Origin of the sequence: Pedosphaera parvula Ellin514 (assembly GCF_000172555.1) — a bacterium.
In the GTDB taxonomy this organism is placed as follows: Bacteria; Verrucomicrobiota; Verrucomicrobiia; order Limisphaerales; family Pedosphaeraceae; genus Pedosphaera.
The window spans coordinates 1-114,373 of sequence record NZ_ABOX02000013.1; the positions used below are offsets into that span (position 1 = coordinate 1).

Below are 114,373 nucleotides of genomic sequence, written 5' to 3' on the forward strand. Positions count from 1 at the left end.
TTGGGTAACCGTGCAATTCTTCCACGACGCCTTGCCATAAATACCTCCGTTTGGTTGATTGTTAGATTTGGTTTGTTTGCTGGTTTTCACTGAAAAATGCTTTTCCAGTCCTTGGAACCAAGACCAGTCGGTCTCAGCTCTTTACTTAATTGTGAGACATAAATACTAAAATAGACATACTATGTCAATATATATTTCGATATTTATTTCACACTGTCAATAATTATTAAGCTAACTTAGTAAATTCTATGCTTTAAACACGCCTCTGGACGTTCGATGTTCGCCCCGCCCTCACCCCTCCACCTCGCCTCCTACAAAATCTACGTAGGATACGACGTGAGGAGTATCTAACCTTGTCTTCAAAACAGCCCACTGCCCACCCTCGACGCAAACAAACATTTCCCTTAACCTCAATCCATGAAATTCCAGCCGCCGGTCAAACCGCCGCGCGACCCGCTAAATCGCAAGTTCAATTTACCGCGTTTGTGCCGGGAGGATTATCAGGGCGACGCCGTGGTCATGTGGACGTTGACGGTATTCGACCGGGCCAAAGGCTGGCTCAATCCATGTTTTCACCATTTTTTCCGCGAGTTGATGTTCCACGTGGCAGCGCGGGAAGATCTGGTTTGTCCCATATATTGTTTGATGCCCGACCACCTACATTTGGTCTGGATGGGTTTACGGCGCGACACCGATCAACTTAACGGCATGTCCTTTCTGCGCACCCACCTTGAGCCGGAGTTGTCACCCGCCAAATTCCAACCCCAGGCGCATGATGCCGTGTTGCGTGCGGAGCAAAGAAAACGAAATGCCTTCGCTCAGGTATGCTTTTATGTCGCGGCAAATCCGGTTCGCGCGACGCTGGCGAACCAACCAGAAGACTGGGCATTCACCGGCTCGGTCCTGCCTGGCTATCCAAAGCTAAATCCACTGGCAGAAGATTATTGGCCAAAGTTCTGGAGAATTTATGCAAAGCTGCGTCAATCCGATGCTGGTAATCTTGTGCGTCCGTCCATGAAAAGAAAATGAGGCTGCAATGCTGGAGTCTCGTCACCTCGCCTCCTACAAAATATAAGTAGGAGACGACGTGAGGAGTATCTAACATTGGTTCGCAAAAGATACCCCGCATTTCAAAATCAACCAGCGATCCCACCCTCCATCTTCCATCCTCGCCCCCGTTCCCCTTTCGCGTGGTTCGAGTATTTCGTGGTTAAAAATCTTTATTTCCTCCCTCCTTCAATAGCGAAGCCTAACCGACCAACCCCAAAGCGGGTTGAATAATACAGCCCAGCGGTTGCACCTGCTTTTAAGGTGCTACCCTGGGTAAAATGACAAAAAATTCCTCTCCCATTCGCAGCGAAGGGGAGAGGTAGGAGAGGGGTTGAAACCACTAGGGTTCGAAAGCATTGAAGCATGCCCCGTCATTAGCCTCTTCATTCAGGGAAGCCGCAAAGACGAGAGCAATTTGTGTAAATAATCAGGATCGCCCTGGTTATGCTTTTCTGAAAAACACATTACTTAATGACGTGGGCTGGGTAGGATGCGAGGAAACTTTACCTGTTCATATTTTAGCCTGAACTCATCTGGATGAATGTGGGATTGATATAACTTTACGTGCCGGAGCTTAGAATTGCTTTTTAAAATTTCAGTAAGTTTCAGCCGGTCTGAAAATTCCATTCTCGCACCCATCGTGATGCTCTTAATGCAGCCAGGAGGAATGTTAAACAGATGTATCGTGCTTGTTTGTGTTTTCTTCTGCTGATCGGATTTCGCAAGCTCTTTAAAGACGCGCCATTCTTCTTCATATTTCCATTGCTCGCTCTTTGTGATAAAAGAAATGCAATCTTTATACCCTTCCAATATACCGCTTCTTGGACGGAATTTGGAGTATTGAACCTTCACCAATGTCCCTACTGTGACCGCTGGATTGCCATCGGGTGGAAGAAAATAGCCATGGCCTGGATCAAATTCTATGAGAAATCCTTTGTGTGAATCAGTATAATGAGACCACATTAAGATGCTGTCCTTGTTTTCCGAAAGGCAAAGTATGCCCAGAGTATTATCAAGATTTGGATCTTGGACCGTGTTCAACCTGCTTTTAAAGAAACCAGGGTTGCCCTTTAGGTAGTCAAACGTTTGCTGATTATGCCTTACTTGGATGACTTTAAAATCTTCGTAACTCAGGTTTCCACCTTCTATGATGTACCGTCGATATTGCTTGCGAATTACAATGTCGGTCAGAGTGTCAACCGTTCCTTCTTCGCAGAATCCATCAAAGCAGGGCAGTAATTCAAATGGGTCATTCAGGCACGATGGTTGTGTGAACCGGATGCTCAAATTTTCAATAATTTGAATACCCCGTGGAGAAATATATTTGAACAGAGTTTTTGGAGGTTTGGTGACCATGGATTCTTCTGCAATCCATCCATTCTCATTTTGATGTTCCATGAAATAAGCGGGAATTAATGTGAGCCCGTAATGGTGGTTCAACGTATTTACGCTCATTTTGAAGTTCTTTCGGGAAGACGGCTTCGCTGCAGTCACCACGATTCAGGGTGTAATAGCTGGCCCACGGATATTAAAAACGTAATTGCCTCGACATGTAGGGAGGCCAGCGGCGCGGGTGATTTGTATCAATAATTTGGACCGACGCCTTTTAAAAAGCGTGCCTATATGGGATGGGAAACTGTTACCGCAGATAGTATCCTTGATTCCTCACAAATAGATTTCACAGAAGCCTTTTTCCAGGAATGGATATATAACGCTGGGTCTAGGGATTTTGAAGTTGAATTGTCGACAGCTATCAAGCTGGCTAATATAAGAAAGCCAGTAAAGAAGCTTCCGAGAGTGTTTGGAGCGACTGATTTAAAATGGAAAGATTAGCATTACGATCACGAGGTGGGGCAGTGTTCTGGTGCTTGGTGCTGCTCATCGCCCTGCCTGTGTTGGCTGAAGATGCCGAGCGCGGGCAGATTATTCAAACTGTCCGCGAATTCGCCCGGCGCAATAGGGTGCCTCTAGATCCCAATTTTAGTCCAAATGAAATCAATTCTTTTCGAATAAATTATATTACAAATAATCCTGAGTTTTCTGCCACTGGGAGAATCATGGTATCCAATCGTTTTGCCTTCTTCTTTGCCGTGCACGACACCAATGTCGAGGTTAGTTATTTTAAGCTTGTTAATCCATCAATGAGCGCGCTGATAGAGAACCGTCCGCTTTCTGAACTTGCGAGTGTGGCTGCAAAGACCAACCTCCTTACCGAAGAAACGGCATTTCGCCTAGCAAAAGAGTATTTCAAGTTGCAGGGCCACAAAGATGAAAATTTCCATGCCCCTTTTTTTAAACAGATTACATTCGGCAACAAAGAGCATGATCCAAAACACTACTTTGCCTTTCCATTCTACGAAGCTGAATGGGTTCGTAAGGATGCAAAAAACGTGCCCAGTGATTTGCAGCAGGTAATGCTACCTAACGTGGTTATCCGAGTCAGTGGTATTACATCCAACTTGGAATATTATTCCAAGGTCTCGCTGCCCGTCGGTAAAGATTTTGAAACAAGCTTCAAAGCACCCAAAAAAGGGGTCAAACCAAAGTAATGACACTATGTTTTTGAGGACCTTTGAGAAGGACGCTTTCGCGGTGGTCGCCACGGTTCATGACTTGATAGATAGCCCCCGGATACGATGCAATTTCCCCATCAATCATTCCGCCGCACGGTGATATGCCCTTTTCTGCCGATACATTTCAAGCCGCTCGTGCATCTTCTGCCAGTCTTTCTCTCTAACACCCAGAAAACCCATGGCTTTCTGTTGATACTGGATTGCCACCCCAAAATCACCAACTTCGGCGTACGCTGCGGCAAGTATGTCAATCCGGAGCCAACTCTTCCAGTTCGTCAATTGGCACGCCTTTGTCGCAAGTGTAACAGCTTCTTCACCGTTGCGAAAAGAATCGGTCGGGCAAGTAGCGAGCAACCACGCGAGATTGCCGTATGCCACACCATTGGTTGGCTCCAAGGATATGGCGTGCAAAAAATCGGGTTGAGCTTTCTCAAAGTTACCTTTTTTGTAATTCGCGTACCCGCGACCATTATAGGCACTGGAAAGATTTGTATTCAGTTGGATGGCCTCGTTGAAGTCGGCAATTGCCTTCTCTAATTCGTTCTTCTGGCCGTACTCAGACCCACGATTAAAATAAAGGCCTGCTTCTCGCGGTTCCAGCCGGATGGCTTCAGTATAATCTGTAATTGCTTTGTCGAAATCCTTTTGCAGATCGTAGTTATATGCGCGCTTGAAATAGAGTATGTATTCGCCTGGACTGAGTCGGATCGCCTCGGTGTAGTCGTTGATGGCGTTTTCTATATCGCCTTTCTTATTGTACGAATCTCCGCGAATGACGAAGCCTTGCGCGTCCTTGGGGCGGCTGCGCGGAATGCTAAGCATCGCGCCAATTAACGCCAAGGCCGCAAGCGCCCAAGTAGCACGATGTTTTAATGTCTGCGAATTGTTCATTCGATATCAAATGTGCATGGTCGGACTATGGACACGAAAAGTCCAGCCACTACCAAGGTCCGCACCGAGAAGCGGCCAACTTATTTGCACTCATGTTGAGATTCCCTGTGGAAGACCGTTTCGCGGCGTTCGCCATGCAGGAAGCAATGTGGCGTCTCCTTTCCTTCTCGCCAACCCGGGCGGTTTCGGTATCGTGCCCCTGAAAACCGGAATGAAATCTCCACGTGCCATCACAATCGCTGCCACACTCCTCTTCCTCGGCTTCTTCGCCTTCTATATTACCCGTCCCCAAGAACCGAGCTACAAAGGCAGGACAATGGCCCAGTGGCTGAGTGCGGCCAACCGACCAGGAAATGCACAATCCAATGAATATCGCGATAGTATGGTCGCCATCAAAGCCATTGGCACCAACGCGATCCCTACACTTCTTAAATATTTGGAAGCCCGCGATTCCACCTTTACGTTACGAGTCAATTCGTTCCTGCCCCGGACGTTGCGCCTCCATTTTAATTTGGCTACCGCTCACGAAAAACACGAATGGGCTTATCTCAGTTTTGCCGACCTCGGAAAAGAGGGTTTACCTGCGGTGCCTGCCCTGGGTGAACTTGCCAAACACCCCAATTCAGACACCCGGGCATGGACGTTCTCCTGCCTCTATAACATCTGCCCTGAGAAGCAAACCTATCAGCCCATCCTCACTCAGTTTCTCCATGATCAAGATCGAATCCTCCGTCTCGACGCCGCCAGAACCATCCGCAATTTGTACCCATCCGAAGCGGAACAATTAGGCGCTTACAAGGAATTCCCCGAACTAAAAACCCCGCCCGCAACGAACACCCTTTCCGCCAGCGACTCAGCGGGAACCAAATGAAATGTGAAAGGAGCGGTCGTCACGGTTCATGGCCAGAGCAATTTTCGTCACTCACTTGAAGCAACACTTTTTTCCTCACGGCAAAACTCCAGCATTTTCCATCTTTTAGACCGGTTGACTCGGATCGGGCTTTTTGAAAGACTGCCTACATCCGCCGTCAAATTTGGAGCAAGTTTGCCGGAGCCAATGGAAAGCTCAAAGATTTGAAAAAGTAAGAACCTGCGCCAATATGGTTAATCAAAGCATAAAGAGGACATCGCTATTCTCTATCATAATCGCTTTCAACGCCCAGTCCCTCTTGAGGTTCCTGATGCCATGCCTGGTGGCCGTCATTGCTTCCTCTTGTGCCACCGGCAGTTGCCAACGCGAACCAGCGCATGCAGAAGTAGAAAGCAATTTGCCCCGCTGGGGTCAGGTTGTCGATCCAGATGGCGACTGCAAATTTTTCGTCGCCCAGGACACGCTCCTGATCCACGTGCCGGGCTCGGCCCACGCTCATGACCTGGCTGCGGAGATCGACCGGGTCAACGCGCCACGCGTGCTTCGCCAAGTCAAGGGGGATTTCACCATTCAGGTTCGAGTAGACGGCCGGTTTGCGCCCGGGGAGGAATCGACGCAGGAAAACCGGGTCGGTTATAACGGCGCCGGTCTTGTCGTCATGGCTAACCCGCAAAACGTCGTCACCCTCGCCCGCGCCGTCCTGCAGCATCCTGGCGAAGGTCCGGTCCCGTATGCCAACTTCGAAATCCGCATCAACGGCAACCTGCAACGCATCGGAATGACCGGCGACCATCCACTTCCGAAAACCGGCCCGGTCTTTCTCCGCCTGCAACGGCGCGGTTCAAAGATAACTGGCGCAGTCAGCCTCAACGGCGACCATTGGGACGAACTCGGTTCCAGGAAGATCCCGAACAAATGGCGGAAAAAACTTCAGGCTGGCGTCGTCGCCATCAGCACATCGACCGAGGAGTTTAATCCGCAGTTTTCGGAGTTTAAAATTTCCAAATAAACGTCCGTCGGTCAGGCTGTTGGAATTATTAATGAAATGGGTGCCATAAATTCTGCGCGGCGCGAAAATTTCAATTCAGGTCCACCAAGCCTGTAGGTGGGCTTGGTGGACGGGGTTTGGCCGGGTACTAATTCTAATTCCAGCTTCCGCCAAGCGTCGGCCAGCCGTACCAGGTGCCGCTGGGTGTTTGTTGGTAGGCGTGAACCATGTCGCCGGTGGGCGCTGTCGTGAAGACTTCCAGACGGCCATCGGAGTTGACTCCGAGACAGGGCCGGATCTCCTGCGTGAACACCGGAGTCGAGGGCAGGCTCGACCACGATCCCCAGTTGGCGGAATTGATGCGGTCCATGTGGCCATCAGTGCCAATGACCAGAACCTCCAGGGTGCCGTTGCTGTTAAGGGCCGCCACGGGTTTGGCATTTTGAGAGAACGTCCATCCTCCCATGCTTGGCCAACCGGTATACCAGCCGCCATTGGCCGCAGTTTGATAAGCGTGATAGAGGGAGCCAGTACTGCCAATGATGAAAATTTCCAAACGCCCATCGGCATTGCGCGTCAAAGCCGTCCGCGCAGTCTGAGACCACGACCCACCGAGATTGGCAAATCCTGACCAACCGCCATTAATAACATTTTGATAGATGTGATAGAGATTGCCCGTATTGCCAATCAGAAACACCTCCTGACGACCATCCAGATCGTTGCCAGCGGAGATGCAGACATTCTGGTCCCAAGTGCCGCCCAACTGACTCCAGGCAGACCAGCTCGTGCTGCTGCCAGGCGTGTTTTCATTGATATGGCACAATCCACCGCCGGTCCCGACGATGAATACTTCGATGCGCCCGTCCTGGTTTGCATTGGCCGCGACACAGGCGGTTTGTGTGAAGGTGTAGCTGTTATCAACCTGACCCCAGCCGGACCAGCTCGTGCTGTCGCCTGCGGTTTGTTGGTAAATGTGATCCAAATGCCCGTCGGTGCCGATAATGAAAACCTCCAGTCGGCCATCAGAATTCATCTGCACTGCGGGAAGGGTGTTTGCGGCAAAAGTGAAGCCGCCCAGTGAGAGCCAGCCGCTCCAGCCGCCAGTGCCAAAATAATTATGCTGAAGAATCCCGCTCTTGTTGACGGCGAAGAGTTCCATGTGCCCATCGGAGTTCCTCGCCACGCAGGGATCAATATGCGGATCAGCAGTGCTCGTGGCGGTTACCGCCGCGAGGCTGCCACCGAGCACATCCATATCCACGTTGCCCGAAACGCCGGAGACCGAGCCACTGGAGGTGAACTGCCACGCAGTCCAGACGCCCGAGCCCCAAACGGCACAATTGCCGCAAACATTCCAGGGACCGCCGGTCTGAGGATTTTGGCCGTTGTAATTGGCCAGGTCGGAATTCCACCCCGAAACGCTGGTGTCAAAGTAGCAGGCGTTGCAGGAGCTAACGTAGATGAAGGGTTTGATCTTCGCTCCTGCCCCGTTGGCATCGGAGACGATGGCGTTGCACCACTTGTTCGCCCAGTCGGAATAACTGCTCGCGCCCACCACGCCATTCCAGGTTTCCATGTCCAGCATCGGCATGAGGGTCTTGCCGTCACCTTTGATATAAGAGCCAGCTTCGTTCCAGAAGTAGCTGGCCTCTGAGCTGGGGCTGGTCAGGTCGGGACGGGCAAAATGATAAGCGCCCATGATCACACCAGCAGACTTGCCATTGCCAGCGTTGTAAGTGAAATCGGCATCGATGAAGTAGGTGCCTTCAGTGGCTTTGGCCCAGGCAAAGCTGATGCCGGAGCCTTTGATGCTCGACCAGTTGGGAGTGCCTTGGTAGGAGGAAACATCAATGCCCATGGAACGTTGCGCCAGCACACGTCCGGGTGCAAAGGCCAGTGCCAGCGTGGCGGCAATCATGCCTGTTCGTTGAATGATTAATGAGATGGACGGTTGACTTAACTTTCTTGTTAGTGGTGTTTTCATATTAGTTTTTGCTGGGGTTTTCTAATCTTCTTTCCAGCACGCCAGTCAACGGATTGACGGGAGCTCTGCCCTGGCTCCTGGGTTTGTTCTGTCTCCGTTGTTGGCGGCTTTCAAGATCGTAATGGTGGTGGTGCCAGATTGAAGTTGAGCGTAGCCGTCGCCCTGCAGGTGATGGACCCATCGTCTGGCGCGAATCGTATACTTTCCCGGCTGATCCAATTTAAATTGCGAAGTCGGCCCGCTCAAGGATTGTGAAGGGGAGATGGTAACAAAAATGTTTGTGCCAGCGTTCCCGGCTGCTTTCGAATTGCTGGACGCTTTTTCTCCGCTGGAATTGGTGCCCTTGTTTATAACCTCATCACCTGTTGCGGAGGTGTTCACACCCATCACGACGGCAAGCCCGACACCGAGGACTGCCACTGCCTTGAACCATGCGACAGCCCGCTCGCGCAGCGCCCTCAGTTCGTCGTTAAACGGTGCCTTTGTCTCAAGCACACCGGATGCAACGGTTCTGGCAATGATACGAAGTGGTCCGAGCTCATACGTCAGCTTGAATGAATGGATTTTCATGCCATTGGTATTGCTTGCTGATGTTTCTTTGCCTGAGCGGAAATGGATAATTCGATTCGCTCCCGCCGCTTTCTCGGGTTATGAACTGCGCACTTGAATGAACATCACGAGATTAAGGCCAGGGCTATGGTCACGAGGCCTTAAATCTTGAATTCAAAAAACGTTCCGGTAAGTACTGTGCAACACTAGGCAGCAACTCATAAAAGAGATATTTGCCGCCTTGCTTTGAAAATCGATGTCAGCGTCTCCAGGCCTGCCATGAGCGAGGCATGTTTTGCGGGGTTGCCAAACCGATCAGGCACATTCCCGTGATGGTGTAAATTGAAGGCTGTGGCCTTCCTGATGACTCTTTAATGTTAGGATGTTGCCGTTTTATCTTGCTTTGCCTAAGACTCCGAAACGGCTGGGGCTGGTGTGATAGCATGGCATTCCACTGAAAATATTCAATTACATGAAGTGCGTACATCCAGCGCCCAGCGCGTCCCAACCCGCCGCGCTGGGCTTCCCAGTGCAGTTGCCCCTTGCCAAACAAATGCGGGTCGGGGAACTTCTTGGTGCATGGAAAGAAACCCGCAATCCAGGTCGGACGAAAACAAGGTGCGCCAGCGGTTGGAAGAATGTCTGCACCATGCGCATGAGTTGGAGCAAGCCACCCGGGCGCCAGCTTCTTTGCCGCGCACTGATGAACCCGCACGCATGAGCGTGCCCCTCCATGAGTCACTGCTTCCCGGCTCGGTTCTCACCACGCTTTTTCGCAACCCCAAAACGGACCGCACCATCACCTTCAAGCGCGAAGAGTTAACCGAGCTCGATGCCATGACGAGCGATTACCTGCTGAATTACTACCAGTCGCTGTCGCTCTTTACCGGGGATGACGCCGAGCGGTTGCGGGCGTGCCTCGATGCTTCCGTTCGCCGCCATTATCAGTTGCTCCGCCACAGCGACTGGCGCGCACACGTCTTTGGGTATGAGGTTGCTCATGAAGTGGCGTTGTTGCGCGCCTTGTTGCAATTGCGCCTGCTGATCGAATGCGCGGAAATCCTCACACCACCGTTGCTGACAGTCAAATGCATCGGGGAAGAGGAGTTTGATTTGATTGACGATCTGCACTCTCTGAATCGCCTGCTGGTCTTCTCGTTGTGGGGCCGTCTGATGGAGGGTGCCTCAGAATTGCTGGCCTACGGTTCTCTTTCCATTTGCATTTCCGGGCTGGCCGCAAGACTGGACGAGGCGCAGGCGCTTTTTGAATCCGGCTACGCCGCTTCCAACGGAGATCCCGACGTCTTTCTCGGCTGGCTTGGCAAGGGCGGCGGGCGCAAGGCCATGGATCAGGTCAGAAATATTTTGCGCCAGGCGGACAAGCAGGGGATTCATGAAATTCTTGCGCTGTACACGCGCCACGCACTCGATCTGGGTTTGCAACCTGTGGCCGTTGAATTTGTGCGGCAGACCTTGCAATCGTTCGCCGCGACTCTTTCAAACCTCGACGGCAGGATCTCCGAGGCGGAGCGCCGCCGCACGGCTGTGCTCACCGCGCAATTCACCGAGGTTTCCAGAAACTACGCCGTGGATTTTGCCGCCCGCGCCGCCGATCCGGGCGTGAGCGAGGAAGACCTTAACACCATCCTGAAGGAACTGGATGCGATGGTTGGGCTGGAGTCGGTCAAGACGGAAGTGCGTCGCGCCGCCAATTTCGCCCGGATGCAGGTGGTGCGCCGGCAACAGGGATTGCCCACAGTGCGCGCGAGCCTTCACAGCGTTTTCTTCGGCAACCCCGGCACCGGCAAGACCACCGTCGCCAGGTTCATGGGCCGGATCTATAAATCGCTTGGCTTGCTGCGGCGCGGACATGTCATCGAGTGCGACCGCGGCCGGCTCGTCGCCGAATATGTTGGTCAAACCGCCGTGCGCACTCATGCGGCCATCGATGCGGCGCTCGACGGAATTCTCTTCATTGACGAAGCCTACGCGCTGGCGGGACGGGGAGCGGAAGATTTTGGCTCCGAAGCCATCGAGACTCTTATCAAGCGCATGGAGGACGACCGTGACCGGTTGATCGTGATCGTGGCCGGCTACACCCGACCGATGGAGCAATTCATCGCCTCCAATCCCGGATTGGAATCACGCTTCACCAACTACCTGAAGTTCCCCGATTACCAACCGGCAGAGTTGCAGGAAATCTTCCATCGCATGGCCGCCCAAAGCGGCCTGGTCTGCTCGCCGGAAGCGGAAAAGCAGGCACAGCAGGTTTTTGAAAATCTTTACGCCCGGCGCAACGAACAATTTGGTAACGCCCGGGAAATGCGGAACTTCTTCGAAACCGCCGTGCGCAATCAAAGCAGCCGCCTCGTCGCCTCCAGCCGTTTCGACCGCGAGGCCCTCACAAGCCTATTACCCGAAGACCTCCCCACCGATTTCGGCAACACCATTCCCGCTCCATCGGAGATAAAACCGTCTGCCTCAAGAATTGCGCCCAGACCGGGTTAAGTCGAAAACTGCTTTGTCCGGGCGTGATGGTCTATAACGAAATTGTCTTTAATCTGAAGAGACCATCCAGGACTTGTCTGGATTGTATTCCTTCATTCCTTTTACAATGGCCTCAGTCCTGGGGCCGAGGTCTTTTTGATAGACACGCCCATTTTGGTTCACCACGAACGTCATGATTCCGGAACGGCCATACTCCGCCGGCCACGCCACGAGGGCGAAACCACCGATCATGTTTCCGTTGATGATATAGTCATACTTGCCGCCTGGAGCATGTGCACCCTGCCGGGTCAGAATTTTGTAATAGTAACCTTGGAAAGGCTGTGGTTCGGCACCTGCCTCTTTCGATTTTATTTCGTACCCCTTCTCCTGGGCATTCGCCATGAGGGGGCCTAGCGGGCTGGTCTCCCCGTCGAGATCCGGTGGCCAGTACAGTCCATCTTTTTTGCCGGGGGAGCTGATGAGTTTCTGGGCGTACTTCAATACCCCGCTACCATCATGGTCGAGGCTCGCGTATTCGCGCTGGGCCTCAACATACGCACGCACGGCCTTAAGCGTTTTGAGCTCGTCCTCTCCGATGCGGCGATTGCTCAATTCCTCCACTCCCGCATCCGTGTCATAATACCACCGGCCATCTTTCTGCACGATCGGCACCGGGAACGGCCAGTTCGCATTTCCGACCTCCAATGTTTGGTTGGTGTTCGACTGCGGCACAAGATGATGGGACTCATTGAGGGCTTTGGAAAACCGATTGAATTCGTTCCTGGCTTCCACTTTATCGGGGTTGACGAGGTTGGTCCATGAGGAGCCAAATATCACATGCATGGCTTCACGGTTTGTGGATTCGACCGCATTGGCAAGTGCTGTAACTGCTTCCTCAGGACTGGCAAAAGTGCGGGGAGCTTCGGTCGCGCCAAGGCAGTTTGAAGCAATCAAAACCATCGCCAGACCGATTGCAAGCGAACGGAGGAAATGGCCGTTGAATCCGGCCCACGCGCGGGTCATCGAGAAAGGAAAGCTCAGCAAGCGATTCATAAGGTTTCTTGAATTTTTCATGATAGTTGAATGTGGAATCCTACCGTCTTCCGCCGCCGCCTCCACCCCTGCCTCCTCCTCCACCCCTGCCGCCCGTGCGAGCGCCACCGCCGGCAGCAGTTCCAGAGGCACCAGCACGGCTCGCTGCTCCACGCTGACTCGTGTCGCGCGCCGCAGCTCCAGAATTAACACCGTTGAACGCGCTCTGGCCTGAGCTCGGAGTCGGCCTTGAAGCCGATGCGTTCCCGCGCGGTTGAGCAGGGTTGGGACGGCTGGCGGGGGGTGATGCATTCTGCCGCGCAGTTTGTGCCGGGCGGGTAGTCTGCGGGTTCGCCCGAGCTGCGGCTCCTTGATTGTATGAAGCCGGTCTCGTCGCATTGGCATTATTCCATCCACGCGCTTCACGTGATTGATAGCCGGGTGCGGCTCCGGGCGCGCCGGAACTTCGCACCCGGTTGGCATCCGGTTGCCATTTGGTGCGATTGACCGTGTTATTTACATTTCTATTTGCCGTATTGTTGACATTTCTATTTACGTTAATGTTTTGATTCACATTGACGTCACCGCCGCCGTGCCAGCCATGACCTCCCACATAAATTCCGCCGTGTCCCCAATCACAATCATTATTAATGGCCGCTCCCACAGCCATGCCAATGCCGAATGTAACCAATGGCGCCACCGGGTTCGCCACGTAGGTTGGAGGAGGATAATAAACCGTGGAGGGAACGTATTGCGGTACGTAAATGACCTCCGGATTGGATGGCTGAATCTGCACGACCTGGTTGGTCACGTAGACGACCTGTGTTCCAGTGTTTTCCGGGACGACGGTGTTCGTTACCACGACGGTCTGTTGCGGCGAGGTTTGAAGCGTTCCGGCTGTCGCGGCCTTGTTACGAAGCGTCTGAATCATGTCCATGACATCCTTTTGCTGATCCATGAAAGCCTGGCCCAGCTCCGACGTCCAGTCGAGGTCATCATTCATCTGTTTCAAAGCCGCGGGAATCTTTGCCACGGCCTTGACGTTATCATCCCACGATTGTTCATCGATTTTCGGAACATTATTGGTGTTTGCCACGAAGCGCGCAGCCTGCACGATTTCCAGTGGGTAACACGCTGCGGGCAGCATCACAGCGATGAGAGGATCCGGATAAAGCGCAATGGGACCAACGAGCTTTTCAAGGTCAGCCGCGCTGCGCTGGGGTGGTGCTGAAGGTGGGGGCGCGGCTTGGGCAACTGGTTGAGATGCCTGCCCCTGCGCCTGATGTGCAAAGAGTCCGCAACAAAGACCCGCCGCCAGAAGCAGAATTAAATTCAGTCTCATACGATACCTGAGTGTTTTAGAGCCATTCGGAAGCACTCCTTTTCGAAATCTTTTCCTGCCACTCCCTGAAACCAGGTAACGATCCAAAAAGCCGATCCTTACTTAAATCAGTAAAACTTCTTGGCGAATGCCTGCTTTCCCTGCTCCGCCAAAGATGAACAAACTGCCAGCCGAAAACTGACTCTGTCTCGTACAATAGAACAGTCCATTGTTGAGCGCAACAAGCGGCTCTGATACCGGAGTCTTGGAAGTTATTTTGATCTTCGATCCTGGTTGCTCAATGCGCTGGCGGGCGGGGGCGGAAGATTTTGGCTTCGAAGCCATCGAGACTCTCATCAAGCGCATGGAGGACGACCGGGGCCGGCTACACCGGCCCAATGGAGCAATTCATCGCCTCCCGCCGTTTCGACCGCGAAGCCCTCACAACCCCATTACCCGAAGACCTCCCCACCGATTTCGGCAGCACCATTCCCTCTCCACCGGAAACAAAATCGACCGTATCGAGGATTGCCCCGAGGCCGGGTTGAGTTAAACCGCTCGTATCAGTTTGGAAGGTGGCTTTTAGGTATCACTACGCATCCATACCCTATTGGCTCCCCGCCAGTCTAGAATCTCTGCTCGAGTTTCCACTCTCCAGTCTCCGACCTCTTTAGCACCATCTTTTGCACGACTCCTCCGGCGGTGGACTGCACTCCAAGTTCCACCTCATTATCATTCATGACTTTCTTTTCCGCGATGGCAAAGCCTGGAAACCGCTGATCTCTCATGGCGCGTCGAAATTCCTCCTGCTCCGCGGCGGATGGACTGGATCCCGGATGAAGGAGTAGAAAACACTGCATACCGCGCTCTGCATTTTCATGCGTCAGAGCCCAGAAAAATGTTTGCACCGTCGCTTCGGGAGTGCTCATGCCCGCATCAACCAAAGCAGCCCTGCTGATAAAACCCTCCGGCATGGGCGCGCCGGCCTTCGCATTTCCAGTTTGCTTTGGGGTCGCGAGCAATCGCTGATTCTCACTCTTCAGCTTGTCCAGCTCCTCCACTTTGCGCCGCAATTGCCGCGCCTCGTTCCGCAACCCCGGCAATTCTGCGTTTTCTTTCCTCAGCACATCCACTCCTGCCACCTGTTCCCGCAATTGTGGAATGCTTTTGTTTTCCTCCACGAGCCGTTGCGCTTCCTGGTTCTCATTCACCAGAAAGGTATGCTCCTCCCTGGCTTGCGAGATCGCATGCCGGTTCATTGCCATATAACCGATATAGGCGACAGCAATGAGGACTGTTACAATGGATAAAGCTTTTTTCATGGACTTTTAACGACTGAGAACCATTCTCCCGTTCTCCATCTTCAACTTGCTCGCATAGTTGGTTCCCAGCTTTTGTACACTGCCATCAACCAACAAAATATTGCCGTGGAGGGGACACTCTACATACACAGCGTTGGGATTGCCTTCATCTACACCGGGCGCACTCATTCGATAGCTGATTCCTCCGGCCGCAACATCCGACCAGTCGGGGGTCTTCCGTGATTTATCAGCAGGACATATGAGAATTTTGGGCGTAGCCAGCTCATTCGTCATGCTGAGAAAATCCGAAACCGACGGTAAATTGCCACCGCGATCGTTGGACCAAATCCTGGCCGCAAGGCCTATCTGCTTCAGATTGTTGATGCAGTGAATACAGTCTGCCTTTGCTTCAGCTTCCGCAAAGAAATCGCTCCCGCCTGCCGCCGCTCCAGCCTGTTGAGAGGCCGCTGCATTCATGGCCTGGAGTTTCTGATTCTCCGCCTGCAACTTCTCCACCTCGCTAGCCTGCACCCGCAACTTCTCCACCTCCTCCTTCAACCGATGCAACTCCGCATTGTCCTTGCGCAACTGCTCCATGGACTGCGATTGAGTATAAAGCCGCTGGTATTCCACATTCTGCGTTCGCAGCGCTTCCAATCCTTGAGCCGCGGTTCGCAACCGGTCGTTCTCCCGCCTCAACTCGGACAAGGTGTTCGTCTGGACGCCGACCACCACGAGACAGCTGATAAAAAATGCCGCAAAGGAAAGCGCCGGAATCCACAGCTTCAGCCAGCCATGGTTGGCAATGGGTACGCTCTCAGTCTTGCGACTCTGTTGCGGCGGAAGCGCAATCTCTCCCTTTAACTTCTCCAGTAATCCTGCGGGCACCTTCACCGGCGGCGCTGCCCGTAAAACCTTTTCGATCTGTTCCTCGTTCATAAGCTTTGAAATGTTTAGTTGGTTGGTATTTTCTCGGTTTTGGCCTTGAGAGTTTCCAATGCCTGTCGCAGCCGATATTTCACCGTGCTCGTGGCAATGCCCAAAACCTCCGCGGTTTCCTGTAACGACAATCCCTGGTAATAATGCAAATGCACCACTTCACGAACACCGCTCTCCAGTGTTTCCACCCAACTGTATAATTGCGTCGCCATTTCCCGCTCAGCGGTGTTTTCCAATGGACTCGGTCCCTCCGCCACGCACGTTTCCCACCATTCCTCCGTCATGGTATCGAGGTGATTCCGCTTCCTCCGCGCATCGATACAGACGTGGTAAGCAATGCCATGCACCCAGGTGGAAAAGGAGGAGCGTCCGCGAAAGGAGGCGAGCGAGGTCCAAACTCTGGCAAAGGTTTTCTGGGTCAAATCCTCCGCGTCCTGGTCATTCCCGCACAGGCGGCGCAGGAATGCATAAACCCTTTGGTAATGAAGGGTTACGAGTTCCGATGCCGCCGCCATGTCACCCGCCTTGGCTCGCTCGCAGAGTTGTTCCTCCTGATAGCTCATAGTGTTCGTTATCTACTGAGTCGTGAGCAAGGCCTCACCTGGACAAAAATATTTTGAAAATCTTCTGTATTATGAGCGAAGGCGCAAATTTTGTCCTGCTTTTTCAGTCCTTGCGGGGAGTGTCTGATTGGCTTTGTTTCCCGATTGGTCACCGGACCGTTGCCCTGGCACCTTCAGCATTGACGGTTCGGCCAGGGTTGTTCAATCTGGGTTAGGTGTGCAATCCGGAAAGTGGATTGCTAAAAAATTGATCTCGCAATTATGCGCACTTTATTCGCTTTGGTATTGCTCGTCTGTCTGGCCGTGAACGCGCCGGTAAACGCCCAACCAACACCTCCCGGAACCACCGGGCGCGTCTACATCAACTCCGAGCAACTCGCCATCAACATTTGCCAGGACGAGGCCCGGTTCAAAGGTGTCTTCACCTACAATTATGTGGATGAAGTGCTGGGCCGGGAAAAGACCAATGATTTGATCTATCTTAAAATTCCCATCTGGTTTCCCGAGCATAATTCCGAGGATCCCACGGTCGCTGCCTTCTGGAGTGCGTTTCAAAAGGATGCCCTGAATCAAATCACCCCGGGAAACCGCGAAGTATTTGATAAGGCGGTTGGGTTGGACATCACTCTGGGAGATCACCCGGTGAACCTGAACTCCTTCTACGCCATCGGCTTGGGGAATAATCAGGATTGGGCTCCTGAAGGCTGGCAAAAGACCAACTATAACTGCCTGGTGTTTGTCGTAACTGAGCCGAACGATTTTGTTCATGCCAAAGCCCCGGTGACCGTGACCTGGCGTCAGCCGCACATGGTTTTTAAGAATAAAAAATATTTCTACTACATTCCGAATTTCAGGTATCTGCCGGAAAATATTTCAACCGCCACTTCCGACAAATACACGGTTCACCTGACTGCCGCGCGTGATTGCACATCGGATGTTACCATTGGGCCACGCCAGTTTTTCATCCACTCAGGCAGGGGCATTGTCACCGGCCCAAGACATCACGTGCCCGTTGAAGCCACTATTCTGCGTCCGGAAATCCCGGTAGTAAGCGGTCCGAGAGGTTTCTGAAGTTGATGGAATCGGCTAAGGCGAGTGTGGACCATTCACAATTAGGGGCGCCAAATAGTGAGTCATTTCTACAGCGGCATTCGGTGTGTCGTTCCCGATAACCCGTGGATACTCATCTTTGAGGCATGGAGAATGGGTGCAAGGGCCAATTAAAGCTACTCAGCAGGCCCCGTTAACACATTGCCCTTTTTTATTGGTTTGGCAGACAGGCAGCGCGTTGAAAGAACCAGGTCCAATCGACGTTATGCTGGGGAGTTACTGGTACATTCCCGAGTGTGCTCGCGGTCTTCCTCACGGGTATGAGGATATTGGGAGTTTGCCATTTATGCTGTTCAGCATGGCCGTCGGCAAAAGAAAAACCGCACGTACCGCCGTGATAAGATCCAGGGACATTCCCCCAACTCTGTGCGGCATCGTTGTTAATTTGGAACCAGCCATCTTCAATGCTGTCCCCGTGCTCATCGCAAAAAATGAAGGCCATCGCGGGCGTGGGGCAGGTCAGGTCGTTGGCCTTCAAATAAATCTTCAACCCGTTGCCGTAGGTGAGTCCTCCCGGAGTGAGTTGATTTAAAGTGTATTGTCCCATTTGCCCGTTCATGGAATAACTGCGTAGTCGAGGGCCGTTAACCGCGGACAGGGTATCGCCGGGACATTTATACACTGCAATCTGGTTGGCCATGTAAGGCGCCAGAAGTGAAGAGGTGTAAAAAGTGGTGTTGGTGTTGCCTGGCGCAATCTGCCAATCCTCGGTTGAGCCACTGCACCAGGTATAGTTCGCCGGATAGCCGGCAGGCGCGTTGGGAAGCATGATTTCATTGAAATCGCCCAGGTACATCTGCCAACCGAGCTGCAATTGCTTGCAATTGCTGGTATCCTTGATCTGCTGGGCTTTTATTTTCGCTCTCGCCAGTGCCGGCAACAGCAACCCGGCCAGGATGGCAATAATGGCAATTACGACGAGCAGTTCGATCAAGGTAAAGCCACGGCGAGAACGCGTTGAGAGAGGGCGTGTCTCAGCAAAAGAAGGCATCAAGGGCTTTTTCATAGGGAGAAAGGGGTATCAAGCGATAATAGCACAAGAATCGGGCCATTCAAATTTTCGATGTGGAAGCAACCAAAGCGGGGCATCCGCCGGTACGGATGCCCCTTTGAAAAGCCGACTCCAGGCAGGTCGAATTACTTCTGAATGCGATAAAACTGAGTTGAACCGCTTGTGCTTGCAGTTGCCTGAAATAAACCGGCGCTAAGCCGGGTGATGGTCGCGCCGCTCACTGGCAAATAACCGCTCGCTGGAGCGACCGTTGAAGAGCCTAAAAGAGTAAAGGCAGTCGCCAAACCGTCAGGCGCGGTGAAGTTAATTGTAACAGTGCTGCCGCTCACGGTGATCTTTGTGATCACAGTTGGAATGATCACATTGATCGTTTCCACAGCCACGGTGGTGGCCTGGTTGGTTCCGGGCGGCGACCAGACGCGCCAATAATTGGTTGTTGTGGAGGCCCCATAGAGGTTGCCAACATTGTCCCAAGCCGCGCAGCTATATTGATTGGGATAATCAAGATTGGTTAATGTCTGAGTGATCCCGGTATCATTCGTGACAGTCAAGACAGAACCATCCGCAGTGTTGAGCAAACGGATGCCACCTGAGGTTGTGCCGGCTTGGCCAGCAAACATGGGAAGGGCCACCATTGTGGGGTTTATTCGGGAGTTGATGACAGTGTCGGAAATGCTGCAAAGCGAATTATCCAGGCTTCCAACGGCCCAAGCCGATCCTGTAAGTTCTGCAAAGGCAGAGCCTTGGCCTTCAGGAGGAAGGGTGCCACCATTCCAATTGGTGAAAAGAAAGCTTCTGTTGTCGAAAGCAGCGACACCAGAGCGATTTTGAGAAACGAAAATGTCAAGATTGTTGTCAACGGTGACACCAGACCCAACTACGAGGCCAACGTCTCCGCCGGTTGCCACGGCCTGCGTTCCTACATTGTCAGCCGGATCAGCTGCGCCGTTGGTCATGTGGAACATCCAAATACCCCAGGAGTGGTAATCACCATAGTCATCAAGCCAGACCGCCGCGTTAGTGGTGGTAGTGCCGGTAACATCGAATACTCGGACACCCCAGCCGGATTGATCCAGAAGGCCTCCCAGCGGACATTGGCTATAATTATTCGGGGAGTTGGGATATCCACCGCTGGGTGCAAGGCCGGTGCCAGCGTTGCCGGAACCTTCATTGATCACCAGCTGATTCGTTGTCGCAAGGATGTCGCAAGCAATGACTGCGCCCGCAGCGCTATTATCAGAAAAGTAGATTCTATCGTCTTCCCCGATTCTTACGGTATAGGGACTAAGGTTGTTGTGGAACCCGTTTTCTCCGAGCCTGGACATTTGTCCGATGTCAACATTGCCTGAATCGTTCGTGGTATATCCCGCATAGCCGAAGGATCCTTCGTCAGCAGGAGACCCGTCTGCGTTCATTTTGTATAGGCCAGTCAGTTGTGCGACGCCGTGTTGTGTGGCACTAGTTGAGTTACCCAACACGATGCGTCCATAATACGGGCTGTTGGTATTGTTATCAACTGCGATACCGTGAGGAAAAACGGCCGCTGTGTTGCTCGAGTCAATGCTGGTCTGGGTCCAATTCGTGAAACCACTGGCCGCCGCGGTGATGCTGACGGAATAGGCCCCGGCGGCCACGCTGCTCCCGCCCGTATTCTTGCCATCCCAGCTTACAGTGTTCATACCCAGAAGTGCGCCGGCGCTGCCCGACGCAAAACTGTAGGTGCGCACTACAGTGGCCCCGGACATGATCTTGAGGGTGGTCCCCAAGGTCGCAGGCTCATTCAGGATATAGCTGATGGTGACACCTGAGCCTTGAGCTACGTTGGCATTGGACAATGCCCCGTTCAATTTGATGTTTGTCGCGTAAACATTGGCGCGCGCATTGGGAGAGACGGATACGGCCGCCATCATGATGGCTAGCCCCGTGAGGAGTGAACTAATTGATCCTTTTTGTGGATTCATAGGGTTTTTCTACTATCGTTTTTAGGTTGTGGATTTGATGATTAGGTTTGCATGGGCGTTTGCATGTCATCATTACGGCCCTATTGCTGTCCAAATATTGATATTGGCCCGTAGAGGGCAAAGGTTTATTGGGGTTCCACCTTCTTTTTCACGTTTAGAAAATCGGTTGATCATAACGACACGAGAATGCGTATCTGAGTCAGATAACAAATTTTAAAAGCCTGATTTGGACAGCGGTCTTACGGCTTTGTGACTGGAACCTGCTTGTGACTGGAACGTGTGACTGGAACGTGTGACTGGAACCTACTTAACGCAATTCGCAACTTCGTTTCGTAAACCCGTGCAAAACATCAATAGATAATTTGTCGGGATCCGAATACATTTCTCCCGCTTGTAGCACTCTTTGGGAAGCCGGAGTTTAAGAAACACTCCGAAATGTATGTGGGGGATTTAAACGAATGCAGTTTGCGAATGCAATATGTAACTTGACAAATTTTGTGTAATACATGTATTAGCCAAATGAACCAACCTAACGCATCAAGCTGGTGGTTATGCCGAACGCCCGGTTTATTTTGTTCTTGCTGTTGCCAATCACCCGGCACGAAGCCTAACCGACAACTTTTACCAATGTCCATTTGCCCGGCCCTTGGCTGCGCTCCAGCCGGAACAAGTTGGATTCTTCCCGCACCAACTCGTGGCCAAGGCGGTCCCGACGTTCCGGTGGTGCCTAATCAAATCCATGGCGATTGACAATCAAGGCTTAAATACATACCTAGAAAAGCAATGGCGGATCAAAAACTCACGAATCGCAAAGGTGACTTCCCTTCCGGGGCTTGGGGTTTCCTGTGGTTGGTGTTTTTTGCCGGCCTGTGTTTCAGCTACATCGAATTCCATAACGGCCGGACCGGGGGCTGGAAGTTGTTTACGCTTTCCTCATTTTCGTTGGCTGGCCGCTCGCAGGCTGGCGGCTGTCGCGGCGGGCACGGAAATAAAAGTCTTTCTGATTAAGGAATGGCCATCCTTAATTCCTTGCATCGTTGAAGTATCACTTTTCTGTTGCACTACCTTCGCATTTGGGTTTCCACTCATTCATGAATTCCTCCCGGTTTGTTGCCATCGTTCTCCTGGCTTCCATCTGTTGTTTGCGAGTTTCTGGCGCGGATGCCCCCGAAGTCATCCAGCTCTGGCCCAAAGGCGCTCCGGGTGAGCAAGGAAACATTGGTGAGGAAAAGGATGCATCGAAGCCGAACGAAGGCTTGGTGGCGGGAAAGCCTGTCATCCGGTTGGGGAACGTCTCCAATCCCACGCTTACAGTTTATCGGCCATCCAAAGAGAAGGACACCGGTGCTGCGGTCGTGGTCTGTCCAGGCGGTGGCTACCGCATTTTGGCATTGGATCTCGAAGGCTCCGAAGTCTGCGAATGGCTTAACTCCCTTGGGGTGACCGCTGCACTGCTAAAATATCGTGTTCCCGTCCGCGCTGGCCAGGAGCGATATGCAGCGCCTTTACAGGATGCTCAACGTGCTCTTGGTATTATTCGTTCGCACGCGAAGGAATGGAATTTGAATCCCAAACACATCGGCATTCTCGGTTTCTCCGCGGGTGGTCATCTGTCTGCGACCGCGAGCAACAATTATCTAAAGCGCACTTACGATACGATTGATGCTGCCGATGAAGTCAGTTGCCGCCCCGACTTCACCCTGCTGGTTTATCCCGCTTATCTGACCGCCAAAGAAGACCCGTACCAGCTTGCCGCGGAGGTTTGCGTCACGAGCAACACGCCTCCTGCGTTCATTCTCCAAACCGAAGATGATGCGGTGAAGGTGGAGTGCAGCCTGGCTTATGCCATGGCTCTCAAGAAGTCCAAAGTGCCGATGGAGTTGCACATTTATCCTGTGGGCGGTCATGGCTACGGCATGCGGCCCACGGATAAGCCCGTCACCCATTGGCCCATGCTCGCGGAACAATGGCTGCGCAATTCTGGATTTTTAACAAAAGAGCAAACGAAATAACCGGAGTGGAAGAATTATATTTCGAAGTCCTTTTTCAGCAGTGAAAAGCATTGTAAATCGAAGAATTCGCCTTTGAAATAAAAGTAATCCCGCAAAATGCCTTCCGTCCGGAAGCCCAGCTTCGTCAGCACTTTTTGAGAAGCTGTATTTTGTGTGTGCGTCATGGCTTCAATGCGATTCACTTCTCGATCGAAGGCGTACGTCAGCAGAGGCCTCAACGCCTCTGTCATAATGCCCTGTCCCCAGAATTCAGCTGCCAGATCATAACCCAAAACTGCTGAGCGATTATGCGGCTTCCGAACCAGACCGCAGGTGCCGATCACCTCTCCAGAATGCTTCAAGGTAATTCCCCAGCGAATTCCCACTTCCTTGTGATATCGATCCGTGAACCTGGCTATCACCTCCAGTGCCTGATGCGGCTCTGTGAGTGCTTCCATATCGTAGTATCGCATCACCTCGGGATGGGAGAAGATGTTAAACACCTCCGGCACATCTTCAGGAATAATTTCCCGCAGGGTGAGGCGCTCTGTTTTCAATATTGGAAATGAGTTCATATCAGCTCAAAGCCAGTCGCATGAAGCTGGCGTTGGTTCAGGGATATCGGCCGGTGTATTCACGGCGACTGTGTTCAAACCTTCACGACAGAATTGGCACCACAGGGCTGCGCCTTTCCCATACATATTTAGTTTGCCAAAGCCCGGGTTGTCCTTCGTCATCGTTGGCGGTGGAATCAGGCAGGTCGTGGGCCCGCCCAAGGCATTCGCCGCATAGTGTGAGAAGGTCGAGCAGGCTGAGGCCACCAGCACGCTGCAACATCCGAGCGCAAAAAGATCGGCTGCCGGATCGCATTTGGAATCATGGTCTGGTCCCTTGTAGCTGTAGAGAGAGGTGGTTGGCACTTCGAAGACATCAAAGTTCTTCTTCAAACTGTCGAAGGCATCCAGGTCACCCGTGCAGGACACATAAAACGCCACATCCTTATGAGCAGCGGCTATTTTGCCCATGACATGCTCATACCACCAGGTTGGTGTCGCTGGCCACTCGTGTCGATTGACATCGAAAGTTCCATCGTCGACGAGTTGAAAATCGCCACGACGAATATGCACGCCCACGACGGGTCGATTAGCATAACGCGAAAAAGTGGTGCGTATGGCCGCAACCAAATCAGGGCGTAATTTCACTCTTTTAGCGGTTGGTATATAGACACGTTCCAAAAGGTGGGCTGGCCCGTTATGAGTACGTAAAATGACTTTATTATGATCCTTGATGCGGGAGAAAAGCTCGTCAGAATAATTGCGAAGCCGCAGTGCCCCGATTCTGCCAGTCAAACCCAGCCCCTCCTTGCGCGCACCAGCCACGTTGAACGACTTCAGCTCCGGCCAGTCGAGACACACATCATGGCCATATCGATCGGAAATAACGAAGGCCAGCGCGAGTGTCTCGAGCTTCGTGGACAGGCCCACGTAATCTGTGATGAAGACTTTTTTGCGCATCCCGATTATTTGATTGCTCTCCAAGAATTGCGTTCACTTGAAAAAACTCAAGCTTAACCTTGTGAAAGAACCATCACCGGGTCACGAGTTGCCTTGGGTTATGTTCGTAGCGAGCGAACACTATTCGTCATCGCCCGCAGCTTTCTTCTTCTTTTTCCTGCCAACCTTGTCCTTCTCGGTTATGGCAGTTGGCATCGGTGCCTGGACCTCTTTTTGCCAGGCAACCAACTTCTTTTCCAGTTCCTGGGCCTTCTCCGGCATCTTCGCGGCAAGATTGTTTGTCTCGCCGAGATCCTCACGCAAGTTGTAAAGCTCCAGACGATGATCCTCGAAAAACTCCATCAATTTCCAATCGCCACAGCGAACCACGCCGACAGGCAGGGTCCTCCACGTGTCCGCGCCCGCCCCCAAATAACCGGGAAAATGCCAATATATGGCATCACGATTCAGCTTCTTCATGCCACCACTTTTCAGCACTTTTAAATAACTCGTGCCATCCAGTGGATATTTTTCCGGGGCTTTGGCTCCTGCCAGCTCCAGCAACGTCGGATACAAATCGATGCTGATGATCGGCTGATCGCACACTTTCCCGGCCGGAATTTTGCCCGGCCAACGGAAGATATAAGGCACTCGATGCCCGCCCTCATAAAGCATCCCCTTCCCACCGCGCAACGGATTGTTATCGGTCACATCACCCGCTTTCTTGATGCCTTCCCTTTGGTAGCCACCCACGCCGCCATTATCACTTGAGAAAATCACAAGCGTGTTATCGGAGAGTTTCAATTCATCCAATAATGCCACCACGCGGCCCACACTCTCGTCCACGCTGGCAATCATCGCCGCATAAGTGGGGTTGTGGTGACCATCTACACCCTGCTTGGCACTAAACTTCTGGATCAGTTCCTTTTTTGCCTGCAGAGGTTTGTGTACGGCGTAGTGCGGAAGGTACAGGAAAAAAGGTTCATCCTTGTGCCGTTTGATGAAATCCAGCGCCTTATCCGTCAGGAAATCCGCCAGATATTCGTCCTTGGGATAATCCACCTTCGGATTGGTTACAAAGTCAAAGTGAACCCCCATGCTCACGAGGGCTTCGTCAAACCCACGCTGTGCCGGATGATGTTCCTTGTCTTCCCCCAAATGCCATTTGCCAAACATGCCCGTCGCATAGCCTGCCTTCTTGAGGGATTGTGCCAGCGTGATCTTATCCAGCGGCAGCTTGGTCACGTTTTCCACCGGATGCAGCGAACGCGTTTGCCATGCGAAGCGATCAATACTGCCAACGGTATAAACACCCGTGCGCGGACCATATTGGCCGCTCATCAGTGAAGCACGTGTTGGCTGACAATTCGGCCCGCAGGTATGACCATCAGTGAACTTGATGCCGTCCTTCGCCAATTTGTCGATGTTCGGCGTCTCGTAATACTTGCTGCCGTAGCATGCGACGTCGGTGTAGCCCAAATCATCTGCGAGGATGAAAACGATGTTTGGTTTGTTGGCTGCTTTTGTTGAAAGACAAAAGACTGCCATCAAAAGCAAACTGAGGAGAAATCGCATTTTTCAAAAGACGGTGGCAGGTTGGTAAAAGTTACAGCCACAATCTATTACCCTGCCATCTGCCCACGCGTCACACCAAGTTGATTCAGCAGCTTCAATTCACGATACAATTGTGCGCCTTCGATTTCGCCACGCAACAACTGACGATATTTGGTGATGGTCTGCACCACTTGTTCCGGTGTTTCGTTCAAAAATTCAATACGGAAATGACGCGCGCCTAGAGCCATCATACGCGCTACATACTCCGCACCTGTCTGGGCGAGTGAATTGAATACCGTATTGCGGCATCCCGCGTCCGCCTTCAATGGATGCTCCGCGCCGACGCGGTCGCGTAGTTTTACGTCATGCTTATCGCACGGACGCCCACAGTTGGAGTAATCGGTGCCCTCAGAGAGAAACGCGCAGAACACACAATGCTCCATATGAAACATCGGCATGTGTTGATGAATGGTGATCTCAAACCATTCCGGCGGGGCGGATTTCAACAATGCTTCCAGCTGCGTGAAGTTCAAATCATACGACGCCGTCACTCGCTCCAGTCCAAAACGATTCTTGAAATAATCCGCGGTGAGACGATTGGCAATGTTGAGCGAGAAATCGCCAGTGCGCCGGCAATCCGCAAAGTAATTCAAATGATCGTAATTGCGCACCAAATAGCCATCAGCATTGCTGGAGCGGACAATCTTCATGATCCACTCTTCGCCCATCTTGAAGATGCGCGGCGGAGCGACCCAGATTGTTCGATTCGGTGCAGCACAGCCACTGGCGCAATGCACCAGCGACACTGCTTCGCGATACTTTTTCGGATCTTCAAACTCGCAATAAAGCGTCTGCACACCACATTTCAATGCTGCATCCAGTTGCTCCAGGTTGCGCGCGAGCACGATTAACTCTGAAGTCTTATCCGTGTTGCCGGCCCGGGACGACTGATCTGGCAGACTCAGGTTTGCGGCTGCTTCAGTGACTGCGTTGAGAGTCCAGCGCTTCGGTTGCACGCGCAGTCGCTCCAATTCTATTACCACTTCGCGACGCAGCTTGTTCAACTCGCTCACTGGCAACATCACTGAGCCGGATAAATGATTTTTCAGCTCGCCCAATACGAACGGTGTGCCTCCCAGTCGACCAAGTTGTTCACGCAATCGTTCTGTGCTGAGTGGTTGATTTTGCGCCACTTCCATCGGCATCGTGGATTCAGCCTTAACGACATTGCCCACCTCATCACGAACAATGAGCGTCATCGGTTTTCCAGCCAGTCCATGAACCTCAAATGAAATCGGGCGCTGAAACTGCGGCTTCTCGCCTTCAAAGCTCTGGCGCAGCTTGCGATCCAGTTCCGGGTCGTTGGTTTTCCAGAGTTTGTCGCCAATGTGCACACGGCGAAAATTCACATCGCCATGACCAAAACCTATCAGCGATTCCTGGCCGCGAACGTCCACGGTATAAACGCGCCCGCCTTCCTCGTCCTGGTCGGGATGCCCGGCATCGAACACCACGCCATCACCCGGCTTCAACGGTGCTTTCAGCTTCAACGCGATTCGTTCCCCCTGAATGCGGCCGACTTCGCCAAGATAAACCCCGCGTTTCTTGCCAAATCGCGCGTGCGCCAGTTCCTGGTTGTTGATGCCGCGAAACCATCCCGTATAAAGGCCGCGCGAAAACCCCATTTCGAGGTTGTAGCGGGATTCAGAGTTGATTTGCTGCATTAATTTCGCGGCATGCGATGACTCAGGTGCCTCACCACCCATAAGCTCTTTGTAAACGCGGTCCAAGGCTTGACGATAGACACGGGTGATATTGGCGACATACTCTGGCGCTTTCAACCGGCCTTCGATCTTCAGCGAGGACATGCCGGTGCGAATCAAATCGGGCAATACTTCCAATCCTGCCAAATCCTGTGGGCTGAGCAGATAACGTTTGTCGCCGAGCGGCACGTTTTTGCCATCTGATACCAATTCATAAGGCATGCGGCAGGCCTGCGCACATTCACCGCGATTGGCTGAGCGTCCCCCCAAGGATTCGCTGGTTAAACATTGGCCGGAATAAGCAACGCATAACGCTCCATGAACAAAGACCTCCAAGGGCAAAGCCGAAACCGCACTCGTTTCCGTCGCGCTTTGTGCCGCCTGGATCTTTTCGATTTCCTTGATGGAACACTCCCGCGCGAGCACCACCAAATTACATCCCAGATCGCGGGCAAACTCCACACCACCCGCGCTGGTGATGGTCATCTGGGTGGAGCCGTGGATTGGAAAGTCAGGCGATAGTTCGCGAATCAACCGGCAAATCCCAACATCCTGCACAATGGCGGCGTCGACACCGGCCGAAATAATCGAGCGCAGATATTGTTCGGCATCGGCCATTTCGTTGGCAAAAACCAGCGTGTTAAAAGTGACGTAGCCTTTCACCCCGCGCAGGTGGAGAAACTCCATTAGTTTTGGCAGGTCGGCTTCGGTAAAATTGTGAGCCCGCATACGGGCATTGAAGCGTTCCAACCCGAAATAAATCGCGTCCGCACCGTTTTCGACTGCCGCTTTGGCGCATTCCCAATCGCCAGCGGGCGCCAAAAGTTCGGGGCATGGTGGAACTGACGCCGAGGAACTATCGCGACGAGAGGTATCTAAAATTGTGTCTTGTGTTGGCATGAAGCGCTCGCACAACATAACCGCCCTTGCAAAACCACACAAAGAGTAATTATTCGATTTAACCCGCTGCAACTAAGCCGCTTTTGGAGTAGCACAACTGCGCGGTGATGCTAGAGTGTCGCCATGCGTGTGCTGATTTTGGGTTGTGGCTACGTCGGTTTGCCGTTAGGTGCCGAGCTGGTGCGACAAGGGCATGAAGTGTTCGGGTTACGCCGAAGTGCGGAAGGTGAGGCCGAGGTTAAAGCTGCAGGGATTCAATCGCTTGCCGGGGATATTACAAAGAGGGAAGATCTTGCCAGGATACCCGGGCCATTTGATTGGGTGGTGAACATGGTTTCTTCCACGAAGGGCGGGGTGGAGGAATACCAGCAGGTATATCTGCAAGGCACCCGTAACCTGATCGACTGGCTTGCCTTGACTCCACCCAAAAAATTTGTTTATACAAGCAGCACAAGTGTGTATGGACAAACGGACGGTTCTTCTGTAAAAGAAACCAGTCCAGTTGAGCCGTCCAGCGAAACCAGCAAGGTTTTGGTTGAAACCGAGAAGGTTTTGATGGAAGCCGCTCAACTCAGAAAACTTCCAGCGGTGATTCTTAGGGTTGCAGGTATCTACGGGCCAGAGCGCGGACATCTCTTTCAGCAGTATCTTAAGAACGAAGCCAGGATTGCCGGAAAAGGCGAACGGATCATTAACATGATTCATCGGGATGACCTGGTCGGCATCATCATTGCGGCATTGAAAAATGGGCGAAGTGGTGAAGTTTATAATGTAGTCGACGATGAACCGGTTACACAGTTGCATTTTTTTCAATGGCTGGCTGAGGCATTGGGTAAATGGCCGCCGCCATTCGCAACGGAAGAAGAAAATGCGGCACGAAAGCGCGGATTAACGAATAAAAAAGTGCAAAACCGCAGATTGAAAATGGAATTAGGCTATCAATTCAAATATCCCACGTTTCGGCAGGGTTACACCGCAGAGATTCTCCGTCTGGAAAGGGCGGGTCGGCTCAACATTGAGCCTGAACCGCGTTAAGTAAACATAACGAGCAGCAAACTTATATTTTGCTTGCATTATCGAACTACCTGTGTAGTTAATGAATAATGATAAGCTGCAAAAGGTAAATATGACGAAAGTTCCAGCCATATCTGAATCAGAATGGAAGGTGATGAAAGTCATCTGGGGTATGCCGCCACAACCGGCATCACAAATTATTGAGGCACTGTCAGATGAAGACTGGCATCCCAATACCATCAAAACATTGCTTAGCCGCCTGCATAAGAAAAAGGCGGTCGGGATACAAAAGGATAAAAACCACTATCTTTACTTCGCGACGGTGTCGGAAGCGGATTCCGTGCAGGTAGAGAGCGAATCTTTTCTTTCCCGCGTCTTTGGCGGGTCGGTGAAGCCGTTATTAATGCACTTTGTGGACAAGCAAAAGTTATCCTCCTCAGACCTCGAAGAGTTGAGGAAGATGCTGAAACAGAAGCAGAAGTAAATCCTTTTGGTGGGCGCATAGTAGTAGTGCCTTGATTTCTGCCTGCAAGTTGTGGACCGGAATGCCCCGGGCTGAACGCGTACTGCACGCGAATTGACCGGGCGTCCTCCTCATGGCAGAAATGGATCTCAGGGCTGATACTATCGAAGGCTGTTCGCGCTGCATTTGCAGCTGAATGAGCGCCAAACAGCTTTCCCTCATGAGTTACCGAACAACTCACGCAGTTTTTTACTCCTGAAATCGAAGATTCTCTTCACCTCACGACCGACAAACAACCATTCAATCAGTTTTCCTCCGGGCGCGGCATACTGCACGTTATCCCTGATCAGTGTGCCACCGTCCTTCTCTTCGAAGGTGTGCTCATGTATCCACGTGCGATAGGGGCCGTTCCGCTGTTCATCAACAAATCGAGAGGGCGGATTCCATGCCGTAATCTCGCTCGTCCAGCCCAACGGGATTCCATGCACTTTCAGCCGATATTGGATATAGGCACCGACCTTCATTTCGATCGGGCCTGCGTTTGCAATTTGAAAATCCAGCCATGGCGGTGTGATCGTTTGCAGATTTTTCGCGTTCGCAAAGAAAGAAAAAACCCTCTCGCGTTTTTGTGGCAACCACAGCTCGGATACCAGTGTTTCCATGCTCAAACCAATCATCGTGCCAAATAGCCCAGGTGCAACCCGACTTTGGGGGCAGAAGAGGAATCAACCCGCTCGAAAGGAAACTCTGTGATGAAGCGTTGTCCGCGGCCACGCAACGTCAATTTTCATCGCCATTTCCCCAAATTGGCTGGCTTTTCTTTTTCTGAATTGCGAAGATATCAAGTACCGTGCACGGCATTTGCCATTTACTGAATAACGCTTTGGCGGAGATCACCGTCGATTCCGCCGGATCATCACCACTGCAGTTGCAGATTTGGCTTTTCAAAGGGGCTATTCTCAACTTCCAACCTGCGTTGACGCCGTGAATTCGTCTGCTTTAGCCCATTTCTTTGTTTGGTTGATCAGAACATCCATGGAGGCAGCGATTTTCATTTTTATCGTAGCCTTGATCCAGTTGGTTATAAAAAAACAACTTTCTCCCCGGTGGCGGCATGCCATCTGGATACTTATTGTCATACGTCTCCTGATGCCAGTTTCCCTTCCCAGTTCGCTAAGCTTGTTCAACTTTTCGCCGATCAAGCATTCTGCCGTTTTTAATTACTCGCCTTTCAAGCCTGCGTCGCGCGGAGTAACTCCTCACGCACTCGAAATGGCTGGTCGGATGGAAAAGGAGGTTGTGCCTCCTGCTGGCGGCCTGTCATCAAGCCCCCCTTCAAGTCGCAGATTTATTTGGGCATGTTTTATCATTTGGCTGGCCGGGGTCGTAATTTTCACATCCCGCATCGTCCAATTGGATTTTGCCTTTGCTGCCAAGGTCGGACGAACAAAAATGGTTACGGACTCGGAGACGCTGGAGTTATTGGACCAGTGCCGTCGCCGCATGGGAATCCGTTTTCCAATCGGATTGCTTGAAACCGACGAAGTGCAAACTCCGGCTCTTTATGGTGCTCTCCATCCACGTCTGCTCATCCCCAAAGGCATGAGCGCGGATCTTAATCCAGAGGAGCTGGAACACGTATTCATGCATGAATTGGCCCATATCAAGCGCCACGACATGGTGGTCCACTGGATTATGACGCTGGCCCAAATCTTGCATTGGTTCAATCCTCTGGTTTGGGCTGCCCTGGCCCGGATGCGGGTTGAACGTGAGTTGGCTTGCGACAGTCTGGTACTTTCGTATGTCAAGGATGCAGAAAAGGAATCCTATGGCAGCACTCTTTTAAAGCTGTTGGAACGATTTACCCAACCCAGCCCCAATCCCGGGATCGTTGGAATCATGGAGAGAGCGGAGCCTATAAAGGAGCGGATTTTGAGCATTGCCCACTACAGGAAGGAAGCACAATGGTCATTCTCTGCCCTCCTGCTGATTCTCCTCCTTGGCACCATCGGACTTACGGATGCGAGAACTTCATTGTCGGATTTGCCGGGCCTAACCCACTGGTGGCCGGCTGATGGAACTGCTGAAGAAAAGATCGGTGGCCACCATGCCATTTTGCACGGCAACCCTGGTTTTGCACCTGGCGTATATGGTCAGGCTTTCGATCTGAATGGCATCGATCAGTTCATTGAAGTTCCCAGCAGTCCCGACTTATGCCCAAAGGGTAGCTTTTCCATCTCTACATGGGTTTTTCCCAGGCAGGATAAGCAGCAGGTCATCATTTCAAAATGGGGAGTGTGGCCGGCCGAATACAATAATCGTTCGTTTGTATTGCACACCCTGCCCGAACTGGGTTTGCGTTTCTGCACCTCGGATTTGAAAAATCAATGGAATTTTCATTACCAATATTTTGAGACAAAATTTGAGGTTTTGGCGACGAACAAGTGGAATCATGTTGTGGCTGTCTACGACCAGGCTTCCGGCCGGCGGCAAATGTATGTAAATGGGATGATTGTGGCGGAAAGGATGGATCCTCCGATAACTCTCCTGGAAACCACCGTGCCTCTCGGCATAGGCGCGGTGATTGAAGACGCGAAATGCACCAAAACCCACAGTTATTTTAACGGGTTGATTGACGATATCCGGATCTATTCCCGCGCGCTCTCTGCCGAGGAGATCATGAGGATTTATAAAATGACCGGTATGAAAGAGCCCTAGTTCGAATGTTGAAATGTATTTGGGTCTTCCGTCAGGAATTTCCGCCCGGCATTTCACTCAACCAACGCGAAAGGAGATCTTCGTAATAAAGTCCCTGCCAAAACTGTGCTGCAGGCGGTCGAGGATTTCTTTGCGTCGATACCGAACGATTTCATTCAACCAGACGCTGCTGTCCACGCTTACAAACAAGGTTCCCTTGTTAATGCCCGTGGGTTGCGCATGGGCAACAATCATGGGATCAATCAAGTTGTTCCAGACTTTCACCACCTCGGCGTCCGAACGGTGATTGTCCAGTCGCATATCCTTCAGAACTTTTGGCAACAGTTCAGACGCCTTGCGTGCCCGCATGGCCTGACCCTTTTCAATCGGAGCGAAATCGACCCCACGCCATTGCGCGAGGATTCGCTGCCGCGCATCCCCTTTCGGCGGGCCGAGCTTATACTTCCGAAACGGCTTTGGAATCAGAGCCATGCCTCTAAATTAATCTTTTCCAACTGGTTTAAAAGCATCTTCTGAGCAGCCCATCCAGCGTAAAAACACCAGATTTTGCTAATTGCCGCAACTTCGAAACCCTGTCACGGCCCATGCGTCGCTAATGGAAATCGCCTTGAGCCACATAAATAAACGAACTGGCATAACGAAAAATAAAATACCCTTATTGAAAACGGGCAATAAGGGTCTTTTAAAAATGATTGGACTCCCTGTCGAGAGAAATGGTTTGGGGGCAAACATTCTGTTGGAGGAGAACCCATTTAGATGCGTCCGTCCTGACATTCTCAATAAAATTTGGGCTACTTCTTCGGATGTTCGTCGAGAACCAACACGCCATGCGGTGGCAACTCATAATTTCCCGCCACGGTGGAACTCGTCAGAAAGTCGTGCATCGGTTTGTAAAACTGTATTCGCACCGGCGAGTTCTGATGATTTAACAGGAAAAACACCCGCGTGTTGTCCTTCTGCCGCATGCTCACCTCCACCGTATCCGGTACCTTCAGCAACGGTGGAATATTGCAAAGCTGCCGCAGCCAAACGATCAAATCATCATAGAAATGTTGATGACTCATCGTTCCAATGTAAATGGCACGACCCAGGCCGAACGTATTCATCGTTATCGCCGGACGACCGGAGTAAAAATCCTTCGCGAACGTAGCCAGAATCTGACATCCGTTTGGCTCGATCAGATCACACCAAACTCTGGCCATGTGCATGTGTGAGGTTGGAAAGGAGCCCTTGAAAGCCATATGATTCTCTTCATCCGGCGGCAGAGGATCGAATTCCGACACCTCCAGGCCGAACAGATCCGTCATGTTATGCGGGTAACAGCCGTCCGGGGCCATATGATGTTCATCCACCAGACCCGTGTTGAATGTGCCAACCAACGTACCGCCATTCTGGACATACAACTTCAAGAGATCCGCCTCGCCTCCCGCCAGGAGTTGAAGTGAGGGCGCAATCACCAGCTTATATTTCGAAAGATCCTCCGTTGGCCGCGCGAAATCGACCGGAATATTCCGGTGATGCAGTCCGTTGTAAAACAATTGCACGTGATCGCGCAGATTAAAATGCCTGGTCGGCTGCGGGCCGTATTGTGTCGACCAATCGTTTTCATGGCTGTACAGGATGCAGACATCCGCCGCCACCTGGGTATCCTTGAGCGTGGGAGCGAGGAACTTCAACTCCTCGCCGATTTGGGCAATCTCCTTGTAAGTGCGGCCATCCTTCCGGCCATTGTGCGAGAGAATCGCGCCATAAAACTTCTCCGTTCCCATGCGCGGTTGACGCCAACGAAAATAAAGAATGCCACAAGCCCCGCGGGAAATGCATTGGTATGTAAACAACCGCACCACCTCAGGCCGCAGCAATGAATTCACCTCCTGCCAGTTCACATGCCCGGCCTTCTGTTCGATCACCCAGAAACCGGTGTCACCGTCCGGCGTGCGAATATCTGTCTTCTTCAGCGAACGCAACATGTCCAACTCACACGCGAGTTCCGACGACTTCGACTTGATTGTCGCGTTGCTGTCGATCGAGACGAAGTCCAACACATGCGCCACGTCAAAGTGATCGAACTTCCTCCGTAGCGCGCGAAGATTCGAAGTAACGGGGCGGCCCTGGCTTAGCTCGTGCAGGATATCCGCCTGCATCTTGACAAAGGCCACAATCGTATCGCTGTTGAACCGCGCCCAATCCAGCATCAATGCCGGATTGTGATGCGTAGGCGCATGCATCGGCATCGGCACATGATCCCAATCCGAGTACATCTGGCACCAATGCGCCGTTCCGAGAAACTGGTTCAGCCGCTCAACCGTTTCGTACTTGGCCTTCAACCAGCCATGCCAATCGCGTCGGGTTTGTTCATTATACGAACATTCCGTGTTATGTCCGCCCAGGCCGTTATCGATCTGCCAGCCGATCAGTTGCGGATGATTGCCGAGAGCGGTTGCCATTTCGCGAACGATCTTGCGTGAAAAGTCCCAGTAAACGTCGCTGTTCAGGCAGCACGCCCGCCGCGTGCCCGCACTAAACGCAATTCCTTTTTCATCCAGCGGAAGGATTTCGGGATATTTCTTCGCCATCCAAACTGGTGGCGCTGCCGTTGGCGTGCCGAGTACCACCTTGATGCCGGCCTTGCCCATGACATCCATGGCCCGTTTGAGCCAGTCGAATTTGTATTTGCCCTCCTCGGGCTCGCACAAGCCCCAGGTGAATTCGCCCATGCGGACGACGTTGACGCCTGCGCCGACCATCAGCTCGGCATCATTTTTCCAACACGCCTCCGGCTCTTCAGGCGTGCCTGCGTACGGGTAGATCCAATGCTCCGGATAGTAGTCGACACCAAAGTACATAGGTATTTGGGGGTTGAGGGTTGAATGACTACCAGCAATATACCCGGTTTGGCCTGATTAGCAATTCTGGATTGAATCAGCCTTTTTGCCTGAAAAACTTTATTCGCTTAATCTGGGCCATCTGTCGTGACTTCAAAGACCTCATCACCACTATCCAAGCCGCGCAGAATTTCCAACAACCCTGGCTCCCACTCGATACAAAGGCACATGTCCTCGCCGCCGCCGGGATGGAGTGCAAATTCAATGCTCTGGATAAGCGCGGTCATCGTGAGAGAAGAATTGAAAGGAATGCTAACCAACATGCCCTTGCGAATTTCACCTTCTACTGCCGTTCCGGCAACTCAAACGCTTCCCGCACGTGAAATCTTGGCATAATGTTTGTGGCTTGGCGTATCGTGATGTCCCCTTGGGGACCAAGTGCGCATTAAAAAGCTTATTTAATTTTTTTCGTCGCGTTATAAACTTCGATCTCCGACTCCGGCGTCTTGGACACCGAGACCCGGCAATAATCCACATCAATGCATATGTTGCCACACTCGCAAATATCATACTTGTTGCGATCGGCGTAATAGCCGCACAAGGGACAACGGTAGAACTGTCCAATCCATCCATGTTCGCCCGGACCTTTGGAAAGGAACACCAGGTCAAACTCAGCAAGCAGCTTCTTCTGGTCGGTTTTCTGTGCCATACCCAAGCCTTTTAACGCAATCGTCGGTGGCGGTCCAGCCCTTGGGTTACCTTCGTTTTTGTTTTGCGTAAACATCGGGACTTTTCGCGGAGTCACTGGCTTCCTCTTTCTCCTCGCGATAAAACGTCACAGCCAAACTCGCTCCCAAACTCGCCAGCCGGCGAACCGTGCTTGGACGCAACTTAATGGAGTTGCTTGGTTGTGACGACAATCGCGCCTCATATCCCACATCAAACTTTTTGCTTTGTGCCGCCTTCCACACACGCATTCCTGCCGGCGACAACCCTTCAATCAACTCACACAATGCTGCAATCGCCTTGTTCGGTCCCTTTCTCGTGCCGGCAATTTCGACAAAAAGACAATGATGTCCCTTGATCCGACCGGAAAACATCACCATGACCTTGTTACCCAGCTCACGAGCGAGCGTACGTAGCGTCGATTTGGACTTGAGACACAGGTCCACATTTACAAAGTAAGGACGCCTCATAGTTCCGACAATCTCTTTAGGCAGGGGCCCAGAAATTTTTGCTCCTGCTGTACATCAGTAAATCCGTGCTCCTTCTCCTTTGCCATGTACCAAAGGACATACTCTTTCTCCACGGCATCTCTGGTCATCCCTTGCGCATGCTCAGCATAACTCTTCACACCAAACTCGTATAACATTTCCCCAAATGAAGGCTGCCCATTCGAGCCGTGCGGGTTGCGGCGCCCTTTATAGCCGTACGGTCTGAACCTTCCTCCCACCACTTCTGCCATGATCTGGCCCACGGTTTGACCAACGGAATAGTCTACCCAGTCCGCAGTGCAAAAGGTGTAGGAATAGCGCTTGTCTTGTAAATGCTTGATCAATTCCGGAAAAGTAGGAGTTCCCATCGCAATCAGCCTGGCTCTGGCTTTGGCGACCTGAGGATGCTCGTACCCCTCGAAAAGCGCCTTGAGGTAAGCGTTCAGCTTTTGCATGTCCTCCTTGCCGCCTTGATAGTCGGTGATCTCCGGCGGCGGAGGTCCTATAGGTGAAACGAGTTGCTCGACCAGCTCAGAAATCTGATTCGCATTAATTTTGCTGCCCTGGTGCTCATGAGTGGTAGCACACGAACTAAGAAACAGCAGGAAAAACAATAATGGTAGTGAACGCAGCATGGTCAGCGGATAATAAATGAAGTGGGGAAAACTCAGGCGGTTTTGTCATTTTTTGTTCAAATCCGCCTCGACTCGCTTCCAATCAATATATGCGGTGAGTATTGGCCACTGAACCGATCGCGCGAGAAGTGCGTTCCGTTCAGCGACGATCCACCCGAGCGCCGCTGCGGGTATGGCGACAGCGACGAGATGCAGACGATAAATAATTCCGAAGATGACAAAGACGCACAGACCAAGACCGATAATCCAAAGCCCGCGAGCCATGGTGGTCGCACGTCCAAGCCCATCACCATTTTTGAGAGCTTGCCAACGGGTCAGTATTTGCTTTGTTTGGTTGTTCATGACGTGTAGCGCCACCTTTCGCCGAGAACTCAGCCATGCTGAAATCAACACGTCAATATCGAAGCGATCATGTCTTTCCGGTCAATGAAGCCGTGTTTACTGAGACAATCTCATCTTTATGCGCCGCCTACGACCCTGGGCAAAACCGCGCCCGCATGAAAACGAAATAATTTATTCAGATATCTCTCCCTTCTCCAGATGTCGCAATCCCAACATCTCGCCTGCATAAACTAGATCCAAAAAGCCTTCATCAGATATCTCTAGCTCACGCAAACACGACCAAACCTCCTCACCTTCGCGCAACTCAGGTTCCATCATACTGAAGGCTACCATGTGGGCGAGCAGCTTTGGCTGTCGCTCTTGCCAACTTTCGGCATATTGCTTGGCTTCTGCCTGGCCCTTGGCCAATGCCTCTTCGTGGCTCGACGCGAGAAAAATGACCACTCGTTCCTCAAACAGTCGCCCAGGCTTGCCATCCATCAGCCGGTCAGATCTGAAGATGCTCCGAACTGCATACCATTCTTGATTTGGCATAATGCGTAATCAGCTTCTACTCAAAAAATCAGCCATCCCGTCGAGCAAAGATTTCCGCTCCTCGAACGCACTTCCATCGATGCAACACTGAAGCTGAACAATCTTCACCGAATCGATTTGTTTGCTTCAAGTCCGGCACATTTACCTGCCGGGCTGGATGAAAGTTCCAGTCCGTCAATGGAGCTTGCGCTTCATTATTGCTGTCCCTGTTCCATTCTTTGTTTTTGCAATGCCTTTGCCCTCTCAACCGCCTTCATCAAGCCAGGGATGCAGAGAAGCATTACCAAAACCAGCAATCCATTGATGCAAGTGCCCGTTATGGCCTTGCCGAAAATTCCTTCTCGTCCATGCCGCTTCGTGGCGATCAGTGCTATAATCCCAAGAACAAGCCCTGAGATAATCATCAGCATTTGAAGCAATCCGAAGACCATCATTGCCAGTCGGATGCCCCGAACCTGCGGCTGTACAAAAATGCCGATGCTGAATGAAACAAGCGGTGCAAACAGGCTGAACGCCGCTGCCTGTTTAGGAAATGAACTCCTTGGTTGCGACGGAGTTACCATGGGGGGTGGCGGTAATGTTGGTGGTGTATTCATATGCGTCTTGTAGTTTGATGCTAACGAGCATCGACCAATACTGGCAAGCCTTTCACAACGTCTTCCTCTTCGACACGACCTTGCCCTCGCGTGTGATCACCAGGTTCTTTACCTCAAGAATGCGGACCGGTCGCATAGATCCCTTGGTGTCGGGAACCAGGGGTTCGACAGTGAAGTCCCCATAGATGTCGCACGAAAACCAGCCGCCACCATCGCCGAAAAACTGGTTTATCCTTTCCAGCGCAGGACTCTCCCCGGCAGCATAAAGCATGCGTTTGCTGCCAATGATCCAGATGCGCATATTTGCGCTGCCGTTGTAATTACTCAATCTGCCATGGATAGTGAAGGGCGCGTTCAATACCTCACCGGTGAAAACCTCCTTGGCCCATAATGGGCTGCATGCGAAGACTATCATGAGGAGTGCTAGGAGCTTATTCATGTGTTTTGAACTAATAATCAAACTAACCGCTCGAGCCGATCGCACAGCAAAGCGACTTTCACTCACCTGATCTGGTTGGAGCTTATCATTCCGATGGATTTTTCGGATTCACTGCGATTTGGCCGGGCAGTGTTTTTTTGGATACTCGTCATGGATTGTGCTTTAAGGTCTTTCCCATTTCGTGTCGCTCGACGGTTCCAGCAGCGCCATAGGACAAGACAAGAGACGCGACGACTACAGATGCCGCCATGAGCACAGGTGCGGACAGAACTTCTGCCATATCAGGTCTGCCTAAGGCCAATAATCCAGCAATCAATGCGAGCAGTGCCAGGCCAATCAGGAAGCCAGCTTTGCAATAATCTTTCAAGGCAGCCTGACGTCGCGAAAGGCGACGGACAACGGGACGACCAATGACGAGTTGAAGCAGGGAACCGATAATGAGCAGGAGAACGATGGCTGCAATATCCATGCTTTTGCTGAAACTTGGGCCGACTCCGTCACTAGGTTTACCAGCAAGGATATCTGCAGCCTTGCCGACGCAATACCAACTCATCATCGCACATGGCATCGGAAGCAGAAATCGAAAGAATTTGGTTTTACGCATTGATTGGTTTTTTGCTCCCGGGTCATTCCTTTGGCCGAATCACTATACATCTATCGCCCCAATTATCCTTTTTCAAACAAAAACGACACCAACCTTGGCGGCTTCCCTTCATCCTTCTCATGCCACCATTCCTCAAGTCGCTTTACGGTGAACCCGCAGCTCTGGGCCGCCTTCACGAATTCTGAGATGTGATGCACGAAGGCGGGTATCTGGGTCTTCTGCTCACCTCGGGAAAAGTTCGCGACTGTGCCCTGGTATTGCCGGAACGGATGCAATTCACAGACGAAGAACCATCCTCCAGGAATCAGGGCGCGAGCGGCTTCGGCAAAGACCGGCGAAAGCTCGTTCACATGCTCTAGAACCAGATTGCAACTGACCAGGCCAGCCGAGCGCTCAGCGCACGGCCAGCGCTTGGTGATATCAGCCACCGAAAAAGTGACATTGGAGATTTCCCTAAAATTCTCCTTGGCCTTCGCCAGCATGCCTGCGGAGAAATCCATCGCCTGCACCCGTTCACCCAAGTCAGCGAAAAACTTGGTGTTCTTCCCTGTGCCGCACCCAATCTCAATAATCGATTCAACCTTCAACTCCCCGAGCACGCGCCTTGTCACCACTTGATCCAGGTCACGAGTCGCGTTGGTGTCGGCGTCGTAGGTCTGGGACCATTCGTTGTATGCCGCTTGAACGCTCATGTATATTTGCAAAAATTCTGGCAGCCAAGGTTCTGGCCTAGGCTCTAATGGTAGCGAAAAGGATGTTGACTCGTCCAGTGCGCTGCGCTCGTTGTGGAATGCCCGTGCAACGGCTTGTTGATAATGACTCAAATCTCGCGGCATCCAGACTTTAAGCTTTGAATTTCAAGGTCGCTCTCTACAGTTATCGCGGTTCTCTATTTCTTGAACACAGCAGGAAATGAGAGCCATTAACTTGAAATACTCAGCGATTTGTTTATGCCAGTAAGAAATTGTTTTCATCGGCAAACGACTGTTTCGTGCGCCACCCCGTCTTATTTCAATACCCATCCATCGTTGCCTCAGCGTCTGCTGTTAGTTCTGGCGATTCTCACGCTTGCTGTCCGGCCGCACGTCGCCGCTGCCGCACCTGCGACTCCCGCGCCAGCTCAGTCTGACCGCCTCGTCGTCATGATCAGCCTGGATGGCTTGGCGGCTTATTATCTGGATGATCCCAAGGCCGAAATGCCAACGCTTCGCGCTTTGGCAGCAGAGGGTGCGCGGGCCACGTCGATGAAAGCTTCCACGCCCACCGTTACCTGGCCGAATCACACCACCCTCGTCACCGGTGACAACCCCGCACGACACGGTGTTGTGGGTAACAATTACTTCGACCGTGCGACCGGCAAGCGGGTTGTGCTGATTACCGACCCCGTTTATGACAAGGATGAAATTGTTAAAGTCCCCACGATTTATGACGTGGCCAGAGCGGCGGGGTTGAAGACGGCTGCCATCCGTTGGCCTGCCACTCGCAACGCTAGAACACTCGATTGGACCATTCCCGATGTGGCCACCATGGAACTGATGAAAAAGTACACCACCCCTGCGCTCGGGAGCCAATGCGAGCAGGCCGGAATTAGCCTGACGAAGAAGGATGGCGTCGCACTGGAAGATAATAACGCGCGGGAGCTGGGCGATGAAACCTGGACGCGTGCCTTCAATCTCATTTTGCAGAAGGATCGCCCCAATCTGGCACTGTTGCACCTGGTGAACGTGGATCACACCCAACACTTGAAAGGGCCGAAGTCGGATGAGGCTTACGCAGCGGTGAAAGGGGTGGATGCTCAAGTGCGGGAAGTCTGGGAGGAACTGCAGCGGGATTACCCCGGCAAGGCCACTCTGCTGGTCGTGTCCGATCATGGCTTCTCGCCCATTAAGCGTACGATTCTGCCGAATGTTGTGCTGCGGAAAGCCGGGTTGCTGAATTCGGAAAAGAAGCGCCATGACGGTGCGGTCCAGGTCGTGCCTCAAGGCGGGTCTGCTTTCATCTACATAACCGATGATGCCAATCGACCCTCGCTCCTCAAACGCATTGAAAAAGCCTTTGCCGGAATGCCGGAGGTGGCCAAAATTGTTGGTCCTAAACAATTAAAGGATTATGGCGTGGCGAATCCGAAGGACGACGCCCATGCGCCGGATATGATTTTGTTCGCCCAGGAAGGCTATGCCTTTGGCGACACTGCCGCTGGCGATCTGCCATTTGAAGAGAAGCCCGAGCGCAGAGGCAGCCATGGACACGATTCAAGCCTGCCGGACCTGCATGCCACCTTTGTTGCCTGGGGCGCAGGCATCAAACCCGGCACCAAGCTCGGCGAAATTTCCAATACCAGCGTTGCTCCGACCATCGCGCAGTTGCTTGGCCTCAAATTTTCCAATGTGGATGGCAAGCCGCTGACAAAGATATTGACGAATTAATTCATGCCGAATGACCTATCCTATGAACCTGAGAAAACATATTTTTCATACGGCTCTCATCTTTTGTGGATTTTTTGTGCTTTTAACAAATCTGCAGGCGGAATCGACCAATACCTTCCGGGTGATGACGTATAACATTCATCATGGTGAGGGCCTCGATAAGCAGGTTGATTTGCAACGCATCGCCGATTTAATCAAACAAGAGAAGGCGGACATTGTCGCCTTGCAGGAGGTGGACCGAAATACTGAGCGCACCGGCAAGCGCGATTTCCCTGCCGAGTTTACCCGGCTTACCGGGATGTCCTGCGTTTTCAGTAATAACTGGCCGGTGCAGGGCGGGGAATATGGCACGGCGATTCTCACCCGTTTTCCGATTACCAAACGCGAGCATTCCCTCCTGAAGATGGTCGGCTCAAAGGAGCAACGTGGCTTGCTGCAGGCGCATGTCAAAATGGGTGACCGCGAAGTGGTGGTCATGAACACGCACGTGGACCATCGTAAAACGGACGAGGAACGGCTCGAAAGCATCATGGAATTCGCCACGGTCATTAAGAAGAAGGCGGAGTTGCCGGTGATTTTTTGCGGCGATTTCAACGATGTGCCCGGCAGTCCCACTTACGAGCAAATGAGTGCCCTGCTGGATGATAGCTGGAAGTTGATCGGCGAGGGTGAAGGCTGGACGATCCCGGCAGAAAAGCCGCGTCGGCGCATTGATTATATTTGGATTTCGAAGAAGGGTCCCATCATCCCCTTGCGCGCCTGGGTGCCCGCATCCGAGGCTTCCGACCATCGCCCGCTGGTCGTTGAGTTTCAGTTGCCGACGGGGAAATAAGTCGGGGCGGGAATTGAGCGTGGAACCGCGAATTCAGAAGTAAACAGAGGGGAGAACCCCATTGAATCCAGGCTTCCAAATGCGATCGTAGGAGAGAAGGAAACCTCTTATGAAAACATTACTCTTATTGTTATTTCCGGCACTAATGTTCGTCGGATGCGGCACTAATCAGGGTGGAACCGGGGATGCCTACTCTATCTATAACAGCTCTGGCCAAAATCCTGCCAGCACGAGAAGCACCGGGATGTTGGGTGCGGGCACTGGCAACGCTGGAATGGGTGTGGGAACCGGCCTCGGTTCTGGTTCCACCGGCTCGGGCCCGCGTTAGGTTATTCCGTAATTAAATTAAGAAACGCAGTCGAAGAGGCGTGATTAACCTCTTCGATTTCTTTTTTGGACATTCATTCTTGAAACCTTTACCGTCAATCAACCGTCCAAAAAACCATGACCCGCATTTCAAAGTATCTGCTGGTGGTTGCATTTTTGATTGCCGCCACCTTTGCGCCTGGCGTCTTCGCCGCGAAAGCGCCCAACATCGTCATCATTCTCGCCGATGACCTGGGTTACGGCGACCTCGGTTGCTATGGCCATCCGAGCATCCGCACCCCCAATCTCGACCGCATGGCTGCCGAGGGAATCCGGTTCACCGATTTTTATGTGGCTGCGAACGTGTGCACACCGAGCCGCGCGGGATTGATGACAGGCCGGTGGCCGATTCGCAGCGGCATGGCGGGCTCAACGAATGATGTGCTGAGGGTTTTTTCAATGGGCGGTTTGCCAACCAATGAAATCACCATTGCGGCCGCGTTGAAATCAAAGGGCTACGCCACTGCTTGCATTGGGAAATGGCATTTGGGCCATGAACTGCAATTCCTGCCTACCCACCATGGTTTCGATTACTTTTATGGACTGCGTTTTTCGAATGATATGGAGCCCGTTCGCGGAAAGATTCCTAAAAATGCCTCCTCCAGCCTTCATCCCAAGTTGGAGTGGTGGAACTCGGCATTGCTTCAGAACGATAAAATCCTCGAGCAACCTACCGACCTCAGCACCTTGACCCGGCGATACACGGAGGAAGCAATTAAATTCATTCACCAAAACAAAAAACAACCGTTCTTTCTATATTTCCCCCACACTTTTCCACATGTGCCACTCTTTGCATCCGATGCTTTCAAGGAGCATAGCGCGCGCGGTTTATATGGAGATGTGGTCGAGGAGTTGGATTGGAGCGTCGGCCAGGTGCTGAATACCTTGCGCAAGGAAGGTCTGGCAGAGAACACGCTGGTATTTTTCACCAGCGATAACGGACCTTGGCTGATTCGCGATCTGGCCGGTGGTTCAGCGGGACCGCTCAAGGACGGGAAGGGGAGCACATGGGAAGGCGGGATGCGCGAGCCAGCCATCGCCTGGTGGCCGGGAAAGATCAAACCTGCCATCAACCACGAACTCGTTTGTTCGCTCGACCTGTTCACCACCTCCCTCTGCCTCGCGGGGGTGGCACTGCCGCCGGATCGCGTGATTGATGGTCTCGACATGCGCCCGATGCTCTTCGGCACCGGCCACAGCCAGCGCCAACTCATGTTTTATTACAAAAAGAACGAGCTCTACGCCGTGCGCAAAGGCTCCTTCAAAGCCCACTTGATCACCCATACCGGCTACAGCAAGGATGCCCCGGAAAAGCACGATTCCCCATTACTGTTCCAACTCGAAAACGATCCCGGCGAGCGGTTCGATGTAGCCGCAGAAAATCCCGAAGTGGTTGCCGATATCCTTCGCGAAGTCGAAGAATTCAACAAATCAATCGTTTCAGTCCAAGCGCAGTATTAACACTGACTGCCTCCTAAAAGCACACCTTGTCCGACGCCCAAGTCATCATGCCATTTTGCGTGTTCTTCTTGCATGGCGTTGGCTTACTTATTTTCTCCGAGCCTCAGCCTGAAACCGGTTCTGTCTCCAAGGTGTGCATTTTCTTGGCATTCAATGAATTTTACCCCCGCTTCCAAGTCCAATCCCTGATATGCGTCTCAAACGACTAAGTCGAATAACTGAAAATAAGATTAATTTATATAGTTGCCCCTAGACTCGTTGACTTAACTTCTGCTAAAAAAACCAAATGCATCGAATTTTTGCCTCAGCAGTTAGCCCAGTAACTGGGCGTGGTCGGTTGTTCAACTTCCTCCGTAGCGGTTCCGCGCGCATGGTCGTGTCCGCAGTCGCACTCGCACTTTTGGTTCCTGCCGTCATGGCAGCCCCAAAAAACCAGAAAACCCCGAAAAAGAGGCCGACCAGTGAAGAGCTGGACCAGGACTTTCCCTTCCAAGCCGCGTGTATTGGAGCCAAATTCCCGGCCAAGAATATTGCTTACAAGGGTCTGGCCATCAAACTCGGCAATGATGCTTTCATGTGCTTTGACACCGACGATCTCCGCATGGCAGCGGGTTGGACCGGGGCGTATCTGAAATTTGATGGTGTGGCTTTCTCCGGTTCCCATGGCAATCACCCGAGTGTTGCCGGCGACCAGAAGTTTGCCACCAAAAACATGCCGGGCGTTTCCGACGAGAACGGTTCCTTCGCTGATACCCGCGCCGACATCTTTAGGCCGGTTCCTGAAAAGGTTGGACGTTGGAATGGCCTTTATCTGGATGGCGAAAATGTGGTGCTTTCCTACACTGTTGATGGCACCAAAATCCTCGAAATGCCCGCCAGCGTAGCTGCGGATGGCCAGGTCGGATTCGTGCGCAATTTCAAGACTGAGAAGAATTCAAGGCCGTTCTCCATTCTGCTCTGCGAAGTGGAAGGGGCCAAGGGCACTGTGAGCGGCAACACGGCGACGCTCACCGGAGCCAGCGACAATGTCACCATCGTGGAATTGGTCGGCGCACCCAAAGGCGCCAAGCTCGAAATCGCCGAGAATAACCGTATCGTCCTCAAGTTCGACAAGAAAACAGCAGCCTCCACCTTTAAGATTGTCCTGTGGAACGGGGCGGACGCGGACAAGGCGAAGTTTGCCGCGCTTACTAGTGGCAAAGCCGAAGTTCCCGATGTGAAAAAAGGCGGACCAGCTCGTTGGGCTCAGACCGTGGAAACCAAAGGTGTCATTGGTGCCAACACCACGCCAGACGGCGCTTACACTCTCGATCAAATTACTCCACCACAGGATAATCCGTGGAAACGCCGGGTTCGCTTCAGCGGCTTCGATTTCTTCTCGGATGGCAAGCGCGCGGCGGTTTCCACCTGGGACGGCGATATCTGGATCGTTTCCGGCATCGATGACAAGCTGGACAAGCTCACCTGGAAGCGTTTCTCCTCCGGCCAGTACGAAACGATTGGCCTGAAAATCGTGAATGACGTGATTTATACTTCCGGCCGCGATCAAATCACCCGCTATTACGACCTGAATGGTGATGGCGAGGCCGATTACTACGAAAATTTCAACAACCAGGTCACCTCTTCGGACGGATTTCATGAATTCGTGTTTGATCTCCAGACCGACAAGGAGGGCAATTTTTACATGGCCAAGGCTGGTCCAGTGCGCGGCGGCGGACGCGGTTTCGGCGGCGACAATTTCGGCAGTATCACAGAGGATGCCGGCACTGTGATGAAGATCTCCAAGGATGGCAAGAAGCTGGAAGTGCTCGCGACCGGTCTGCGCGCTCCAAATGGCTTGTCCATCAGCCCCGATGGCCAGATCACAACGAGCGATAACGAAGGCACCTGGGTGCCATCGACCCCGATTCATTTCATTCAAAAGGGTCGCTTCTACGGCGTGGAGAACACGGCCCATCAGGTTTCCAAAACCGAGTATGTGAAACCCATTTGCTGGCTTTCGCACAATGATTTCGATAACTCCGGTGGCGAGCAGGTCTGGGTGACCAGTGATAAATGGGGTCCTTACAAAGGCGAAATGTTGCACCTGTCCTACGGCAAATGCTCGTTGTTCCTTGTCATGAAGGAAACCGTCAATGGCCAGATGCAGGCGGGTGTGGTGAAGATTCCAGTGAAATTCACCTCCTCCGCAATGCGTGGTCGTTTTAACCCGAAGGACGGCCAACTCTACATCGCCGGCTTGCAAGGCTGGCAAACCACTGCTGTGAAGCTCGCTGGTTTTGATCGTGTCCGTTACACCGGCAAGCCGGTGGCCAGCGTTCAGAGCATGCACGTGACCAAAACCGGTGTGGAACTCTGCTTCACTCAGCCGCTGGATCCCGCCAGCGCGGGCGACGTCCAGAATTACAGCGCCAAGCGTTGGAATTATGATTACGCCGAACATTATGGTTCGCCGGAATTCTCCGTGGCTGATCCCAAGAAACAGGGCCGTGATGAAATGACCATCAAATCGGCCAAGCTCTCTCCGGACGGCCGCACCGTCACTCTGGAAATCGCCGATATCAAGCCCGTCATGCAGGAAATGATTGAGTTCGATATCAAGTCCAAGGATGGCAAGGAAATCAGCCAATCCATACAACACACCATCAACGTCATGCCGTAAGGCGGGATTGGTGACGAACAGAACGCCTGCGAAGTTCTAAAGCATAAAAAAATGGGCACGTCGGACCGCCTTTCAGGGAAAAACCGCTGGCGATTGTTAATCGCAATCGCCAGCCTGGCTGCAGTTGCTCCAGCATCTGGGCAAACTCTTTCAACCGCCAATCCGGACCAAGGACTAAGTCTCACCTACAGTTCCGATGGCAAGGCCAGCGATGTGGTGATCGCGCCCAACGTCTGGCTTTACGTTGAGAATGGCAAATCACCGACACCTTTTCTGACTGGTGGCAAGTTCAACGCCGTTTGGGATGGCTCGCTGACCGTGGACAAGCGCGCTAACTATACGTTTCAAGCGGAATTGAATGGGGCGCTGAAGCTGGAGTTGAACGGTCAAGTAGTCCTGGAAATTACCACCAATGGCGTCACGGAAATCAGCCAGTCGGTGCAGTTGAAAAAAGGGGCCAATACGCTCAAAGCTCAATTCGGCAGCCCAAATCAGGGGGATGCTTTTGTGCGGCTGAAATGGCAGCCGAAGGACAGCTTCATGCAGCCGATTCCGATTGATGCCTTGAAGATTCCCGCAGAGACGCCGGAATCGAAGCAGGCTGCCATGTTGCATCATGGCCGAGAGTTGTTCCTCGAGTTTCGCTGTGCAAAATGTCATGCGGGGCCAACCAAGGATGCCATTCCTGAACTCTCGATGGATGCGCCTTCATTCGAAGGAATTGGTTCGCGCCGCAACTACGATTGGATAACGCGCTGGATTCAGGACCCCAAGGCAATGCGGCCAACCGCCCACATGCCGAAAGTGTTGCACGGGCCCAAGGCGAAAGAAGATGCCGGGAGCATTGCGTCTTATCTCGTATCGCTGAAAGGTGAAGCCGGCAAGGCGTCAGCGGCACCGAATGAGGAGCAGGTTGGGGCGGGGCAAAAGGTGTTCGAATCGTTGCACTGCGCCGCCTGCCACAATCCACCGGGCGGCACGGAGGCGGACGATAAAAAGATTTATTTGAAACAAGTTCAGGAGAAGTTTGCGCCGGGAACACTCTCAGCGTTTTTGCTGAAGCCCAACGCGCATTACGCCTGGATTCGCATGCCGAATTTCAAGCTGAGCCAGGAAGAGGCGGATCAATTGGCTGCTTTCTTGAATTCCAAGGCAGACAAGCCTAAGGAAGTCGCGGCTTCCACTGATGCAGCGGTGCTGGAACATGGTAAAAAGCTGGTTCAGACCTCCGGCTGCTTGAGCTGTCACACCCTCAAGCTGGACAATCAATTTTCGACCAAAGCATTGGCTGACCTCGCTGCGGATAAATGGAAACAAGGTTGCCTGGCTGAGAAACCAGATGACGTGGGCAAGTCGCCGCAATATTCCTTCACTGCAGAAGATCGCGAAGCTTTGCAGGCTTTTGCCGCAACGGATCGTTCGTCGCTCACACGCCATGTGCCGACTGAGTTTGCGGATCGCCAGACCAGGCTGCTTAATTGCCGCGAGTGCCATGGTAAGTTCGAAGGGTTTCCAGCCTTTGACATTGTTGGCGGCAAGCTCAAACCTGAGTGGTCCAAAACATTTATTAGTGGCGAATCCACGGTCAAGCCGCGTCCCTGGTTGGAAGCGCGCATGCCTGCCTTTAGCGAGCGGGCGGAAGGCATCGCGAAAGGCCTGGCCATGATTCATGGTTACCCCTCGGAAACGCCTGCAGAACCACCCATCGACATGGAAATGGCCAAGGTTGGCCAGAAACTGGTATCCTCAGTAGGCGGTTTCTCCTGTGTTTCGTGCCATTCCATTGGCCAGTTTGGAGCCACGCAGGTATTTGAAAGCGCCGGTATCAATTTCGCGCTGACCGGTTCGCGATTGATGAAACCGTTCATGCATCGTTGGGTGCGCAATCCTCAGTTGATTGATGCCACCACGAAGATGCCGGTTTACTTTGACGAAGAAGGCAAGAGTCCCTTGGCGGATGTTTATGGTGGTGATGCGGAGAAGCAAATTGAGGCCATCCGGCAGTATATTCGCCAGGGTGACAAGATGCCGCCTCCACCAACGCCTTGATTTGGTGGAAATGCGTTTATTTTAAGCGCGATGAACCATTGCCATTTGTAACCATTCGCGGCAATCTCCGTCCATTCCACTAATTCCATTATTATGAAACTTAAAGTGATTGCGCTGGTGACCTTGCTGTTCGTTGGCACGTCGATGACGGTGCGGGTGGCCAATGCAGCGGACAATGAATTGACCGCCAAGGAGAAAAAGGAAGGCTGGAGGCTGCTGTTTGATGGCAAATCGCTCCAGGGTTGGCGCAGTTATCGCAAGCCGGATGGTCCGAAGCAGGGGTGGGTGGTGGAGAGCGGAATCCTCAAATGCGTCGCGGGCGCGCACGGTGGCGACATTATCACCGTGGACAAATACAACGATTATGAGTTGCAATGGGATTGGATGATTCCCGCCAAGGCAAACAACGGCATCAAATATCTCGTCACCGAAGAGCGGCCGACCGCGCCTGGGCAGGAATATCAGATGATCGATGATGCCATCGTGGCGGACAGCCCCAAGCAAAGCACAGCGGCGTTCTACGATGTGATTGCGCCGGATATGAAAAAGCCGTTGAAGCCAGTGGGTGAATGGAATCATTCACGATTGGTTATTCAGGGAAATCATGTCGAACATTGGCTGAACGGTAAAAATGTTCTGACTTATGAATTGGGCAGTCCCGAGGTGATGACAGCAGTGGCCGCCAGTAAGTTCAAGAAGTCCGCCGGCTTCGGCGAGAAAATCCAAGGATACATCATGCTCACTGAGCATCATGACGAAGCCTCTTATCGGAACATTAAAATCAGGGAGTTGACGGCTCAAAAATAGCGATCCTGAACATTCAGAGAATTCGCGCCAGCCTGAGAGCGCATTGAAATTGGGTTGGACACCGCCGGCTGGGGCTGAAATTTATTCATTGTCAGTTTTCTTCGTGGTGTTCGTCGGGGTCAGGTCGATTAGTGTCATGACTTTGGCTTGACCCCTTTAGGCCGGGTCGATCAATCCCCGCTCCATTGATAATCGTATCCCTCTGGCGGATTATAGGCCATGGATAACGAATTCGTATCCCCATCCCAATACATTTTTGTGTAACTGACATGCCCGTCCACAAAGCCAACCATATCCATTGCGTTGTTAAAATAGCAAGTTTGGGGATTTGCGATTGGACGTTTCGGCTGATGCCAGGAGTAAGGGATAATAGCGGGGCCTTCTGAGATCATTATGGTTTTGGCCGGGTGTTTTATGGAGCTCAATTTCATACCGGCAATCCCACGCACGGCTGGGCCATGATATGGAGCGACCAAATTGGTGAATTCGTTGCCGTTAAAAGTGTAGCTGGAGAACAAGGAAAAAGCTTGATCGTGCTCGCTTTGAGGAGTGTAGCCACTGTAGGGAGGTTTATCCCCGGGGCTGTAGTAAAACGTGTCAGAAGGACAGCTAAATAATTTACTATGCTGCGAGGATGCAGGCGTGAGACCAAGCTCGTTTAGCACAAATGTTTTGTAACTATACAATATGGCATTCGTTATGTGGGCGCCCGAAGATGGAGAAGGAGAGACGTCACGCGAGTCATCCGAATACATGCGAATCCCCAAATCGATTTGCCGCAGGTTATTCAAACAAACCGATCGGCTTGCCCGCCCTTTCGCAGAGGCCAAAGACACCAACAATAAGGCCGCTAAACTTGAGACAATGGCAATGACGACCAAAAGTTCAATTAAGGTGAACCCCTTTTTAACCAAAAAGTTGTCGTTCATGCTTTTTCTCATAATGAAGGAAACCGTAAAGGGGTCACTACTGTCCAAAATAGAATTTAGAATTTATCGGGCAAAGCCGATTCTATTGCGTATTTAAAGGCATATTGATTGGCCTGTCTCTGAACCTCAGGAGGGCCAACCTGTTTTCCAAAGCGGCTCATTGGACGTCAAATCTCGAACAAAAGCATAGCTTTCACCACCCCAGATCACCTATTTTGGACAGCAGTGACACTTTTTGGATTTCCGCTGTCCCCTCCCAACCCACTTTTGACCTGGCTCATATTTCGAAGGATCAAAAACTCCTGCCGTGAAGTAAAGCGGAAAGCAACACTTCAATACCAAACATCCCCTTCCGATTTTCGATCGCGAGGGGTGATTGTGTGAGTGAGTTTTATGGCGCATGGTGTGAATTGAGGGTTTGCCTGGGCTGTTGATGCTCGTCTGGGCTGTTGATGCTCGTCTGGGCTGTTGATGCTCGCCTGGGCTGTTGATGCTCGCCTGGGCTGTTGATGCTCGCCTGGGCTCGCGCCAAGTGCTTGCGCACGGCCGCCGTGATAACGTTTTACCTGTTGACGCCAGCGCCAATGGGTGACCTCTTCACGTTGTTCGTCGGTTGAATTACGGAGAACGGCGGCCCCTTTTTCAATTGTCATTTGCCAAAACGGTGCTCAGACTAATGGCAATTCCAGTTGCTCCCGCGTTTGGGGCAGATCACAAAGGTTTTCCCGAGGCAAAGTTCAATGAAAAACATCGTTCAGGTTGGGCGGTTCGCTCTCGTCGCCATTCTTTTATTTGCAGCAACTCTTGTTCCGCGCGAAGCCTTCGCCGCGGCATCACCAAGCATCACCACGCCGCCGCAGAGCCAAAGCGTCATGGCGGCGTCAAATGCCACGTTCACAGTCGTCGCCAGTGGACAATTGCCGCTCAGTTACCAGTGGTTGCTCAACGGAATAAAGCTCACCAACAGCGCACGCATCGCCGGTGCGACAGCCGCGACACTCGTAATCGGCAATGTCATCAGTGCCGACGGCGGAAATTACACTGTTACCGTCACCAATAGTCACGGAAGTATCACAAGCAGCAGCGCGGTGCTGACCGTTCTGAATCCGCCATATCATTATGTGAACATCAGCAATACGTCGCCCGCTGCCCCGTATGCCACCTGGTCCACGGCTGCAATAAACATTCAGGATGCAGTCGATGTGGCGCAAGCTGGACATTCAGTTTTTGTCACGAACGGCACCTATACATTTGGAAATCGGCTGACTTCCACGACGACGAACTGTGTCGTTGTGACCAACGCCATTTCGCTCATCGGACTTTCCGGCTCTTCACAGGTCGTGATTGATGGCGGGGGATCAAAGCGCTGTGTTTACCTGGGCGGCGGGGCGATGTTGACCGGATTTACCCTGAGGAATGGCGCGACAACTGAATCCGGCGCCGGTGTTTATTGCGCGTCAGGGACAGAGAACATCGCGAATTGCACCTTGACCGGCAACACTTGCGGGACCTCCGGTCTTGGCGGAGGAGCGTTCGGGGGCACGTTGACCAACTGCACGGTTGCCGGGAACACAGCGATCATCGGCGGCGGGGCAAACACGTGCACTCTCAACAATTGCGTCCTAAGCGCCAATTCATCCGCAGGCGGGGGCGGTGCATATTCGTGCACGCTGAATGATTGTGTGATCAGCAACAATTTTTATTTAAGCGGATGGGGCACCTACGGCGGCGGTGCAGCATCCTCCACTTTGAACCGTTGCACGCTCATCGGAAACAGCGCGTCCAGCGAAGGCGGTGGCGCGGATGAGAGCACGCTGAGCAATTGCGTCTTGATTGCCAACTCTTGCGGCTATTACGGTGGCGCCGTCTCCTACTCCACCCTTTACAATTGCGTGCTGTCCAACAACGTCGCTTCGCAATGGGGCGGCGGCGCGTATGGTAGCACGTTGTATAATTGCTTGCTCACCGGCGGAAATGCTTTCACGGGCGGCGGTGCGAAGGAGAGCACACTCGTCAGTTGCCTGGTGTCAAATAATACTGCCGGGTTTGGCGACGGCGCCGGGGTGCATTCCAGCACTCTTACCAATTGTGTGCTGATTGGAAATATCGCGGGATACTCAGGCGGGGGCGCGAACGGCTCCAGTTTGATTAATTGTCAGGTCTTGTCTAATGCTGCGCCGCTGGGTGGTGGCGTCAGCGGTTGCTTTGTCACGAATAGCATCCTAAAAGGGAACACAGCGAACAACGCCAACACGGCCGGCGGCGGGGGCGCGAACGGCAGTTCACTCTACAATTGTTTACTGACGGGAAATACCTCTGTGGTAGGCGCCGCTGGCGCGCTGCAAAGCACACTCGTGAATTGCACCGTCTCCGGAAACTCCGCCAATGGCGACGGTGGCGGCGTCAATTCCTGCAATCTCACCAACAGCATCGTGTATTTCAACAATTCGCCCATCACCGCGAACTACACCGGCACCAATTACATGAGTTGGTGCTGCACCACGCCTCTGCCGAATGCCGGTAGTGGGCGCGTTGTGATCGGGACAAACAATACCAGCGCCGCGCCGCAGTTTGCCAACTTCTCGCGTGGTAATTTTCGCTTGTATCCGGGCTCAGCAGGCATTGATGCGGGAAACAATTCGCTCGTGCCCGCTCCTTTGGATTTGGATGGAAACCCGCGCATCGTGAATGGCACGGTGGACATGGGCGCTTATGAGTTTCAAAATTCCCCTTTCATTGAGATTCAGCCCCTGAGCCAAACGGTTCCCTATGGCCAGCCATCGGTTTCCTTCAATGTCGTTGCTTTTGGGCCCGGCCCTTTGAGTTACCAATGGCAGTTCAACGGCACGAATATCCCCGGGGCTACGAACACATCGCTGACCCTGGCCCTCGCGCAATACAGTGACGCTGGAAACTATTCCGTTTTCGTAACGAACAGTTACGGCGCGGCTTTGAGTTCCAATGCGGTGCTGACGGTTGTTCCGCCGACCCCGCCCGGTTTCGTTTCACAGCCGGCCGATCAGACCGTTCCGGTCGGAACGAACATTACGCTCGCGGCCTCCGCCACGGGCGCGCCTGCGCCTGCTTACCGATGGTATTTTAACGGAACAGCGTTGTCTGATGGCTCGCATTACTCAGGCACGGGAAGCTCCACCCTGCAAATCCTCAACGTTCAGACGAATGACACCGGCGGTTACTTTGCTGTTGCCACAAATATTGGCGGCGCGGCAACCAGTTTTGTGGCCAGTGTAACGGTTCTGCTCCCACCCTCAATCACTTCGCAGCCGGCGAACCAGATGCAAACACAGGGATCGACTGCTTCGTTCATGGCGGCCGCGGCTGGAAGCCCGCCGTTCTCCTATCAATGGTTATATAATGGCAATCCGCTGACCGATGGAGGTCAAATCAGCGGCGCAACGACGACGAACCTTACCATTTCGAATCTTCAGTTCGCTAACGGCGGCAATTATGCCTTGTTCGTCACAAATCCAGTCGGGGTTGCGACGAGCACCGCGGCAACGCTTACGGTCTTCGCTCCTCCCGCCATAGTTCAGCAGCCAACAACGCAAATAATTCTGCAGGGCAGCAACGTGCTTTTCTCCACTGCCGCGACTGGTACGCAGCCCATCGGCTACAAATGGTTTTTCAACAACGTCCCTCTGACCGACAACCCTCACATTACTGGTTCCGGGACAGCTTCGCTTGCAATCAATGCTGCGCAAACAAATGATGCAGGCAATTACTTCGTCATCGCAACGAACGCTTATGGAGCGGCCACGAGTTCCATCGCGAATCTCTCGATTGTTATGCCGGTTGTCATTACACAGCAGCCCTCAAATCAGATTGTGGCCGTCGGTTCAAATTTTGCGCTCAGCGTCACGGCCAATGGCACCGGGCCGCTTGGTTATCAGTGGTATCTCAACAACGTGCCGCTGACGGATAACACCCGAATCAGCGGTTCAGCCACGAGCAGCTTGACGGTTTCCAATGCGCAGACTTCGGATTCGGGAAATTATACGGCGGTAGTCACGAATCTGCTCAGTGCCGCCACGAGTTCGGTTGCATCCGTCTCCGTACTCACACCGCCGTCTGTTGTCTTGCAGCCGAAGGGCCGCTCCACGCCCGTGGGCTTTCCTGAGATATTCAATGCGTCCGTGTCCGGTGCATCGCCGTTTGCGTATCAATGGCAATTAAATGGAACGAACATCCCTGGCGCGACAAACCTCAATTATACAAATGCTTCCGTCGCCATCACTGACTTTGGCGGTTATCAACTGGTCGTAACTAACACCGTGGGCTCGGCGACCAGCGCTGTCGCGATGCTGACGCTTGGCCCCGTCGCTGCCTGGGGCGACAATCGCAGCGGCCAGGCGCTGCCGCCCGCGGGTCTAAGCAATGTTGTTGCTCTTGCCGCGAGTTCCTCGTTTTCGCTGGCGCTGAAGGGCGATGGCACCGTTGTTGCATGGGGTTCCACCGTTGGAACCAACGTCCCCGCCGGCTTGAGCAACGTCGTCGCCATCTCCGTCGGCTCAACCTTTGGCCTCGCTGTCCGCAGTGATGGAACGGTGGCATCATGGGGCTCCGGTTTGGTGACAAACGTTACCTCGACCGCGAGCAACGTTGTCCTGACTTCAGGAAGCATTAATCATGCGCTCGCGCTGCGTGAAGAAGGCACGGTGTCGGAATGGGGATTCGGCGGCAGCAAAATAACAGTGCCGTCAGGACTGACGAAAATCACCTCCGTTGCCGACGGTTACAGCTTCGGTGTCGCGTCGCGGTCGGACGGGAGTGTGGTGACGTGGGGCAGCCCGACTTATCCCTACTTCGTTAATTTCAGCCCTGGTCCTTTGTCCAATGTGGTTTCGGTCGCAGCCGGTCTCAGCTTCGCGATGGCGCTCAAGTCGGATGGCCATGTTTTTGCGTGGGGTAGCCAGGCAGGAGTTGCGCAGCTCCCAGTCACAAGCGTTCCCGCGGATCTCACGAATGCAGTGGCCATTGCGGCTGGCAGCAGCGCGGATCAAAGCTCTCCTTACGCGCTGGCGCTGCGCTCAAACGGCCTCGTCAGAGCCTGGGGCGCGAATACTTTAGCGACGAATATTCCGCTCGCAGTGTCGAACGTTGTGGCAGTTGCCGCTGGTTCGAGCCACGCTCTTGCGCTCGTGGCGGTAGATGGTCTGCCCGTCATTACTCGCGAGCCTGTCGGCGGCACCGCGTTCTCGAGCAATCAATTCACTTTGAGCGCCGCCGTCGCCAGCCAGACACCGGTCAGCTATGGATGGTCGTTAAATGGAACAAATATTCCGAATGCGACGAATGCAAGTTATGTGATTTCAAATGCGCAGCCCGGTGACGTCGGTCTTTACCAGTTGAACGTCACCAATGCCGTCGGCGTGGCTGCCACTGTTCCGGTTCCGGTTACTGTCATCGACAGCCTGCCGATAATACTTTCCCTTCCCATAACCAACTCGGTTTACTTTGCATCGCCCCTTGTGATTCAGCCTGCCGTCACGGGGTCTCAGCCGATGCAATTTCAGTGGCAGCTCGGCGGGACAAATGTTCCTGGTGCTACAGATGCCAATTTTTTCCAGACCGGCACAAACGTCGTCCCGGGGACTTACACTCTGGTAGCCAGCAATGCATTTGGTTCTGCGACTTCGAACGTCATCGTAAAAGTGCTCGGACCCGTGGTGGTCTGGGGCACCAGTCCCAGTCCTGCGGGGGGCGGCAGTCCCAGTCCTGTGAACGTCCCCACCAACGCTTTCAACGCCATCGCAATCTCCGCCGGCCATGGCAGTTCCGGTAACGGCATGGACATGGCTCTTAAAGCAGACGGCACCGCCGTCGCATGGAATTCCAGTTCCACCTCGCTGCCAGTTCCTGCCAACTGGACGAACCTCATTCAAATCGTAGCTGGCTACAACTCTATGACCGGTCTGGGGCTGAAAAACAATGGCACCGTCGTGGGGTGGGGCGGTGGTATTGGGCTTAACGCCAGCGCCCTGGCCACTCTCTCCAATATTGTCGATATGGAAATCGATACGCAGGGGAGCACGTTTCTACGCAGTGACGGTTCTGTCACGCGCCTGGGCGGCAGCGGCTCGAGTTTCTCTTCCACGGGTTTATCGAATGTCGTTTCGCTCGCCTTTGAGGATGACGTGTTCTTTGCATTGCGCTCGGACGGCAGCGTTTATAGCTTGGGCACTGGTTCCGGAACAAACAATGTCATGGCGATCGCGGCCACACGTCCCGGGGGAATGTTTTTGAAACGTGATGGCTCGGTTTATTCCTGGCCAACAAATCTGCCGCCGGCGATGACGAATAACGCAATTGGCGTTGCCTCCTCAGTTTCCAGCAGGCTGGTCTTGAAGTCCGATGGCACTGTCCAGGCCGTCGGCACCGATGGCGCGACCAACGTCCCGCCCGGCCTGGCAAATGTTTCCGTCATCGAAGCGGGCGCTGACCATGGCATGGCCCTGCTGACGATGCGCACCTTTCCCCCGGTATTTCTATCCACCGCTCTCGATACAACCAATCTGGTTGTCAGCTCGAAGGGCAGCTCGCTCTGGTTCGGCCAGACGAACGTCACGCATGACGGCTTCCATGCCGCGCAAAGCGGACCGATCGGCAGCAACACCGCTTCTTCCATGCGTATGTGGGTCGCCGGCCCCGTCACAGTGAGTTTCTGGTGGAAAGTTTCATCAGAAACGGATCACGATTTTCTCCGTTTTTCGGCGGGTAACCTCGTCCTGACGAACATCTCCGGTGAAACCGGTTGGCAACAATGCACACTGGTCACGCCGCCGGGAAATCAACTCCTTCAGTGGACCTATTCGAAAGATGCGAGCGGCACCGCCGGCCAGGACGCGGGTTGGGTGGACCAGGTCGTCATAACGCCGATCGCCCCATCCATCGTTACGCAACCCGTCGGCACCAATGTCCTCGGTGGCGCGAACGTGACATTCAATGTCCTGGCCACTGGCACACCGCCGCTGACGTACCGCTGGCGCAAAGATGGAAACGTGATCAGTTCCGGATTGTCCTCCAACTATTCATTGCTCAACGTCACGCGCAGCAACTCCGGCGTTTATTCTGTCATTGTGACAAACGTTGCGGGCTCAATGACCAGCAGTAATGCGGTCCTCGCCGTTCATGTCCTTCAACATCTGTCCGAGCCCATCGTCCAGCCCGACGGCACGGTCACATTTACATCCTCAGACATTGACGGCGGCGCGCTCTCGCAATCCAACCTCACGAATCTCCACGTCGAAACCAGTTCAAACCTCGTCGATTGGGTGACGTTGCCCAACGCGTTGACTCTTACAAACGGCACCCTTCAAATTCAGGATCCCGCCGCAACGATTGCTCTGAAACGTTTCTATCGGATCGTTGAGACCTGGTAACCGGTTTTGCCTTTGCGGATGGACATTCCGAAGCTCACCACTGGAATTCCGGCGCAGAAAAGGTCGCCAAGCAGGCGCCGCGCCGCGTACCTAAGTTACTTCCGTCTTCCCGTCGGCATCCCCTTTGAGTTGCTAATGGGTGAGCCCTTTATGGGTGCCGCCGTTCCCGCCAGATGGCTGCTTGATCCAAATTGGTTCTACTGAGTTCCTAAGTAACTTTCCCTCCTGGACCTCCAAAAAACAAGCGCTTGCGAAAAATTGTGGCGGAATCACTGCAACAGCATCCATCTTGTTGTTGTAACGGCCAATGTCGAATGTATCATAAAACGTATCGAGCTCGACAGTCGCACCGTTAAATTTCCACGAACCGCTCGTGGTCCATGGACCGCCATTGGTAAAAGTTATTGTTTGTTGAAAAGACCCATTGGCAGCCAAAATAATTTTGTCAACCACACCATCCCTGGCACGCACATACACCCCACTGATATCCAGACTGGTTATGCGGTTGCACCCCGTCGACAGAACCACGACCGCAGCACACAATGCAAGACCCAGCCAAAAGCGTTTGGATTGACTAGAAAGATATCTCTTCATCCCAATCATAAAGGGTCAGACCAGAACGGCACTTTGTGGCTTTCCGCTGTCACCAATCAAGCCACTTTTGACCTTGCTCATATTTCGAAGGATCAAACACCCCTGCCGTGAAGTAAAGCGGAAATCAACACTTCAATGCCAAACATCTTCTTCCGATTTTTGATCGCGAGGGGTGATTGTGTGAATGAGCTATGGCGCATGGTGTTAATTGGGGATTTGCCTGGGCTGTTGATGCTCGCTTGGGCTCGCGCCAAGTGCTTGCGCACGGCCACCGTTCGGCAAAGCGTGGGTATTTTTTAGGGGATGGTTATCCATGTAGCAAGTCTTCCGGCTGATGCCGAACTGCTCGCATAGTTCCGTCACCGTAAAGCGCGTGCTCTGCGCCAACATCACAAATCGAATAATCTCTTCCATCGGGTTACCGTTTTCCAAGCCATAGTGCTCGGAAGTGTAACCCATCACTCCGGTTCATACCGGCGCAACCTGAATGATGAGGCGAAGATCTCACTTGACAAAAAACCGAGTAGTAATGTAATTTCAGAAAAGACAGAAATAAGAGAATTATTAAACACACGCCGGTTAAACAAAAATTCGTGTTGCATTGGGGCAGGATCCGATTTGCCTTGGTGCCGCCACAAATCCCGTAGGTGAGATCTCTTTTTGAAATGCCATGAATGACAAGATGAAACGCATCATTCTCGCCGGCGGATCCGGCTTTCTCGGACGCGCACTGGCCGCGCACTTTCTGGACCTTGGATGGGACGTCGTAACTTTAACGCGCTCTCAGCAACCAAGCGGTGGCATTGGCCGCCAAGTCACTTGGGATGGCTGCACCCTCAGTTCCTGGCAAAAAGAATTGGAAGGCGCAGCTGCCGTTGTTAATCTCACCGGCAAATCAGTGGATTGTCGTTATACGGCTCGTAACCGTAAGGAGATTCTCGACTCGCGGATAAAGCCTACCCGCGTTTTGGGCGAGGCAATTCGCCTCTGCCCGCAGCCTCCACAAGTTTGGTTGAATGCCAGCACCGCAACTATTTACAAACATACTTTTGCCGGTCCGTGGGATGAGAGCGGCGAAATTGGCGCCGCACCGGAAGCCAAGGACGAATTCTCAGTGGAAGTTGCCAGGGCCTGGGAACAACCCTTCGACGAGGCGCAGACTCCCGGCACCCGCAAAATCGCCATGCGCACGACCATGGTGTTGGGTATGGGGACAAATAGTGTATTTCCCGTGTTGCGCCGCCTGGTCCGTCTCGGGCTCGGCGGGAAAATGGGCAGCGGCCGGCAATTCGTTTCCTGGATGCATCAAGTTGATTTTTGTCGGGCGGTTGAGTGGCTGATCACCCACGACAATATCCAGGGCCCGGTCAATCTTGCCGCGCCCAATCCCCTTCCGAACCAGGAAATGATGAAAACGCTGCGGCAGGTTTGCCGGGTGCCTATCGGTTTGCCGGCCACAAATTGGATGCTCGAAGTGGGCGCTTTCTTTCTGAGAACCGAAACCGAACTCATCATCAAAAGCCGGCGGGTCGTTCCACGCCGCTTAATCGATTCGGGTTTTCAGTTCCAATTTCCCACCATCCGCGAGGCGTTCGAGGACCTCTCCAATCGGGGAACATGAAACCATGGTATGCACTTCCAATTTGACCATCCAGTACGCCTCCCTCCTCAAACGCTCTTCGGTTTCTTTGAAAAATCGAGGAATGTTGTTTTGAAACAGCTTTTAATCGCGGTGGGATGGTTTCGTTCCTCGAAAGGTGAGTGTGAATGGGAGCAAATGTTTGTGTCATTACTTTGGTTTTGACCCCTTAATGACCCCTTCACGGCAAAAAGGGATCGGGGTTGACTATTGACGTAATCAGCCTTGTCATGATAGCCTTTCCGGCATGCCCTTCCGATGCGGGGGCGATCCATCACAGGATGAATCGCGCCTAGCGCCGGGGCGCCCGGCCAACACCTGGAGGACTTGCAGGAGGCGGAGGATGCAGGAGGCGGAGCGGCTGATTGCATGAGTGCATGTCGGCGCGCCAGCGAACATCAACAAATCTAAAATTATGAAATATCTCTTACTAAGGCTTTTGCCGACCGTCGTTGTCTTCTTCGGCCTTGCTTCAAATGCGAGGCCGGATGTGTTTGATAATTGGACGACGAACCAGATTGCCACCAACATGTTTACCTTTTCCCTTCGTCATGTCGTCTACGGCAACGGTCGTTATGTCGCAGTCGCCGACCAGAGTGACGGATGTAGAATTTATACCTCGGAAGATGGGTTGAATTGGACCTTCCGCTTCACTGACCCGAGTTCTTGGGGACTGAGCCTGACTTTTTCCTCCGGCCATTTTTGTGGCATCAGCGCCTGGGCAATGGCCAATGTTTCATCAAACGGTATCGACTGGCTGGCCACGCAGATGACCCAAGTTAGCCAGGATTTCACCCCTGCGGACATCACCTATGCCCCCACCCCCGGCGGTTATGTGGTCGTGGGCGGTACCAACGGTGTTGGCAGTATCTGGAGTTCGCCCAACGGCGCCACTTGGATCCCGCGCACCATCAGCGGCGGAGTCGGCGGCCCGATCTCAAGTGTGGCCTACGGCTTTTCCACACTTATTGCGATCGGCAACAACGATGGTGCCGCATATACTTGTGTGCTCCCCTCCACAACCTGGAATCGTCGCAGCATTCCGGGTGGCAAGACGATCAGCTGCGCCAACGGCCGCTTCTTTGTACCGCTCAATAGCAATACCAATCTGATATCCATCGGCGGGACATCCCCTTTGTGGACGCCACTGGGTACAGGCCTCACGAACATGCTCGGGAAGGTCGTTTACGCTAACGGGTTGTACATGGCCCAGGCCGGCAACTATTTTGCAACCTCAACGGATGGAACCAACTGGATTCAGCATGCCAAACAAATGCCGGGCAACGCCAGCACGGATGTGAGCGTGGCAACCGATGGCAATCGCTTGGTAACAATTGGCACCACTCGCATCCCTGGCACCGACAATTTGGCGAATGGTTTTATTTACACCTCGGACCCGCTCGTGGAACTGCACATGACTAACGATCCTGCGACCAAGTTGGTGCTTTCCGGCTTGGAAGGGCGAACCTACCAAATACAGTCTGTTGATAATGTTCCCGCAGTTTCCAATGCCTGGCGTACAAACCTGGCCTTGCAACTGACAACAACACCCTACACGTGGACCGACAATACCGCGACCAACTCTCAGCGGTTTTACCGCGCAGTGTTGCTGCCTTGAGCCTATGACACATGGTTCGCGGCCGATTTGAAAATAGTCGGCGGTTTCCTGCCCATTGGTCCGCGCACACAGCTCGGACCTCCAATGCCGTGGCCATTCGAGGAGGCGTAGGAAGGATTGCAATTGGTGGCAATACGAGGGGCTTGACCCCTTTCGTTTCATCCCGACCACTTGACTGCGATGGTTAGAACTCATAGGGTTGAACCGCTAATGAAAGAAGGGAGTAATTCCCAGTTGGTCGACCATTATCAATTTGGCAGGAATTATTTCCCACCGGTTAAATAGTTACGCTGCTTATGATCGCTCTCGAAGTCAGAAAGAATGGCAAACGGGTCTGCATCGCTGGCGCGGAAGATTTGGCCGTGTTGAGCACGAACATCGCCGCCGTCGGCAAGCTCGGAAAGAAGACCGTTCCGGCTCGGCCAGACGAAACCACAGGTGAGATTCATTACTCTGTTGGCGGTCTCACCTCGCGGCCTGACCCAGACAAGGACGTTCATGTGAGATGGAAGTCTGTCGCCCCTCTCAAAGTCGGAGACGTTATTGAGGTCAGGATATTGGAAACAGAGAAAGTTGACCGTGCAACATCCCGAACCAAGGCAAAAAGAAAGCGGACCTAACCATGCCCGTAGCGCACGGGGGCAGGCCGTTGCGGAGCTTGGGTTGTCAGGCTTCATCACGCGTATGAGGATTCGAACTTTCATCGTTTCATTATTTTGCCTCGCGCTTGTCGGTTGTACGACGACCGAGCAGTATGCCGCTCAGCGCCGTCAGCGTTTGCTGGCTACATATCCGCCCGGCACGACCACACGAGCGGATGTCCAGAAGCGGTGGTCTCGTGTTCAGCCTGATATTTCAGAGACGCGGCCCACGTCCGGCTGGAGTGCTTCTGCTCAACCGTTGGTGCGTGCGCGAGTCGCCGCCAGCGAACAGCGCACTGGCAGTGCCGTTTATCGCTGCGAGCGATACTTTGGACCGGATGGCTGGTCAGGTGGTTTGTGCTGGTGCTGGTTTTATTATGATGACCAAGACCGCATCGTTGATGCGGAGTGGCAGTGGCACACAGACTGAGTTTGTGTGGTTGCCGCGTACCAGGGCACTGCAGCGACTTGAGCAATTTGGGAGATTGTGAAAGGAGTATGGCTCTGTAGTATGGAGCGATAGGCCGAAGGTCGAGGCGGCGGAAGCCAACGAGTCCACTGAACTGATTATGAGATTGCGCCAAGCATATAAGAACCTAATTCTAGCGGGCCATCGCGGTTGCTATCGGCGCCCGTCCTGAGCTTGGGGCATTAGGCCTATTCGAGTATGTCCAAAAGATTACGGTTTATTTTATGGTGCATATGTTTCGCTGGGTTTTGTGTCTCGTCTGCTTGCTTGTCGATGAAGACATTCCAGCGGTTAAACACAGATGAGGGATTTGTTTTTGATCCTTTACAGCGCAATTCGGCGGGGCATTACTCGATTTGGCTTTACCCGACCGTCGTCTTTTTATTTTGCACGATTGTTTTGACTTGGCGGCTGGTCAAGTTGAACCACAGAACATGAGCCATACGCCCAACCATGCGCCGCAGCGAACGGCGGCATCACGTCGAGGTTGCAATCGGCACGACCTGTGGCCACCGTCGCTGAGCTATGGCATTAGGTGGCTGTGCGCATGATCACCGCCAACGACATCGGAATTCTACTCTCTATTGCCAGAGCAGGCAGTGACTACGAGGCCATCAAGCGATTGCTTGCCGAGACGCAGTGGGAGATTGAGGAGGATGAGGTCGACCTTGGTTTTTTGCGTATCTTCATTCACGACACGAGCGGTGAGTGCTATCGGCTTATCATCGGTTACCGTGACCCTGACCACCCTCCTTATTTTTTACTTACCTTTTCCGTGGTGCCCGAGCTCGAGAAGCATGTGACCGCGTTCAATGCCTCATTTTGGTCCGCGGCGGAGATGCTGACACGATACTTCGGCGCACCTACAGTGAGCGGCGACCGACATTTTTCATTTCGCAGCTGGCCATATGCTTATCACAGATGGTCGTTGCCCGAGGGTGAGTTCACTCTGGTTCAGGACGAGTTCGACATTCAGGAAGGCATGGATGTTACACTATGGATGCACCCAGTCGGCACTTCGCTGGACGAGGTAGTGCGCGAATGACTCTAGCAAACCGGGCGCTGCAGTGACTTGCGAATATGAATGGGAGCAAATGTTTGTGTCATTACTTGGGATCTGACCCCTTCAAATTAGGAACTGAGCGGTTTAGGATATCAAAATGAAAACAACAACGCGTCCGTTTTGGTTCAAAGCATGCCCGCTTCTAGGCTATACATGGGCTATGTTGTTGCTTTTGGTTGTTCTGCCATTGAGCTTGTTTGAGGCTTATTTTTGGTCGGGCATGCAATTTCGCGAAGCAATCCAACCGACAACAACCGAGAGATGGTCTGCTTTTATTCATGAGTTCATCTGGATATTTACCCATCGTTTATGGTTCTTATTTTTGCCCCTCGTGTTGCCAATCTGGTGTGCAGCACGAAACCGAAAGAAACTTGAAGAGTAAAGCATTAAGATGGATAAAAGAGCGGTTGGCAAACTGATCAAGAAGCAAGCTCTGCGCTCCGCGCACAGTGGTCCGGCGGCGGTCGATGAGCTTGAACACAGCTTTATTAGCACCACATGACTGTCCGTTCCGCTATCATCAACATCGTAATGATTGTGGGATTGCTCAGTTCCTTGGTTGGCTGCACGAAAAAGCTCGACCCCGACGAGACTGTTATCATCCAGCTTCGGAAGGCGGGCTCGGATCTTTCCAAGCCGCACACCATTGATTTCTACCTCTATTTTCCCAGCGAGTCTGCGGCGGAAGAGGCCGCGACGCGCATGAGACTGACCGGCTACACGGTTGAGGTCAAGCGAGCAGCCAAGGGTGATCATTGGCTTTGCTTGGGGACGAAGCAGGTGATTCCTGAGCTGTCCACGATTCAGGCGATTACGCGCGATCTCGACGGCCTGGCCAAGTCTTTGCATGGTGATTACGATGGATGGGAAGCGAAGGTTGAGAAGTGATATGCCGCCCCGCCGGATTGTCGGACGAATTCATATGAAAATTGTACTGATGATAGTTTTATGCAGTCTGGCCATACTCGCGGCTGGCTGTGCTACATCACATTCCTCTGCTACCGCTTGGGAATACAAACCCAAATCGGAGACGACATTTCCAGGGTCCACTTGGCCTCGCATTTTAGAGGTGGAGGAAGTATACGAACTCGACTACACCAAGGACTGGATTCACCTCCAATTCCCCATCAGAGATGCGGCGGACAGCGAAACACTCTACAGTTTCATCTGCGTCGGTGGGAGCGATGAATATCTGGATAGTCTCTCAGGCGTGACTGGGGTGAATTTCGTCGGTTGGCTCGGATGTGTGCTCGTCGAAGGTATTGAATCGTTCAGCGAGTCCAGTCTCCTGGCGGAAGAAGACGACCCATATTGGCACACCCGGGGACGCGTTAGTGGCGCTGATCTGATAGGAAAGCGAGGAGAGTATCCGGAGTATGGGCGAGTCCGCCACTTCAGGCTCAGGGGACTCAAGCTGACTTTGGAGTTCTTCGACATACAGGAGACTTCGGAAGGAGAGATCAGCAAACTCAAGATGAGAGTGCGGGTCGTGAACGATCCGACCGCTCATTCGGCGTTTGCCGAGCCATCCGGATACCAATATCCCGACAAATAAAAGACTTCCAACACATCACTGGAGCCAACCAGCGTTGGTGCGGTCGGTTCCGCTACGCGGTTCACGTCGCGAGTTGCCGGCGGCTCAGATACGTTAGCCGTTACACCATGTCACTCCGAACCACACTTTTTCTAGTCATCGCGCTCGTCGCAGCATCTTGTTCGAGGCATCACGAGCAAGTGGCCGATAAGCCTGCTAATTATGATGTGGTTCTTCTCCCAACCCCGGAGTTCCCGCTAACCGAAGCCAGAAAGGTTGCAACCACGGTAGCGAATGATACAGGTCTGCACGTCCTGACGGCATTGCCGCTGGGCACTCGGGATTGGAAGCCATATCCCGACAGGCCCCAATACGACCCCGAAGAATTGAAGACTCTTGCTCTGCCGGTTATCGAGCGACTCAAGACCAACTATGGCGGCAAGGTGTATGTGATTCTTACGTCGCGTGACATAGGCCCATCTGACAAGAGCCTCAATTTTGTGTTCACCCAGCATTTCCTGGCTCAAAAAATTAGCGTGGTATCCGCAGCCCAAATGTTGTTCGACCAGCAAGGACACCAAGCACCCCTGAACATCATCGAAAACCGCCTGCGAAAAATGCTCCTTCGCACGATAGCTCTTCAGTATTACGAGTTGCAAGGCAGCTCAGACATTCGTGACGTGACGTATTCCCCGCTGATGAGTGTGAGCGATTTAGACCAGATGGGTCTTACGCTTAAACTCAAATGAAAAGGCAAGGTTACTAACCATGCGCTACAGCGACCCCGGCATTCGTTCAGGAAATCCTTTTCGACATTCAATATAAGCATTCGCTAGGCAGGTTTTTCGCTTAAAAAGGAAGAAATAATAGTTGACACGGAATCTAAAAAAGATATAAAAATCCGTATAAAGAGTTGCTGATAACATTTAATATGATTATGAACGTATGAATGAGAGAAAGTCTGAGCGATTTTGTGGGTGCCAATTAATACGTGCTTCGGTCTATCTTGCGTTAAACTGAGATGAAATTTTCCAATTATCCGAACGAGGGGTGGCCGGTTGTCAGTCGTGCGTTGAGAGGCATTGCGTTGGGTTTCCAGGGAATCACGGCGGTGGCGAGAGAAGTTTTCAGTTTCAAGGGTTCAGTTTTTAGAGGAAAAAACATTGGGCGTTTGCTGGTTGAGGTCGGAAGCCATCGGAAGGTATCGGAAGGTATCGGAAGGTATCGGAAGGTTACTTTGCAAGTGGTTCCTACATATCTTGTAGGCAATTCTTCCCTCTCCATTTACTTGCCATTGCCGCGGAAACACGGCAATCTCATATAATGATGAAAAGTCTGCTCAAACACAGCCGTGTGCTTGTACTGGCCGGTTCGCTCCTGGTCGGCTTGCTTGCAAGCACCACCGTCCATGGGCAGACTTCGCTTACCGCAGATGAGATCATGCAACGGGCGGTGAAGCGTTCTGAATCCAACGAGGTCCGCGATGCCAAGCCGAATTATGCTTACACCAAGCATACGGTGACTGAAGAGATGGACAGCAAGGGGCACGTGAAGGAGCATCGGGAAAAAATTTACCAGATGCTGGTGGAATCCGGTTGGACCTCCGCAAAACTTGTGCAGTTGAACGGCCAGAGTCTTTCAACGGAGGAATTAAAGAAGCAGGAGGAGAAGGAAGCTGCGGAGCGCCAGAAGTACACCGATTCACGCCTCAATAAAAAAGGGGATAACCGTGAAAACTTCCTTACCTTCGACATTATTGAGCGCTTTAAATTTACTTTGGTTGAGGAAAAGGAATTTAACGGGCGTCCCACTTACGTCATCGTTTTTCAACCCCGGAGCGCTGACCTGCCCGTCAAGAAGATCACGGATCGTTTTCTCAATCAGGTAGGGGGCACATTATGGGTGGATAAGCAGGAATTTGAGCTGTCCAAGATTGATGCCCACCTGCAAAATGAAGTCGCCCTGTGGGGCGGAATGATTGGTGTGTTGAGAAAATGTAATTTCGTGCTGGAACGGACCCGCATGCCCGATGGCGCGTGGTTTAGCAGCGCGTCCAACGGCGTTTTCGAAGGGCGCAAGCTCCTCGAACCGATGAAGGTGTTGACCAAATCGGAATCCACCAACTTCCGTAAACTATCGCTCGCCAGGGATTAAGAATGGGGTTTCTCGATGTCCAAAAAGCAGAAGATTGATCTGACGCCAACCGGGCAGGGATTGAATAATCCTTTCGCGTCGTTAAATGTCGGCGGGGAATTGCCACCCGGACCGGCGGATAAACCGGCTCCGACTCAGAATTCGGAGCCGCCCAAGCCCTCGAAATATGGCCGGGTGGTGCTGCGCAAGGAAAAGGCCCATCGCGGTGGGAAAACGGTGATTGTCATCTACGATTTCGCGCCGAATATCAGTTTGAAATACATCGAATCGCTGGCTGGCAAGCTGAAGGCAGCCTGCGGTTGTGGCGGAACCACCAAGGAGCGCACCATCGAAATACAGGGCGATCAACCCGGTCGCATCCGGACGTTGCTGGAAGAGGAAGGTTTTCGAGTTGCAGGAGTCTCCTGAACGCGTGATGCTATTCGTGTGCAGACGCCATTATCCAACGCCGAGTTACGAAAACTGAAGGCCCGGGCTCAATTGATGGAGCCGATTCTCAAAGTCGGCAAAGCCGGCTTGAGTGAAGCCTTTTTAAAGAGCGTGGATGAAGCCCTGGCTCATCACGAGTTGGTTAAAATCAAATTTGCTGACTTCAAGGAGGAGAAAAAGACCCTCTCCCCCCAATTGGCCGAGAAGACTTCCAGCCATCTGGTCATGCGCGTTGGGAACGTAGTGGTCCTTTACCGCAAAAAGGCTGAGGCGACCAAGGCGGAAGAAGGCGCGGTTTCCAATCCCTCCTGAAAAGCCTTGCCAGTCGGCTGGGTTGCAGGTGTAAAACTACTCAGTTACAACCCGCCTGAAGCCTAGCGTGGCTGTTGCTTGAGCAATGACGCCACCACGTCAATCAATTCAGATGCCTGGTAAGGCTTGGCCAAAAAGTGGTCAGGTTTGGCCGGGGCGTTTTGGAAGATGTCTTCGCCTACAGTGCCGCTGACCAGGAGGATTTTCTGGTTTGGATCAATGCGCCGAAACTGCTCGATCAATTCCATGCCATTCATGGTGTGCATGGCATAATCGGTGATCAACACGGCCGGCTTGGGATTGGCTTTGGCGTAGGTTTGCAGGGCGACTTCCGGATCGCGGAATGATTTTATATTATGACCCTGCGGTTCGAGAATGACAGTTGCCAATTCCAACAACATTGGCTCATCATCCACCACATAGATCAGGGCCCCGGAATTTTTGACAGGGTGGGAGCAGTTCGTTTTAGTTTCAGTCATTGGCGATAATCCTCTCGCGAAACGCAGTCGTTCGTGCACAGTTAAAACCCATTTGTAAACCTTGGCAAGTTGTCTTTAAGCGCTATTTTTGGAAATGGGGTGTTACTCGTATGTTCCTTGGTTCAAACAAATTCCCGTTGCGCGGTTGGCTCACACGACGTAAGATTTAACCCATCTGAGGTACCGAACCTGCCATCTTACCCACGAAGGCACTTATGAAATCCGACAAATCATCCTTTAAAAAGGTCGTAAAAAAGGTCACAAAATCGATTCAGGAACGCAGCGCGGCGGTGGCCAGCAAACTGAAGGCCACGGGTAAGGTCAAGACAGCCGCCCCGGAGAAAGTTGCGGCTGCCACATCGAAAGAGAAAGAGAAGGCCAAGTCAGTTGCCAAGCCCAAGACCGCAGCTAAAACACCTCCTCCAGTTCCCATTCCTGAGAATGAGAAGCCGCCCGTCCTGGCAAAACTGAAAAAGAAAGTTGCGGCCAAAAAGGCTTTAAAAATACCTGCGATTCTCCTCGAAGGGGATCAACCCACCATTCCCGCGCCCACCGGGCCAGGCCAGCGCTATGCCTTGGGGCCGGTCCCGCCGCCAGTGCATCTGGGCGGAGTGGAAACAGCCGGTGAATTGCCCGAGGCCTATGGCACCCAGCAATTGCTGCTGGCCGCCCGCGATCCCCACTGGCTCTATGCCCGGTGGGATCTGACTCGTGAACAGCAGCGCAAATACAATGCACTTTCCGTGGATCGACACCTCATCGTAAAGGTTTTCATGGAGGCAATCAAAGGTGAGCCAATCTCCATCGTCCATGTCCATCCTGAATCGAATCATTGGTTCGTCCCGGTGGAGCAGGCGGGAAAAAAATACCTGGCGCAGTTGGGATATTTTCAGCCGGACGGCAAATGGGTGACGATCTCCACTTCGGGAGCCACTTTGACTCCGCCGGACACCATGTCCGAGGATGTCACGGCCCAGTTCGCAACCATTCCCATTGATATTCCCTTCACCCAGTTGGTCGAAATGGCCAAAGAAGCGGTGCGCCTGAATGTGCCGCTGACTGAAGTCGTGCGACAACTCAAGGCGAGCGGTTATCAGATACCAATGCAGGAGGGCACTGTTCCAGTGATGAAGTGGACTGCTGAGCAGGAGCGTGCGTTGTCGGCCATCATCACCATGGACAAGGTTCGTCGCGTGTGGATGGGCTCGCTAGAAATCACCGAATTGATTCGCCGACAACTGCAACAGGAGATCTCTTCGATGGGCGTGATGCAACTCGGACAACCCACATCGCCGGTGGGGGCGATCACGAGCGTTTCCAGTCCATTTGGCGGCGTCCAGCGGGGTCAGAAGAGTTTCTGGTTCAACGTGAATGCGGAACTCATCATTTATGGCGCCACCGAGCCGGATGCGACAGTAACGATTGGAGGGCGCAGGATTAAACTGCGTCCGGACGGTTCGTTTAGCTACCGATTCGCATTGCCGGACGGCAAATATAATCTTCCTGCCATGGCGATTTCTGCCGACCAAACCGATGGCCGCGCGGCTGATCTGAGTTTTGGTCGCTCGACCGCCTATCGTGGTGAGGTCGGAAAACATCCTCAAGACCCGGCGCTGAAACCGCCGCTGGTTGAAAACGTGAGCTAATATTATGGATCGGGATTTGGAACATCTGAACCTGCTGTCCATTTTTTATTACATCGCGGCCGGGCTCGGCCTCCTGGCCACGTGTTTCATTCTGCTCTATTTCATCGTCATCAGCGGCGTCCTGGCTTTCGTTCCAAAGGGACCTCACGGGCCGCCGACACAGATTTTGGTGCCAATCATGATGGTTGTTGGAGGCTTTGTCTTTCTCCTCAGCCTGACCATGGCGTTCCTGACATTTTTAACGGGACGTTTTTTAAAGCAGCGGAGGCATCACCTCTTTTGCGTGATCATGGCGGTGATTCACTGTCTGAGTTTTCCATTTGGCACCATTTTGGGTGTGTTCACCATCGTGGTGCTGCAAAGGCCCCGGGTGCAGCAAATGTTTAACGAGATGGCGCCAGTTGCATGAATCCCTATAATCGGATTGCGTTAACGGTCATTCGATTGGTGGCCGCAGGGTGTTTGCTGATAAGCATCATGAATCTGGGATTGTACTATCTTAAAAGTCAAAAGGACAGAGTGCCCATGCATGCTGGACGCTTTTTATGGCTCGCCATTCCGCTTGTGATAGGCATCGTTCTGCTGGTAAAAAGCACCGCCATCGCACGTCGTTTGACTGAGGACTTTGATGAATGATAGTTTTGAATGCGGGCTCCGCTGCCCGGTTTCAGTTTTTAAATAATGGATTGAAGGTTTTTGGCAGTTGGGAATTTTAATACACGGGCATGCAAGGTTATCTTTCTTTGGTTCTCCACGCGCATCTGCCGTTCGTGCGTCATCCCGAATACGACAAGTTTCTCGAGGAGAACTGGCTTTTCGAGGCAATCACCGAGACCTACATCCCCTTGATCCAGGTAATGGATGGCTGGTTGCGTGATGGCATGGATACTCGCTTGACCATGACTTTGTCGCCCACGCTCTGCTCCATGCTGCTCGATCCTTTATTGCAGGACCGCTATCTGGGGCATTTGGATTCCCTTATCGAACTGGCGGAGAAGGAGGCCTTGCGCACCCACTGGGACGATTCCTTGCGTCCGCTGGCGCAGATGTATCAGCGGCGCTTCATAGGCATACGAGACACTTACTTTTCCTATGGGCGCAACCTCGTGGGCGCTTTCCGCAAGTTCCAGGAGCAGGGCAAGCTGGAGATTATAACATCGGCGGCCACCCATGCGTTGCTGCCGTTGATGGCCAATCATCCGCAATCCATTCGCGCACAAATTCTGGTGGCGCGTGATCATTACCGCAGTTGTTTCGGTTGCGACCCGCGCGGCATCTGGTTGCCGGAATGTGCCTACGTCGAAGGGGTGGAAAACGTTTTGCAGGAGGCAAACATCCGTTGGTTTGTCATCGACACCCACGGAATTTTGCATGCCCGCCCGCGCCCGCGATACGGAGTTTTTGCGCCCATCTTCACTCCCAACTGCATTGCCGCATTTGGCCGTGATCTTGAATCCGCCAGGCAGGTCTGGAGTAAACACGAAGGTTATCCCGGTGATGTGCGCTACCGGGATTTCTATCGTGATATCGGCTTTGATCTCGATTTTGATTATGTGAGGCCGCACCTGCCTGACCCAAACCAACGCGGCTTTACCGGCATCAAGTATCATCGCATCTCGGGTGATGCGCCGGAAAAGCAGGCTTATGACCGCGATGCTGCCCTGAGCATGGCTGCCGAACATGCAGGGCACTTCCTGGGAGAACGCATCAGGCAGGTACAGCACCTGGCATCGATCATGGATCGTCCTCCCATCCTCATCTCGCCTTACGACGCGGAGTTATTTGGCCATTGGTGGTATGAAGGTCCCGAGTTTCTGAATTACGTTGTGCGCAAGGCATATTACGACCAGAAGGTTTTTGATTTGGTCACGCCCCATCAGTACTTGTGCAAGCATCCCACCCAGCAGGTGGCAACACCCAGCGCGTCGAGTTGGGGCTCTGAAGGTTATTGGAATGTTTGGCTGAACGAAACCAATGAATGGATTTATCCCCATTTGCATATTGCACAGGAGCGAATGACAGAACTGGCACGCCGATACCCACAAGCGAATGGCATCACCTTGCGGGCGCTGAAGCAGGCTGGGCGCGAGTTATTGCTGGCGCAAGCGAGTGACTGGCCATTTATCATGCGTACGGGCACGAGCCCGGATTACGCAAAGAAGCGGGTGAAGGATCATATTCTGCGGTTCATTGCGTTGCACGAGCAACTCACAACAACCAGCATCGACGAAGCGTGGCTCTCGAAAATAGAGTTTATGGACAATATCTTTCCGGATATCGATTATCGCTACTGGGCTTGAGGCAGGTTCTATTTCCTTTTTTCGAGAAGCTCTCGAACTTTTAGCAGCAGGTCGTTCGAGCTGTACGGTTTTTGGAGCAGTTCCAAACCTTCCACCTGGAAATAACCCGCCTCCAGCGAGTTGCCACTGTAACCACTGCAAAAGAGCACCGGCACACCCGGGTGAGTTTCGTTAATGCGGCTGTAAGCTTCCTTGCCTCCCAACTTTGGCATCACAACATCCAACAGCAGCAGGTCCACGTCTTTGGCATGCAGAGCAAAAAGATCGCAGGTCTCTTCACCGTTGCTGGCGGCAATGACCCGGTAGCCGACGCGTTCGAGGGTTTTGACTGCCAATTGACGGACCATTGGCTCATCCTCGGCCAGGAGAATGGTTTCGGTTCCCCCCGGAGGGACAGTGTGGAGATTCTGCTCCACCATTTCGGAAACACGCTGGGCCATCGGAATATAAATCTTAAATGTCGTTCCCAAACCAGGCTCGCTATACACATGAATCAGTCCTTCATGCTGGCGAATAATTCCATAGACAACTGAAAGACCGAGACCGGTGCCGCGTCCTTTCGGTTTGGTCGTGAAAAAGGGTTCAAAAATGCGACTGAGTGTTTCGCGGTCCATCCCCATGCCGTTATCGGTTACGGTGAGCAGAATAAAATTCCCGGCCCTGGCCCACGGATGATCTTCACAGAACGAGTGATCAATAACGAAGTTTTGTGTCTCCAGCGTGAGTTGCCCGCCATTCGGCATCGCATCGCGCGCATTCACGCACAGGTTCAGGAGCACCTGTTCCAACTGGCCCTTATCGGCAAAAATATTTTCCAAATGTTTGCCGGCGAGGAAATGAATTTCAATATTTTCTCCGATCAAACGGCGGAGCATTTTGAGATGGTCGGCCACCAGCTGGTTAATATCCGTGTCCGTCTTCTGCATGGCCTGCCGCCGTCCAAAGGCAAGCAACTGGCGCGTGAGCTGGGTCGCTCGTTCGGCAGCTTTCTGGACCTGTTCCAAATGATGCCCCAGTTCGTGTTCCGATGCGCTGCGTGCCAGCATGGTATAACCCATGATCACCTGCAAAAGGTTGTTGAAATCATGCGCCACGCCGCCAGCGAGCAAGCCAATGGCCTCCATTTTTTGGGCCAGTCGCACTTGCTCTTCCAGGGCTGTCTCCCTGGTCACATCGCGTTCCACGGCGATGTAGCTGGTAATTTTCCCTCCCTCGTCTCGAATGGGATAAATGGAAACATCCGCTTCAAACTTTTGACCATCCTTCTTGCGGGAAACGAAACGTCCGCTCCAACTGCCGGAAACCGCAATCCGGCCAACCAGGTGCGCGAATTCGAAGTGCGCTTCTCCGTCCTGCGGCAAACTGTTGATGTGGCGTCCAACCATGGCCTCACGACCATAACCGGTAATGCGTTCGAAGGCGGGATTGACATATTCAATCAACCCGTCGAGATCGAGATGGATGATGATATCCGTCGATTGCTCGACCGCTGTGGCCAAACGCACCAGATTATCTTCCGCTCGCTTGCGCTCGGTGATGTCGGTCATCATCACCAATCGTGCCTTTCGGCCTTCAAAGGTCAGTGAGTGGGAGTTGATGTCGACGAGAATAATGCTGCCGTCCTTTTTTAAATGACGGAATGGGCCCAACAGTTGGAGGCCATCACCCATGGTCTGCATTTTTTTCACCAGGAATGGAACATCCTCTGGAGGACGGTAATCCTTGAGGGTCATCGCCAGAAATTCCTCGCGGGAATATCCGTAGTGATGGATGGCGGCTTCATTTGCGGCGAGCACCCGCAGCGTCTCGATGTCGTAAACGATCAGAGGGCTGGGGTTGCGGTCGAAGAGGAGTAAATATTTTCGTTCGGAAGCATGGAGTGCTTCTTCCGATTGGATGCGTTCCAGCGCGGCGCCGCAGTAGTCCGCAAGGCTTTGGAGAGTTCTTAAATCCTCCCTGGAGTAGGCATGGAGTTTGTAGCTCTGGATGGATAAGAAGCCGGCAACTTTCAGCGAACTGCGAATCGGGACAAACATCAGGGAAGCTGCCGGACGATTCACGTCGCCAAAGCGCATCGTACTGTTCGGTTGAGACTGTGGGTTCTCGCGCAGGATGAGCTGGGCGCCTTCGGCGAGAACCCTGCGCATGGTTGCGGTCGGTTCGCCACCGTCGCCGCTGGGAGCAACTTCGGTGCGCAAGCCATTCATCAAATCCATGGCCAGAACACTGTTAATCACATCCTGTTCAGAGGAGTAGGAGTCGAGAAAACAACCGTCCCAACCAATGAGTTGATCGGCAGCGTCCAGAATGGTCCTCGCGGCATCCCGCGGCGTCCTGGCGGCGCTGAGGCGCTGGCCGAGGACGGAGAATACAGCGCCGCGAAATTCGGCCCGCTTGCGTTCGGTGATGTCTGTATTTGCGCCAATCCATTCGCGGACCTGGCCCTGTTCGTCGAAGACCGGCACGGCGCGGGTAAGCATGTAACGCCATTGACCATCGTGGCGCTGCAATCGGTGCTCGATGGAATAACTGGCAGTGTTGGCGACTGCGGTCTTCCAGGCACTTAACGTAAGTTGCTGATCCTCGGGGTGGACGGCCTTCAGCCATCCGAAATCGACGCTTTCCTGATGAGTCAGGCCAGTGAAGGCTTCCCAGCTTGGATTTTTCGAAGTGAGGCGTCCATCGGGTCCAGCTGTCCAGATGGCCTGCGCTGTGGCCAGCACCAGTGAACGGAAACGCGCCTCACTTTCACGCAGATGTTGTTCAGCGGACGAATGTTGGGGAGTCGAATCGGGGCTTTCATCGAACCGCGAAGGTTGCTTCATGATGGTACAGCTTCTGATTGCTCGACCTAATTTTTTTCACGGGACCGAGTCTGTCCACGTACCCTAGCGAAGAGATTTTTGAAAAGCAAGCAATCCGCTGTGTTGACAGCTTAAAACTTATCAACAGTCACACAGCGTCAGAAATACCGATTCATCAACGGCTTTGCTGCCGAGCTTTTGGGATTTATCGAGTTTCGGGTCGACTTATTCACAGTAACTGCGCGTGGGAGTGATGACAATATTCTCCAGGTCAACGATTCCCTACAATATGCTGATCAGGGAATTGGGGGCTGAGCTCACTGATTGTGTTTAGAGCGGGCGAGCTCGAACAACCAGACGGCCAGACCGGCAAAAAAGAGAAAGGCTATTACGCTTGACCATAACGGAAACCGATAGCCAGCCAGAATGATATCTTGGTGCATCACCAGTCGGAACAGGTGCGCCACGGCTATCAGTCCGAACAATGCACCTGCTATGCGCAGCCCCAAGCTTTGTGAATTCGCATTTTGCATATGTACCTCCCTTCCAGTCTCGACTTGCCGAAAGCTGTTTGCAAGTCGGGTGAAGTTGAACGCGGGCGACATTCTTATTGTGACCAGGATTTTAGATGACCCATGCGAATAGCAATTACCAAGGGTCGGGTAATCAAACTGCATTGGCGCACAGTTTCAGAAAAGCCGCTTCATCAATGATTTTGACCCCGAGTTTTTGGGCTTTTTCCAGTTTGGAGCCCGCGTCTTCACCAGCAACGATGTAATCTGTTTTCTTGCTGACGCTGCCGCTGACCTTGCCGCCGAGGGCTTCGATCTTCGCGGCGGCTTCTTCGCGTTTGAGAGTCGGCAGGGTGCCGGTGAGCACAAAGGTTTTTCCGGCGAAGTGGCCCAACGCGGCGGCGGGCTTATAGAGCTCCGAATTGAAATTGAGTCCGGCTTTGCGGAGCAGCTCGATGAGTTCGCGATTCTTCGGCTCCTGATGCCATTGCACGATGCTGTGGGCGATGACTTCGCCAATGTCCTCGACTTCGGTGAGCTGCTCCTGGCTGGCTGCAAAAATGTCATCGAGTGTTGTGAAGCGGCGGCCGAGTCGTTTGGCCACACCTGCACCGACATGCAAGATGCCGAGGCCAAAGAGGAGTCGCCACATGTCGCGGGTCTTGCTGGCTTGAACGCCATCCAAAAAATTTTGCGCGGACTTTTCGCCCATGCGCTCCAATCCGGCGACTTGATCCAGGGTGAGTGAATAAAGATCGGAGACTTCGCGGACGAGCCCTTTCGTGACGAGTTGGCTGACGAGCGCTTCGCCGCCACCTTCGATATCCATCGCGCCGCGTGCGCACCAATGCTCGATGCGTCCACGAATTTGAGCGGGACAGGCAGCATTGAGACAACGCCAGACGACACCGGCAGCTCCATTTTCAGTGCCTTCCGTGCGCGCGACCTTGCTGCCGCATTCCGGGCAGTGAGTTGGAAATTGAAACTGCACTTCCTTGCCGGTGCGCTTCGTCAATACCACGCCCACGACGGCCGGAATGACCTCGCCGGCTTTTTCAATAGTGACCGTGTCGCCAACGCGAATGTCCTTGCGGCGCAGTTCATCTTCATTGTGCAAGGTCGCACGGCTGATGGTGCTGCCCGCGAGAAAAACGGGTTCAAGTTCGGCAACGGGAGTGAGGGCGCCCGTGCGGCCGACCTGAATGGTGATGGCCTTGAGTTTGGTTTCGGCCTGTTCAGCGGCGTATTTGTAGGCAATGGCCCAACGAGGAGCCTTGGAGGTAAAACCGATTCTTTCGCGCAAGGCGAAGGAATTGAGTTTGATCACCGCCCCGTCGGTTTCGTAGGTGAACTTGCGGCGCAATTGATCGAGCTCGTTGATGGCATCAATCAATTCATCGGCGGAGCAGCACTTCCAGGTTTTTTCGGGAGTTTTGCAGCCAGCAGATTTCAACCAGGCCAGCACTTCGTCATGTTCCTTGGGCCGTTCAGCCCCTTCAAATACACCGAGGCCATAGACGATGACGTCGAGCGGGCGTTTGGCGACGATGCGAGGATCAAGTTGCTTGAGCGAACCGGCGGCGGAATTGCGCGGATTGGCGAAAGGTTCCTCGCCAGCGGCGACTCGTTCCGCATTGATTTTCGTAAAAGCAGCCTTGGGAAGATAAACCTCACCGCGGATTTCCACGACGTCAGGCAGTTTCCTGCCAGAAGCCTTGAGCTTGCCCGCGATGCTACGGATCGTTTTGAGATTGGAGGTGACGTCATCACCAGTGGTGCCGTCGCCACGGGTTGCACCGCAGACGAAAACTCCTTTTTCGTATTTGAGATTGATGGCGACGCCGTCGACTTTGGGTTCCAGAATCCATTCCAACGTTTCGTTGGGGAGCAAGCGTTGGACGCGGCCGACGAAATCGCGGACATCCTGCTGTGAGTAGGTGTTGTCCAGACTCATCATCGGCGAGAGATGGTGGACGGGCTTGAATTCTTTCAGTGGCTCACCGCTGACGCGTTGGCTGGGAGAATCGGAGGTGATGAGGTCGGGGAATTTTTTCTCGAGATCGAGCAGCTCGTGATAGAGTCGGTCGTAAGCCTGATCACTGATGGTGGGCTTCGCCTCGACATAATAGGCATTGTCGTGGCCGCGAATTTCCTCGACGAGCTGGGTGTGTCGAGTCTTGGCTTCGTTATGAGTCATGGGCTTCTTCAGGATTCAAGCTGGGGCCTTGTTTACGCATTAATGCTGCACCCCCAATCAATTACCTTTCCTTAAAGCCGGTGGCAAGCGGACAAAGCACTTGTAGCAAACAGTTATGAAACTTATAGTCTGGTTGTCTGTCTTCGCGTGCGGGCTTCCTTCCCGGCCTTGTAGATCGACATTTTTTGATATGACCGATTCAACACATACACCCGAAATCTCGGATTCTCTATCCGACTTTACCACCAATTCCAGAGTTCTGCTGCTTTCCGGCATGGCCGCCATTATTGGCGCTATTAGTGCCGGTGTCGCGTACGGATTACTTTGGCTGATCAGCTTAATCACCAATATTTCCTTCTTTCACCGGTTCAAGGTGGAGGATGTGACGCCGCAGGATGCCCATATTGGGGCGTGGGTAATCATCATTCCGGTGATCGGTGCGCTTATCATTGGTTTAATGGCGCGGTACGGTTCGCCCAAGATACGCGGGCATGGGATTCCGGAGGCGTTGGAAGCGATTTTGATCGGTCGAAGCAAACTGGAGCCGAAAGTGGCGATATTGAAGCCGATTTCTTCAGCCATTTCCATTGGAACTGGCGGTCCGTTTGGCGCGGAGGGGCCGATTATCATGACCGGCGGGGCTTGTGGTTCCTTGTTTGCTCAATATTTTCATCTGACTGCCGCTGAACGCAAGACCTTGCTGGTCGCGGGTGCGGCTGGCGGCATGGCTGCCATTTTCTCGACGCCCATTGCAGCAATTTTGCTGGCGGTGGAATTGCTGCTTTTTGAATGGAAGCCGCGCAGTTTGATTCCCGTGGCGGTGTCTGCCATCATGGCTTCGGCCATGCGTGTTCCTCTTTTGGGCGCGGGACCGATCTTCCCGGTATTACCTCATGGAGCCATGACAGGTGCTGAGCTGTTGGTCGCTGGCGTGGTGGGTATCGCCGCTGGTTTGGCCTCCGGAGCCGTCACCACCCTGGTTTATGCGCTCGAGGATGCTTTCAAAAAGTTGCCGATTCATTGGATGTGGTGGCCGGCGATTGGTGCAGTGTTCGTCGGCATCGGTGGTTACATTGATCCGCGGGTGTTGGGGGTGGGATACAAATTAATTCACGGATTGTTGCGCGGGGAATTGGTCGGAGCGGCGGTCTTGGGTTTGCTGATTGGCAAGGCGATCGTCTGGTCCATCGCGCTGGGATCGGGAACTTCCGGCGGTGTGCTGGCTCCGTTGCTCATAATGGGCGGCGCGCTGGGGGCGTTGTTGTCGCGTTGGATTCATATAGGCGATACCGGGCTTTGGGCCATGGTGGCAATGGGGGCGATGATGGGCGGCACCATGCGTGCACCATTTACAGGGACGATTTTTGCGCTGGAATTGACGCATGATTTGAATGCCTTGCCAGCAGTGATGATTGGTTGCATTGCTTCCCTGGGAGTAACGGTGTTGCTCTTGCGGCGATCCATCCTGACCGAGAAAATTGCGCGCCGGGGACGGCATATCAGTTGTGAATACAGTGTCGATCTGTTCAGCCTATTGCGCGTGGGCGACGTAATGGATGCCAATCCACCCACCATCCCCGGTGATATGCCGGTGACGCAGTTCTCGGACCTGATTGCCCAGGGTGATCCGCAACTGACGCGTCGCCAAGGGACGTTGATCGTGGATGGGAGTGGTGATTTGGTAGGGATTATTACGCGTGGGGATGTGGTGCGTGCATTGCAGGGAAAGGCCGCTGAGAAAAATACCGTGCTGGATTCGGGCAAGAAAAATCCCGTTGTCACGTACACAGATGAACTGCTCAACGTGGCGATCAGCAAGATGCTGAAGCAGGACGTGGGGCGATTGCCGGTGGTGGAGCGAAGTAACCCAAAGCGGATTGTTGGTTACTTGGGGCGGGCAAACATCATGGCGGCGCGCACCAAGCACATGGAAGAAGAAGATTTGCGCGAGAAACATCCGTGGCTGGCGCGAACGTTGCGCTGGCCGAAGTTCGCCAAATAGTTTCAGCGTTCACATTCAGTCTGGACAAGTGTCGGGCGGAGAATCAAATTTCCGGCATGGCTTTGACACCTTCAACCATGTTGCCGCTCGGCACGAGCGCGCCCGATTTCCACTTGCCGGATACCAACGGAAAGACTGTTTCGCTGGCAGATTTCAAAGATGCCCCGGCGTTGGTGGTTATCTTCATGTGCAATCATTGTCCTTACGTGAAGCATATTCGTGAGGGCTTGGCGCAGTTTGGGCGTGATTACCAAGCCAAAGGAGTCGGGATTGTGGCCATCAGTTCAAATGACGCAACGGGTTATCCGGCAGATAGTCCCGCAGCCATGAAGGAAGAAGTAAAGTCGGCGGGTTACACCTTCCCTTATCTTTACGATGAGACGCAGGCGGTGGCAAAGGCTTATCGCGCAGCCTGCACGCCGGACATTTATCTGTTTGATCGGGAGAAAAAGCTGGTGTATCGCGGGCAATTTGATGAGAGCCGCCCGCGCAACGGATTGCCAGTGACAGGCAGGGATTTGCGTGACGCAGTGGAGGCTGTGCTGGCAGCGAAACCGGTTTCGCAGGATCAAAAGGCGAGCATGGGTTGTAACATCAAGTGGAAATCCGGGAATGCACCGGATTATTTCTGATTCCGGCTCCGGCTGATTCTCATGCAACAAAACTACATCGGGATCGAGATCGGTGGCACGAAGCTGCAGATCGTCGTGGGCGACGGTGCCGCAAAGATTTTGGAACGACATCGATTCACAGTCGACCGGGTTCAGGGAGCTGAGGGGATACGCAAACAGATAGAGGAAACTCTTGGCAAGATCGTGCCCGGCGTAAAGCCAGCAGCGATAGGAGTCGGTTTCGGTGGGCCGGTGGATTGGAAAGCCGGGAAGATTTGTAAATCGCATCAGATCGAGGGTTGGTCGGAATTCGACATGGTTGGCTGGATTAAGGGCCTGGCGAATGTGCCGGTCGTAGTGGATAACGATGCCAACGTGGCCGCGTTGGGTGAAGCACTGCATGGAGCCGGGGTTGGTTTTAATCCGGCATTTTATGTGACGCTCGGAAGCGGAGTGGGCGGTGGTTTGGTGCTGAACGGCAGCATCTATCATGGTGCGAAGCCAGGAGAATCGGAGATCGGGCACGTGCGGTTGGACCGGCGGGGAACAATTTTGGAATCACGCTGCTCGGGGTGGGCAGTGGATGCAAGAATTCGTGAGCTTAAGGAGCGGCATCCGGAAAGTTTGTTATGCAAACTGACGGAAGGTGCAACAGGCGGGGAAGCAAAGCACCTTGCGTCCGCGCTCCAACAAAAAGATGCAGTTGCCCGAAAGCTGCTGGAAAAGGTAACGGAGGATCTGGCATTTGGACTTTCGCATGTGGTGCATCTCTTTCATCCGGAAGTGCTTGTCATTGGAGGCGGGCTTTCGCATGTGGGTGAGCCGTTGCGGGCGGCGGTGGAGAGGGCGCTGGAATATTTTATCATGGGAGCATTTAAGCCCGGTCCAAGGATTTTATTGGCTGGCTTGGGGGAAGATGCGGTGCCGGTGGGGGCGCTGGAACTGGCGAGACAGGTAAAGTAGAAGCGCATAATCCACGAATTCTCTCTGTGCTTTTTTCCGCGAAATGGCATACTAACGCAACTAATGAAGCAATGGATTAATGATTTTGTTACGGCGCAGAAAGCGGCTCTGGATTCGATTCCCGTGGAGGCTGTGGCGCAGGTGATTGAGAAATTGAAGCAAGCTGTGGCTGAGGATCGCCAGATTTTCGTCTTTGGCAACGGCGGCAGCGCGATGAATGCCTCCCATTTCGCCACCGATTTGGGCAAGGGTTCCTCCGACAAAATCGGCAAGCGTTTCCGGGTGCTTTCGCTCAATGACAACGTGAGTTGGATGACGGCGATCGGCAACGATTACGCCTATGACCAGATTTTTGTGCGCCAGTTGCAGAACTACGGCAGGAAGGGCGACCTCGTGCTGGCTTTAAGTGTCAGCGGCAATTCTCCGAACGTGGTGCATGCGCTGGATTGGGCCAATCAGAATGGCTTGCACACCGTTGCGCTCGTGGGTGCCAAGAAGGGTCGTATGGCGGAGATTGCGCACCAGGCCATTGTTATTGATTCCACGCATTATGGGCGGGTGGAAGATGCGCAGATGGGTATCTGCCATATGCTCTGTTACGCCTTCATGGAAAAGCCGGAAATCGCGAAGCTTTAGAGTCGTGAAGGTTAGAAGGTCCGTTTTTCGGCCTTTTAACCAAGTTTCCAGCCTGGAAAGGGTTGCAACACGGCGAATAGGCGTTAAGTAAGACTATGGCCGTTTCAGCGCTGATTCGCAGCAAACTTAACGAATTGCCCCATAAGCCCGGCATCTACCTGATGAAGGATAGATTCGGTACGGTGATTTATGTGGGTAAAGCGCGAGATTTGCGCAAGCGAGTCAGCCAATATTTCCATCCTTCCCGCAAGATGGGTTGGGACCTCAAGTTCAAGGCGCTTACCGAAGCCATTTACGATTTGGATGTCCACGTGGTCCGTAGTGAGCCGGAAGCATTGCTGCTCGAAGGCAAGCTGATCAAGGAATTCCATCCGCGCTACAACATCAGCTTCAAGGATGATAAGCGATTCCTGATGCTGAAGGTCAACCTGAACGACCCCATTCCCCGGTTTACGCTAACCCGGTTCAAGCAGGATGACGGAGCGCGTTACTTCGGACCTTTCGCACATTCCTCCGCTTTGAAGAATACCCTGACGATGATACGTCGGCAGTTTCATTTGCGTGGGTGCCGACCGTTGACGCCCAACGAGCGGGATTACAAACATTGTCTCTATGGCAACCTGAAACATTGCACGGCTCCATGTATTGGGAATGTGACGCGGGAACAGTATCTGGCGCAAGTGCAGGCGGCGTGTGATTTTCTTTCCGGTCAAGGTGAGGAAATGCAGGAGCAGCTCGCCGAGGAGATGAAGAAAGCAGCGGCAGCGCAGGATTACGAGCGCGCGGCGATGTTGCGCGATGCCATTTCCGATTTGAGGCAGACCACGAAGAAAACCGTCAAGTTTGAGCGACTCCCATATAACCTCCCGCTGGCCATCGAGCCGCAACGGGATTTGGCTGAGTTGGGACAGGTCTTGGATTTGGCCGGGCCGCCGATGCGCATTGAAGGATTTGATATTTCCAACATCAGCGGCACGTTCGCAGTGTCTTCGTTGGTGAGTTTTAAGAATGGACGCCCTGATCGCTCGAACTACCGCAAGTTCAAGATGAAGTCGGTGGTGGGGCAGAATGATTTTGCCTGCATGGCGGAGACCATAAGGCGTCGCTACAGTCGATTGCTGCGCGAAGGAAAAGAAGCCCGAAAGGCAATGGAGGCAGCTTCAGCCAATGCAGTGCCGCAACCGTCAGAGAATGCATCGGAGGTTCAACCCGCATTGCCAGGCTCACCACTGCCGTCAAACCTGCCGGACTTGATTTTGATCGATGGTGGCAAGGGGCAATTGAATGCAGCCTGCGAGGAGTTGGAGAAACTCGGATTGAGCCAGATTCCCATCATCGGGCTGGCGAAGGAGTTTGAGGAGATTTATCGGCCGGGTCAGAGTGAACCGCTGCGTTTATCCCATGCTTCCGGGGCGCTGAAGTTGTTGCAACGGGTGCGCGATGAATCGCATCGATTGGCCAACACATATAATGCCGAACTGCGGTTGAAGAAAATTTCCGAGAGTATTTTGGATGAGTTCCCGAATATTGGGCAACGGCGCAAGGCGGATTTATTAAAGAAGTTTGGTTCCGTGCAGCGCTTGCGGATTGCGACCGTGGAGCAGATCGCGGAAGTGCCCGGGTTCGGCGGCAAGATGGCGGCGGATTTGAAGGCGTTTCTTGAGGCGCGATCTTCGACACCGGTGCTGACAACCAAAGAGGGTGAAGACGGACAGGAGAAGCCGGCAGAAACCGCGCAACAAAAACAGCCCCCTGAAATCGATTTGCAAGGCTGAAGATACGGACACGATGTTGGCGGGAACAGTGAATCCATAGGGGCAACTTCCTGTAAGACGGCACATCGTTGGTATGTATAATGCTCAATCCGGAGCATGGATTGCGTGGGTTTGTTAGAAGGGCTTCTCATTATACCGCATTTCTTTGGCCTGGTTGGGCAAAGTTGGGCAATACCTTCTTTAAAGTGTCGCCGATTGAGGCGAATTCTGCCGGTAGTGTTGCTGTTGGGATGCATCGGCAGTGCCGTCGGGGCGAATGAGACGCTGCCTTTTTTGCAGGTGGGCGCGCAGTCCTATACGAACGTGGTTGTGACAGGTAAGACGGCGACGGATATATTTATCCGCCATGCACAAGGGATGGCGACGGTAAAGGTCAGACATTTGGATAGCGCCACCCGAGCCCGTCTCGGCTATCCGGCGGCGGAGCCTTTCAAGGCAACAGCAATGGTGCCAACCGCACCGCAACTTGTCACGCAGGCCACTGCGGACGCACCTACCCCTCTGTCCGAAACGCGGAACGACCCCGTTCAGCAATTGAAGCGGTTCGGGATTCCATTGCTTCTGTTGGTCATCGGCTTGCAGGTGTTGAAATACCTGACGCGGTCGAAGCGGGCGTGCGATGATGAATCGACGGCCTGTGCCGAGGGCAGTCCAGATTTGAAGTCGATCATTGCATCGAACCGGCCCCTGAAATCGTTGAAGGAACTTTTTCCGTATGGGATCACGGACTCGAGCCTCATGGAGTATGGCAAGGCGAGGCATCGCCGGCACACCGGTGCGGAACAAAGTCACTGCGAGATCTGCCACAGCACGGCGGTGAGTCAGTTACAGGCCTATCGTTGGATTACCATGGTCCAACCGAAGTTCACATTCACGAGCTTTAATTTTCTGATGCTGTTTTTCGGACGCATTGGAATCACGCTTCAGCAAACGGAGATTAGCTTTGAGACGGCTCATTGCGTCTGCCAGTCCTGCGCGGTGCGAACCCGGATTCGGAGAATGCTCTCGGTGGTCGCAAAGGGTATCGCCTTTTTCGTTTTACTTCTCAGTCTGGCTGTCACTGTCATGGGGGGAGGTTCGGTGGTGTATGACTCCCTGCAAGGCAATCCGGTGGATCACGAATTTCTGTGGCTGTTTTTCGCGGGTCTGGGCGGCCTTTTTATTTCATGGCTTGGACACAAATGCGAAAGGAGCTTGCGAATCCCGTCGCCATTCCGTTCCATCGGCCTGCACCCATTTTGGCTTTCACGCGTTTACGTGATTCGGAAGTGTGAAAGCCGGGTTCCCGTCAGCGAGAGAGCGGGTGTGAGTGGTTGACTTGGGAACGAAATGTTAAGCCATCCAGCGTCGCGTTCTCAGTCGTCGGTCCCGGCTTTAGCGAGATCGGGGGGCGGGGACTATTTACCCATTTTCAAGGTGGGACAGCTTTGAGTTGCGTGCAGACATTTTTTGGATGAGAATGCGGCCTCAGAACTTATGAAGCGATTCAATGCTAAATACGCTGTTCTCACGTTTTTAGGGGGATGCATGCTTGCGACCCAGATGGCCGGCGCAGCGGAGTTGGACCCGGGCAAGCTGCCACCGCCCTCAACCAGGAAACCAGATTTCAAAAAGGATATTGAGCCGATCATCGAGAAGAATTGCCTCCGCTGCCATGGGCCGGAGAAGCAAAAGGGCAAATACCGAATGGATTCACGCGAAGCCGCGCTGAAAGGGAGCAAAGGGCCGGTGATTGTGCCGGGCAAGAGCGATAAGAGTCGCCTGGTGTACATGCTCGGCGGACAGGTGGAAGACATGTTGATGCCGCCGGAGGATGCTGGTGGCCCGCTCACACCGCAACAGATTGGAATTATTCGCGCCTGGATTGATCAAGGTGCGGAATGGCCGCAGGAAGCAGGCACCGCAGTGGCGCAGGTGGATTACAGCAAGGAAGTGGAACCGATTTTCAAGGCGTCGTGTGCTGAATGTCATAGCGGTGCAGAGGCGAAGGGCGGTTTCAGTGTGGACTCGAAGGAAGCAGTGCTGAAAGGTGGCAAGAGTTATGGCAAAGTGGTGGTGCCCGGTGACAGCAAGAAGAGCACGCTGATCTCGATCGTCTCCGGCAAGGATGAAGACATTGCCCAACCGGAGAAACACAAATTATCCAAAGCCCAGGTGGACGTGCTAAAGAAGTGGATTGATCAAGGAGCCAAATAGTTTGCTGTTGGTTATGCGACGCAAACACGGATGGCTGGCGATTGCGGGCTCTCTCCTGTTGCTGGCTGGCTGCAGTACCAACAAACAGATGGCTGACCTGGTCGATGTGAAAAGAGTAGTGCCCGGAGTAGTGTTGGATATTCGCTATGCGACCACCAACAATTTTACGGGGAAAAAGCTTTATCCCGTGGCCAAATGCTGTCTCCGCAAGGAAGCCGCAGTGAGCCTCAGAGAGGTGCAGGAGGAATTGCACGAACTGGGTTATGGGCTGAAGATTTATGATGGTTACCGTCCGCTTTCCGTGCAAAAGAAAATGTGGGAGGTGTATCCGCATGAGGATTATGTGGCGAATCCGGCGAAGGGGTCACGCCATAATCGCGGTGCAGCGGTGGATTTGACGTTGATCAGGCTGGATGGGACCGCGGTGTCGATGCCGACCGAGTTTGATGATTTTACGGAGAAGGCGCACCGGAACTATATGGATCTGCCGGAGGAGCAAATTCAAAACCGCGAATTGCTTGCGCGGATAATGACGGCGCACGGATTCAAGGGGTTGCCTGCCGAATGGTGGCATTTTGATTACAAGAATTGGGAGCGGTACGAGATTCTTGATATCGATTACTCCAGGATCAAGTGAGTCGTAGGAGGGTTTGCAAAACCGGATTGTGTCACAATAAGCGCGACTTCAGGTAAATGGCTGATACTGTGCGGAGGTTGGGAGCGTGGATTTCGGGATTACAATGCCTCGCTCAGCAAATGACACCGGTTGTTGATTAACATCGTCTATGAATATACAAGTTGCCGTTTTGTGTGATGCCGCGACGGATTCGGGAGGCAAGCTGAACATTTTAGGGGCGTTTGACGGGTTGAATCCGCCGCAGTTCCCGTTTGTCTACGCGCAGTGTTGCATCGCGTTGCGGCTTACGTTTACGAGTGAGGAGGAAGGGACGCATCAATTGCGGCTGACGTTCATGGATGAGGATGGAAAAATGTTGATGCCGGGAATCGATTTGCCCATTGCAGTGGCCATTCCTGCAGAGTCGCATTTTGCGACTTCCAATGTCATCGTGGTGCATCCGCCATTGAAGTTTGAAAAGGCCGGACTGTACTCGGTCGATATTTCGTTGGATGGCCGGCAGCAGGGGAGTATTCCACTGCTGGTGCGGGGGACAAGGCAGGGGTGATGTGTTTTTGATGTATGCAAAAATGGAAAAGGCGCGGAGAAGGTCCGCGCCTTTGAACCAATCAAAACCATTTAGTCTTCCTAGAGCAAGCTGATGGAGTCGGTGTCCACGAACATGGTGGCGTGGGGTTGCTTGCGAAGGATGGAGGCCGGGCAGGCGGTGCTGATGGGGCCTTGCAAGGCGTCCTTGATTGCCTGGGCTTTGCGTTTTTCCGGAGCGATGCAAATCACTTTTTTGGCTGAGCAAAGGGTGGGGATGGTCAAGGTCAGGGCATATTGTGGCACGGCATCCATGCCAGGGAAATGACCTTCACCGACCTGCTGCAAACGACACTTTTCATCAAGCTTGGCGATGGTGACCTGACGTTTGTCTTCGAAGTTGGCGACCGGCGGATCATTGAACGCCAGGTGACCGTTCTCGCCAACACCAAGGCAGCAGAGATCAATGGGTTGTGCCTTCAACAGCGCGGTATAACGGTCACACTCATCCATCGGGAGCAGGGCATCGCCTTCGAGGTAATGGAAGGCCCTGGGCTTGACGCGGCTTTCGACGCGTTCGCGCATGTAGCGGCGGAAACTGGCCTTGTGATCGCCGGAGATGCCGAGGTATTCATCCATGTGAAAGAGAGTGATCTTGGACCAATCAACCCCGCCGAGCTGGATGAGGGCTTCGAGAAATTTGATCTGGGAATTGCCCGTGGCAAGAATGGCGGCGGCCGAGCCTTTGGCGGCGAGCACTTCGCGCAGATAAGCCTGGACGACGCGGGCAACATCCTGCGAGAGGTCAGCCTGACTCGCATAGACGCGCACAGGCAGTGCATCGACTTGAAATGTTTTGACGGGCATTACTGAGGATACAGTGGTCATGACATTAAATTTTCTTCGTTACAACCCGCAAACATTAGGTAAAGGCGGCGCGGGATGCAAGAGTCGGGTAAAGGACCGAAAACCAGGCATGATTGGGCAAGCCGTCCGGCGTGTATTTTCCGGGATCACTGTTTATCCAAAACCAGAATTCACTTCGCGACTGGGGAGTCTTGCAAAGATGCGGCTTCAACTCTTTTTAATAGAGTGCATTTAGGATCAAGCGTTCTGGCAAGGTCGGTAAACCTTTTACACTCTTCAAGGTTGCCACGTCGCTTCTCTGCAATCGCTATGTGGCAGGCATCGCCAGCCTTGGATTCGTTATCGGAATGTTTTTCCATGGCCTCTTTGAGCAACGCGATGCCTTCGTTCAGGCGGCCCATTTCCACAAGCACGGTTCCGCGGGTGCCTCGATAAGCCGGGACAAAGGGAAGTTCCACCAAAACCGCCTCGGAGAAGCGATCGGCTTCCTTGATTAGTGCTTCGCCGCCAAGAAAAGAGTTCGCATAGGCAATGTTATTGAGCATGAGACAGCGGTAGTTTGCGGGAAGATTGGGACGATTTAATACGTCCAGAAAGACATCGCGGGCTTCCGTGAACCGTTCAGCGGCGAGCAGCGTTGCGCCCAGACAAGAGAGGAGGGGGAGATTGTCAGGATAAAGATTAAGTCCTGTGTGCAAGATTTCATAAGCCTTGCCAAAGTTTTTTTCCTGAAGAGCCTTTTGGCCTTCGGCATTATAATAACCCAGTGGTTTTAGAGCAATTTCGTTATCGGATAGATGCAAGGTTTTCCAGATGCTGAGCCCGTCATTTGGAATGTCTCCGAAAACTGTGTGGATGCGGCGCGGCCACAGGTTGAAAGTAAATAGGAATAGATTGGCGAGCAGGAACATGCTGGCTGGCTGGATGCCGCCCATGACGTTGAAATTGAGGGCCTGTTCAGGGAATAACAGCAGGGTCACGCCAGCAAGCAGGAGGTTTGCCAGCGGGCCCGCAAAGATTGCCAGCAGTTCCTTCCGACGGTAGGCAAAAGTTGTCCGGTGCGCCCAGATGGCGAAACCACCGAAGGGAATAGAGTTGAATTGAAGGTTGAAGCCACAGAAGGACCTTTCATAAACGGTGGCGCCCAAGCCGATGATCACATGATAAACACGGCACCCGCAGGCCTGCGCGGCGAAAGCATGGCCGAATTCGTGCGGCAAAGTTGTCGGGATCATCAAAACGTAAAAGAGGAGCAGATTTAGCAGAAACATTCCGAATGTTTTATCTGCGGGCAACCAAAGAAATAGTAGAGAGATAATTCCGCACATCGCATAGGCCGCGAGGGTGCGTTTATAGGCTCCCTTTGTGACTTCCAGCCAACATTCCGGGCAACGGCGCAGGACGCGGCTACTGTGCGGAACTTCAATGCGATAGAAAGCTCCCTCGATGGAGGTTTCAGTGCCGCAGCGATCGCACTTGATGGACATGAGTGATGGAAATGCGATTTTAAGCGGGTTTGAACGGAAACTCCACGATGTGGGAGGAAAACTCACCTTCGCCAGTGCGAAGAATTAATTCCGAGCCGATCTGGTTTGCTTCCTTGCGGACGTAGCCGAGAGCGAAGTTGCCGTTGAGCTTGGAGGAGGAAACGGCGCTGGTGATGTAGCCGACTTCCTTGCCGTCGTGGAACAGTTTGTCGCCTTTTGCTGGCAGGGTTTTAAGTTTGTCATCGAGTCGCAGGCCGCGGAGGGCTTTGGCGACCTGCCCGTAAGTGCGAATGCGGGCGATGACTTCCTGGCCGATGTAACAACCTTTGGAATAGCTGATGGCGCGCGCCTCGATGGCTTCGGGGGCGAGATTGGTTTCATCCATGTCGGCACCGAAGCGTGGCAGGCCGGCTTCGATGCGGGCACGCTCCAACGCTGTCCAACCGCCTGCGGAGCCGCCTTGTTGTTTGGCCGCCGCGATGAGCTTATCGGCTACCGCGCCGAGTGCAGGCGTGGGCACGAAGAGGTCGAAACCAACTCCGCCGGTTCGCGGGTGGTTCATCAAATAGATTTCGCCGAGGTTTGGGTTGTTGATCGAGGTTAACGTGAGCGGTTGGGCGGGAATTTCCAAGTCGAGTCCCAGACTGCGAATCGCAGCTTCCGATTTCGGACCTTGAATGCTGAGTTGTCCATAAGCGGCAGCGACATCAATGATCTGAACATCATCGGCAATGATATATTTCTCGAGGCGTTCGGAGACAACTTTGGTCAAGCCGGGTTCGAAGTCGAGGAGTAGTTCATCCTTCAAGGCATAGATGTTGAGGTCGCTCTGCAATTTGCCTTTGGCTGTTACCAGCGCGGCATAACAGCCTGTGCCTGTGCGCAAGCCTTGAACATTATTGGTAACCTGCCCGTGCAGGAAGCGCACGCGATCGGCACCGGTGAGGCATATGCGGCTCCGAAAACTGAGATCCAGCACGGCGGCGCTTTCATGCAGCGCGCGGTATTCAGAAACAGGATCGCCATAATGGTCGACCACTTCCATGCCGCTTACTTCTGTGAAGACAGCGTTTAGTCCGTGATGAAATTCATGTAAAGCCAGTGCTTCCATAAAGTGAATGTAAGGGTTCAGGGGAGTGGCCGCACAGAAAATTTTAGAGGATGACCATTCCGGTGTTCGGATCGAAGAAGTGTGCGTGATGCAGATCGAAGAGGAAATTGGCAGATTGGCCAGGGGACGCGGAGCTGGCAGCAGCGGTGCGTACGGTGAAGGAAGTTGCGCCGAGTTTGGCGTAGAGATAGGTTTCCGCACCCATCGATTCGGCTAGTTCGATTGTGGCAGAGACAATCCAATTGGTATTAGCTCCAGACGCAGGAGTTGCGTAACTAATATGCTCGGGACGAATGGCGAGAATAACTTCTTTGCCGATGCGGGTTTGTAAGCGATCCTCCAAGGCGCGGTCGAGGTTGAGAGTGATGTCTTGGGCGGTGTCGAATTGGAAGGAGAGTCCTTGAGCATCCCGGAGAATTCTTCCTTGAAAAATATTGATCGCAGGAGAGCCAATGAAGTTCGCGACAAACAAATTTGCCGGTTGGTTGTAGATGGTTGCCGGTTGGTCCACCTGTTGGAGAACGCCCTGTTTCATGACGGCGATGCGGTCGCCGAGGGCCATGGCTTCACTTTGATCGTGGGTGACGAATATCATCGTGCTGCCAAGCTGAGTGTGGAGCTTGTGAAGCTCCTTGCGCATCTGAAGGCGCATGGGGGCGTCGAGATTGGAGAGTGGTTCGTCGAAGAGGAAAACCTTTGGCTTGCGCACGATAGCGCGGCCAAGCGCGACCCGTTGACGTTGGCCACCGGAAAGAGCTTCGGGCAGGCGATTGAGGCAATCCTTAATATCAAGCATCTCTGCTGCCTCGCGAACACGTTGGCCGATTTCCTTTTTGGGAAGCTTACGCACTTGCAAGCCGAACGCCATGTTCTCGTAGGCGGTCATGTGCGGGTAGAGCGCGAAAGTTTGAAACACCATGGCCAGGTCGCGATCCTTCGGCGGAACGGTGTTGATGACTCTGCCGTCGATCGAAATGTTGCCGGTGGAAATTTCATCAAGGCCGGCAATCAGTCGGAGAGTGGTGGTCTTACCGCAGCCGGAAGGGCCGACGAGCACGAGAAACTCGCGGTCTTCAACTGTCAGATTGAGGTTGTTTACCGCCGAAATGGCTTCACCTTTGGGACCCTTGAAGGTCTTGCCCAGGTTTTCGATGACAACGCGTGCCATGCCACATTTTTATTGGGCGCCAATGGAATGTCGAGATTGTCTTTAAGCGCGGGGGAAAGATATTTTGGCGTGAAAAGTAGATTGATGGAAGTAAAACTTTTCGACCTTACATAGGCCATTGCATCTTTGTTTCAGAATGGTAATGTCCCTGACTCATAATTAATTGAGTTTTGAAGATTATCTAAAGAACAAGAGATACCATGAATCTGGATACGCTTTATTCTGAACTGACATTAAAAAACAAAGCCAAGCTAGTGCTGCTGGTGATGGATGGACTTGGCGACCTGGCCACTAAGGGGCAGGGGCATCTAACACCTCTCGAAGCGGCAAAGACTCCCAATCTAGACGCTCTGGCGAAGGACGCAGCACAAGGCCGCATGATCCCCGTAGCTCCCGGCATCACTCCCGGCAGTGGACCTGGGCATCTGGCGCTCTTTGGCTACGATCCGCTTGAGTTTCAAGTGGGCCGCGGTGTGATCGAGGCCCTTGGGCTTGGAATTGAACTCAAGGCTGGCGACGTTGCTGCGCGGGCCAATTTCTGCACGCTGGATGGCAAAGGCATCGTGACGGATCGTCGTGCGGGAAGAATTGAAACCGCTGTTTGTGAAGAGCTGTGCGAATTACTTTCCAAAAAAATCAAAAAGATCGGCACCACCGAAGTCATCATCAAAGCGGGCAAGGGCCATCGCTTTGTGGTGGTGTTCCGCGGCAAAGGTCTGGAAGGCCCACTGACCGATGCCGATCCGCATCACGAAGGGGCGCCGATTCCTTCTGCTGTGCCAGTGAATAAAAAATCGGCCAAGGCCAAAAAGGCAGCCGATCTGGTGAAGCAATTCTATAAATTGGCGTTGCCGATCATCGCCAAAAAACATCCTGCGAATGGTTTCCTCATGCGCGGTATCGCGCACCAGCCGCACATTCCCACTTTCGAAGAGCGTTATTTGCTCAAGCCCGCATGCATCGCTGTCTATCCCATGTACAAGGGTTTGGCTCAATTGGTTGGCATGACCAAGCTGGAGGGAACGCAGACCATCGCTGAGCAATTCGAGCGTTGTGTCGCGGAATACGACAACTACGACTACTTCTTCATCCATTATAAATACACTGATATGTACGGCGAAGATGGAAACTTTGATGCCAAGAAAAAAGCCATTGAAGAATTCGATGCTGCCTTGCCAATACTGTTGAAGAAGAACCCTGACGTGCTGGCCATCACAGGAGATCACTCCACTCCGTGCGCCGCAAAAGGTCATTCATGGCATCCGCAGCCGGTGTTGCTCTCCTCGGAATTGTCCGGCTGGGACAAGCTGGAACGCTTTACTGAAACGGGTGCCAATGGTGGATCGCTCGGAATTTTTGAAGCGAAATTTTTGATGCGCTTAATGCAGGCGAATGCAAAAATGTTCGACAAGTTCGGCGCTTAAAAACGTTCCTCGTTGAAAAAAAATATCGCCTTCATGTAAAAAAAAGATTGCACGAAGGCGAAAATTATTTTTGATTGATGAAAATAGTACTGGTCAGGTGTGAAATTTATGTCTTAATCAAATCAATGAATCAAACCACTAACTGATCGGAGGTGAGTTTCGTGGCTGCTAAGAAAAAAGCAAAGAAAGCTGTTAAGAAAAAAAAGTAACGTTCAAATGAAATGCCAGGATGGAAAACCTGGTCCGTGTGACAGGTTTCCCATCCTGGTTGTCTGACCTCCCGGTTCTTCGCCCCATGGCAACCATCGTATTTGATATCGAGACTTCTGCAGTGCCGCTGGAAAACTTTGATGAAGTACAGCAGGAATATCTCTTTCGCGAATTGGAAAAAATCGAAGATGAAGTCCAGCGTGAAAACCGGCGCGCTGAAATTCTTCGCCAGTTCAGTCTCTGGCCGTTTACTGCACAGGTGGTGTGCATTGCCATGTTAAATGTCGATACGGTGCGGGGCCAGGTGTTGTTTACGGCTGATGACTATGATGAAGATGAGGTCCAGGCCGGTCCCGTGGAATTTGTTCCCTGCGTGGATGAAGTCGAATTGCTGACTGCCTTTTGGGATGTGGCTCAGCATTATGATTCAGTGGTCACATTTAATGGGCGCGGTTTTGATGTTCCCTTCCTGTACCTGCGCTCGGCAGCGTTAAACGTCCCTATCACGCGCAAGAACTGGCTGGGATATCGTTATGCGGTCGAGCCTCATTGTGACCTTGCAGAACAACTTACTTTTTATGGTGTGAGCGGTCGCGAGGGGGCGGCGCGGCGGTTTAATCTGGATTTTTATTGCAAGATTTTCGGGATCGAATCACCCAAGAGCCATGGCGTCACCGGCATGGATGTCAGCAACATGATGGCTGAGGGGCGTTATCGGGAAATAGCAGAGTATTGCCTGCGTGACGTGCATGCCACGGTTCTTCTCTACCGTATTTGGAAAGAGCGCCTGGCCGGCATCAAGTAACTGGTCCATCATTCATATCCTCGTGGGTTCATCGTCTTCAATAGATCCAGCAGCGCGGGTGCTGGTATGTTTTGCAGTAAAGGAAGAAGCAAAATTCTTTGTCACTACTCAATGCGAGCGCATTATTACTGGAATGGGAGTGAGGAACGCGACCAAGGGTATTGAGGGTGCCTTATCGAAAAACAAACCAGACCTGGTTTTGACCACCGGTTTCGCAGGAGGGCTTAATCCCAGACTTAAGACCGGCTCAGTTGTCTTTGAGGAGGATGAGGATGCCGGTTTACGCTCTCTACTGACAGGATTGAATGCAACTCCGGTACGCTTCCACTGTGCTGACAGAGTGGCTGTCACCTCGGCGGAGAAGAAGGCGCTTTGGGTCGCCACTGGAGCCGATGTGGTGGAAATGGAATCATCGATCATTCGCAAGGTCTGTCGCGCGCAAAAGATTCCCAGCGCTACCATCAGAGTGATCTCCGATGCCGCTGATGAAGACCTGCCGCTGGACTTCAATGCCTTGATGACCCCTGACGAGCGTATTGATTTTGGAAAGCTTGCCTGGAAGTTGATGTGCGGCCCACAAAAAATTCCGCAGTTGATGCAGTTTCAGAAGCGCACGATTGCCGCCGCGCGCAATTTGGCGGATGTGCTGGAGAAGCTATTGTTGGCCCGACGACGTTGAAGTGGCCGAGGAAGCAGGTTGCTGCTTTTTGGATTCCTGCAATTTCTCGCTATAGGTAATCAAGCCTGCACCAATGACAATCAGGCAGACGCCGCCCCACCGCAATGGTGAAACGTGTTCGCCCAAAACAAATTTCGCCGCGATGGTTGTGAACACGAATCCCAACGCCGTGAGTGGCCAGATAAAGCTGACATCCCCGCCTTTGGACATCAAAACCAAAAGGCAGCCAAAGAAGAGCGCCTCAAAAAATACTCCCAAAATAATGTTGCCGTTGGTAATGCCACGCTTAATCACGCGCAGCACTTCCTGCACGGAAATTTTTTCAACGTCGCCGACCTGTTTGAGACCTTTGTTGAGATAAACAACGCCGACGGCTTCCAGTGTCAGACCAATCAGCAAGATAAAGATTAATTTGGTTACGCTCACGTTATAAATCCTGATAGCGAATCAATTGAATGCCGAGTTGGGTCACCAGTTCCTTTACCTTGGGGCTGATGAGGGCCTCATATTCGTTCCTAAATTCGTCGAGAGAAGGGTGGGAGTAAAGCTCCGAATCTCCTTTGGGCAAGTGAGGCAGAAGCTTCGTCAAGTAACGTTCGTCCACCTTCGCGTTCTGAAGCAGGCCGAACACTTTATGCGTGTGGCGAATGCCACGTTTTTGCAGGTGTGGGCGTGCGCGACCGGAAAGGCAAAGATAAATAAAGGCGTGACTGCCCCGGTAAAGCCATTGGCCGGAGACCAGTTTTGCGTTCAGCCGAAAAGGGTCGCGTGTAAGCCGCAGTCGCTCAATCCCAAGCTCCTTCGCGTCTTCCATGAGAATGCGGAAAACGGTTGGATGCAGATGCATGTGCAAATGGCCGTTCACATGATCCATGACCAGGCCCGTGGCTCGAAAGCGCTTAAACTGCTCGTGAATCTCGGCGCGCAATTGTTCGTGCAGGCTGCGTCTGCTAAAATAACGGAAGCCAACAGCGGCAGGTTCATTCCCAAACTCGGCTTTTTCATTCACCAGACCGGGAATTTTCTCCGGTGTTAGGGCTGAGCGACCACACAGGAGGGATAAGTGCAAGCCCACACCGAGACGTGGGTTCTCCCTGGCCAGGGCAACGGCTTCATCGCAGGCTGGTTCATTCACCATCAAGCTGCCCGTGGTAAGAATGCCTTCGCGGTGAGCGTGGATGACAGCCTGATTGATGGAGTGGGAGCGCCCGAAGTCATCTGCGTTGACTATCAAACGCCTGGCGTTCTCAAGGCGTGCCATAATTCGGGGTCATCAGGCCGGAGGTGACGCGGAAGCCCGTGCGAAGAATTAAAAGGATCTTCTGCCATTTGCTGAGCCTGGTTGGCTGGGGACCAAACACATCAAACTCCTGGCGTTCCAGTTTTTTAAGCAGCCGCCAGTAAACTGATCCCATTAGTTCGGCAGCAACCATGGATCGGCGATCGACTTTTGGCAAAGTGATGCGGGCCTGGTGATAAAAGTAACGGGCACGCTGATCCACGCTTTCGGCCAGTTTGAAAAACCTCCCGGAATACTCGAACCGGAGGATTTCCTCTTCAGACACATTAAACTTTTTTAATTCCGAAAGCGGCAGGTAAATGCGGCCGCGTTCAGCATCCGAACGGACATCCCGCAGAATGTTTGTCAATTGCAGCGCCTTCCCGAGATAGATGGCATAATCGCGGCAGGCTTTGTCCTGATACCCAAAGATCTCAATGCTCAACAGGCCGACCACGGAAGCGACGCGATAGCAGTACTGTTCCAAGGCCTCGTAATCCGGATAGCGCTTGATATCCAGATCCATCTCGACGCCTTTGATTAACTCATCGAACAGTCCAAAGGCGAGGTGACACTGTTGAATGACGGGTTGGAGCTCCCGATTAACGAGGAACTCAGGTGTTTGATTATTGCAGGCGCGCTGGATGTCTGTGCGCCAGGCTGAAAGCCGTGTCCGGCGTTCAGGCGTCGGCACGGATTCATCATCCGCCACGTCATCGACTTCCCGACAGAAGGCGTAGAGAGCTGACATCCCGTCACGTTTAGCTTTGGGCAACAGAATAAAAGCCAATGCCAGATTGGAAGCGCTCTTTTGCGTGATCGTCCGACTTTCTTGCATGATTCAATCAGGACGAATAGGGCGTGGTGGAGTTTTGCTGCTCGTCTCGCAACGGAGGCAGTCCGTGGGTTTGTGCGAGAGTCGGATTAAACGAGCGTTGAGGGTGGCTGCTGCGGCGCACCCTCCGCTTCTTCGTGGCTGGTGGAACGGGTTCTGCCATGCCGCTTTTCTGTCCATTCTGACCCCGTGAGTGCGAACGATGTTGATGCTGGTGTCCGCGTGATGGTTTTCGAAAATATAGGATCCAAACCAAACACAAGAGTACTACACACAGAAGTCCGGCAAAAATCGACAGCGTCTCCTTCAATTCCGGTGTCAGGTCACTGAAGGCTCCGTTGAGGGAGGCCAGGAAGAAGATTCCAGATGTCATGGAGTGGCGTCCTTTCCAATATGTGCGGTGGGCTCCTCTTCGGTATCGGTGCCCGTGCCGATGTTCAGGCGCTGCATGCGGTAGCGCAGGGCATGGCGGCTGATTTTGAGCTGCTCTGCACTCTTGGTAAGGCTGTAATGATTTTGCTCAAGAACGTGCGCAATGAGGTCCTTTTCGAAATCAAACATCATCTCGTCAAGCGACTGATTGCCGATTGTCTTCGCCGGAGGCGCGGCCTTGCGCAAGCCGGTTTCGATGTCGAAATTGGGCAGACTTTGTGGCTGAATCTCAGTCGTGGTTTCGAGGATTAACGCGCGCTCAATTACATTGCGCAACTCCCGAACATTGCCTGGCCAATGATGGGACAACAGTTTCTGCTGCGCCATCTTGGCGAACTTTTTGACCGGCTTTTTAATGGTATGTCCGAAATGCTTTAAAAAGTGCTCGGCCAACAAAAGCACATCCTGGCCGCGTTCACGCAATGGCGGCAGGCGAAACTGCAATACATTCAGCCGATGAAACAGATCCTCCCGGAATTCGTTTTGACGAATGGCCTCAATGATGTCGCGATTGGTGGCAGCAATCAAACGCACATCGACCCTGAGTTCCTGGGTGCCTCCAACCCTGGTAAAAAGTGCCGTCCTCAAGGAAGCGAAGCAACTTCGCCTGCAACGGCCGGCTCATATCCGCGATTTCATCCAGAAAGATCGTTCCGCCGTCGGCTTCTTCCACCCGTCCGGCCTTCTGTTTCAAAGCTCCCGTGAAGGCTCCCTTTTCGTGGCCGAAGAGTTCGCTTTCCAAAAGAGTTTCCGGAATGGCCGCGCAGTTGATGCGAATATAATTTGCACTGGAACGCTGGCTAAGGCAGTGCATCGCCCCGGCCACAAGTTCCTTGCCGGTGCCGCTTTCGCCTAGAACCAGCACCCGGGCATCGGTGGGGGCGAACGTTTGAATCATCTGCCGCATGTCACGGACGCCCTGTGAATCGCCCACAATCTGCTCCAACTGATAAGTTTCATTGGCGCGCGCCCGGAGCGTGGCGTTTTGATGCATCAAACGATGCCGTTCAGAGCAACGGGCCACCGCATGCAACAACTCCTCGGGCGCAAATGGCTTGGCGAGGTAATCAAAAGCTCCGGCTTTGATGGCTTCGACGGCCAGCTTGGGCGTGGCATAAGCCGTGATCATCAGAATCGGCAATTCAGGCCAGCGGGCATGAACCTTGCCGATTAATTCGTAGCCGCTTATTCCGCCGAGACGGGCATCCGTGATTACTAAAAGGAATTCCTCTTGTGCCAGCACGTTCAAGGCTTCTTCGGCGGATTCCACTGGGCGCACAGCATAACCTTCGTCGGAAAGGACAGTCTTCAACGAAAGACGCATGTTCTTTTCGTCATCCACGACGAGCACTGGTGGCAGCGAGGTACTCATTTACTTATACTTATCTTATAAACGTTCTGGCTGGAAATAATAGGATGAACCGTGCTCCCTTTCCAAGCTTTGATTCGATGCGGATCGTTCCTCCGTACAGGTCCACATTATGTTTTACGATGGCCAATCCCAGTCCCGTGCCCTTCTCCTTGTTCGTATAGTAGGCTTCGAAAACCTGGTTTACTTTGTCCGCCGGAATGCCTGGGCCGCTATCTCCCACCACTATCTCGACCTCATTGCCGGTTTGGGAATGAACGCTGATTGCGAGGTGTCCCGAACCATTCATGGCTTCCCGCGCATTTTGGAGCAGGTTGACCAAAATAACCGATAAGTGGCTCCGCTGCATCATCAATGCCGGCAGGTCATCGCCATAGTCCCGCTCCACGTTGATGGCGTAATTGGCGCCCATGGGCAGAACTTCATGGATTGCCTTGTCCAACTCTTCTGCCACATTTAACTTTTCAACCCGCCCTTCGCTTAACTGAGCATAGCCCATTAATTGCGTGATAATCCGGTCTGATCGTTCAATTTCCTCCCTGATGATTTCAATTTGTTGCGAGACATCCCGTTTGCCCTCTTTGATGCCGCGTTGAAGCGAATAGGCGGCGTTATTAATGATTCCCAATGGGTTTTTAAGTTGATGCGCGATTTCCGCCGCCAGACGCCCGGCCGCCTTCAGTTCGCTATTGCGCGCCATGGCCTCCCGGGCCTCCTGTTCTGCCTGCCGATCACGGAAGGCAAGCAATTGGACCCCGTAACAGGAAAAAGTCATCAACCACAGAATGATTAGACGCAGAAGAAACGGCTCCGTGGTTGGCTCGGGAGTAATTGTTTCCGACGCAAAATTCCCATTAGCCATGAATTGAGATTGAGCAGGATGAGCAGGAACTTTCTTGGTCAGCATCGGTGATGGCAACGGAGTTGAGGTGAGATCGCTGTCACTAATATTTACATTCAGTAACCCGACACCCAGGTAGAACACGCTCAGGCTCAGGTTCAAAACGATTTGCGGCGTGGCCAACGGAATGCTGATGGCATTGATAATAATCAAACCGGGAAACATCCAAAACAAATTGCTATCAAAGCCGCCTGTCTCCAGCGTCAAACCCGCCAGCAACAGACCATCGAAAAGCCCCGTTGTGAACACCAGCCACTGCACCAACCCCGCGGGAAAACGTTTCAGCAATAGCAGTATGGCGGCCATGGCGTTGAAGATCAGGTAAAAGATGAAGAAGTGTTGAATCGTCTCCAGGATTTTTTCCCGTGGCGTTCCAGGCTGTGGCAACCAGCGCGAGTAGAACAGGTAGTAAAAAACAATGGCCGTAACCACCAACCGGGTGGGCAGCACGATGTTGCGTTGCACCGCCAGAATGCGCGATGCCTGCGTTGCCGGTTCCGGCAGCGGCATCGCCAGCAATCTCGGCAACCACTCCGTCTTGCGCCAGTTCGTAAAGTTTATAGCCAATCGCCAGGTCTCCTCATGCGGGGTCAATTAATTCATCCATTCTACTGCCAGCTCACCAGTTCCACGGCCCGATGCACAATTGCCTCCACCGGCCAGAGCCTGCCCACCCCCTCATAACCGCACGACAACATCCCTTCCTCCGGCCCGATGAACTCCACCATACGCCGCTTCAATGTTTCCACATTCGCCTGCGTCGCCGGATGCAACCACATCTTGCCGTTCATGGCCGGCGCTACGAGTACCTTCGCTTTCGGATTCAACGCCAGTGCGATGCAACTCAGCGCATCATCCGCCAGGCCATGCGCCAGCTTGGCGATGGTGTTGGCCGTCGCCGGAGCGATCAACAGCAAATCAGCCTCATCCGCCAGCTTGATGTGCGTCGGCTTCCAACCTTCCTCCTCATCATAGAGGTCCGTTACCACCGGATTGCGCGACAACGTCTTGAACGCCAGCGGCGTGATGAACCGCAACGCGTCCGCGGTCATCACCACCTGCACCGAGCAATTCTGCTTGGTCAACTGGCTCGTTAACTCCGCCGCTTTGTAGGCGGCGATCGATCCCGTCACACCCAGAACAATGTTTCGCGTTGCGCTCATGAAATTTTCTCTCTTTATCGCGATCCTAATATTAATCCTTAACGTTTCCTTTATGCAAAGCTAAAGAACCGCCCAAACGGCTCTCATAATTCGCATCAAATTTTATTTTTGAACTGTCGTTAACTGCCCTTGATCGCCATTTCCCGTCCGAATCCTGGCGCAAACTCCGCGCCCTTCGGGATACCCAACTGCTCCAACCCCTTTCACCCCCATCTTCCTCCCGATCCCAGTCTCTTTTTGTACTCTCATCCTCCCACTTTACCGAACTCCTTGGACACAGACTGTCCAGCCGTATAAGTCCGGATGCGATTGGCAAGCGTCTCCCAAGGCAATCTGCACTAAAGGCTTGCAAGGGTACCGTCGCCCAAATTCCTAAACCACCAAAAATAGTTTTACCTCTCCCGTCAGGAGCCTTTCAAAAGCATGGCTCCTCATATGTTTCTCACAACCTTCGTCATTGACGTTCTTCCTGACTGTGGTCATCCTCCGGTCGCTTTTAAGTAGTTGTCGAGTAACGAACTGCATACTGGAGGTAACCCAAGCCGCCGAATGAACACTCAAATCAAATCCACGCTCACTCTTCAACCCTTTCTAGCATTGGCTGCGCTGGTGCTGAGTTGGGCGGTTATTCCTGCGGCCCAGGCTGCTTCGTGGTCAACCAACAGCCTAATGAACAGTGCCCACAATTGGCATACCGCCACCCTCCTGCCCAACGGCAAGGTGTTAGTTGCTGGCGGTTCTACCAACTACGGGATCGGATATGACCCTACCGGCGTCGCCGAACTGTTTGATCCCGCCACCGGATTGTGGACTGCCACAAGTTCAATGATTCATGCGCGCGAATTGCACACCGCTACCTTGCTGCCCAGCGGCAAGGTGCTCGTGGCAGGTGGCTCCATCAACACCCCGCCTTATGAGTTTTCCAGTGCTGAGCTTTTTGATCCAGCCACCGGGACGTGGTCGCCGACCAGTTCCATGAATTTCACACACGACGGTCACACGGCCACTTTGCTGCTGGACGGCCGGGTGCTCATCGCCGCAGGCTACGGTGACACTGGGAGTTTTACTGACGCGGAGCTTTATGAACCCTCCAACCAAACATGGACAGCCACCGGCAAGCTCCACGTCCCACGTCAGGTGCATTCTGCGACGCTGCTGGCCAATGGCAAGGTGCTGGTTGCAGGAGGCACGGATCCGCAAGGAATTCCCATTGCCGACGTGGAACTGTATGATCCAGCCACCGGAGCATGGACACTCGGCAACCCATTAACCCTCCCACGAGCTGATTTCACTGCTACATTGCTCCCGGATGGCAAGGTGCTGGTTGCGGGTGGTTACGATAGCGACGGGTACACCACCAGCGCGGAATTATACGATCCTGTCAGTGGTGCATGGACATTGACCGCGCCCATGAATGCGGCCCGTTTAAGTCACACAGCCAATCTATTGCCCAATGGCAAAGTTCTCATCAGCGGGGGCGATATCTGGTCTCCTTCGACGTCGGAATTATACGACCCGGTAACGCAGTCATGGACAAACTCGGCCACTTTAAGCATGCGACGTTTTGATCATTCCGCAACTTTGCTCGCCAACGGCCAGGTGCTGGTGGCAGGAGGTCACTATGATCTCGGAGACTTTTTGTCCAGTTCCGAGGTTTATGATCCTGCCGCTGATCCGGCGACCGGCTCATGGACGAACACCAGTCCCCTGAGCGTCGATCGGGAATATCACACAGCAACCTTGCTCCCCAGTGGAAATGTGCTCGTTGCCGGCGGGTGGAGTGACTATGGCATCCCACTCGCAAACGTGGATGTATACAATCCGGCTTCCAGGACATGGACTGCAACCCAGCCGTTCAATACCGCCCGCTTGAGCCATACTGCCACTCTATTGCCGAACGGCAATGTGCTCGTGTCCGGCGGCATCGATAACTCATACAGCGGAGTTGCGAGCACTGAGTTATTTGATGCGGCCAGCGAGACATGGACGAACTCAGGCTCCCTGAATGCAGAACGCTGGACTCACACCGCGACTCTCCTCCCCAATGGGTTGGTGCTTGTTGCCGGAGGCGCCAACGGCACCAACTTTCTTTCCAGCGCCGAGCTCTACAATCCATCCACTGGAGTCTGGACTCTGACAGGGGCGCTCAACATTGGTCGGCAGATTCACACCGCAACCTTATTGAAAAATGGGCAAGTGCTGGTGGCAGGTGGCTATGTGGGAGGATATTCTCTTTCCAGCGCGGAGCTATATAATCCGGCGACCGCGGCATGGATTTTGACCGGCAACTTGAACGTCTCACGCCATTCACATACTGCGACTTTGCTGCCGAACGGGAAGGTTTTGATTTTCGGAGGGTTGCATGACAATACTTCCCTTTCCAGTGCGGAATTGTATGACCCAACCACGGGCAAATGGACCCTGACCGGTTCGCTGGGCACAGGCCGACACGAGCACTGTGCCACCCTGCTGCCTAACGGGAAGGTAATTGCCTCCGGAGGCTTGGACCAGGACAAGAACCCCCTTTCCAGTGCCGAGCTATACGATCCAGCAACCGGAATCTGGCTGCCAACAGGCGGGCTGGACACGCCGCTTGCTTCTCACACCGCCACTCTCTTGCTCGACGGCAAGTTGCTGGTTACAGGTGGACTAAGTTTATCCAACAGCCTTCTTGTGAACGCGGCTCTGTACGATGTCGGGTTGGGCTTCTCCAACTCCTGGCAACCGCAAATTGCCTCGATCACATCCAACCTCAATTTGGGAGGCACTCTCGCCCTCACTGGTTCCGGGTTTCGCGGCATTTCAGAAGGTTCAGGTGGCAATGGTTCTCAAGCTTCGGCGGGCGATCATCCTCTCGTACAACTGCGGAGCATCGAAAGCGGGCAATCCACCTTCCTGCTGACCACGAACTGGTCGACGAATATTTTCAATTCTGCGCCAGTATATGGTTTCCCTCCGGGCTATGCGCTGGTCACGGTCTTCGTCAACGGCATTCCCGGCACCAGCAGCGTTGTGAACGTCAGCGTGCCAGTCCCCGTCGCGACGAGGCTGACCTGCGCCCAGCAAGGGACCAATGGCTTCCAGTTCACTTTCACCAACACGGTAGGAGCATTCTTCGGCGTGCTGACCACCACCGACCCCGCGCTGCCATTGACCAATTGGGCGACGTTTGGCGGCGTGACCGAAGTTTCACCCGGCCATTTCCAATTCACGGATGCGCAGGCGACGAACAGTCCGCAACGCTTTTACCGCTTGCGCTCACCCTAACCCGGGCGGTATCCAATACCTCGAACCTTTTTCGTGCCACCGCATATTCTCGCTAACCAACGCGATCAATCTAGGCACGCGTAAATTCCATCGCCTGGAGCAACCTTGATTTTCGCTGATACCGAATACCCGATTGAAAAGCTGTGAAGGCTAATCCCTTCATTCAGGTTTGCACAGCAAGAGCCCCCGGAGCGCCGGTTTCCAAACCGGCTTACGATGAAGCATCCACGAAAATCTCCATTTCCACCACTCCTGCAATCCCACGCCTTCCTGGTTCGTGGCTGTAAGTCGCATCGGATTGGGAACGGCTGGGGAGGATTTTGCTTTGAAATACGACGGCTGGTTCGGATATTAGAAGCCGGTGTCGTTGATAATAAACCACTACCGATTGTCGCAAACCGTTAAATTAAACGGTTCAATATACGAACCAGAGGTTACATATCAAATAGTCAGACGGCGTTAGGTCACCACACCATGAGACTCAAAATTGATCTTCCGACAACTTGGTCACAGCAGAAGAGCCCGAACGGCCCTGCGACCTTCTGTCGCGAGGCCAGCACGAACGCGTTTCAGGTTTCTTGGGCCGAGTATCGCGGCGGGAAGCCACTGCCGGAAATCACGGCTGACAGTTTGAAGCAGATGGCGACCAACTTCGGACGAAAGAACGGGTTTGGGCAGATGGCTAAGCCATCCGGTGGCGCTTGTAGATTCGGCAGCTTCGGGACGGCAGTCTTTAGTTCCGTAGAGCACCCCCGTATTCAGATATGGTTTATCAGCGACGGTCGCGAGCACATCATGGCCACGCACATTTGCGTCAGCGAGCCAGAGTCGAGCGAGGTCGCCGAGGTGGAGCAGATTGCGAGTAGTCTGGAACTTGGCCCTGAACAGCCAGCAAAACCGAAGTGGAAGTTTTGGTGATTGAGTATGACCATGCCGTCTAACCATGCGTCCTTCGAACGCGACCCTTACCCGCCGCGGAATCTTAACGGTTTCAACTTTTTCCACACCTTCCTTAGACGATGCCTTCTAGCGCAGACCACCCGTGACATAGAGCGTCTCGCCAGTCATCCAACTCGAGTCCGGTGAAGCCAGAAAAACGACCGCAGGCGCGATGTCCTGTGGCTGGCCGATGCGGCCCAGCGGGATGGACTGAGTCAAAGTCTGGAATCGTTCAATCAGTCCCGCTGAATGCGTTCCCTCAGTTTCAATCGGGCCGGGATTGACTGAGTTCACGCGGATTTTGCGCGCCCCGAGTTCCTTCGCAAAGGTACGGGTGAGTCCGTCAACGGCCGATTTGGTCGCGTTGTAAACCGCAGTGCCCGCAGGTGACAGCGTGCTGACGACGGAACTCGTGTTTACAATACTCCCACCCTCCGCACCGAAGTATTTTAGTGCTTCCTGTGTCGCAAGAATGAGGCCGAGGACATTGAGGTTGAAGTGACGGTGAAAGTGTTCCTCAGTGATCTGCCCAAGCGGAGCCGGCTCATAGATGCCCGCGTTGTTCACGAGCACGTCGATCTTGCCGAACGCCTTCTTCGCCTCGGCGAAGAGCTTTTCAATCTCCGCCTGCTTGGCGACATTGGCCTGCACCGCAATTGCCTTACCACCTTTTTTAACAATTTCGCCGACCACCTTATCCGCGCCCTCCTTGCTGGATGAATAGTTGACGACCACTGCCGCGCCCTCAGCCGCGAGTACTTTGGAGATCGCGGCCCCGATGCCTTTGGAGGCACCGGTGACCACGGCTACTTTGCCTGTGAGTTTATTCATATGCGTTGACAAGTTTTTCGTTTGTTTGGAACGGAATGCTTTTGTGTTAACCCTTGAAGAATGCCAGGAGGTCTTCATTGACCCGGTCCTTAAGCGTCGTGCACATGCCGTGCGGTGCTCCCTTGTAAACCTTGAGCACCGCATTCTTGACCAATTTTGAAGACTGCATTGCTGCCGCGCCGATCGGCACGATCTGATCGTCGTCCCCATGCAGGACCAATGTCGGCACGTCGAACTTCTTCAAGTCCTCGGTCATATCCGTCTCGGAAAAGGCCTTGATGCAAAAGTACGAAGCTGGAAAACTGGCCATTATCCCCTGGAGCCAGAATGACTCGCGCACCCCTTCTGAAATTTTTGCACCCGGACGGTTGTAGCCATAGAATGGCATGCTGAGGTCCTTCCAGAACTGCGAACGGTCCGCAACGACGGCAGCGCGAAGCTGGTCAAACGCCTCGATGGGCGTGCCAGCGGGGTTGGCAGCCGTCTTCAGCATCAGCGGCGGCACCGCGCCGATCAATACTGCCTTCGCCACGCGCTTCGTGCCGTGACGGCCAATGAAACGTGCAACTTCGCCGCCGCCGGTGGAGTGGCCGACATGAATTGCATTCTTTAAGTCAAGCTTTTCGACCAGCTCCGCGAGGTCATCGGCGTACGTGTCCATGTCGTTGCCTTGCCAAGGCTGGCTTGAGCGCCCATGGCCGCGGCGGTCATGCGCGATGCAGCGGTAGCCACGGGAGGCCAGAAAAAACATCTGATCCTCAAAGGCATCCGCACTCAGCGGCCAGCCATGACTGAAAACAATAGGCTGCCCTGTACCCCAGTCCTTGTAGTAAATTTGTGTGCCGTCTTTGGTTGTAATCGTATTCATGGATTTCTTTTCTTTCTTCTTTTTGTGTTTCGTTTATGTGAGCGGAAGATTGGTTTCAGCGATCAACGTCGCAACTGGCAGGCTGATTGCAGCCGCCATTCCAGCGCCGATAATGAGAAATTGGCATTGCGCCGCGCCAACGCACGGCGGAATCTTATCGAGACAGTGATCTGGCAACCTTCCCATGGCATTTCCAAAGTTCATTCTATTGGCCCTTAAAGCAAGTGTTCTTCATTTTTAGAACGCGTTGTTTATTTGCCTTCGCGGCATTGCACAGCCGTGCAATGCGGCCCAACATGCAGTAAAGCGAGAATTTAGGAAGAAAAGGCCAACGGCAGTTGATGAAATTGGTCGAACCGTTTACTTGCTGCTGATTTCGTGGAAAAGCCGCTTCGCTCACAGGCGACTGTCTCGCGTCAGGCTGTAACAGCAAGACCTTAAGTTCTGATGGATTTGACTTGTGATCTTCCGACAAGGAATGTGAGAAAGGGAAGTCAGACCTCCCGGATGTAACCCTCGCGGTAGGGTCTGTTTATAACAACGCTTAATACGATTATGATTCGTACCAAACGAAGAAATCTGGCCGCACGCCGAACTGCGGGCAGGAGGATACGCAGCAAAACCTCAGGAGCCGTCCCAGCTTTTTTGTTCGATCTGGATGGAACGCTGGTGGATAGCGTTTATCAACATGTCCTCGCCTGGCGCGAAGCTCTGGAGGATTCAGGCATCGAAGTTTCCGTCTGGCGCATTCATCGAAGGATTGGAATGAGCGGCGGCCTCTTTGTGAATGCTCTTTCACGCGAAACCGATCGCACACTGTCAAAGGAACAGGCAGATAAGATCAAGCGCGTGCATGCCGAAGCTTACGCGCGCATGATCGGACAGGTTCGACCGCTTCCCGGCGCCCGCGAACTGCTCGATCACCTCTCACGGGCCGGAATTCCCTGGGCCATCGCCACCAGCGGCCGCATGGAGAGCGCCGGTCTGGCATTGAAAATCCTCGGCGTGGACCCGCGCAGGGCGACCGTGATTACCAGAGACATGGTCCAACATGCCAAACCCAATCCTGATCTCTTCCTCGCCGCTGCCAAACGCTTGGGCGTGAATATCCACACTTCGATCGTTGTGGGTGACAGCGTCTGGGACCTGCTCGCCGCCCGTCTGGCAAACAGTCTCGGGGTGGGTCTGCTTTCAGGAGGCTATGGTGAGGACGAACTTGAAAAAGCGGGTGCCTACCGGGTTTATCAAGACCCGGCAGATATGTTGCAGCACTTGGATGAGATCGGTGTCAGGGCCATCTTTGCGGAGTAAGCATCAGCAACCGGGAGAGTAATTAAATGGTGGGGCGAGGCTCCGTCGAACCCTGACAAAGCCCGAGACTTCAATCAATCTTGCCCCTCCACCCGCGTACGCAACCCACACTCATATCCAACTCCAGACTGCAAGTTGTCCACCCCTTTAGGTCCCTTTAGGGTGCTCCGATCCCTCATCCCTTTTAACTGGTCACTACTTCAAAATCGTCTGGAAAACATTTGCCGTCTTTTCGTCAGAGACTTCTGACGTGACTTATATTCCACCCGCTCTACCATCCCTGCCAACTATGAGGTCAAATCCTGAGGCATTGCCTTTCTGCCAGCGCGGCATCGTTCAGTTGTTCATGCTGTCTCTTCTCTTTCTGTCAGCTCCTATACATGCCGATACCCCGCCAGTGAACGCTGAGCTTTCTGTTCTCGGCAGGCAGGTCTTGAAGTTGTTGCAGATCCACGATGCCGAGCAATTCTCCACGAACGTTGCTGCTTCCTTGCAAGACTGGCGCAAGGTGCAATCCGCCAGTACCATGGTGACGAAGGAGAATCCGCTGAATCCCGCATTCGAGAAGCATTTGGAGCGGCAGCGCATGGTGATTGCCGAAAGCGCCCGCATCGTGCTCGCCCAGGCAAAGCGCCTCGGCCTGGATTCCGCACAGGTGCATTTCACCTTCAAAGAAGCGCGCTCTTCGCAGGCCGGCACCACTCGCAATCCCTTAATACAAGCGGAAGGGGAGGACCTGTCTTATCTGGATCAAGCCATCATCGTGTTGACAGCCGAGCCCGCTGGCGGTGTTCAGACGAACTCTTCTTTGCCCGGTCAATACGAACTGTGCCTGGCCCATGTGGCGAAATTCCCCGGGGGTTGGCGCGTGGATCAGGGCATTCGCTGGCTACGATTCCCTGCCGGGGTTGCAGATGCAGAGATGACTCATGAACTCGACCTCTTGACCAAAATTGATAAACACAAGTCCATCAGCGGCTCCGATGACCCTGCCATGGCCGCACTGGGAGAGTCCATCGCGCGATTTATCCAGCAGAAGGACGAGAAAAGTTTCATTTCGCAAGCCATCCGCTCCAGGGATGAAATATGGGCGGATTTCATGAAGACGCATGCCTCTGAAAAGCCCGCTCCAAATCGCAAGGAACTTGAAGCGGATTGGCAGCCTTGGCGGGATGGAATTACGGAGTCAGCCCGCGGCCTGCTGGCTCAATTGGATCAATACGGCATCGATTTCACCGGGGCAAAACTCAGCGTGAAGCGCTCTGAAGTCGAGCATGCCTACCAGTATTCTTCCTTCGGAAAATTGGAGGACACGGACGGCTATCCCTTCAAGGTTGCTTTTACCGTTGAATCCGACCAGAAGTCCAAGACTGGCAGGCCGATTGCCGGAGAATACGTGGTGATGGCCAAGCGCACCAAACGTACCGACAAGCGGTGGGTCTTGGAGGGAGATTTCTGGTGGTCCAAATTCCCGGCCGGAGTGCTCGACGAAGCACAACAAAAGGAATTGGAGTATGAAAACTATGCCCAACTAAAGGGCTCCCTGCCGCCGGGTGCCGATGCCCCCAACGTCGAGTTTGTGCGCGTGGATAATCAGAACAAACTCAAACTCTCCGATTTTCACGGCAAGGTGCTCGTGTTGGATATCTGGGCTACCTGGTGCGGTCCGTGCCAGGAACCAATGGCCAAATTGCAGCTATTGGCGAGCAAGCACCCCGAATGGAAGGGCAAGGTCGAAGTCGCGTCGCTGAGCATTGACGATGACCTCGCGACTGCTCAAAAACATCTCAATAAGCGTGATTGGACCAACAGTTTCAATCTTTGGGCCGGACCGGGCGGCTACAAGTCAATTCCCGCCAAGGGGTTTCGTCTGTATGGAGTTCCCACCCTCTATGTCATCAATACCGAAGGCAAGGTCGTCACTGCCGGGCATCCCGAAATCTTGCAGACCGAAACGTTGGTTGAGATGCAACTCAATAAGGCAAAAGATCTAACGCCCACTCCCGCAGAAACCCACTAATCAGCCGCTCTAATTTTGTTGGTAATCATCACCAACTTAGCCTGTCTCCGGGGTTCCGAGAGAAGTGGAATTTGTCCATTATGCGGACATCGCGTCTCGATTTGGGATTCACCCCGTCCCCTGACATGTTAAAAACGCCAGTAAACTCGAAGGTATAACAATTGCTTATTAATCCTGGGCCGGACATCGCTGCTGGTCCGGATAATTGAAATATTATGTACCCGATTGTTATATCCTCTGTTGTTGCCGTCCTTTCATTGGTCGGTTTTGTCCTCGGTGCAGTCACCATCGAGGATCGGTTAGGTCGGTTAAAGTCCCGGAGAAAACGTGGCGGCAATCGTAAACAAATGCCGCAGTAAAAGCCTGACCACGAAATCGAACGAGATTAATTTCTTTGCTTTCTACTCGCCGGACTTCACTTCTCAAGAGATTGCAACATCTCCAAAGCCCTCCCCGCAATTTCAATCTCCTGTTCTGTCGCCTGCACCTTCACAACTCCAGTGCGTCGATAAAATGTGACCGACTTCCCGGTGCTCGTCAGATCATTGGCATCCAATCCCAAACCCGCCGCAATGAAGAATGTTCGCACCACATTTTGCAGATCATCATTATTCATGGAGGCATACTTGACAGTCAGATTGGTGTTCGCATTCCCCACACTGTTGCTGGCACCTCTGCAAAAGTTCATTCCGCCAAGCGCTTCCAGTCCCTGGTAAAATCCATTCGTATTGGTCAGCTGAAAATACTTGGCCGGATAAACAGGCTCGGGACGCGGCACTGGCTTCCACTGGTCGTGTTTGACAATGTATTCTTTGGACTCGTCCTTTTCCAGATTGGGTGGGCGATGATCAAACGCAAAAAGTTCTTCCGGTGCCGTGTTCTTCCGCGCCAGATCGCTCGCCGAAAAACTGATTCGCTTTACATTGATTTCAGTGACGGTGTGCATGGAGGACTCTGCGTGCGCCAAAATTGCTCCCAATTTCAAAGCCGCTTTTGTTGGAAACGTATGCCCATTCAAATTTGTCGTCTGCAATACTTCATATCTAAATTCCCAGAAACCGTTCTGATACGGAGGCGGATAGCGCCTGATATCCTCCATCAACTCGATATAGTAACCATTGTTGGTGATGTTCAGTTCCGAAAGAAAGGCCTTCTCCGGTTCGAGATATCTGGCCGCGAACGTTCCTTCATTGCGTGGATCGTTGAAGAGGTCCAAGGCACAGTTGGGCAGATTCAGAAACCGACGCATACGGTTGCCCTCAATTATCGGCAATTCGGGGTGCGGGCAGAAGCTGAGCCATGCAGTGAGCTCTGCCCAGTGTCCAGGTGCAGGAAACAGCATGGGGCAGGCCGAGGCGCCTGTCATTGCCTTGCTATTGGTGTTCCCGGCAAACAGAATATAACTGCGCACACCGTCCGGGATTCTCATGCAATCAGAAACCAGAGGCGTGTGTGCCTTCGCATGCGGGTATTTAATTTCCACCTCCCACCACCCATTACTGTACGCAAACCGGAAATCTGCTTCCTTATTGTGATCCGACTCGGGATTGCCAGGATGGTAAACTGGAGTGGTGACGGTCCCCTCCGCAACAAACGGCGGAATCACCTCCGCTGATAAACCCATCCGAATCCCCATGACGATGCCGACGAGAACCAACAACACAAGCTGCCATCGCTTTATAATGTAAAATCCGACATCTGCATTTCGACTTGGGCTGTGATCTCTCATAGGGATTGACCTCCACGCATATGCTGATTTGACCGACACTAATCTCGCTTCCTGATATGTCAATCCCGTTCGGTCCAACTTACTGAATCCTTCTTGTTGCGCTGAGATCGACTACAGTTGACATCTTCACCCGTTCTTTTCAGTATCAAGCTCATGAGCAAAGCCAGGGCCAGCCAGAAATGAAACACCGCAAGCGCACTTTCCTTGCGCTGCCATGCCTGCTCCTGCTCGGCGGCCTCGCCTGGCAGGTGCTGCGACCACGCGAACCGGTCTATCAGGGCAAAACCTTGACCCAATGGCTCAGGCAGGGGATTGGTAGTACAAACGCTGAAGATGAAAAACTAATTGTCAAGGCGGTCACAATTATTGGCACCAACGCGCTTCCCGTTCTCCTCCAAAAAATCCAGGCCACCGATTCTCCTCTCAAATTAAAATTCATTTCCCTGATCGAAAGGCAGTCGTTCGTTGAAATCAAATTCACAAAAGCATGGGAGTCAAAGTCCGAAGCCACCGAAGGCTTTTGCATTCTCGGCCCCAGCGCAAAACCCGCTGTGCCCAAATTGACTGAGTTGCTTCAGTACGACGACTCCGGCTATGTGGCGATGTCATTGGCGGGAATCGGTATTGATGGTGTCCCGCCTCTTGTCCAGGCATTGACCAACAGTAACTTAGGCGTGAAATACAGAGCACTTGATGCTTTGAAAGGAATGGGACTTGTCCGCTTCATCGACAACTGGCCGCCTGACAGATTGGCCATTATCCCCGAAGTCGCTAAAATTGCCGTTCCGCCTCTTTTGGAATGTTTGGAGAGCAAGGATCAGTTCACTCGTGCCAGAGCCGCCAAGACACTCGGTGCATTAGGTTGTGAGCCGGATCTCGTAGTCCCTGCTTTAATAAACCAACTCAAGGAAGCGAACTACAACCCACGAGTCGCAGTTCCTGCGTTGCAGGCGCTGGCTATGTTAGGTCCCAGAGCAAAAGCCGCGGTACCCGTCCTTCTGCAAGCTCTCAACGACCCTGCATTTCTCGCTCATTCAGAAGTTACCAATGCTCTCAAAAAAATCGACCCCGCCGCCGCGGCCCGCATAAAATGAAACACCCCAGGCGCATCCTCCTCATCCTGCTATCATTCCTCCTGCTCGGCGGCCTCGCCTGGCAGGTGCTGCGACCACGCGAACCGGTCTATCAGGGCAAAACCTTGACCCAATGGCTCAGGCAGGGGATTGGTAGTACAAACGCTGAAGATGAAAAACTAATTGTCAAGGCGGTCACAATTATTGGCACCAACGCGCT

General features: G+C 53.1%; 106 protein-coding genes (1 of these 106 cut by a window edge). 54 read left to right on the forward strand and 52 right to left on the reverse strand.

Annotated elements, in window-relative coordinates; all coding sequences use genetic code 11:
- Positions 1-417 precede the first annotated feature (417 nt).
- Complete coding sequence (locus CFLAV_RS12075) at positions 418-1,029, forward strand: hypothetical protein (RefSeq protein WP_007415007.1); 612 nt, start codon at positions 418-420, stop codon at positions 1,027-1,029.
- A gap of 489 nt (positions 1,030-1,518) precedes the next feature.
- On the opposite strand, the gene CFLAV_RS32225 is transcribed toward CFLAV_RS12075, so the two are convergent.
- Positions 1,519-2,505: a DUF2971 domain-containing protein gene (locus CFLAV_RS32225; RefSeq protein WP_007415008.1), complete on the reverse strand. Its 987-nt coding sequence runs from the start codon at positions 2,503-2,505 to the stop codon at positions 1,519-1,521.
- A 365-nt stretch (positions 2,506-2,870) separates the two neighbouring features.
- On the opposite strand from CFLAV_RS32225, the gene CFLAV_RS12090 reads away from it, so the two are divergent.
- Positions 2,871-3,599 (forward strand): hypothetical protein, encoded by a 729-nt coding sequence (locus tag CFLAV_RS12090; protein ID WP_007415010.1) that lies wholly within the window; start codon positions 2,871-2,873, stop codon positions 3,597-3,599.
- A gap of 105 nt (positions 3,600-3,704) precedes the next feature.
- On the opposite strand, the gene CFLAV_RS12095 is transcribed toward CFLAV_RS12090, so the two are convergent.
- On the reverse strand, positions 3,705-4,514 hold the full coding sequence (locus CFLAV_RS12095; RefSeq protein WP_007415012.1) for a tetratricopeptide repeat protein: 810 nt from the start codon (positions 4,512-4,514) through the stop codon (positions 3,705-3,707).
- Positions 4,515-4,725: 211 nt separating this feature from the next.
- Between CFLAV_RS12095 and CFLAV_RS12100 the strand changes: the two genes are divergently transcribed.
- Together CFLAV_RS12100 and CFLAV_RS12110 are read left to right on the forward strand one after the other, a co-directional pair.
- Positions 4,726-5,385: a HEAT repeat domain-containing protein gene (locus CFLAV_RS12100; RefSeq protein ID WP_040548340.1), complete on the forward strand. Its 660-nt coding sequence runs from the start codon at positions 4,726-4,728 to the stop codon at positions 5,383-5,385.
- Between the two features lie 310 nt (positions 5,386-5,695).
- A complete protein-coding gene (locus tag CFLAV_RS12110) occupies positions 5,696-6,394 on the forward strand; it encodes a DUF1349 domain-containing protein (protein WP_050785721.1) in 699 nt (232 codons plus the stop codon).
- Positions 6,395-6,527: 133 nt separating this feature from the next.
- Here the strand turns inward: CFLAV_RS12110 and CFLAV_RS32230 are convergent, their stop codons facing one another.
- Positions 6,528-8,357 carry a DUF8189 domain-containing protein gene (locus CFLAV_RS32230; protein WP_085998866.1) on the reverse strand — a complete coding sequence of 610 codons (1,830 nt, stop codon included), beginning with the start codon at positions 8,355-8,357 and terminating at the stop codon, positions 6,528-6,530.
- A 45-nt stretch (positions 8,358-8,402) separates the two neighbouring features.
- Positions 8,403-8,927, reverse strand: coding sequence for a hypothetical protein (locus tag CFLAV_RS12120; protein WP_007415016.1), 525 nt, complete (start codon positions 8,925-8,927; stop codon positions 8,403-8,405).
- A gap of 558 nt (positions 8,928-9,485) precedes the next feature.
- On the opposite strand from CFLAV_RS12120, the gene CFLAV_RS32235 reads away from it, so the two are divergent.
- Positions 9,486-11,414, forward strand: coding sequence for an AAA family ATPase (locus CFLAV_RS32235; protein WP_007415017.1), 1,929 nt, complete (start codon positions 9,486-9,488; stop codon positions 11,412-11,414).
- A 48-nt stretch (positions 11,415-11,462) separates the two neighbouring features.
- On the opposite strand, the gene CFLAV_RS12130 is transcribed toward CFLAV_RS32235, so the two are convergent.
- The 5 genes from CFLAV_RS12130 to CFLAV_RS12155 all read right to left on the reverse strand — a co-directional run bounded on the left by CFLAV_RS12130 (position 11,463) and on the right by CFLAV_RS12155 (position 16,549).
- Positions 11,463-12,467 (reverse strand): DUF2950 family protein, encoded by a 1,005-nt coding sequence (locus CFLAV_RS12130; RefSeq protein WP_083808885.1) that lies wholly within the window; start codon positions 12,465-12,467, stop codon positions 11,463-11,465.
- A gap of 19 nt (positions 12,468-12,486) precedes the next feature.
- Positions 12,487-13,767 (reverse strand): DUF3300 domain-containing protein, encoded by a 1,281-nt coding sequence (locus CFLAV_RS35500; protein WP_007415019.1) that lies wholly within the window; start codon positions 13,765-13,767, stop codon positions 12,487-12,489.
- Positions 13,768-14,372: 605 nt separating this feature from the next.
- Positions 14,373-15,068 (reverse strand): MreC domain-containing protein, encoded by a 696-nt coding sequence (locus CFLAV_RS12145; RefSeq protein WP_007415022.1) that lies wholly within the window; start codon positions 15,066-15,068, stop codon positions 14,373-14,375.
- A 6-nt stretch (positions 15,069-15,074) separates the two neighbouring features.
- On the reverse strand, positions 15,075-15,986 hold the full coding sequence (locus CFLAV_RS12150; RefSeq protein WP_007415023.1) for an MreC domain-containing protein: 912 nt from the start codon (positions 15,984-15,986) through the stop codon (positions 15,075-15,077).
- Positions 15,987-16,000: 14 nt separating this feature from the next.
- Positions 16,001-16,549: an RNA polymerase sigma factor gene (locus tag CFLAV_RS12155; protein WP_007415024.1), complete on the reverse strand. Its 549-nt coding sequence runs from the start codon at positions 16,547-16,549 to the stop codon at positions 16,001-16,003.
- Between the two features lie 261 nt (positions 16,550-16,810).
- On the opposite strand from CFLAV_RS12155, the gene CFLAV_RS12160 reads away from it, so the two are divergent.
- A complete protein-coding gene (locus tag CFLAV_RS12160; protein ID WP_007415025.1) occupies positions 16,811-17,620 on the forward strand; it encodes a hypothetical protein in 810 nt (269 codons plus the stop codon).
- 190 nt (positions 17,621-17,810) lie between these two features.
- Here the strand turns inward: CFLAV_RS12160 and CFLAV_RS12165 are convergent, their stop codons facing one another.
- Both CFLAV_RS12165 and CFLAV_RS12170 read right to left on the reverse strand, forming a co-directional pair.
- Entirely contained in the window at positions 17,811-18,665 is an 855-nt protein-coding gene (locus tag CFLAV_RS12165) for a type II secretion system protein (protein ID WP_007415026.1), read from the reverse strand.
- A gap of 131 nt (positions 18,666-18,796) precedes the next feature.
- Complete coding sequence (locus CFLAV_RS12170; protein WP_007415027.1) at positions 18,797-20,632, reverse strand: FlgD immunoglobulin-like domain containing protein; 1,836 nt, start codon at positions 20,630-20,632, stop codon at positions 18,797-18,799.
- A 783-nt stretch (positions 20,633-21,415) separates the two neighbouring features.
- Between CFLAV_RS12170 and CFLAV_RS12175 the strand changes: the two genes are divergently transcribed.
- Both CFLAV_RS12175 and CFLAV_RS12180 read left to right on the forward strand, forming a co-directional pair.
- A complete protein-coding gene (locus tag CFLAV_RS12175; protein ID WP_007415028.1) occupies positions 21,416-21,640 on the forward strand; it encodes a hypothetical protein in 225 nt (74 codons plus the stop codon).
- A gap of 83 nt (positions 21,641-21,723) precedes the next feature.
- Positions 21,724-22,644, forward strand: a complete 921-nt coding sequence (locus CFLAV_RS12180; protein WP_007415029.1) for an alpha/beta hydrolase — start codon at positions 21,724-21,726, stop codon at positions 22,642-22,644.
- Between the two features lie 14 nt (positions 22,645-22,658).
- On the opposite strand, the gene CFLAV_RS12185 is transcribed toward CFLAV_RS12180, so the two are convergent.
- The 4 genes from CFLAV_RS12185 to CFLAV_RS12200 all read right to left on the reverse strand — a co-directional run bounded on the left by CFLAV_RS12185 (position 22,659) and on the right by CFLAV_RS12200 (position 28,333).
- Complete coding sequence (locus CFLAV_RS12185; protein ID WP_160164568.1) at positions 22,659-23,180, reverse strand: GNAT family N-acetyltransferase; 522 nt, start codon at positions 23,178-23,180, stop codon at positions 22,659-22,661.
- A 24-nt stretch (positions 23,181-23,204) separates the two neighbouring features.
- Positions 23,205-24,137 carry an O-fucosyltransferase family protein gene (locus CFLAV_RS12190; RefSeq protein WP_007415031.1) on the reverse strand — a complete coding sequence of 311 codons (933 nt, stop codon included), beginning with the start codon at positions 24,135-24,137 and terminating at the stop codon, positions 23,205-23,207.
- 120 nt (positions 24,138-24,257) lie between these two features.
- A complete protein-coding gene (locus CFLAV_RS12195; protein ID WP_007415032.1) occupies positions 24,258-25,691 on the reverse strand; it encodes a sulfatase in 1,434 nt (477 codons plus the stop codon).
- A 47-nt stretch (positions 25,692-25,738) separates the two neighbouring features.
- Positions 25,739-28,333, reverse strand: a complete 2,595-nt coding sequence (locus tag CFLAV_RS12200) for a U32 family peptidase (protein ID WP_040548430.1) — start codon at positions 28,331-28,333, stop codon at positions 25,739-25,741.
- A gap of 123 nt (positions 28,334-28,456) precedes the next feature.
- Between CFLAV_RS12200 and CFLAV_RS12205 the strand changes: the two genes are divergently transcribed.
- The gene (locus tag CFLAV_RS12205; RefSeq protein WP_007415034.1) at positions 28,457-29,368 is read left to right on the forward strand and encodes an SDR family oxidoreductase; all 912 of its coding nucleotides are present in this window, start codon (positions 28,457-28,459) and stop codon (positions 29,366-29,368) included.
- Positions 29,369-29,429: 61 nt separating this feature from the next.
- Positions 29,430-29,831, forward strand: a complete 402-nt coding sequence (locus CFLAV_RS12210) for a BlaI/MecI/CopY family transcriptional regulator (protein ID WP_007415035.1) — start codon at positions 29,430-29,432, stop codon at positions 29,829-29,831.
- A 197-nt stretch (positions 29,832-30,028) separates the two neighbouring features.
- Here the strand turns inward: CFLAV_RS12210 and CFLAV_RS12215 are convergent, their stop codons facing one another.
- Positions 30,029-30,472 carry an SRPBCC family protein gene (locus CFLAV_RS12215; protein ID WP_150107396.1) on the reverse strand — a complete coding sequence of 148 codons (444 nt, stop codon included), beginning with the start codon at positions 30,470-30,472 and terminating at the stop codon, positions 30,029-30,031.
- Between the two features lie 322 nt (positions 30,473-30,794).
- Between CFLAV_RS12215 and CFLAV_RS12220 the strand changes: the two genes are divergently transcribed.
- A complete protein-coding gene (locus CFLAV_RS12220) occupies positions 30,795-32,528 on the forward strand; it encodes a M56 family metallopeptidase (RefSeq protein ID WP_272941475.1) in 1,734 nt (577 codons plus the stop codon).
- A gap of 57 nt (positions 32,529-32,585) precedes the next feature.
- Here the strand turns inward: CFLAV_RS12220 and CFLAV_RS12225 are convergent, their stop codons facing one another.
- From CFLAV_RS12225 to CFLAV_RS12280, 12 genes are all read right to left on the reverse strand, one after another.
- Entirely contained in the window at positions 32,586-32,999 is a 414-nt protein-coding gene (locus CFLAV_RS12225) for a DciA family protein (RefSeq protein ID WP_007415039.1), read from the reverse strand.
- 320 nt (positions 33,000-33,319) lie between these two features.
- Positions 33,320-35,374: a beta-galactosidase gene (locus CFLAV_RS12230; RefSeq protein WP_007415040.1), complete on the reverse strand. Its 2,055-nt coding sequence runs from the start codon at positions 35,372-35,374 to the stop codon at positions 33,320-33,322.
- A gap of 107 nt (positions 35,375-35,481) precedes the next feature.
- Complete coding sequence (locus tag CFLAV_RS12235; protein ID WP_007415041.1) at positions 35,482-35,676, reverse strand: hypothetical protein; 195 nt, start codon at positions 35,674-35,676, stop codon at positions 35,482-35,484.
- A gap of 131 nt (positions 35,677-35,807) precedes the next feature.
- A complete protein-coding gene (locus tag CFLAV_RS12240; protein ID WP_040548347.1) occupies positions 35,808-36,062 on the reverse strand; it encodes a hypothetical protein in 255 nt (84 codons plus the stop codon).
- A gap of 46 nt (positions 36,063-36,108) precedes the next feature.
- On the reverse strand, positions 36,109-36,549 hold the full coding sequence (locus tag CFLAV_RS12245) for a hypothetical protein (RefSeq protein ID WP_007415043.1): 441 nt from the start codon (positions 36,547-36,549) through the stop codon (positions 36,109-36,111).
- Complete coding sequence (locus CFLAV_RS12250; RefSeq protein ID WP_007415044.1) at positions 36,546-37,202, reverse strand: hypothetical protein; 657 nt, start codon at positions 37,200-37,202, stop codon at positions 36,546-36,548. The genes CFLAV_RS12245 and CFLAV_RS12250 overlap by 4 nt, the downstream gene beginning before the upstream one ends.
- Positions 37,203-37,247: 45 nt before the next feature.
- Positions 37,248-37,544 (reverse strand): hypothetical protein, encoded by a 297-nt coding sequence (locus CFLAV_RS12255; protein ID WP_007415045.1) that lies wholly within the window; start codon positions 37,542-37,544, stop codon positions 37,248-37,250.
- A gap of 171 nt (positions 37,545-37,715) precedes the next feature.
- Entirely contained in the window at positions 37,716-38,078 is a 363-nt protein-coding gene (locus tag CFLAV_RS12260; RefSeq protein WP_150107383.1) for a DUF4288 domain-containing protein, read from the reverse strand.
- A gap of 194 nt (positions 38,079-38,272) precedes the next feature.
- Positions 38,273-38,674, reverse strand: coding sequence for a hypothetical protein (locus CFLAV_RS12265; RefSeq protein WP_150107384.1), 402 nt, complete (start codon positions 38,672-38,674; stop codon positions 38,273-38,275).
- A 52-nt stretch (positions 38,675-38,726) separates the two neighbouring features.
- Positions 38,727-39,113: a hypothetical protein gene (locus CFLAV_RS12270; RefSeq protein ID WP_007415049.1), complete on the reverse strand. Its 387-nt coding sequence runs from the start codon at positions 39,111-39,113 to the stop codon at positions 38,727-38,729.
- A 148-nt stretch (positions 39,114-39,261) separates the two neighbouring features.
- Positions 39,262-39,717: a hypothetical protein gene (locus tag CFLAV_RS12275; RefSeq protein ID WP_040548353.1), complete on the reverse strand. Its 456-nt coding sequence runs from the start codon at positions 39,715-39,717 to the stop codon at positions 39,262-39,264.
- Between the two features lie 62 nt (positions 39,718-39,779).
- A complete protein-coding gene (locus CFLAV_RS12280) occupies positions 39,780-40,409 on the reverse strand; it encodes a class I SAM-dependent DNA methyltransferase (RefSeq protein WP_040548356.1) in 630 nt (209 codons plus the stop codon).
- Positions 40,410-40,667: 258 nt separating this feature from the next.
- On the opposite strand from CFLAV_RS12280, the gene CFLAV_RS12285 reads away from it, so the two are divergent.
- From CFLAV_RS12285 to CFLAV_RS12315, 7 genes are all read left to right on the forward strand, one after another.
- The gene (locus CFLAV_RS12285) at positions 40,668-42,143 is read left to right on the forward strand and encodes an alkaline phosphatase family protein (RefSeq protein ID WP_007415052.1); all 1,476 of its coding nucleotides are present in this window, start codon (positions 40,668-40,670) and stop codon (positions 42,141-42,143) included.
- Positions 42,144-42,165: 22 nt separating this feature from the next.
- Positions 42,166-42,975, forward strand: a complete 810-nt coding sequence (locus CFLAV_RS12290; RefSeq protein WP_050785723.1) for an endonuclease/exonuclease/phosphatase family protein — start codon at positions 42,166-42,168, stop codon at positions 42,973-42,975.
- A 109-nt stretch (positions 42,976-43,084) separates the two neighbouring features.
- Positions 43,085-43,303, forward strand: coding sequence for a hypothetical protein (locus CFLAV_RS12295; RefSeq protein WP_007415054.1), 219 nt, complete (start codon positions 43,085-43,087; stop codon positions 43,301-43,303).
- 116 nt (positions 43,304-43,419) lie between these two features.
- The gene (locus CFLAV_RS12300; protein ID WP_007415055.1) at positions 43,420-44,802 is read left to right on the forward strand and encodes a sulfatase family protein; all 1,383 of its coding nucleotides are present in this window, start codon (positions 43,420-43,422) and stop codon (positions 44,800-44,802) included.
- Positions 44,803-45,088: 286 nt separating this feature from the next.
- The gene (locus tag CFLAV_RS12305) at positions 45,089-47,464 is read left to right on the forward strand and encodes a DUF6797 domain-containing protein (protein WP_007415056.1); all 2,376 of its coding nucleotides are present in this window, start codon (positions 45,089-45,091) and stop codon (positions 47,462-47,464) included.
- Positions 47,465-47,515: 51 nt separating this feature from the next.
- On the forward strand, positions 47,516-49,513 hold the full coding sequence (locus CFLAV_RS12310; RefSeq protein WP_007415057.1) for a c-type cytochrome: 1,998 nt from the start codon (positions 47,516-47,518) through the stop codon (positions 49,511-49,513).
- Positions 49,514-49,606: 93 nt separating this feature from the next.
- Positions 49,607-50,320 (forward strand): 3-keto-disaccharide hydrolase, encoded by a 714-nt coding sequence (locus tag CFLAV_RS12315; protein WP_007415058.1) that lies wholly within the window; start codon positions 49,607-49,609, stop codon positions 50,318-50,320.
- A 170-nt stretch (positions 50,321-50,490) separates the two neighbouring features.
- On the opposite strand, the gene CFLAV_RS32245 is transcribed toward CFLAV_RS12315, so the two are convergent.
- Both CFLAV_RS32245 and CFLAV_RS12325 read right to left on the reverse strand, forming a co-directional pair.
- A complete protein-coding gene (locus CFLAV_RS32245) occupies positions 50,491-51,249 on the reverse strand; it encodes a type II secretion system protein (protein ID WP_007415059.1) in 759 nt (252 codons plus the stop codon).
- 332 nt (positions 51,250-51,581) lie between these two features.
- On the reverse strand, positions 51,582-51,902 hold the full coding sequence (locus CFLAV_RS12325) for a hypothetical protein (RefSeq protein WP_040548362.1): 321 nt from the start codon (positions 51,900-51,902) through the stop codon (positions 51,582-51,584).
- Between the two features lie 87 nt (positions 51,903-51,989).
- On the opposite strand from CFLAV_RS12325, the gene CFLAV_RS32250 reads away from it, so the two are divergent.
- On the forward strand, positions 51,990-58,649 hold the full coding sequence (locus CFLAV_RS32250) for an immunoglobulin domain-containing protein (RefSeq protein ID WP_007415061.1): 6,660 nt from the start codon (positions 51,990-51,992) through the stop codon (positions 58,647-58,649).
- A gap of 132 nt (positions 58,650-58,781) precedes the next feature.
- On the opposite strand, the gene CFLAV_RS12340 is transcribed toward CFLAV_RS32250, so the two are convergent.
- Both CFLAV_RS12340 and CFLAV_RS12345 read right to left on the reverse strand, forming a co-directional pair.
- Entirely contained in the window at positions 58,782-59,243 is a 462-nt protein-coding gene (locus tag CFLAV_RS12340) for a hypothetical protein (RefSeq protein ID WP_150107385.1), read from the reverse strand.
- Positions 59,244-59,447: 204 nt separating this feature from the next.
- Positions 59,448-59,702: a hypothetical protein gene (locus CFLAV_RS12345; RefSeq protein ID WP_007415064.1), complete on the reverse strand. Its 255-nt coding sequence runs from the start codon at positions 59,700-59,702 to the stop codon at positions 59,448-59,450.
- Positions 59,703-59,913: 211 nt separating this feature from the next.
- Between CFLAV_RS12345 and CFLAV_RS12350 the strand changes: the two genes are divergently transcribed.
- From CFLAV_RS12350 to CFLAV_RS12410, 13 genes are all read left to right on the forward strand, one after another.
- On the forward strand, positions 59,914-60,864 hold the full coding sequence (locus CFLAV_RS12350) for a TIGR01777 family oxidoreductase (protein ID WP_007415065.1): 951 nt from the start codon (positions 59,914-59,916) through the stop codon (positions 60,862-60,864).
- Between the two features lie 433 nt (positions 60,865-61,297).
- Positions 61,298-62,500 carry a hypothetical protein gene (locus CFLAV_RS12355; RefSeq protein WP_007415066.1) on the forward strand — a complete coding sequence of 401 codons (1,203 nt, stop codon included), beginning with the start codon at positions 61,298-61,300 and terminating at the stop codon, positions 62,498-62,500.
- 296 nt (positions 62,501-62,796) lie between these two features.
- The gene (locus CFLAV_RS12360; RefSeq protein ID WP_007415067.1) at positions 62,797-63,120 is read left to right on the forward strand and encodes a hypothetical protein; all 324 of its coding nucleotides are present in this window, start codon (positions 62,797-62,799) and stop codon (positions 63,118-63,120) included.
- Between the two features lie 64 nt (positions 63,121-63,184).
- Positions 63,185-63,571, forward strand: a complete 387-nt coding sequence (locus tag CFLAV_RS12365) for a hypothetical protein (protein WP_150107387.1) — start codon at positions 63,185-63,187, stop codon at positions 63,569-63,571.
- A gap of 586 nt (positions 63,572-64,157) precedes the next feature.
- Positions 64,158-64,655 carry a hypothetical protein gene (locus CFLAV_RS12370; RefSeq protein ID WP_007415070.1) on the forward strand — a complete coding sequence of 166 codons (498 nt, stop codon included), beginning with the start codon at positions 64,158-64,160 and terminating at the stop codon, positions 64,653-64,655.
- Between the two features lie 115 nt (positions 64,656-64,770).
- A complete protein-coding gene (locus tag CFLAV_RS12375) occupies positions 64,771-65,055 on the forward strand; it encodes a hypothetical protein (RefSeq protein ID WP_007415071.1) in 285 nt (94 codons plus the stop codon).
- 116 nt (positions 65,056-65,171) lie between these two features.
- Complete coding sequence (locus tag CFLAV_RS12380; protein ID WP_007415073.1) at positions 65,172-65,561, forward strand: ribonuclease E inhibitor RraB; 390 nt, start codon at positions 65,172-65,174, stop codon at positions 65,559-65,561.
- A 34-nt stretch (positions 65,562-65,595) separates the two neighbouring features.
- Positions 65,596-66,228 (forward strand): hypothetical protein, encoded by a 633-nt coding sequence (locus tag CFLAV_RS12385; protein ID WP_150107388.1) that lies wholly within the window; start codon positions 65,596-65,598, stop codon positions 66,226-66,228.
- 107 nt (positions 66,229-66,335) lie between these two features.
- Positions 66,336-66,956, forward strand: a complete 621-nt coding sequence (locus tag CFLAV_RS12390) for a zinc metalloprotease (RefSeq protein ID WP_007415075.1) — start codon at positions 66,336-66,338, stop codon at positions 66,954-66,956.
- 272 nt (positions 66,957-67,228) lie between these two features.
- Positions 67,229-67,531, forward strand: a complete 303-nt coding sequence (locus CFLAV_RS12395; protein WP_007415076.1) for a hypothetical protein — start codon at positions 67,229-67,231, stop codon at positions 67,529-67,531.
- The gene (locus CFLAV_RS12400; RefSeq protein WP_007415077.1) at positions 67,531-68,361 is read left to right on the forward strand and encodes a LolA-like protein; all 831 of its coding nucleotides are present in this window, start codon (positions 67,531-67,533) and stop codon (positions 68,359-68,361) included. The genes CFLAV_RS12395 and CFLAV_RS12400 overlap by 1 nt, the downstream gene beginning before the upstream one ends.
- Positions 68,362-68,376: 15 nt before the next feature.
- Complete coding sequence (locus CFLAV_RS12405) at positions 68,377-68,769, forward strand: translation initiation factor (protein ID WP_007415078.1); 393 nt, start codon at positions 68,377-68,379, stop codon at positions 68,767-68,769.
- A gap of 18 nt (positions 68,770-68,787) precedes the next feature.
- On the forward strand, positions 68,788-69,102 hold the full coding sequence (locus CFLAV_RS12410; protein ID WP_040548372.1) for a YhbY family RNA-binding protein: 315 nt from the start codon (positions 68,788-68,790) through the stop codon (positions 69,100-69,102).
- Between the two features lie 62 nt (positions 69,103-69,164).
- Here the strand turns inward: CFLAV_RS12410 and CFLAV_RS12415 are convergent, their stop codons facing one another.
- On the reverse strand, positions 69,165-69,581 hold the full coding sequence (locus tag CFLAV_RS12415; protein WP_007415080.1) for a response regulator: 417 nt from the start codon (positions 69,579-69,581) through the stop codon (positions 69,165-69,167).
- A gap of 215 nt (positions 69,582-69,796) precedes the next feature.
- Between CFLAV_RS12415 and CFLAV_RS12420 the strand changes: the two genes are divergently transcribed.
- The 4 genes from CFLAV_RS12420 (at position 69,797) to CFLAV_RS12435 (ending at position 73,527) form a co-directional block, all read left to right on the forward strand.
- Positions 69,797-71,227, forward strand: coding sequence for a DUF4912 domain-containing protein (locus CFLAV_RS12420; RefSeq protein ID WP_007415081.1), 1,431 nt, complete (start codon positions 69,797-69,799; stop codon positions 71,225-71,227).
- A 4-nt stretch (positions 71,228-71,231) separates the two neighbouring features.
- Positions 71,232-71,636 (forward strand): hypothetical protein, encoded by a 405-nt coding sequence (locus CFLAV_RS12425; RefSeq protein WP_007415082.1) that lies wholly within the window; start codon positions 71,232-71,234, stop codon positions 71,634-71,636.
- Positions 71,633-71,863, forward strand: a complete 231-nt coding sequence (locus CFLAV_RS12430) for a hypothetical protein (RefSeq protein WP_007415083.1) — start codon at positions 71,633-71,635, stop codon at positions 71,861-71,863. Before CFLAV_RS12425 ends, CFLAV_RS12430 begins: the two co-directional genes overlap by 4 nt.
- Positions 71,864-71,952: 89 nt before the next feature.
- Positions 71,953-73,527: a glycoside hydrolase family 57 protein gene (locus tag CFLAV_RS12435; RefSeq protein ID WP_007415084.1), complete on the forward strand. Its 1,575-nt coding sequence runs from the start codon at positions 71,953-71,955 to the stop codon at positions 73,525-73,527.
- Positions 73,528-73,535: 8 nt separating this feature from the next.
- On the opposite strand, the gene CFLAV_RS32255 is transcribed toward CFLAV_RS12435, so the two are convergent.
- The 3 genes from CFLAV_RS32255 to ligA form a co-directional block, all read right to left on the reverse strand.
- Positions 73,536-76,352 (reverse strand): PAS domain S-box protein, encoded by a 2,817-nt coding sequence (locus CFLAV_RS32255; protein WP_007415085.1) that lies wholly within the window; start codon positions 76,350-76,352, stop codon positions 73,536-73,538.
- A gap of 296 nt (positions 76,353-76,648) precedes the next feature.
- Positions 76,649-76,864 (reverse strand): hypothetical protein, encoded by a 216-nt coding sequence (locus CFLAV_RS12445; protein WP_040548440.1) that lies wholly within the window; start codon positions 76,862-76,864, stop codon positions 76,649-76,651.
- Positions 76,865-76,997: 133 nt separating this feature from the next.
- The gene (gene ligA, locus CFLAV_RS12450) at positions 76,998-79,040 is read right to left on the reverse strand and encodes an NAD-dependent DNA ligase LigA (RefSeq protein ID WP_007415087.1); all 2,043 of its coding nucleotides are present in this window, start codon (positions 79,038-79,040) and stop codon (positions 76,998-77,000) included.
- 190 nt (positions 79,041-79,230) lie between these two features.
- Between ligA and CFLAV_RS12455 the strand changes: the two genes are divergently transcribed.
- The 9 genes from CFLAV_RS12455 (at position 79,231) to CFLAV_RS12495 (ending at position 88,407) form a co-directional block, all read left to right on the forward strand.
- Positions 79,231-81,042: a chloride channel protein gene (locus CFLAV_RS12455; protein ID WP_007415088.1), complete on the forward strand. Its 1,812-nt coding sequence runs from the start codon at positions 79,231-79,233 to the stop codon at positions 81,040-81,042.
- 56 nt (positions 81,043-81,098) lie between these two features.
- Positions 81,099-81,674, forward strand: coding sequence for a thioredoxin family protein (locus tag CFLAV_RS12460; protein ID WP_040548441.1), 576 nt, complete (start codon positions 81,099-81,101; stop codon positions 81,672-81,674).
- A 21-nt stretch (positions 81,675-81,695) separates the two neighbouring features.
- Positions 81,696-82,616, forward strand: coding sequence for an ROK family protein (locus tag CFLAV_RS12465; RefSeq protein ID WP_007415090.1), 921 nt, complete (start codon positions 81,696-81,698; stop codon positions 82,614-82,616).
- A gap of 63 nt (positions 82,617-82,679) precedes the next feature.
- On the forward strand, positions 82,680-83,252 hold the full coding sequence (locus tag CFLAV_RS12470; RefSeq protein ID WP_007415091.1) for a D-sedoheptulose-7-phosphate isomerase: 573 nt from the start codon (positions 82,680-82,682) through the stop codon (positions 83,250-83,252).
- A gap of 95 nt (positions 83,253-83,347) precedes the next feature.
- Entirely contained in the window at positions 83,348-85,027 is a 1,680-nt protein-coding gene (locus CFLAV_RS12475; protein ID WP_007415092.1) for an excinuclease ABC subunit UvrC, read from the forward strand.
- A gap of 195 nt (positions 85,028-85,222) precedes the next feature.
- Positions 85,223-86,344, forward strand: coding sequence for a hypothetical protein (locus CFLAV_RS12480; protein ID WP_150107389.1), 1,122 nt, complete (start codon positions 85,223-85,225; stop codon positions 86,342-86,344).
- Positions 86,345-86,503: 159 nt separating this feature from the next.
- Complete coding sequence (locus CFLAV_RS12485) at positions 86,504-87,223, forward strand: c-type cytochrome domain-containing protein (RefSeq protein ID WP_007415094.1); 720 nt, start codon at positions 86,504-86,506, stop codon at positions 87,221-87,223.
- A 13-nt stretch (positions 87,224-87,236) separates the two neighbouring features.
- Positions 87,237-87,860, forward strand: a complete 624-nt coding sequence (gene ddpX / locus CFLAV_RS12490; protein WP_007415095.1) for a D-alanyl-D-alanine dipeptidase — start codon at positions 87,237-87,239, stop codon at positions 87,858-87,860.
- A gap of 148 nt (positions 87,861-88,008) precedes the next feature.
- A complete protein-coding gene (locus tag CFLAV_RS12495) occupies positions 88,009-88,407 on the forward strand; it encodes a DUF6941 family protein (RefSeq protein WP_007415096.1) in 399 nt (132 codons plus the stop codon).
- Between the two features lie 80 nt (positions 88,408-88,487).
- Here the strand turns inward: CFLAV_RS12495 and CFLAV_RS12500 are convergent, their stop codons facing one another.
- From CFLAV_RS12500 to CFLAV_RS12515, 4 genes are all read right to left on the reverse strand, one after another.
- Positions 88,488-89,273 (reverse strand): glucosamine-6-phosphate deaminase, encoded by a 786-nt coding sequence (locus CFLAV_RS12500; RefSeq protein ID WP_007415097.1) that lies wholly within the window; start codon positions 89,271-89,273, stop codon positions 88,488-88,490.
- A 149-nt stretch (positions 89,274-89,422) separates the two neighbouring features.
- Positions 89,423-90,739, reverse strand: a complete 1,317-nt coding sequence (locus CFLAV_RS12505; protein ID WP_007415098.1) for a M50 family metallopeptidase — start codon at positions 90,737-90,739, stop codon at positions 89,423-89,425.
- 19 nt (positions 90,740-90,758) lie between these two features.
- Positions 90,759-91,850: a CAF17-like 4Fe-4S cluster assembly/insertion protein YgfZ gene (gene ygfZ / locus CFLAV_RS12510; RefSeq protein WP_007415099.1), complete on the reverse strand. Its 1,092-nt coding sequence runs from the start codon at positions 91,848-91,850 to the stop codon at positions 90,759-90,761.
- A gap of 43 nt (positions 91,851-91,893) precedes the next feature.
- A complete protein-coding gene (locus tag CFLAV_RS12515; RefSeq protein ID WP_007415100.1) occupies positions 91,894-93,018 on the reverse strand; it encodes an ABC transporter ATP-binding protein in 1,125 nt (374 codons plus the stop codon).
- Between the two features lie 200 nt (positions 93,019-93,218).
- On the opposite strand from CFLAV_RS12515, the gene CFLAV_RS12520 reads away from it, so the two are divergent.
- The 3 genes from CFLAV_RS12520 (at position 93,219) to CFLAV_RS12530 (ending at position 96,136) form a co-directional block, all read left to right on the forward strand.
- Positions 93,219-94,442, forward strand: coding sequence for a 2,3-bisphosphoglycerate-independent phosphoglycerate mutase (locus CFLAV_RS12520; protein ID WP_007415101.1), 1,224 nt, complete (start codon positions 93,219-93,221; stop codon positions 94,440-94,442).
- 229 nt (positions 94,443-94,671) lie between these two features.
- The gene (locus CFLAV_RS12525) at positions 94,672-95,457 is read left to right on the forward strand and encodes a 3'-5' exonuclease (protein ID WP_007415102.1); all 786 of its coding nucleotides are present in this window, start codon (positions 94,672-94,674) and stop codon (positions 95,455-95,457) included.
- A 22-nt stretch (positions 95,458-95,479) separates the two neighbouring features.
- Positions 95,480-96,136, forward strand: coding sequence for a phosphorylase family protein (locus CFLAV_RS12530; RefSeq protein ID WP_160164569.1), 657 nt, complete (start codon positions 95,480-95,482; stop codon positions 96,134-96,136).
- Here the strand turns inward: CFLAV_RS12530 and CFLAV_RS12535 are convergent.
- The 8 genes from CFLAV_RS12535 to CFLAV_RS12565 form a co-directional block, all read right to left on the reverse strand.
- Complete coding sequence (locus tag CFLAV_RS12535) at positions 96,113-96,562, reverse strand: DMT family transporter (RefSeq protein WP_007415104.1); 450 nt, start codon at positions 96,560-96,562, stop codon at positions 96,113-96,115. The two genes, CFLAV_RS12530 and CFLAV_RS12535, sit on opposite strands and share 24 nt — an antisense overlap.
- Position 96,563: 1 nt before the next feature.
- Positions 96,564-97,397: a hopanoid biosynthesis-associated protein HpnK gene (gene hpnK, locus CFLAV_RS12540; RefSeq protein WP_007415105.1), complete on the reverse strand. Its 834-nt coding sequence runs from the start codon at positions 97,395-97,397 to the stop codon at positions 96,564-96,566.
- Entirely contained in the window at positions 97,384-98,253 is an 870-nt protein-coding gene (gene hpnD / locus CFLAV_RS12545; RefSeq protein ID WP_007415106.1) for a presqualene diphosphate synthase HpnD, read from the reverse strand. The genes hpnK and hpnD overlap by 14 nt, the downstream gene beginning before the upstream one ends.
- 7 nt (positions 98,254-98,260) lie before the next feature.
- Complete coding sequence (locus CFLAV_RS35505) at positions 98,261-98,413, reverse strand: hypothetical protein (RefSeq protein WP_160164570.1); 153 nt, start codon at positions 98,411-98,413, stop codon at positions 98,261-98,263.
- A 206-nt stretch (positions 98,414-98,619) separates the two neighbouring features.
- Positions 98,620-99,216, reverse strand: a complete 597-nt coding sequence (locus tag CFLAV_RS36110) for an AAA-type ATPase lid domain-containing protein (RefSeq protein WP_007415108.1) — start codon at positions 99,214-99,216, stop codon at positions 98,620-98,622.
- Positions 99,179-100,054 (reverse strand): sigma-54-dependent transcriptional regulator, encoded by an 876-nt coding sequence (locus CFLAV_RS36115; protein ID WP_007415109.1) that lies wholly within the window; start codon positions 100,052-100,054, stop codon positions 99,179-99,181. Before CFLAV_RS36115 ends, CFLAV_RS36110 begins: the two co-directional genes overlap by 38 nt.
- Before the next feature lie 10 nt (positions 100,055-100,064).
- Positions 100,065-101,519: a sensor histidine kinase gene (locus tag CFLAV_RS12560; RefSeq protein ID WP_150107391.1), complete on the reverse strand. Its 1,455-nt coding sequence runs from the start codon at positions 101,517-101,519 to the stop codon at positions 100,065-100,067.
- Between the two features lie 41 nt (positions 101,520-101,560).
- Complete coding sequence (locus tag CFLAV_RS12565; RefSeq protein ID WP_007415111.1) at positions 101,561-102,115, reverse strand: flavoprotein; 555 nt, start codon at positions 102,113-102,115, stop codon at positions 101,561-101,563.
- A gap of 549 nt (positions 102,116-102,664) precedes the next feature.
- Between CFLAV_RS12565 and CFLAV_RS12570 the strand changes: the two genes are divergently transcribed.
- Positions 102,665-105,382 carry a Kelch repeat-containing protein gene (locus CFLAV_RS12570; RefSeq protein WP_007415112.1) on the forward strand — a complete coding sequence of 906 codons (2,718 nt, stop codon included), beginning with the start codon at positions 102,665-102,667 and terminating at the stop codon, positions 105,380-105,382.
- A gap of 474 nt (positions 105,383-105,856) precedes the next feature.
- Positions 105,857-106,300 (forward strand): hypothetical protein, encoded by a 444-nt coding sequence (locus CFLAV_RS12575; RefSeq protein WP_007415113.1) that lies wholly within the window; start codon positions 105,857-105,859, stop codon positions 106,298-106,300.
- A 108-nt stretch (positions 106,301-106,408) separates the two neighbouring features.
- Here the strand turns inward: CFLAV_RS12575 and CFLAV_RS12580 are convergent, their stop codons facing one another.
- From CFLAV_RS12580 to CFLAV_RS35510, 3 genes are read right to left on the reverse strand one after another with little or no spacing between them, the layout of a single operon-like run.
- Positions 106,409-107,152 carry an SDR family NAD(P)-dependent oxidoreductase gene (locus CFLAV_RS12580; protein ID WP_040548385.1) on the reverse strand — a complete coding sequence of 248 codons (744 nt, stop codon included), beginning with the start codon at positions 107,150-107,152 and terminating at the stop codon, positions 106,409-106,411.
- 46 nt (positions 107,153-107,198) lie between these two features.
- On the reverse strand, positions 107,199-108,020 hold the full coding sequence (locus CFLAV_RS12585; RefSeq protein WP_007415115.1) for an alpha/beta fold hydrolase: 822 nt from the start codon (positions 108,018-108,020) through the stop codon (positions 107,199-107,201).
- A 33-nt stretch (positions 108,021-108,053) separates the two neighbouring features.
- Positions 108,054-108,224, reverse strand: coding sequence for a hypothetical protein (locus CFLAV_RS35510; protein WP_007415116.1), 171 nt, complete (start codon positions 108,222-108,224; stop codon positions 108,054-108,056).
- A gap of 351 nt (positions 108,225-108,575) precedes the next feature.
- On the opposite strand from CFLAV_RS35510, the gene CFLAV_RS12595 reads away from it, so the two are divergent.
- Together CFLAV_RS12595 and CFLAV_RS12600 are read left to right on the forward strand one after the other, a co-directional pair.
- Positions 108,576-109,331 (forward strand): HAD family hydrolase, encoded by a 756-nt coding sequence (locus CFLAV_RS12595; protein ID WP_007415117.1) that lies wholly within the window; start codon positions 108,576-108,578, stop codon positions 109,329-109,331.
- 289 nt (positions 109,332-109,620) lie between these two features.
- Entirely contained in the window at positions 109,621-111,351 is a 1,731-nt protein-coding gene (locus CFLAV_RS12600) for a TlpA family protein disulfide reductase (RefSeq protein WP_007415118.1), read from the forward strand.
- 415 nt (positions 111,352-111,766) lie between these two features.
- On the opposite strand, the gene CFLAV_RS12605 is transcribed toward CFLAV_RS12600, so the two are convergent.
- Positions 111,767-113,080 (reverse strand): hypothetical protein, encoded by a 1,314-nt coding sequence (locus tag CFLAV_RS12605; RefSeq protein ID WP_007415119.1) that lies wholly within the window; start codon positions 113,078-113,080, stop codon positions 111,767-111,769.
- A gap of 179 nt (positions 113,081-113,259) precedes the next feature.
- On the opposite strand from CFLAV_RS12605, the gene CFLAV_RS12610 reads away from it, so the two are divergent.
- Complete coding sequence (locus CFLAV_RS12610) at positions 113,260-114,174, forward strand: HEAT repeat domain-containing protein (protein WP_007415120.1); 915 nt, start codon at positions 113,260-113,262, stop codon at positions 114,172-114,174.
- Positions 114,171-114,373, forward strand: the start of a protein-coding gene (locus tag CFLAV_RS12615) for a HEAT repeat domain-containing protein (protein ID WP_007415121.1). 712 nt of this gene lie beyond the right edge of the window; 203 of the gene's 915 nt are visible here — the first part of the coding sequence; its start codon is at positions 114,171-114,173; the stop codon falls past the right edge of the window. Before CFLAV_RS12610 ends, CFLAV_RS12615 begins: the two co-directional genes overlap by 4 nt.

Excerpts from the sequence above, each read along its gene's own strand:
- CFLAV_RS12340 (WP_150107385.1), bottom strand. The coding sequence starts at position 59,243 with ATGAAGAGATATCTTTCTAGTCAATCCAAACGCTTTTGGCTGGGTCTT.
- CFLAV_RS12205 (WP_007415034.1), top strand. The coding sequence starts at position 28,457 with ATGCGTGTGCTGATTTTGGGTTGTGGCTACGTCGGTTTGCCGTTAGGT.
- CFLAV_RS12385 (WP_150107388.1), top strand. The coding sequence starts at position 65,596 with ATGAAAATTGTACTGATGATAGTTTTATGCAGTCTGGCCATACTCGCG.
- CFLAV_RS32245 (WP_007415059.1), bottom strand. The coding sequence starts at position 51,249 with ATGAACGACAACTTTTTGGTTAAAAAGGGGTTCACCTTAATTGAACTT.
- ddpX (WP_007415095.1), top strand. The coding sequence starts at position 87,237 with ATGCGACGCAAACACGGATGGCTGGCGATTGCGGGCTCTCTCCTGTTG.
- CFLAV_RS12365 (WP_150107387.1), top strand. The coding sequence starts at position 63,185 with ATGAGGATTCGAACTTTCATCGTTTCATTATTTTGCCTCGCGCTTGTC.
- CFLAV_RS32250 (WP_007415061.1), top strand. The coding sequence starts at position 51,990 with ATGAAAAACATCGTTCAGGTTGGGCGGTTCGCTCTCGTCGCCATTCTT.
- CFLAV_RS12495 (WP_007415096.1), top strand. The coding sequence starts at position 88,009 with ATGAATATACAAGTTGCCGTTTTGTGTGATGCCGCGACGGATTCGGGA.
- hpnD (WP_007415106.1), bottom strand. The coding sequence starts at position 98,253 with ATGCAAGAAAGTCGGACGATCACGCAAAAGAGCGCTTCCAATCTGGCA.
- CFLAV_RS12405 (WP_007415078.1), top strand. The coding sequence starts at position 68,377 with ATGTCCAAAAAGCAGAAGATTGATCTGACGCCAACCGGGCAGGGATTG.
- CFLAV_RS36115 (WP_007415109.1), bottom strand. The coding sequence starts at position 100,054 with ATGAGTACCTCGCTGCCACCAGTGCTCGTCGTGGATGACGAAAAGAAC.
- CFLAV_RS12290 (WP_050785723.1), top strand. The coding sequence starts at position 42,166 with ATGAACCTGAGAAAACATATTTTTCATACGGCTCTCATCTTTTGTGGA.
- CFLAV_RS12145 (WP_007415022.1), bottom strand. The coding sequence starts at position 15,068 with ATGAAAAAAGCTTTATCCATTGTAACAGTCCTCATTGCTGTCGCCTAT.
- CFLAV_RS12460 (WP_040548441.1), top strand. The coding sequence starts at position 81,099 with ATGGCTTTGACACCTTCAACCATGTTGCCGCTCGGCACGAGCGCGCCC.
- CFLAV_RS12210 (WP_007415035.1), top strand. The coding sequence starts at position 29,430 with ATGAATAATGATAAGCTGCAAAAGGTAAATATGACGAAAGTTCCAGCC.
- CFLAV_RS35500 (WP_007415019.1), bottom strand. The coding sequence starts at position 13,767 with ATGAGACTGAATTTAATTCTGCTTCTGGCGGCGGGTCTTTGTTGCGGA.
- CFLAV_RS12445 (WP_040548440.1), bottom strand. The coding sequence starts at position 76,864 with ATGCAAAATGCGAATTCACAAAGCTTGGGGCTGCGCATAGCAGGTGCA.
- CFLAV_RS12260 (WP_150107383.1), bottom strand. The coding sequence starts at position 38,078 with ATGCCAAATCAAGAATGGTATGCAGTTCGGAGCATCTTCAGATCTGAC.
- CFLAV_RS12270 (WP_007415049.1), bottom strand. The coding sequence starts at position 39,113 with ATGAATAAGCTCCTAGCACTCCTCATGATAGTCTTCGCATGCAGCCCA.
- CFLAV_RS12485 (WP_007415094.1), top strand. The coding sequence starts at position 86,504 with ATGAAGCGATTCAATGCTAAATACGCTGTTCTCACGTTTTTAGGGGGA.
- CFLAV_RS12600 (WP_007415118.1), top strand. The coding sequence starts at position 109,621 with ATGAGGTCAAATCCTGAGGCATTGCCTTTCTGCCAGCGCGGCATCGTT.
- CFLAV_RS12500 (WP_007415097.1), bottom strand. The coding sequence starts at position 89,273 with ATGACCACTGTATCCTCAGTAATGCCCGTCAAAACATTTCAAGTCGAT.
- CFLAV_RS12515 (WP_007415100.1), bottom strand. The coding sequence starts at position 93,018 with ATGGCACGCGTTGTCATCGAAAACCTGGGCAAGACCTTCAAGGGTCCC.
- CFLAV_RS12430 (WP_007415083.1), top strand. The coding sequence starts at position 71,633 with ATGAATCCCTATAATCGGATTGCGTTAACGGTCATTCGATTGGTGGCC.
- CFLAV_RS12200 (WP_040548430.1), bottom strand. The coding sequence starts at position 28,333 with ATGCCAACACAAGACACAATTTTAGATACCTCTCGTCGCGATAGTTCC.
- CFLAV_RS12520 (WP_007415101.1), top strand. The coding sequence starts at position 93,219 with ATGAATCTGGATACGCTTTATTCTGAACTGACATTAAAAAACAAAGCC.
- CFLAV_RS35505 (WP_160164570.1), bottom strand. The coding sequence starts at position 98,413 with ATGGCAGAACCCGTTCCACCAGCCACGAAGAAGCGGAGGGTGCGCCGC.
- CFLAV_RS12100 (WP_040548340.1), top strand. The coding sequence starts at position 4,726 with ATGAAATCTCCACGTGCCATCACAATCGCTGCCACACTCCTCTTCCTC.
- CFLAV_RS12240 (WP_040548347.1), bottom strand. The coding sequence starts at position 36,062 with ATGGCACAGAAAACCGACCAGAAGAAGCTGCTTGCTGAGTTTGACCTG.
- CFLAV_RS12250 (WP_007415044.1), bottom strand. The coding sequence starts at position 37,202 with ATGCTGCGTTCACTACCATTATTGTTTTTCCTGCTGTTTCTTAGTTCG.
- CFLAV_RS12130 (WP_083808885.1), bottom strand. The coding sequence starts at position 12,467 with ATGAAAAATTCAAGAAACCTTATGAATCGCTTGCTGAGCTTTCCTTTC.
- CFLAV_RS12110 (WP_050785721.1), top strand. The coding sequence starts at position 5,696 with ATGCCATGCCTGGTGGCCGTCATTGCTTCCTCTTGTGCCACCGGCAGT.
- CFLAV_RS12420 (WP_007415081.1), top strand. The coding sequence starts at position 69,797 with ATGAAATCCGACAAATCATCCTTTAAAAAGGTCGTAAAAAAGGTCACA.
- CFLAV_RS12175 (WP_007415028.1), top strand. The coding sequence starts at position 21,416 with ATGGCGGATCAAAAACTCACGAATCGCAAAGGTGACTTCCCTTCCGGG.
- CFLAV_RS12375 (WP_007415071.1), top strand. The coding sequence starts at position 64,771 with ATGAAAACAACAACGCGTCCGTTTTGGTTCAAAGCATGCCCGCTTCTA.
- CFLAV_RS12455 (WP_007415088.1), top strand. The coding sequence starts at position 79,231 with ATGACCGATTCAACACATACACCCGAAATCTCGGATTCTCTATCCGAC.
- CFLAV_RS12190 (WP_007415031.1), bottom strand. The coding sequence starts at position 24,137 with ATGCGCAAAAAAGTCTTCATCACAGATTACGTGGGCCTGTCCACGAAG.
- CFLAV_RS32235 (WP_007415017.1), top strand. The coding sequence starts at position 9,486 with ATGGAAAGAAACCCGCAATCCAGGTCGGACGAAAACAAGGTGCGCCAG.
- CFLAV_RS12370 (WP_007415070.1), top strand. The coding sequence starts at position 64,158 with ATGATCACCGCCAACGACATCGGAATTCTACTCTCTATTGCCAGAGCA.
- CFLAV_RS12300 (WP_007415055.1), top strand. The coding sequence starts at position 43,420 with ATGACCCGCATTTCAAAGTATCTGCTGGTGGTTGCATTTTTGATTGCC.
- CFLAV_RS12255 (WP_007415045.1), bottom strand. The coding sequence starts at position 37,544 with ATGAACAACCAAACAAAGCAAATACTGACCCGTTGGCAAGCTCTCAAA.
- CFLAV_RS12305 (WP_007415056.1), top strand. The coding sequence starts at position 45,089 with ATGCATCGAATTTTTGCCTCAGCAGTTAGCCCAGTAACTGGGCGTGGT.
- CFLAV_RS12595 (WP_007415117.1), top strand. The coding sequence starts at position 108,576 with ATGATTCGTACCAAACGAAGAAATCTGGCCGCACGCCGAACTGCGGGC.
- CFLAV_RS12280 (WP_040548356.1), bottom strand. The coding sequence starts at position 40,409 with ATGAGCGTTCAAGCGGCATACAACGAATGGTCCCAGACCTACGACGCC.
- CFLAV_RS12465 (WP_007415090.1), top strand. The coding sequence starts at position 81,696 with ATGCAACAAAACTACATCGGGATCGAGATCGGTGGCACGAAGCTGCAG.
- CFLAV_RS12360 (WP_007415067.1), top strand. The coding sequence starts at position 62,797 with ATGATCGCTCTCGAAGTCAGAAAGAATGGCAAACGGGTCTGCATCGCT.
- CFLAV_RS12380 (WP_007415073.1), top strand. The coding sequence starts at position 65,172 with ATGACTGTCCGTTCCGCTATCATCAACATCGTAATGATTGTGGGATTG.
- CFLAV_RS12180 (WP_007415029.1), top strand. The coding sequence starts at position 21,724 with ATGAATTCCTCCCGGTTTGTTGCCATCGTTCTCCTGGCTTCCATCTGT.
- CFLAV_RS12245 (WP_007415043.1), bottom strand. The coding sequence starts at position 36,549 with ATGAGGCGTCCTTACTTTGTAAATGTGGACCTGTGTCTCAAGTCCAAA.
- CFLAV_RS12505 (WP_007415098.1), bottom strand. The coding sequence starts at position 90,739 with ATGTCCATCAAGTGCGATCGCTGCGGCACTGAAACCTCCATCGAGGGA.
- CFLAV_RS12235 (WP_007415041.1), bottom strand. The coding sequence starts at position 35,676 with ATGTTGGTTAGCATTCCTTTCAATTCTTCTCTCACGATGACCGCGCTT.
- CFLAV_RS12285 (WP_007415052.1), top strand. The coding sequence starts at position 40,668 with ATGCCAGTAAGAAATTGTTTTCATCGGCAAACGACTGTTTCGTGCGCC.
- ygfZ (WP_007415099.1), bottom strand. The coding sequence starts at position 91,850 with ATGGAAGCACTGGCTTTACATGAATTTCATCACGGACTAAACGCTGTC.
- CFLAV_RS32255 (WP_007415085.1), bottom strand. The coding sequence starts at position 76,352 with ATGAAGCAACCTTCGCGGTTCGATGAAAGCCCCGATTCGACTCCCCAA.
- CFLAV_RS12355 (WP_007415066.1), top strand. The coding sequence starts at position 61,298 with ATGAAATATCTCTTACTAAGGCTTTTGCCGACCGTCGTTGTCTTCTTC.
- CFLAV_RS12585 (WP_007415115.1), bottom strand. The coding sequence starts at position 108,020 with ATGAATACGATTACAACCAAAGACGGCACACAAATTTACTACAAGGAC.
- CFLAV_RS12610 (WP_007415120.1), top strand. The coding sequence starts at position 113,260 with ATGAAACACCGCAAGCGCACTTTCCTTGCGCTGCCATGCCTGCTCCTG.
- CFLAV_RS12230 (WP_007415040.1), bottom strand. The coding sequence starts at position 35,374 with ATGTACTTTGGTGTCGACTACTATCCGGAGCATTGGATCTACCCGTAC.
- CFLAV_RS12075 (WP_007415007.1), top strand. The coding sequence starts at position 418 with ATGAAATTCCAGCCGCCGGTCAAACCGCCGCGCGACCCGCTAAATCGC.
- CFLAV_RS35510 (WP_007415116.1), bottom strand. The coding sequence starts at position 108,224 with ATGAACTTTGGAAATGCCATGGGAAGGTTGCCAGATCACTGTCTCGAT.
- CFLAV_RS32225 (WP_007415008.1), bottom strand. The coding sequence starts at position 2,505 with ATGAGCGTAAATACGTTGAACCACCATTACGGGCTCACATTAATTCCC.
- CFLAV_RS12090 (WP_007415010.1), top strand. The coding sequence starts at position 2,871 with ATGGAAAGATTAGCATTACGATCACGAGGTGGGGCAGTGTTCTGGTGC.
- CFLAV_RS12170 (WP_007415027.1), bottom strand. The coding sequence starts at position 20,632 with ATGAATCCACAAAAAGGATCAATTAGTTCACTCCTCACGGGGCTAGCC.
- CFLAV_RS12475 (WP_007415092.1), top strand. The coding sequence starts at position 83,348 with ATGGCCGTTTCAGCGCTGATTCGCAGCAAACTTAACGAATTGCCCCAT.
- CFLAV_RS12095 (WP_007415012.1), bottom strand. The coding sequence starts at position 4,514 with ATGAACAATTCGCAGACATTAAAACATCGTGCTACTTGGGCGCTTGCG.
- CFLAV_RS12265 (WP_150107384.1), bottom strand. The coding sequence starts at position 38,674 with ATGAATACACCACCAACATTACCGCCACCCCCCATGGTAACTCCGTCG.
- hpnK (WP_007415105.1), bottom strand. The coding sequence starts at position 97,397 with ATGGCACGCCTTGAGAACGCCAGGCGTTTGATAGTCAACGCAGATGAC.
- CFLAV_RS12215 (WP_150107396.1), bottom strand. The coding sequence starts at position 30,472 with ATGGAAACACTGGTATCCGAGCTGTGGTTGCCACAAAAACGCGAGAGG.
- CFLAV_RS12195 (WP_007415032.1), bottom strand. The coding sequence starts at position 25,691 with ATGCGATTTCTCCTCAGTTTGCTTTTGATGGCAGTCTTTTGTCTTTCA.
- CFLAV_RS12160 (WP_007415025.1), top strand. The coding sequence starts at position 16,811 with ATGCGCACTTTATTCGCTTTGGTATTGCTCGTCTGTCTGGCCGTGAAC.
- CFLAV_RS12575 (WP_007415113.1), top strand. The coding sequence starts at position 105,857 with ATGAGACTCAAAATTGATCTTCCGACAACTTGGTCACAGCAGAAGAGC.
- CFLAV_RS12120 (WP_007415016.1), bottom strand. The coding sequence starts at position 8,927 with ATGAAAATCCATTCATTCAAGCTGACGTATGAGCTCGGACCACTTCGT.
- CFLAV_RS12310 (WP_007415057.1), top strand. The coding sequence starts at position 47,516 with ATGGGCACGTCGGACCGCCTTTCAGGGAAAAACCGCTGGCGATTGTTA.
- CFLAV_RS12565 (WP_007415111.1), bottom strand. The coding sequence starts at position 102,115 with ATGAGCGCAACGCGAAACATTGTTCTGGGTGTGACGGGATCGATCGCC.
- CFLAV_RS12350 (WP_007415065.1), top strand. The coding sequence starts at position 59,914 with ATGAATGACAAGATGAAACGCATCATTCTCGCCGGCGGATCCGGCTTT.
- CFLAV_RS12345 (WP_007415064.1), bottom strand. The coding sequence starts at position 59,702 with ATGGGTTACACTTCCGAGCACTATGGCTTGGAAAACGGTAACCCGATG.
- ligA (WP_007415087.1), bottom strand. The coding sequence starts at position 79,040 with ATGACTCATAACGAAGCCAAGACTCGACACACCCAGCTCGTCGAGGAA.
- CFLAV_RS12325 (WP_040548362.1), bottom strand. The coding sequence starts at position 51,902 with ATGACAATTGAAAAAGGGGCCGCCGTTCTCCGTAATTCAACCGACGAA.
- CFLAV_RS12525 (WP_007415102.1), top strand. The coding sequence starts at position 94,672 with ATGGAAAACCTGGTCCGTGTGACAGGTTTCCCATCCTGGTTGTCTGAC.
- CFLAV_RS12275 (WP_040548353.1), bottom strand. The coding sequence starts at position 39,717 with ATGCGTAAAACCAAATTCTTTCGATTTCTGCTTCCGATGCCATGTGCG.
- CFLAV_RS12435 (WP_007415084.1), top strand. The coding sequence starts at position 71,953 with ATGCAAGGTTATCTTTCTTTGGTTCTCCACGCGCATCTGCCGTTCGTG.
- CFLAV_RS12400 (WP_007415077.1), top strand. The coding sequence starts at position 67,531 with ATGATGAAAAGTCTGCTCAAACACAGCCGTGTGCTTGTACTGGCCGGT.
- CFLAV_RS12395 (WP_007415076.1), top strand. The coding sequence starts at position 67,229 with ATGAAATTTTCCAATTATCCGAACGAGGGGTGGCCGGTTGTCAGTCGT.
- CFLAV_RS12470 (WP_007415091.1), top strand. The coding sequence starts at position 82,680 with ATGAAGCAATGGATTAATGATTTTGTTACGGCGCAGAAAGCGGCTCTG.
- CFLAV_RS12605 (WP_007415119.1), bottom strand. The coding sequence starts at position 113,080 with ATGAGAGATCACAGCCCAAGTCGAAATGCAGATGTCGGATTTTACATT.
- CFLAV_RS12295 (WP_007415054.1), top strand. The coding sequence starts at position 43,085 with ATGAAAACATTACTCTTATTGTTATTTCCGGCACTAATGTTCGTCGGA.
- CFLAV_RS12225 (WP_007415039.1), bottom strand. The coding sequence starts at position 32,999 with ATGGCTCTGATTCCAAAGCCGTTTCGGAAGTATAAGCTCGGCCCGCCG.
- CFLAV_RS32230 (WP_085998866.1), bottom strand. The coding sequence starts at position 8,357 with ATGAAAACACCACTAACAAGAAAGTTAAGTCAACCGTCCATCTCATTA.
- CFLAV_RS12150 (WP_007415023.1), bottom strand. The coding sequence starts at position 15,986 with ATGAACGAGGAACAGATCGAAAAGGTTTTACGGGCAGCGCCGCCGGTG.
- CFLAV_RS12390 (WP_007415075.1), top strand. The coding sequence starts at position 66,336 with ATGTCACTCCGAACCACACTTTTTCTAGTCATCGCGCTCGTCGCAGCA.
- CFLAV_RS12425 (WP_007415082.1), top strand. The coding sequence starts at position 71,232 with ATGGATCGGGATTTGGAACATCTGAACCTGCTGTCCATTTTTTATTAC.
- CFLAV_RS12415 (WP_007415080.1), bottom strand. The coding sequence starts at position 69,581 with ATGACTGAAACTAAAACGAACTGCTCCCACCCTGTCAAAAATTCCGGG.
- CFLAV_RS12315 (WP_007415058.1), top strand. The coding sequence starts at position 49,607 with ATGAAACTTAAAGTGATTGCGCTGGTGACCTTGCTGTTCGTTGGCACG.
- CFLAV_RS12165 (WP_007415026.1), bottom strand. The coding sequence starts at position 18,665 with ATGAAAAAGCCCTTGATGCCTTCTTTTGCTGAGACACGCCCTCTCTCA.
- CFLAV_RS12570 (WP_007415112.1), top strand. The coding sequence starts at position 102,665 with ATGAACACTCAAATCAAATCCACGCTCACTCTTCAACCCTTTCTAGCA.
- CFLAV_RS12155 (WP_007415024.1), bottom strand. The coding sequence starts at position 16,549 with ATGAGCTATCAGGAGGAACAACTCTGCGAGCGAGCCAAGGCGGGTGAC.
- CFLAV_RS12580 (WP_040548385.1), bottom strand. The coding sequence starts at position 107,152 with ATGAATAAACTCACAGGCAAAGTAGCCGTGGTCACCGGTGCCTCCAAA.